97 protein-coding genes and 1 riboswitch (1 of these 98 cut by a window edge) are annotated in these 97,521 nt (G+C 64.5%); of the genes, 46 read left to right on the top strand and 51 right to left on the bottom strand.

Going from position 1 to position 97,521, the window contains the following annotated elements:
• The 5 genes from B1790_RS00735 to B1790_RS00750 all read right to left on the bottom strand — a co-directional run.
• Nucleotides 1-1,073, bottom strand: partial view of an NAD(P)/FAD-dependent oxidoreductase gene (locus tag B1790_RS00735; RefSeq protein WP_079921213.1) — the 5' portion only. It extends 370 nt beyond the left edge of the window; only the first 1,073 of its 1,443 coding nucleotides appear in the window; the start codon lies at nucleotides 1,071-1,073; its stop codon lies beyond the left edge, outside the window.
• 1 nt (nucleotide 1,074) lies between these two features.
• Nucleotides 1,075-2,328 carry a bifunctional alpha/beta hydrolase/OsmC family protein gene (locus tag B1790_RS00740; protein ID WP_079921214.1) on the bottom strand — a complete coding sequence of 418 codons (1,254 nt, stop codon included), beginning with the start codon at nucleotides 2,326-2,328 and terminating at the stop codon, nucleotides 1,075-1,077.
• Entirely contained in the window at nucleotides 2,325-2,468 is a 144-nt protein-coding gene (locus tag B1790_RS34545) for a hypothetical protein (protein WP_158083720.1), read from the bottom strand. The genes B1790_RS00740 and B1790_RS34545 overlap by 4 nt, the downstream gene beginning before the upstream one ends.
• Nucleotides 2,469-2,600: 132 nt before the next feature.
• A complete protein-coding gene (locus B1790_RS00745) occupies nucleotides 2,601-3,674 on the bottom strand; it encodes a dihydrodipicolinate reductase (protein ID WP_079921215.1) in 1,074 nt (357 codons plus the stop codon).
• A 30-nt stretch (nucleotides 3,675-3,704) separates the two neighbouring features.
• Nucleotides 3,705-4,739 carry a Rieske 2Fe-2S domain-containing protein gene (locus tag B1790_RS00750; RefSeq protein ID WP_079921313.1) on the bottom strand — a complete coding sequence of 345 codons (1,035 nt, stop codon included), beginning with the start codon at nucleotides 4,737-4,739 and terminating at the stop codon, nucleotides 3,705-3,707.
• A 79-nt stretch (nucleotides 4,740-4,818) separates the two neighbouring features.
• On the opposite strand from B1790_RS00750, the gene B1790_RS00755 reads away from it, so the two are divergent.
• On the top strand, nucleotides 4,819-5,451 hold the full coding sequence (locus tag B1790_RS00755) for a TetR/AcrR family transcriptional regulator (RefSeq protein ID WP_079921216.1): 633 nt from the start codon (nucleotides 4,819-4,821) through the stop codon (nucleotides 5,449-5,451).
• Nucleotides 5,452-5,454: 3 nt separating this feature from the next.
• Here the strand turns inward: B1790_RS00755 and B1790_RS00760 are convergent, their stop codons facing one another.
• The 3 genes from B1790_RS00760 to B1790_RS00770 all read right to left on the bottom strand — a co-directional run bounded on the left by B1790_RS00760 (nucleotide 5,455) and on the right by B1790_RS00770 (nucleotide 8,851).
• Entirely contained in the window at nucleotides 5,455-7,074 is a 1,620-nt protein-coding gene (locus B1790_RS00760; RefSeq protein WP_079921217.1) for an ABC-F family ATP-binding cassette domain-containing protein, read from the bottom strand.
• Nucleotides 7,075-7,172: 98 nt separating this feature from the next.
• Nucleotides 7,173-8,459 (bottom strand): MFS transporter, encoded by a 1,287-nt coding sequence (locus B1790_RS00765; protein ID WP_079921218.1) that lies wholly within the window; start codon nucleotides 8,457-8,459, stop codon nucleotides 7,173-7,175.
• 77 nt (nucleotides 8,460-8,536) lie between these two features.
• Nucleotides 8,537-8,851: a multidrug efflux SMR transporter gene (locus B1790_RS00770; RefSeq protein ID WP_079921219.1), complete on the bottom strand. Its 315-nt coding sequence runs from the start codon at nucleotides 8,849-8,851 to the stop codon at nucleotides 8,537-8,539.
• 9 nt (nucleotides 8,852-8,860) lie between these two features.
• A riboswitch (guanidine-III (ykkC-III) riboswitch) is annotated at nucleotides 8,861-8,926 on the bottom strand.
• 184 nt (nucleotides 8,927-9,110) lie between these two features.
• Here B1790_RS00770 and B1790_RS00775 point away from each other — a divergent pair.
• The gene (locus tag B1790_RS00775) at nucleotides 9,111-9,788 is read left to right on the top strand and encodes a L,D-transpeptidase family protein (protein WP_079921314.1); all 678 of its coding nucleotides are present in this window, start codon (nucleotides 9,111-9,113) and stop codon (nucleotides 9,786-9,788) included.
• A gap of 227 nt (nucleotides 9,789-10,015) precedes the next feature.
• On the opposite strand, the gene B1790_RS00780 is transcribed toward B1790_RS00775, so the two are convergent.
• On the bottom strand, nucleotides 10,016-10,456 hold the full coding sequence (locus tag B1790_RS00780) for a pyridoxamine 5'-phosphate oxidase family protein (protein ID WP_079921220.1): 441 nt from the start codon (nucleotides 10,454-10,456) through the stop codon (nucleotides 10,016-10,018).
• A 358-nt stretch (nucleotides 10,457-10,814) separates the two neighbouring features.
• On the opposite strand from B1790_RS00780, the gene B1790_RS00790 reads away from it, so the two are divergent.
• The gene (locus tag B1790_RS00790) at nucleotides 10,815-11,564 is read left to right on the top strand and encodes an IclR family transcriptional regulator (RefSeq protein ID WP_079921222.1); all 750 of its coding nucleotides are present in this window, start codon (nucleotides 10,815-10,817) and stop codon (nucleotides 11,562-11,564) included.
• Here the strand turns inward: B1790_RS00790 and B1790_RS00795 are convergent.
• From B1790_RS00795 to B1790_RS00810, 4 genes are read right to left on the bottom strand one after another with little or no spacing between them, the layout of a single operon-like run.
• Complete coding sequence (locus B1790_RS00795; protein WP_079921223.1) at nucleotides 11,514-13,118, bottom strand: AMP-binding protein; 1,605 nt, start codon at nucleotides 13,116-13,118, stop codon at nucleotides 11,514-11,516. The two genes, B1790_RS00790 and B1790_RS00795, sit on opposite strands and share 51 nt — an antisense overlap.
• 18 nt (nucleotides 13,119-13,136) lie before the next feature.
• A complete protein-coding gene (locus tag B1790_RS00800; protein WP_079921224.1) occupies nucleotides 13,137-13,589 on the bottom strand; it encodes a MaoC family dehydratase in 453 nt (150 codons plus the stop codon).
• Nucleotides 13,586-14,467, bottom strand: coding sequence for an amidohydrolase family protein (locus tag B1790_RS00805; protein WP_079921315.1), 882 nt, complete (start codon nucleotides 14,465-14,467; stop codon nucleotides 13,586-13,588). Before B1790_RS00805 ends, B1790_RS00800 begins: the two co-directional genes overlap by 4 nt.
• Nucleotides 14,468-14,473: 6 nt before the next feature.
• A complete protein-coding gene (locus B1790_RS00810; protein WP_198951870.1) occupies nucleotides 14,474-15,382 on the bottom strand; it encodes an SDR family NAD(P)-dependent oxidoreductase in 909 nt (302 codons plus the stop codon).
• A 98-nt stretch (nucleotides 15,383-15,480) separates the two neighbouring features.
• Here B1790_RS00810 and B1790_RS00815 point away from each other — a divergent pair, with 98 nt between their 5' ends.
• The gene (locus tag B1790_RS00815) at nucleotides 15,481-15,966 is read left to right on the top strand and encodes a MarR family winged helix-turn-helix transcriptional regulator (protein WP_233164866.1); all 486 of its coding nucleotides are present in this window, start codon (nucleotides 15,481-15,483) and stop codon (nucleotides 15,964-15,966) included.
• A gap of 19 nt (nucleotides 15,967-15,985) precedes the next feature.
• Here B1790_RS00815 and B1790_RS00820 read toward each other — a convergent pair whose 3' ends face one another.
• Nucleotides 15,986-16,957 carry a CdaR family transcriptional regulator gene (locus tag B1790_RS00820; RefSeq protein ID WP_158083721.1) on the bottom strand — a complete coding sequence of 324 codons (972 nt, stop codon included), beginning with the start codon at nucleotides 16,955-16,957 and terminating at the stop codon, nucleotides 15,986-15,988.
• Between the two features lie 389 nt (nucleotides 16,958-17,346).
• On the opposite strand from B1790_RS00820, the gene B1790_RS00825 reads away from it, so the two are divergent.
• The gene (locus B1790_RS00825) at nucleotides 17,347-19,905 is read left to right on the top strand and encodes an alpha/beta hydrolase fold domain-containing protein (protein ID WP_079921227.1); all 2,559 of its coding nucleotides are present in this window, start codon (nucleotides 17,347-17,349) and stop codon (nucleotides 19,903-19,905) included.
• Between the two features lie 57 nt (nucleotides 19,906-19,962).
• Here the strand turns inward: B1790_RS00825 and B1790_RS00830 are convergent, their stop codons facing one another.
• The 8 genes from B1790_RS00830 to B1790_RS00865 form a co-directional block, all read right to left on the bottom strand.
• Complete coding sequence (locus B1790_RS00830) at nucleotides 19,963-20,712, bottom strand: SDR family NAD(P)-dependent oxidoreductase (RefSeq protein ID WP_233164867.1); 750 nt, start codon at nucleotides 20,710-20,712, stop codon at nucleotides 19,963-19,965.
• Between the two features lie 69 nt (nucleotides 20,713-20,781).
• Entirely contained in the window at nucleotides 20,782-22,374 is a 1,593-nt protein-coding gene (locus B1790_RS00835; RefSeq protein WP_079921229.1) for an FAD-binding oxidoreductase, read from the bottom strand.
• A 32-nt stretch (nucleotides 22,375-22,406) separates the two neighbouring features.
• Complete coding sequence (locus B1790_RS00840) at nucleotides 22,407-23,597, bottom strand: cytochrome P450 (RefSeq protein ID WP_079921230.1); 1,191 nt, start codon at nucleotides 23,595-23,597, stop codon at nucleotides 22,407-22,409.
• 290 nt (nucleotides 23,598-23,887) lie between these two features.
• Entirely contained in the window at nucleotides 23,888-24,559 is a 672-nt protein-coding gene (locus tag B1790_RS00845) for a TetR/AcrR family transcriptional regulator (protein ID WP_079921231.1), read from the bottom strand.
• Nucleotides 24,560-24,674: 115 nt separating this feature from the next.
• Nucleotides 24,675-25,421: an EthD domain-containing protein gene (locus B1790_RS00850; protein WP_158083722.1), complete on the bottom strand. Its 747-nt coding sequence runs from the start codon at nucleotides 25,419-25,421 to the stop codon at nucleotides 24,675-24,677.
• A gap of 97 nt (nucleotides 25,422-25,518) precedes the next feature.
• On the bottom strand, nucleotides 25,519-25,728 hold the full coding sequence (locus B1790_RS00855; RefSeq protein WP_079921233.1) for a ferredoxin: 210 nt from the start codon (nucleotides 25,726-25,728) through the stop codon (nucleotides 25,519-25,521).
• 19 nt (nucleotides 25,729-25,747) lie between these two features.
• The gene (locus B1790_RS00860) at nucleotides 25,748-26,575 is read right to left on the bottom strand and encodes a S9 family peptidase (protein WP_233164868.1); all 828 of its coding nucleotides are present in this window, start codon (nucleotides 26,573-26,575) and stop codon (nucleotides 25,748-25,750) included.
• Nucleotides 26,576-26,841: 266 nt separating this feature from the next.
• Nucleotides 26,842-28,422: a bifunctional 3-(3-hydroxy-phenyl)propionate/3-hydroxycinnamic acid hydroxylase gene (locus B1790_RS00865; protein WP_079921235.1), complete on the bottom strand. Its 1,581-nt coding sequence runs from the start codon at nucleotides 28,420-28,422 to the stop codon at nucleotides 26,842-26,844.
• Nucleotides 28,423-28,623: 201 nt separating this feature from the next.
• On the opposite strand from B1790_RS00865, the gene B1790_RS00870 reads away from it, so the two are divergent.
• The 8 genes from B1790_RS00870 to B1790_RS00905 all read left to right on the top strand — a co-directional run bounded on the left by B1790_RS00870 (nucleotide 28,624) and on the right by B1790_RS00905 (nucleotide 36,870).
• Nucleotides 28,624-29,529: a dioxygenase gene (locus B1790_RS00870; protein ID WP_079921317.1), complete on the top strand. Its 906-nt coding sequence runs from the start codon at nucleotides 28,624-28,626 to the stop codon at nucleotides 29,527-29,529.
• A gap of 35 nt (nucleotides 29,530-29,564) precedes the next feature.
• A complete protein-coding gene (locus B1790_RS00875; protein ID WP_369832263.1) occupies nucleotides 29,565-30,623 on the top strand; it encodes a maleylacetate reductase in 1,059 nt (352 codons plus the stop codon).
• 264 nt (nucleotides 30,624-30,887) lie between these two features.
• Nucleotides 30,888-32,177, top strand: coding sequence for an aminomethyltransferase family protein (locus B1790_RS00880; RefSeq protein ID WP_142270940.1), 1,290 nt, complete (start codon nucleotides 30,888-30,890; stop codon nucleotides 32,175-32,177).
• Between the two features lie 80 nt (nucleotides 32,178-32,257).
• Nucleotides 32,258-33,832, top strand: a complete 1,575-nt coding sequence (locus B1790_RS00885) for a histidine kinase (protein WP_158083723.1) — start codon at nucleotides 32,258-32,260, stop codon at nucleotides 33,830-33,832.
• On the top strand, nucleotides 33,829-34,497 hold the full coding sequence (locus tag B1790_RS00890; RefSeq protein WP_079921238.1) for a response regulator transcription factor: 669 nt from the start codon (nucleotides 33,829-33,831) through the stop codon (nucleotides 34,495-34,497). Before B1790_RS00885 ends, B1790_RS00890 begins: the two co-directional genes overlap by 4 nt.
• Nucleotides 34,498-34,718: 221 nt before the next feature.
• Nucleotides 34,719-35,576, top strand: coding sequence for a formyltetrahydrofolate deformylase (purU, locus tag B1790_RS00895; protein WP_079921319.1), 858 nt, complete (start codon nucleotides 34,719-34,721; stop codon nucleotides 35,574-35,576).
• A gap of 13 nt (nucleotides 35,577-35,589) precedes the next feature.
• Complete coding sequence (locus B1790_RS00900) at nucleotides 35,590-36,498, top strand: bifunctional methylenetetrahydrofolate dehydrogenase/methenyltetrahydrofolate cyclohydrolase (protein ID WP_079921239.1); 909 nt, start codon at nucleotides 35,590-35,592, stop codon at nucleotides 36,496-36,498.
• A gap of 186 nt (nucleotides 36,499-36,684) precedes the next feature.
• Complete coding sequence (locus B1790_RS00905) at nucleotides 36,685-36,870, top strand: hypothetical protein (RefSeq protein ID WP_079921240.1); 186 nt, start codon at nucleotides 36,685-36,687, stop codon at nucleotides 36,868-36,870.
• 127 nt (nucleotides 36,871-36,997) lie between these two features.
• Here B1790_RS00905 and B1790_RS00910 read toward each other — a convergent pair whose 3' ends face one another.
• The gene (locus B1790_RS00910) at nucleotides 36,998-37,210 is read right to left on the bottom strand and encodes a hypothetical protein (RefSeq protein WP_079921241.1); all 213 of its coding nucleotides are present in this window, start codon (nucleotides 37,208-37,210) and stop codon (nucleotides 36,998-37,000) included.
• A gap of 484 nt (nucleotides 37,211-37,694) precedes the next feature.
• Complete coding sequence (locus B1790_RS00915) at nucleotides 37,695-38,204, bottom strand: nitroreductase/quinone reductase family protein (protein WP_142270941.1); 510 nt, start codon at nucleotides 38,202-38,204, stop codon at nucleotides 37,695-37,697.
• 281 nt (nucleotides 38,205-38,485) lie between these two features.
• Between B1790_RS00915 and B1790_RS00920 the strand changes: the two genes are divergently transcribed.
• The 4 genes from B1790_RS00920 to B1790_RS00935 all read left to right on the top strand — a co-directional run bounded on the left by B1790_RS00920 (nucleotide 38,486) and on the right by B1790_RS00935 (nucleotide 43,004).
• Complete coding sequence (locus B1790_RS00920; RefSeq protein ID WP_079921243.1) at nucleotides 38,486-39,319, top strand: phosphosulfolactate synthase; 834 nt, start codon at nucleotides 38,486-38,488, stop codon at nucleotides 39,317-39,319.
• A 60-nt stretch (nucleotides 39,320-39,379) separates the two neighbouring features.
• Entirely contained in the window at nucleotides 39,380-40,711 is a 1,332-nt protein-coding gene (locus B1790_RS00925) for an alpha/beta hydrolase domain-containing protein (protein ID WP_079921244.1), read from the top strand.
• Nucleotides 40,708-41,538 (top strand): IclR family transcriptional regulator, encoded by an 831-nt coding sequence (locus B1790_RS00930; RefSeq protein ID WP_079921245.1) that lies wholly within the window; start codon nucleotides 40,708-40,710, stop codon nucleotides 41,536-41,538. The genes B1790_RS00925 and B1790_RS00930 overlap by 4 nt, the downstream gene beginning before the upstream one ends.
• Before the next feature lie 101 nt (nucleotides 41,539-41,639).
• Nucleotides 41,640-43,004, top strand: a complete 1,365-nt coding sequence (locus B1790_RS00935) for an alpha/beta hydrolase domain-containing protein (RefSeq protein ID WP_079921246.1) — start codon at nucleotides 41,640-41,642, stop codon at nucleotides 43,002-43,004.
• 179 nt (nucleotides 43,005-43,183) lie between these two features.
• Here the strand turns inward: B1790_RS00935 and B1790_RS00940 are convergent, their stop codons facing one another.
• The 8 genes from B1790_RS00940 to B1790_RS00975 are packed head-to-tail and all read right to left on the bottom strand — an operon-like array spanning nucleotide 43,184 to nucleotide 51,422.
• Entirely contained in the window at nucleotides 43,184-43,930 is a 747-nt protein-coding gene (locus B1790_RS00940) for an SDR family NAD(P)-dependent oxidoreductase (protein WP_079921247.1), read from the bottom strand.
• Nucleotides 43,931-43,973: 43 nt separating this feature from the next.
• Nucleotides 43,974-44,762: an HpcH/HpaI aldolase/citrate lyase family protein gene (locus B1790_RS00945; RefSeq protein ID WP_079921248.1), complete on the bottom strand. Its 789-nt coding sequence runs from the start codon at nucleotides 44,760-44,762 to the stop codon at nucleotides 43,974-43,976.
• On the bottom strand, nucleotides 44,759-45,559 hold the full coding sequence (locus tag B1790_RS00950; RefSeq protein WP_079921249.1) for an SDR family NAD(P)-dependent oxidoreductase: 801 nt from the start codon (nucleotides 45,557-45,559) through the stop codon (nucleotides 44,759-44,761). Before B1790_RS00950 ends, B1790_RS00945 begins: the two co-directional genes overlap by 4 nt.
• Nucleotides 45,556-46,647 (bottom strand): zinc-binding dehydrogenase, encoded by a 1,092-nt coding sequence (locus tag B1790_RS00955; RefSeq protein ID WP_079921250.1) that lies wholly within the window; start codon nucleotides 46,645-46,647, stop codon nucleotides 45,556-45,558. The genes B1790_RS00950 and B1790_RS00955 overlap by 4 nt, the downstream gene beginning before the upstream one ends.
• Before the next feature lie 54 nt (nucleotides 46,648-46,701).
• Entirely contained in the window at nucleotides 46,702-47,877 is a 1,176-nt protein-coding gene (locus tag B1790_RS00960) for a Xaa-Pro peptidase family protein (protein ID WP_079921251.1), read from the bottom strand.
• Nucleotides 47,878-47,914: 37 nt separating this feature from the next.
• Nucleotides 47,915-48,934: an ABC transporter permease gene (locus B1790_RS00965; protein ID WP_079921320.1), complete on the bottom strand. Its 1,020-nt coding sequence runs from the start codon at nucleotides 48,932-48,934 to the stop codon at nucleotides 47,915-47,917.
• Nucleotides 48,935-48,955: 21 nt separating this feature from the next.
• Nucleotides 48,956-50,437, bottom strand: a complete 1,482-nt coding sequence (locus B1790_RS00970; protein WP_079921252.1) for a sugar ABC transporter ATP-binding protein — start codon at nucleotides 50,435-50,437, stop codon at nucleotides 48,956-48,958.
• A complete protein-coding gene (locus B1790_RS00975; RefSeq protein ID WP_079921253.1) occupies nucleotides 50,430-51,422 on the bottom strand; it encodes a sugar ABC transporter substrate-binding protein in 993 nt (330 codons plus the stop codon). Before B1790_RS00975 ends, B1790_RS00970 begins: the two co-directional genes overlap by 8 nt.
• Before the next feature lie 142 nt (nucleotides 51,423-51,564).
• Here B1790_RS00975 and B1790_RS00980 point away from each other — a divergent pair, with 142 nt between their 5' ends.
• Nucleotides 51,565-52,257: a GntR family transcriptional regulator gene (locus tag B1790_RS00980; RefSeq protein WP_142270942.1), complete on the top strand. Its 693-nt coding sequence runs from the start codon at nucleotides 51,565-51,567 to the stop codon at nucleotides 52,255-52,257.
• Between the two features lie 41 nt (nucleotides 52,258-52,298).
• Complete coding sequence (locus tag B1790_RS00985; RefSeq protein ID WP_079921255.1) at nucleotides 52,299-53,180, top strand: sugar phosphate isomerase/epimerase; 882 nt, start codon at nucleotides 52,299-52,301, stop codon at nucleotides 53,178-53,180.
• Nucleotides 53,181-53,278: 98 nt separating this feature from the next.
• Here the strand turns inward: B1790_RS00985 and B1790_RS00990 are convergent, their stop codons facing one another.
• The 4 genes from B1790_RS00990 to paaZ are packed head-to-tail and all read right to left on the bottom strand — an operon-like array spanning nucleotide 53,279 to nucleotide 56,916.
• A complete protein-coding gene (locus B1790_RS00990; RefSeq protein ID WP_079921256.1) occupies nucleotides 53,279-53,896 on the bottom strand; it encodes a TetR/AcrR family transcriptional regulator in 618 nt (205 codons plus the stop codon).
• Nucleotides 53,893-54,534: a TetR/AcrR family transcriptional regulator gene (locus tag B1790_RS00995; protein ID WP_079921257.1), complete on the bottom strand. Its 642-nt coding sequence runs from the start codon at nucleotides 54,532-54,534 to the stop codon at nucleotides 53,893-53,895. The genes B1790_RS00990 and B1790_RS00995 overlap by 4 nt, the downstream gene beginning before the upstream one ends.
• 34 nt (nucleotides 54,535-54,568) lie before the next feature.
• Nucleotides 54,569-54,868 (bottom strand): EthD family reductase, encoded by a 300-nt coding sequence (locus B1790_RS01000; RefSeq protein WP_079921258.1) that lies wholly within the window; start codon nucleotides 54,866-54,868, stop codon nucleotides 54,569-54,571.
• Nucleotides 54,868-56,916 carry a phenylacetic acid degradation bifunctional protein PaaZ gene (gene paaZ, locus B1790_RS01005; RefSeq protein ID WP_079921259.1) on the bottom strand — a complete coding sequence of 683 codons (2,049 nt, stop codon included), beginning with the start codon at nucleotides 56,914-56,916 and terminating at the stop codon, nucleotides 54,868-54,870. The genes B1790_RS01000 and paaZ overlap by 1 nt, the downstream gene beginning before the upstream one ends.
• Nucleotides 56,917-57,029: 113 nt before the next feature.
• Here paaZ and paaA point away from each other — a divergent pair, with 113 nt between their 5' ends.
• From paaA to B1790_RS01045, 8 genes are all read left to right on the top strand, one after another.
• On the top strand, nucleotides 57,030-57,971 hold the full coding sequence (gene paaA, locus B1790_RS01010) for a 1,2-phenylacetyl-CoA epoxidase subunit PaaA (RefSeq protein WP_079921260.1): 942 nt from the start codon (nucleotides 57,030-57,032) through the stop codon (nucleotides 57,969-57,971).
• A complete protein-coding gene (gene paaB / locus B1790_RS01015) occupies nucleotides 57,968-58,264 on the top strand; it encodes a 1,2-phenylacetyl-CoA epoxidase subunit PaaB (RefSeq protein WP_079921261.1) in 297 nt (98 codons plus the stop codon). Before paaA ends, paaB begins: the two co-directional genes overlap by 4 nt.
• A gap of 14 nt (nucleotides 58,265-58,278) precedes the next feature.
• Nucleotides 58,279-59,217: a 1,2-phenylacetyl-CoA epoxidase subunit PaaC gene (paaC, locus tag B1790_RS01020; protein ID WP_079921321.1), complete on the top strand. Its 939-nt coding sequence runs from the start codon at nucleotides 58,279-58,281 to the stop codon at nucleotides 59,215-59,217.
• A complete protein-coding gene (gene paaD, locus B1790_RS01025; RefSeq protein ID WP_369832264.1) occupies nucleotides 59,217-59,729 on the top strand; it encodes a 1,2-phenylacetyl-CoA epoxidase subunit PaaD in 513 nt (170 codons plus the stop codon). The genes paaC and paaD overlap by 1 nt, the downstream gene beginning before the upstream one ends.
• 1 nt (nucleotide 59,730) lies before the next feature.
• Nucleotides 59,731-60,816, top strand: a complete 1,086-nt coding sequence (gene paaE / locus B1790_RS01030) for a 1,2-phenylacetyl-CoA epoxidase subunit PaaE (protein WP_079921262.1) — start codon at nucleotides 59,731-59,733, stop codon at nucleotides 60,814-60,816.
• A 104-nt stretch (nucleotides 60,817-60,920) separates the two neighbouring features.
• Nucleotides 60,921-61,664: an enoyl-CoA hydratase/isomerase family protein gene (locus B1790_RS01035; RefSeq protein WP_369832262.1), complete on the top strand. Its 744-nt coding sequence runs from the start codon at nucleotides 60,921-60,923 to the stop codon at nucleotides 61,662-61,664.
• Nucleotides 61,661-62,488 (top strand): 3-hydroxyacyl-CoA dehydrogenase family protein, encoded by an 828-nt coding sequence (locus tag B1790_RS01040; protein ID WP_079921263.1) that lies wholly within the window; start codon nucleotides 61,661-61,663, stop codon nucleotides 62,486-62,488. Before B1790_RS01035 ends, B1790_RS01040 begins: the two co-directional genes overlap by 4 nt.
• Before the next feature lie 73 nt (nucleotides 62,489-62,561).
• Complete coding sequence (locus B1790_RS01045; RefSeq protein WP_079921264.1) at nucleotides 62,562-63,377, top strand: enoyl-CoA hydratase/isomerase family protein; 816 nt, start codon at nucleotides 62,562-62,564, stop codon at nucleotides 63,375-63,377.
• Between the two features lie 57 nt (nucleotides 63,378-63,434).
• Here B1790_RS01045 and lpdA read toward each other — a convergent pair whose 3' ends face one another.
• The 4 genes from lpdA to pdhA are packed head-to-tail and all read right to left on the bottom strand — an operon-like array spanning nucleotide 63,435 to nucleotide 68,287.
• Nucleotides 63,435-64,820, bottom strand: a complete 1,386-nt coding sequence (gene lpdA, locus B1790_RS01050) for a dihydrolipoyl dehydrogenase (RefSeq protein ID WP_079921265.1) — start codon at nucleotides 64,818-64,820, stop codon at nucleotides 63,435-63,437.
• Nucleotides 64,821-66,164: a dihydrolipoamide acetyltransferase family protein gene (locus B1790_RS01055; protein ID WP_079921324.1), complete on the bottom strand. Its 1,344-nt coding sequence runs from the start codon at nucleotides 66,162-66,164 to the stop codon at nucleotides 64,821-64,823. It lies immediately after the preceding gene.
• Complete coding sequence (locus tag B1790_RS01060; RefSeq protein ID WP_079921266.1) at nucleotides 66,161-67,165, bottom strand: alpha-ketoacid dehydrogenase subunit beta; 1,005 nt, start codon at nucleotides 67,163-67,165, stop codon at nucleotides 66,161-66,163. The genes B1790_RS01055 and B1790_RS01060 overlap by 4 nt, the downstream gene beginning before the upstream one ends.
• A 3-nt stretch (nucleotides 67,166-67,168) precedes the next feature.
• Nucleotides 67,169-68,287: a pyruvate dehydrogenase (acetyl-transferring) E1 component subunit alpha gene (gene pdhA / locus B1790_RS01065; protein ID WP_079921267.1), complete on the bottom strand. Its 1,119-nt coding sequence runs from the start codon at nucleotides 68,285-68,287 to the stop codon at nucleotides 67,169-67,171.
• A gap of 154 nt (nucleotides 68,288-68,441) precedes the next feature.
• On the opposite strand from pdhA, the gene B1790_RS01070 reads away from it, so the two are divergent.
• Complete coding sequence (locus B1790_RS01070) at nucleotides 68,442-68,927, top strand: Lrp/AsnC family transcriptional regulator (protein ID WP_079921268.1); 486 nt, start codon at nucleotides 68,442-68,444, stop codon at nucleotides 68,925-68,927.
• Between the two features lie 55 nt (nucleotides 68,928-68,982).
• Here B1790_RS01070 and B1790_RS01075 read toward each other — a convergent pair whose 3' ends face one another.
• The 4 genes from B1790_RS01075 to B1790_RS01090 all read right to left on the bottom strand — a co-directional run bounded on the left by B1790_RS01075 (nucleotide 68,983) and on the right by B1790_RS01090 (nucleotide 72,967).
• Complete coding sequence (locus tag B1790_RS01075) at nucleotides 68,983-70,347, bottom strand: MFS transporter (protein ID WP_079921325.1); 1,365 nt, start codon at nucleotides 70,345-70,347, stop codon at nucleotides 68,983-68,985.
• 97 nt (nucleotides 70,348-70,444) lie between these two features.
• A complete protein-coding gene (locus tag B1790_RS01080; protein WP_079921269.1) occupies nucleotides 70,445-71,245 on the bottom strand; it encodes a TIM barrel protein in 801 nt (266 codons plus the stop codon).
• Between the two features lie 17 nt (nucleotides 71,246-71,262).
• The gene (locus B1790_RS01085; protein WP_079921270.1) at nucleotides 71,263-72,261 is read right to left on the bottom strand and encodes an alpha/beta fold hydrolase; all 999 of its coding nucleotides are present in this window, start codon (nucleotides 72,259-72,261) and stop codon (nucleotides 71,263-71,265) included.
• The gene (locus B1790_RS01090; protein ID WP_079921271.1) at nucleotides 72,242-72,967 is read right to left on the bottom strand and encodes an SDR family NAD(P)-dependent oxidoreductase; all 726 of its coding nucleotides are present in this window, start codon (nucleotides 72,965-72,967) and stop codon (nucleotides 72,242-72,244) included. The genes B1790_RS01085 and B1790_RS01090 overlap by 20 nt, the downstream gene beginning before the upstream one ends.
• Before the next feature lie 366 nt (nucleotides 72,968-73,333).
• Between B1790_RS01090 and B1790_RS01095 the strand changes: the two genes are divergently transcribed.
• The 4 genes from B1790_RS01095 (at nucleotide 73,334) to B1790_RS01115 (ending at nucleotide 77,749) form a co-directional block, all read left to right on the top strand.
• The gene (locus B1790_RS01095) at nucleotides 73,334-73,969 is read left to right on the top strand and encodes a GntR family transcriptional regulator (RefSeq protein ID WP_158083724.1); all 636 of its coding nucleotides are present in this window, start codon (nucleotides 73,334-73,336) and stop codon (nucleotides 73,967-73,969) included.
• A gap of 157 nt (nucleotides 73,970-74,126) precedes the next feature.
• Nucleotides 74,127-75,842: a dihydroxy-acid dehydratase gene (locus tag B1790_RS34550; RefSeq protein ID WP_158083725.1), complete on the top strand. Its 1,716-nt coding sequence runs from the start codon at nucleotides 74,127-74,129 to the stop codon at nucleotides 75,840-75,842.
• Nucleotides 75,839-76,816: an NAD(P)-dependent oxidoreductase gene (locus tag B1790_RS01110; protein WP_158083726.1), complete on the top strand. Its 978-nt coding sequence runs from the start codon at nucleotides 75,839-75,841 to the stop codon at nucleotides 76,814-76,816. Before B1790_RS34550 ends, B1790_RS01110 begins: the two co-directional genes overlap by 4 nt.
• A 135-nt stretch (nucleotides 76,817-76,951) precedes the next feature.
• Nucleotides 76,952-77,749 carry an alpha/beta fold hydrolase gene (locus B1790_RS01115; protein ID WP_255407236.1) on the top strand — a complete coding sequence of 266 codons (798 nt, stop codon included), beginning with the start codon at nucleotides 76,952-76,954 and terminating at the stop codon, nucleotides 77,747-77,749.
• Nucleotides 77,750-78,002: 253 nt separating this feature from the next.
• On the opposite strand, the gene B1790_RS01120 is transcribed toward B1790_RS01115, so the two are convergent.
• The 5 genes from B1790_RS01120 to B1790_RS01140 form a co-directional block, all read right to left on the bottom strand.
• Nucleotides 78,003-79,376 (bottom strand): MmgE/PrpD family protein, encoded by a 1,374-nt coding sequence (locus B1790_RS01120; RefSeq protein ID WP_079921277.1) that lies wholly within the window; start codon nucleotides 79,374-79,376, stop codon nucleotides 78,003-78,005.
• The gene (locus B1790_RS01125; RefSeq protein ID WP_079921278.1) at nucleotides 79,373-80,374 is read right to left on the bottom strand and encodes a tripartite tricarboxylate transporter substrate binding protein; all 1,002 of its coding nucleotides are present in this window, start codon (nucleotides 80,372-80,374) and stop codon (nucleotides 79,373-79,375) included. The genes B1790_RS01120 and B1790_RS01125 overlap by 4 nt, the downstream gene beginning before the upstream one ends.
• Nucleotides 80,371-81,960 (bottom strand): tripartite tricarboxylate transporter permease, encoded by a 1,590-nt coding sequence (locus tag B1790_RS01130; RefSeq protein WP_142270943.1) that lies wholly within the window; start codon nucleotides 81,958-81,960, stop codon nucleotides 80,371-80,373. Before B1790_RS01130 ends, B1790_RS01125 begins: the two co-directional genes overlap by 4 nt.
• A 43-nt stretch (nucleotides 81,961-82,003) precedes the next feature.
• Nucleotides 82,004-82,474, bottom strand: a complete 471-nt coding sequence (locus B1790_RS01135; protein WP_079921280.1) for a tripartite tricarboxylate transporter TctB family protein — start codon at nucleotides 82,472-82,474, stop codon at nucleotides 82,004-82,006.
• 147 nt (nucleotides 82,475-82,621) lie between these two features.
• Entirely contained in the window at nucleotides 82,622-83,401 is a 780-nt protein-coding gene (locus B1790_RS01140; RefSeq protein ID WP_158083727.1) for an IclR family transcriptional regulator, read from the bottom strand.
• A gap of 135 nt (nucleotides 83,402-83,536) precedes the next feature.
• On the opposite strand from B1790_RS01140, the gene B1790_RS01145 reads away from it, so the two are divergent.
• The 13 genes from B1790_RS01145 (at nucleotide 83,537) to B1790_RS01205 (ending at nucleotide 93,265) form a co-directional block, all read left to right on the top strand.
• Nucleotides 83,537-83,932, top strand: a complete 396-nt coding sequence (locus B1790_RS01145) for a VOC family protein (RefSeq protein WP_079921282.1) — start codon at nucleotides 83,537-83,539, stop codon at nucleotides 83,930-83,932.
• 21 nt (nucleotides 83,933-83,953) lie between these two features.
• Nucleotides 83,954-84,562 carry a chromate transporter gene (locus B1790_RS01150; RefSeq protein WP_079921283.1) on the top strand — a complete coding sequence of 203 codons (609 nt, stop codon included), beginning with the start codon at nucleotides 83,954-83,956 and terminating at the stop codon, nucleotides 84,560-84,562.
• A complete protein-coding gene (locus B1790_RS01155) occupies nucleotides 84,552-85,052 on the top strand; it encodes a chromate transporter (RefSeq protein ID WP_158083728.1) in 501 nt (166 codons plus the stop codon). Before B1790_RS01150 ends, B1790_RS01155 begins: the two co-directional genes overlap by 11 nt.
• Before the next feature lie 243 nt (nucleotides 85,053-85,295).
• Nucleotides 85,296-85,847 carry a YaeQ family protein gene (locus B1790_RS01160; RefSeq protein ID WP_079921285.1) on the top strand — a complete coding sequence of 184 codons (552 nt, stop codon included), beginning with the start codon at nucleotides 85,296-85,298 and terminating at the stop codon, nucleotides 85,845-85,847.
• 130 nt (nucleotides 85,848-85,977) lie between these two features.
• A complete protein-coding gene (locus B1790_RS01165) occupies nucleotides 85,978-86,622 on the top strand; it encodes a hypothetical protein (RefSeq protein ID WP_079921286.1) in 645 nt (214 codons plus the stop codon).
• A 765-nt stretch (nucleotides 86,623-87,387) separates the two neighbouring features.
• Nucleotides 87,388-87,705 (top strand): muconolactone Delta-isomerase family protein, encoded by a 318-nt coding sequence (locus tag B1790_RS01170; protein ID WP_142270944.1) that lies wholly within the window; start codon nucleotides 87,388-87,390, stop codon nucleotides 87,703-87,705.
• Between the two features lie 92 nt (nucleotides 87,706-87,797).
• Nucleotides 87,798-88,742: an AraC family transcriptional regulator gene (locus B1790_RS01175; protein ID WP_079921288.1), complete on the top strand. Its 945-nt coding sequence runs from the start codon at nucleotides 87,798-87,800 to the stop codon at nucleotides 88,740-88,742.
• A gap of 115 nt (nucleotides 88,743-88,857) precedes the next feature.
• Nucleotides 88,858-89,280, top strand: coding sequence for a tautomerase family protein (locus B1790_RS01180; RefSeq protein WP_079921289.1), 423 nt, complete (start codon nucleotides 88,858-88,860; stop codon nucleotides 89,278-89,280).
• Nucleotides 89,281-89,364: 84 nt separating this feature from the next.
• A complete protein-coding gene (locus tag B1790_RS01185; protein WP_079921290.1) occupies nucleotides 89,365-90,255 on the top strand; it encodes an SDR family oxidoreductase in 891 nt (296 codons plus the stop codon).
• Between the two features lie 39 nt (nucleotides 90,256-90,294).
• Nucleotides 90,295-91,644: an alpha/beta fold hydrolase gene (locus B1790_RS01190; RefSeq protein ID WP_079921291.1), complete on the top strand. Its 1,350-nt coding sequence runs from the start codon at nucleotides 90,295-90,297 to the stop codon at nucleotides 91,642-91,644.
• Between the two features lie 68 nt (nucleotides 91,645-91,712).
• Complete coding sequence (locus B1790_RS01195) at nucleotides 91,713-92,207, top strand: hypothetical protein (protein ID WP_079921292.1); 495 nt, start codon at nucleotides 91,713-91,715, stop codon at nucleotides 92,205-92,207.
• Entirely contained in the window at nucleotides 92,200-92,805 is a 606-nt protein-coding gene (locus B1790_RS01200; protein WP_079921293.1) for a DUF6529 family protein, read from the top strand. The genes B1790_RS01195 and B1790_RS01200 overlap by 8 nt, the downstream gene beginning before the upstream one ends.
• Nucleotides 92,806-92,812: 7 nt before the next feature.
• The gene (locus B1790_RS01205) at nucleotides 92,813-93,265 is read left to right on the top strand and encodes a ubiquinol-cytochrome c reductase iron-sulfur subunit (protein ID WP_079921294.1); all 453 of its coding nucleotides are present in this window, start codon (nucleotides 92,813-92,815) and stop codon (nucleotides 93,263-93,265) included.
• A gap of 23 nt (nucleotides 93,266-93,288) precedes the next feature.
• On the opposite strand, the gene B1790_RS01210 is transcribed toward B1790_RS01205, so the two are convergent.
• Both B1790_RS01210 and B1790_RS01215 read right to left on the bottom strand, forming a co-directional pair.
• Nucleotides 93,289-95,280 (bottom strand): S9 family peptidase, encoded by a 1,992-nt coding sequence (locus B1790_RS01210; RefSeq protein ID WP_079921295.1) that lies wholly within the window; start codon nucleotides 95,278-95,280, stop codon nucleotides 93,289-93,291.
• Nucleotides 95,281-95,339: 59 nt separating this feature from the next.
• On the bottom strand, nucleotides 95,340-96,374 hold the full coding sequence (locus tag B1790_RS01215; protein WP_079921296.1) for an LLM class flavin-dependent oxidoreductase: 1,035 nt from the start codon (nucleotides 96,372-96,374) through the stop codon (nucleotides 95,340-95,342).
• 104 nt (nucleotides 96,375-96,478) lie between these two features.
• On the opposite strand from B1790_RS01215, the gene thiD reads away from it, so the two are divergent.
• Nucleotides 96,479-97,324 carry a bifunctional hydroxymethylpyrimidine kinase/phosphomethylpyrimidine kinase gene (gene thiD / locus B1790_RS01220; protein ID WP_079921297.1) on the top strand — a complete coding sequence of 282 codons (846 nt, stop codon included), beginning with the start codon at nucleotides 96,479-96,481 and terminating at the stop codon, nucleotides 97,322-97,324.
• Nucleotides 97,325-97,521: the final 197 nt, after the last annotated feature.

The following is a 97,521-nucleotide window of genomic DNA, read 5'->3' on the forward strand; positions in this document are numbered from 1 at the left end:
AGGTTGTGTGGGTCGCGGGCGACGAGTTCGTCGGCGCCTAGCTGGCGACCTCGTGCGCGAGCGGCGATGATGTCGGCGACCACGACCGCGTGATATTGCGACAGATGCGAGAGAAGCGCACGCCCGGTGGTGTCGCCCATCGCGTACAGCCAGGTGCCGTCCACACCGAGTGCCTGCAAATGGTCGTCGACGGCGACGAACTCTCCTGCACGCAGCCCGACGGTTTCCAAGCCGAGGGAATCGGTGTTGACTGTCCGTCCCGCGGCTAAGACGACTTCGTCGACCTCGATGGTCTCGTCGCCGACGGTGACGCTGACGGCGCCGCCCGCGACCGGTCTGGTGACATCAGATGGGTAAGCCTGGAAGCGGAGGTCTACTCCCCTGCGCCGCAACGACTCTGTGACCATCTCGCTGGCGACGGTCTCGCAGTTGCGAAGCAGGGTGCCGCCGCGGGCGAGCAGTGTGACCTTGGAACCCAGGCCGGCCAGGATGGTGGCAAATTCGACGCCGACGACGCCGCCACCGATGATCAAGGTTCGTGGTGGCACGTGGGTCATGGTCGCGAGGTCGCGGTTGGTCCAGGGGCGCGCCTCGGCCAGTCCCGGTACGTCCGGGATGGTCGGACGGGTACCGGTGGCGAGCACGACCGCCTGCCGCGCTCGGACGGTGTCTTCGCGACCGTCGGGGTGGGTGACAGTGACCTCCCCGGGGCCGGCCAGTCGGCCGTGGGCGTGGATCACCGTCAGGCCGCTCTGCTGCATTCCAGCGGTGGCGCCGTCGTCGTTGAGATGGTCGACGATGGCGTCGCGCTTGGCGAAGACGGCGGCGACGTCGAGCTGGCCAAGCCCCACGGCTTCCCGCACGCCGGGAACGGCCTTCGCCAGGGCCAGCACTTCGATCGGGCGCAGCAGCGACTTGGTCGGATTGCATGCCCAGTAATGGCATTCACCGCCGATGAGGCGTTCCTCGACGAGAGCCACCTCAAGCCCTTCGGCGATGAGGTACGCCGCCGCTGAGGCGCCGCCGGGGCCGCCGCCGATGACGACTACGTCGAATTCCGAATCTTGGTTCATGTCAGCCTGTTTCTTTGTCGGTTGGTGCTTCAGCGGTGTGGATGGACACTTCGGAACGCAGGGTGCGATGCACCGGGCATCGGTCGGCGATCTCGAGCAGCTTGGCGCGTTGGTCGGCGTCGAGCGGGCCGATGAGGGTGATGTCGCGTTCGATCCGGTCGACCATCCCCGTGGCGGTCTCGCATTCGGCGCAGTCCTTGGCGTGGATGCGAAAGTGGCGGGAATCGACGACGATGCGTTCGAGCGGCCACTGCTTCCGATCGGCGTACATCCGCACCGTCATCGACGTACAGGCGCCGAGCGCGGCCAGGAGCAAGTCGTATGGCGTCGGGCCGGCGTCATCGCCGACGGGTCGGGGTTCGTCCGCGGTCAGCCGATGCCGGCGCGTGCTGATCCGCTGGGTGAGTCTGCCGGGTCCGCTCTCCGCCACCCGCACGGCGCCCTCGGCCGGGTTATCAGTGTTCGGATCGGCGGACGTCGTGGGGTTCGCCACGTACCTGCTCGCCCATGCGGCGAGGACGCTCGCCGCATACTCGGCGTCGGCCCGATCGCTGAGAAGGTGGTCGGCGCCGTCGAGGGTGATGAACGACTTCGGATGCCGCGCGGTGTCGAAGATGACCCGCGCGTTGTCCACCGACACCACCTGGTCAATCGGGGAATGCATGACGAGCAGCGCGGCGTCGAGGGTGGAGATGCGCTCGCGCTGCGGTTGCATCGCGATGTCGTCGAGAAATTCGCGGCGCACCCGAAACGGCCGCCCCCCGATCGACACCGTGGCTTCGCCGGCGTCGACGACGGGTAGCGCGTCGCCCAGCAGTCCGGTGACGTGGGAGGGGTCGGCCGGTGCACCGATGGTGACGACCGCGCGGACCTCGGGGATGCGCTGCGCGGCTGCCAAGACTGCCGCCCCGCCCAGCGAATGCCCGATCAGCACCGCGGGGGCACTGAACTGGTCGCGGAGATGGTCCGCGGCGAAGACCAAGTCCTCGACGTTGGAACTGAAGCCGGTCGCGGCGAAGTCACCCTCGGACTCCCCCAAGCCGGTGAAGTCGAATCTCAGTACCGCGAATCCCTGATTCGCCAGTGCTCGTGAAATCCGTCCTGCCGCAACGTTGTCCTTGCCGCAGGTGAAGCAGTGCGCGAACAGTGCCCAGGCTCTCGGGGCGTCACTCGGCATCTCCAGCTTGCCTGCCAACTTGCCGCTACTGCCACCGAAGACCGTTCTGGTTGAGGTGCTCAACTGCCCGGCGGTCATCGGCTCGGCGATTCCGAGCGCAGCGTCCGCACGGCGTCACCCAGCGTCCAGAGCGCCACTGCGAGCAACTTCGCCACCGGGGCCACCCGAGAGGCGTTGGGTGGGCAATACAGGCGAGACGTGCGATTGTCCAAGGACATTGACGTTCCTTTTATCGACGGGTTGACCGCTTACGTAAAAGGAGTGCTTCCGGTGGGGCGTGGCGTTACACGACGGCGTCGACCGGTCGACTTTCGTGCTGCGAATCGTCTTGACGAGCAGATCGTCGTTGTCTAGAGCGAGAAACGCCCGGCGAAGCCGCGCAGCGGCAGGTCGGCGCTGGTGATGATGCCGGGTGCTGCGGCGACGACGGACTTGATCGCGTGGAGCGCCGGCATCCCCGTGACGGTCATCCCGATGGAGGCAAAGTTGTCGGGGTTGGACAGGTCGACGCCGGGCTTGGGGAAGATCATGTGCTTGTTGTAGATGCAGGGGTCGCCCTTGATCTGAGTGATGTAGCAGCCCTTGATGTCCCACCCGGGATCGGTGTGCGGGGTCATCTGCCACTCCAGGTGCGTCTCCACCCGCGGGACGCCGTCGACGATGCCTTGGTACTTGATGTAGTTGCCGCCGAGTGATCCCTTGGGCAGCTGGTACCAGCCCAGGTCGACGTCCTTGGTGCAGGCCCCGAGCTCGGCGCTGAACTTCACCTCATCCAACGTCAGGCCGAAGCAGTCGGCCATCATGTAGACGCTGTCGGCGAACACCCGGGTGTACTTCTCCAACTTGCCGGGGATTTCGGGATCGTCGACGGGTTGACCGTAGCCGACCTCGATCCAGGTGTCCTTGCTGTGATGGCAGGACACGTCGACGGACTCGATGGTGGTGACGTTCTCGATCTCGGCGACGTCGGCCGAACAGACAACACCCAGGATCTGGTTCAGTCCGGGGTTCATGCCGGTTCCATAGAACGTGGAACCGCCCTTCTCGCAAGCCTCTTGGAGCAGTTGACTGACCGGCTTTCCCGAGGCATGCGGATGGTTGCGGTCGCGGTGCCAGCCGGTGATCCAGTCGGCCGTGGTGACGACGTTGATGCCGGCTTCGAGGACCGTGACGTAGAGGTCCTCGTCGGGGAACACGCCGTGGAAGGTCAGCACGTCCGGCTTGGCGGCGATGATCTCCTCGACCGTGCCGGTGGCGGTCACGCCGTTGGGCGCCAGGCCGGCGAGTTCTCCGGCGTCTCTTCCGATCTTGTCGGGTGAATAGCAATGCACGCCAATGAGTTCGAGGTCCGGCTGATCGGCGATGCGCTTGATCATCTCGGAGCCGACGTTGCCGGTCGCGACCTGAAAAACCTTGATGGTCATGGACAGCCCTTCTGAAGAGGTCGTGGTCGGTCAGTGTGCGGATGAGCGGGCGGCAAGATCTGCGGCGCTGCCGCCCTTGCCGTCGGGATAGAACTTCAACGCCCACTTGCGGATTGCGGTGAAACCCTTGAGTTCTGAGCTCGCCAGAGCCGGCGGATCGGAGTAGCGCTGGTGGGCCCAGATGTGGACGTCCTGGCTGAACTGCCGGATCACCTCCGCGCCGAATTCGGTCGCCTTGCGTTCGGCACGCACCGGGTCCTTGGCGGAGTCCGCGGGTGGGCGGCCGATGTAGACCATGAACCGCACGTCGGAGGTGGAGTCGTCGACCGGGGTGATCGCCGAGATGGTGCGGTTGTCGATCATCCCCCAGCTCTTGGTGACCGCGATCCCAAGCCCGCCGTTGATGGCCTCGACACCACTGTTGACGTCCTCGATCTTCTGACCGTCGTCGCCTTCGAAGGTGATCGTGAAGTCGACGTAGGACACCGGGTCGTCGAAGTCGTGACGCGTGAAGACGGGCACGATCGGGGTCTGGTGCACGTACTTGAAGTGCGCGAAGTCCACGCCGTTCTCCAGCACGTACTGCGGGTGCATCTCCAGGCCCTGCTGGAAGAGCCGCTGCTGCGGGTAGTAGTCCGCCTCGCTGCGTCCGTCGCCGAAATCGGCGAAGACGTCCGGCGCCTCGAAGAACGGCTCGCGGTTCTCGATGTCGTGCCAGATGTAGACCGACCCGTTGCGCTCGGTCACCGGATAGGTCTTGATGCGACGGCCTCGGTTGGGCCGGTCCTCGTAGGGGATACACACGTTGCGCCCCTGCTGATTCCACTGCCAGCCGTGGAAGGGGCACTGCAAGATCTCGCCGTGGACGGTGCCGCCGAATCCGAGGTGCGCGCCGAGGTGCTCGCAGTAGGCGTTCATCACGGTGACCTGACCGGACTCCGAGCGCCAAGCGATCATTTCCTGGTCGAAGTACTTCATCGTGCGGACGTCGCCGATGCCGACCTCGTCGGACCAGGCGACCTGGAACCAGCCCGTCGGTTTCATGGAAAGGGGCGGCTTGGCCATGCGGCGAAGCATAGAGCAGTCAATGAAACATTCATAGTGGTTTCGACGAAAAGTGTGCCCGACGCGTTACCCTCGCAGAATGACCGATGTAGCCGACGCGTCATCGCCACCCCGGCGCCCCAATCGGCGCGGCCAGGCCACTCGCGAGAACATGCTGGAGGCCGCCCTGAAGTCGCTGGCCTCGGGTGACCCGGGGTCGGTGTCGGCCAACCGGATCGCCAAGGACATCGGAGCCACGTGGGGCGCGGTTCAGTACCAATTCGGCGACACGGACGGCTTCTGGGCCGCCGTGCTGCACCGAACCGCCGAGCGCCGCGCGGAGGTGTTCGCCGCCGTCGGCGGAGACGACCCCCTGGGCGACCGGGTCGCCAGCATCGTCGATACCCTGTACGAGGGTCTGGCCGCCCCGGATTCTCGGGCCATCGAAAACCTGCGGGCGGCGCTGCCTCGGGACCCCTCCGAACTGGAGCGCCTGTACCCGCAAACCGCCGCGGAACTGTATTCGTGGGGGCAATCGTGGTTGGCCATCTGCCGCAACGCATTTGCCGATCTTGACGTCGACCCGGAACGCATCCGCGAGGTGGCCGCGTTGATTCCCGGCGCCATGCGCGGCCTCGTGTCGGAGCGCCAACTCGGCTCCTACGCCGACCTCGACGTCGCACGCAGGGGTTTGACCAATGCGTTGGTCGCTTACTTGCAGGCGCCTCCGTAGGGTCTAACGGGCGCGCTTGACGCGGGCCTCGTCCCAGACGGGTTCGGTGGTCTCGCGGACGCTGCCGTCGGCGCCGAACACCAGGAAGCGATCGAAGGTGCGGGCGAACCAGCGGTCGTGGGTGACCGCCAACACCGTGCCCTGGTAGAGCTCGAGGCCTTCCTGCAGGGCCTCGGCGGACTCCAAGTCGAGGTTGTCGGTGGGCTCGTCGAGCAGCAGCGCGGTCGCACCCTGTAGCTCCAGCAGCAGAATCTGGAAGCGCGCCTGCTGGCCGCCCGAGAGCTTGCCAAAGGGCTGGTCGCCGCGCTGTTCCAACTCGTAGCGGCGCAACGCACTCATCGCGCCACCTCGGCCCTTGGCGTGCACCTCCCACAGGATGTCGACCAAGGTCCGCTTCTCCAGCTCGGGGTGGGCGTGCGTTTGGGCGAAGAACCCGGGAACGACGCGCGCGCCGAGCTTCCACGTGCCGGTATGGGCGACGTCCTCGCCGGCCAGCAGCCGCAGGAAGTGCGACTTCCCCGAGCCGTTGGAGCCGAGCACCGCGACCCGCTCACCGTAGAAGACCTCCAGGCTGAAGGGGTCCATCAGCCCGGTCAGTCCCAAGTCCTGGCAGGTGACGGCGCGCAGGCCGGTGCGACCGCCGCGCAGCCGCATCTTGATGTCCTGCTTGCGGGGTGGCTCCGGCGGCGGCCCGGCCTCCTCGAACATCCGCAGCCGGGTTTGGGCCGCGGCGTACCGGGACGCCATCGCGTCGCTGCGCCCGGCGTACCCCCGCATGTCCAGGACGAGTTTCTTCAATTGGGCGTGCTTCTCGTCCCACCGCCGGCGCAGCTCGTCGAACCGCTCGAACCGTCGCTCCCGCGCCTCGTGGAAGGACGCGAATCCGCCGCCGTGGACCCAGACGTCCGACCCGCTGGGCGTCGGCTCGACGCTGACGATCGCGTCGGCGGCCACCGACAGCAGCTCTCGGTCGTGCGAGACGAAGAGCACCGTCTTGGTGGTTCTCTTCAGTTCCTCCTCAAGCCAGCGCTTGCCCGGTACGTCCAGGTAGTTGTCCGGCTCGTCGAGCAGCAGCACCTCGTCGGGGCCGCGAAGTAGCGCCTCCAGCACGAGGCGCTTCTGCTCGCCGCCGGACAGGGTTCCCACCTGCCGCCACTGACACTTGTCGTAGGGCATGCCGAGGGCGGCCACCGTGCAGACGTCCCAGAGGTTCTCCGAGTCGTAGCCGCCTGCGTCACCCCAGTCGCTCAGCGCCTGTGCGTATGCCATCTGCGCGGCCTCGTCGTCGCGTGTCATGATCGCCAACTCCGCGGCGTCGACCGCTTTGGCTGCTGCCACGACGGACGGGCGAGCCACCGCGACGAGCAGGTCGCGGACCGTCCGGTCGTCACGCACGGAACCGATGAACTGCGGCATGACCCCGAGGCCACCGCTGGTGGTGATCGTGCCCTCGTCGGGCTGTAGCTCCCCGACCACCAGACGCATCAGCGTGGACTTTCCGGCTCCGTTCGGCCCGACCAGGGCCATGGTCGCGCCCTGCTCCACCCGGAAACTCGCATCCGCCAACAACAGCCGCCCATCGGGCAGGTAGTAGTCAACGTGCGCGACCTCCAGGTGACCCATCGTCCCATCGTTGCCTACGCGCCGGTTTGACGAACGGCGGCCTCGAGGATGCGAAACGGCAAAGAGCAATACCGCTCAACCGCAACGGATTCGGTTGCTCAGGGCTCCTCGACGATGTCGCGGCGGTAGCGCCGTGCGGCAAGCGCGTAACAGCCGATCGCCACCAGCTGCATGGTCGGCACCAGGATCAGCAGTGCCCGGCCCAGTGCCTGCGGGCCCAGCTCTGCGGTCAGGGAATCGCTGACGACACCGGTCAGGAACGGTCCGACCGCGCCGAGCGTCGCGTTGAAGAACAGGAAGATGGCCGACGCCGTCGCGCGCTGCTCGGGAAGCACGAGGCGCTGGATCGCCGCGATGGACGGCGCCAGATATGCGGTGCCGATGACATAGGCCAGTGCCAGCAGCCACACGCACGCCGTGCGGCTCTCGACGACGAACGCCAACACTGAAGCCGGCAGCAGGGCCGCGATCAGGATGACCACGATCCACAGCAGCCAGCGCGGGTCGCGGGTCGCCAGCCGGTCGGCGATCCGTCCGACGACGAGTAGCCCCAGAACTCCGAGAAAACCGGTGGCCAAGCCGTACTCGATACCGACCTCGCCGAGCGACATGCCTCGGGTGCGCATCAGGAACGCGGGCGCGAAGGTGGTCAGCGAATAGCCGGCCGCCGACACCAGTGCGGTGCCGGCCACCATGGCCAGGAAGCTGGGTTTGCGCAGCAGATCCCACCAGTTCAGCGCCGCGGAGCGCTCCCGCACGGGCGGGGTGGGTAGGCGCTGACGGCTGCCCACCACCCACAGCACCAGGGGTGCCAGCAGCACGCTGATTCCGCCCATCACCACGAAAGCCGCCCGCCAGCCCAAGCTTTGGGCCAGCAGGCCGCCGCCGAGCAGGCTGGCGGCACTGGCCAGCGGGATGGACATGGTGATGACCGCCAGCGGCGCCGACCGCTTCTCCGGGACGAAGTTGCGCGCCACGTAGGCGTGCGCCGCCGGTGTGCTGCCCGCCTCGCCAACGGCCACGCCGACGCGGGTCAGCGCGAGCTGTAGGCCGGATTGAACCGCGCCGCCCAGCATCGTCATCGCACCCCACAACGTCAGGCAGGTGGCGATGACAGCGCCGAAGATGCCACGGTCGGCAACACGGGCGATCACGATGCCCAACACGGCGTAGACGATGAGGAACCCGAACCCGTTGATGACGCCGATTGCAGTGTCGGACAACGCCAATTCCCGCTTGATGGGCTCGGCCAGCACGCCCGGCAGGAAGCGGTCGACGTAGTTGAGGGTGCCGACGAGAGCGAGCACCGCGACGGCGGCCCACGCGCGAGTCGGCCCGTGGGTGGACAGGGGCTCAAGCGCAGCGGCGTCCCGCGGTGTCGACATCGTTCTCCTCCGTGATTCGATGCCGAGCAGCTTGACAGACGGCCTCGAACTTTAGCGGGGCACCTGAGTCGGGTGAGTCAGTGCACCAGCTTGAGGCCGACCACGCCTCCGATGATCATCACCAAGAACGCCGCCTTGAGAAGTGACGCCGGCTCGTCCCCCGTCGCCATCGCGTAGACCACGGTGAGGACCGCCCCGATACCGACCCAGACGGCGTACGCGGTCCCGACCGGCAGGTCCCGCATCGCGTGGGCCAATCCAGCCATGCTGGCGACGAGCGCCACCACGAACACCACACTTGGCGACAGCTTGCTGAAACCCTCGGACTTGCCGAGGGCAGTTGCCCATACGGCCTCCAAGACACCCGATATGACCAGAACGATCCAGGACACGAGGAACTCCCTGGGCCGTCTTGTCGCGCACCGGGTACGGCACCCCTCGTCCGGAAGCCTTCGTCGAGGCTCTACTTCGAACATGTCACATCCACGCGCGAGTGGCAAAGGTCCGACGGCGGGCGCGGGAGTGCGCAGCCAGGTGGCCAACCGAAATCGCCGGGGCCGATGGCCGAGAGCGGCTCGCGCAGGTAATCATGGACGGGGAGTGCAGGCCGAGAAGCCAGCCAAGCAGCCACAGACCCGAAGGATCGACAACATGCCGTCCCCCAAGATTGGGCGTTTCGCCTTCGGTCTGCCCATCGTGGCCGCCGCCGCGGCCATGACCGTGAGCGCATCGGTGGATCCGATCATGGCGAACGCGGAGACCCCCAAGCAGGTCATCATGGTGAGCACGCCGTCGGCGTCGTCCCAGACCGGGAGCCTCACCGCCTACGAGCGCGAGGGCGACACCTGGAAGGCCGTGATAGGGCCGACGCCTGCGATGCTCGGCGAACTGGGCGTCGGATCACCAGAAGATGACGTATTCCGCACGCCGACAGGCACGTTCCCGCTCGGCCAGTCCTTCGGCCGCCAACCGAATCCCGGAACCCGCATGCCGTACTTCCAAACTACTGACGAGGATTGGTGGGACGAGGACGTAGATTCGCCGACCTACAACACCCACGTCCACGCGGCCGAGATCGACTCCGAGGACGCGGAGAATCTCTACGACTCCGGAATGATGTACGACTACGCGGTGCTCGTCGACCACAACCCCCAGCGCATCCCCGGCCACTCGGCGGGCATCTTCCTCCACGTCAGCGACGGAAACCCCACCTGGGGATGTGTGGCAATTGCACGGGAACAGATGCGGTCGGTACTCGAGTGGCTAGATCCGACCGCGGATCCGCAGATCACCATCGGCATCGGTTCGGACGGACCCCCTGCCGCATAAGCGAGACCTTGGTCTGCCGCATTTCAGAGAGTGATTGCCCTCCGATTCTAGAGATCGCGGCGTGGCGCGGGACGAAGGTCCTGACGGGCCGCCAGACGATTCCTACTAACCCCGAGAGCGAGCCAACGCCAGCAGTTGACCTTGCCCGCCGGACAGCCACACCGTGCTGACCGCGCGGTCATGGTCGAGGCGGACGTCGTCGGCGAAACGCGCGAACCCCGGTCGAGCTAAGCCTCGTCTGGCGTTGAACTCGAGTAGTCCCAAGACGACGTTCTCACCGGTGTCACGCGGATGTAGGCGGCACCCGGTCTGGGTTCGGTGGGCCATTCGGACTCTGGCACGCCCCGCCTCCGGGCACCTTCTCTCGCGAGCTCGACTGCTTCGCTTCGTTCGCGAACGATGCGGGCGTGACCTTGGATCATCACGCCCCGGATGTCGGCCATGCTCGAGCCGTCCTCCAGCATGATGCTCACGTTCGGGTTGCTCTCGACGTTGGCAACCTTGCGTGTCCCGTCCCGCACACCCATGACGATGTCGCGGCCAAGGCGGAAGTAACCCAGGGGCACCGTGTGCGGAAAGCCATCCTCGTCGACGGTGCTCAGTGCCGCCCACCCCGGTCGGCTGTCGAGAAACGCCTCAATTTGTTCGTCACTCATTCTTCGTGGCATGCCGAGAGGTTAACAAGGGCGAAATCGGCTTTGGGCGAGGCAGTTCGGCCGAAGCCACCTCGTCACCCGTGCTCATTCGCCGTGAAGGGATGCGCGCGAGCACCGGTGCCAAATGGTCTGCGTGTTCACCATTGCGCTCGGTAGCGATGGGGCCGGGCGGGCCAGCACCTCGGTGGCTTGCGCAGCCAGCTGCTCCCGTTGGCCCGGGGCGACGGCTGCCAACCACGGCTGGCGGCGTCCACAGCTCGGCCGCTCGCAGACGATCGACGGCAGACCGTGCCCTTCCCGCTCGGCGATCAGGGTGCAAGAGTAAGGAGCGGTAAGCACTGGTTTCCACTCAGTGAAAGGCACGTGGACGATGGCGGGCAATACCTCCACGCCGGGGGCAACAGTCGCGTCCCGGCTGCTGGCCGTGATCGGCGCCTTCGACGACCACCACCGCAGCCTGGCCCTCACCGATCTCGCCCAGCGGGCCGCGCTGCCCCTGCCCACGGCGCATCGGCTGGCGGCGGAGCTGGTCGCAGGCGGCGCGCTTCGACGCCGCGATGACGGCCGCTACGTCATCGGCAGATTGCTCTGGGACGCAGGCCTTCTCGCGCCCGTCGAGGGCCGCTTGCGCGAGGTGGCCGAACCGTTCATGCACGACATCTACGCCGCCACGCTGGCCACCGTCCACCTCGCGGTCCGCGACGGAGACGAGATCCTGTACCTGGAACGGATGATGGGCCGGACGTCGGTCCCCATCGTCAGCACCGTCGGCACCAAGTTACCGATGCACTGCACCGGCGTCGGCAAGGTACTGCTCGCCCATGCACCCCCGGACGTCCTGCGGGGCGTCTTGACGCGTCTGACGCGCGTCACCCCGTACACGATCACCTCACCCGCTGCGCTGACCGCGCAGTTAGAACGCGTCCACCGCGACGGGATGGCCACGACCACAGAGGAGATGACGCTGGGTGCATGCTCGCTGGCGGTCCCAGTCATCCAATCCTCAGACCATGCCGTGGTCGCGGCGATCGGCGTGGTCGTGCCCAGCCTCAAGCGGGACCGCCAACGTCTACTGGGCGCCCTTCAGGTCGCAGCCCGCGGCATCGGCCGGGCGCTGTAGGCGCTCGCGGTCCTTCAGGAGACGCCGGAGGATCTTGCCAGTCGGCGACTTGGGGATTGTCTCTACGGCCTCGATGCTGCGGATCTTCTTGTAGGGCGCCACCCGTTGGGCCACGTAGGCGATGACTTCGTCGAGGTCCGCGTTCGGGCTGCTTAGTACGACGAACGCCTTGGGCACTTCACCGGCGGTCGGATCGGGTACGGGCACGACGGCTGCGTCTGTCACGTTGGGGTGAGTCAGCAATACCGCTTCCAGTTCCGCCGGCGCCACTTGGTAACCCTTGTACTTGATGAGTTCCTTGAGCCGGTCCTCAATCCAGTACTGGCCGCCGGCGTCGATGCGGACCAGGTCGCCGGTGCGTAGCCACCCATCGGTGATGGCGTCGGCCGTCGCGGCGCCATCGTCGAGATACCCGGCCATCACCTGTGGCCCGCGGATGAGCAATTCTCCGGCGCAACCGGGTCCGACATCGGTGTCGGTGCCCGGCGCGACGAGACGGGCCTCGGTGTTGGGCAACAACGTCCCGACGCATCCTGACGGTGTGTCGGCCGCGGCGTCGTCGGCCACGATGTGGGTGCCGGGTGAGGCCTCGGTCATTCCGTAGCCTTGCCGAATTCTGCACCCCAGTCGTTGCTCGACCCGGGTCACCACATCGGTGTCGAGAGGAGCGGCGCCGCAGATTCCATATCGCAGGCTTGTTGTCGAGTATCGCTGCGCGAGTTCACTCTTGGCGATGGACAGGAGCATCGGCGGAGCGAAGAAGGCGCGTGTGACACGGTGCCGGGCGACGGCGCCCAAGAACCGTTCTCTGTCGAATCGGGCCTGGGTGACGATCGTCGCGCCGGCGAGCAGGCTCGAGTTGAGGATGACGGTGAAACCGTAGATGTGGAAGAACGGCAGCACGGCGAGGACGACATCGTCGGACTGGATCCGCCAACCCTGCCGCATTTGGACGAGGTTGGCCACCACGTTGCGGTGCGTCAACCGCACGCCCTTGGGAACGCCGGTGGTGCCGCTGGAGAACGGCAGCACCGCAACCGTGTTCACTGGGTCGACGTGGCCGGACGGTTCGACCACGGGTCTGTCGACGGTCGGATCGAGCCAGCCCGCGTCGGGTCCGGTCATGACCAGAACGTGTCTGATTCGGGCCCTCTTGGCCGCCTGCACGGCGCGCGGCTCCGCCTCAGCCGAGGTCACCAGGACACTGGCGTGGGCCGCATTCAGTTGAGCGGCAACCTCATCGGCGGTGTACATCGGGTTGATGGGCGTGATCGCGGCGCCCGCTGACAACACTGCATGTGCGACAACGGCGAAGCGGGGTTGATTGTGGCTCATTACGGCCACGACGTCACCGGGGTGCACACCGATCTTGGTGAGGTAATCGGCTCCAGCATGCACACGGTCGTGCAGTTCCCGATAGGTCAGAGTCTCTGCGGTGTCACCGTCGACCAAAGCGACCTTGTCGCCGAAGCGGCGGGCAGCGGCGCCCATGACGAAGTCGTGCAGAGCCACGTCGGGGATATCGACGTCGGGATGAGGACTACGGAACACCATGGCATCTCCGGACGTGGGTTAGCGGTAGAAGCGGAAGACCAGCTCGGCGATGCAGGCCGGCTTGTCGCCGTTCTCGACGTCGACGCGCACACCGGAGGTCAACTGCAGGCCATCGCCGGCGACTCGCTGGACGTCGGTAAGTGTCGCGGTGGCACGGATTCTCGCGTCGACGCGGACGGGCGACGGAAAGCGGACCTTGTTCAGTCCATAGTTGACCTTCGTGCTCACCCCGTCGACATCGAGCAGCTCGCTCCACAGCGGGATGACCAGCGATAGCGTCAGGTATCCGTGGGCGATGGGCCCGCCGAAGGGTCCGGTCTTGGCACGTTCGGGGTCGACGTGGATCCACTGATGATCCTCGGTGGCGTCGGCGAAGGTGTTGATGCGGTCTTGGCTCACCGTGAGCCATTGGCTGGATCCAAGGTCGGTTCCCGAGAGTGTCGCCAGTTCGTCGAACGTCGTGGTGATCATGTGGTTGTCCCTTCGGGCGCGAGGTTGAGGACTCGTACTGCGTTGTCCTTGAGAATCTTTGGGATGACGTGTGGTTTCATGTCCAGCTGCGCGAAGTCGGCGAGCCAGCGGTCCGGCGTGATCATCGGATAGTCCGATCCGAACAGCACCTTGTCGGCCAGCAACGTATTCGCATAGCGAATCAGTTGGGGCGGAAAGTATTTCGGTGACCACCCAGACAGGTCGATGTAGACGTTGGGCTTATGGGTCGCGACCGCCAACGCTTCGTCCTGCCACGGAAACGACGGGTGCGCCATGATGATGCACAGATCGGGGAACCGCACTGCCACCTCATCGAGCAGCATTGGATTCGACAGCCCGAGCCGGACGCCACCCCCGCCTCGCATGTTCGCACCGATACCGGTTTGACCGGTGTGGAACAACACCGGGATCCCGCACTCCTGGGCCACCTCCAGCAGCAGATAGGCGCTGCCGTCGTCGGGAGCGAAGTTCTGGATGCTGGGGTGCAGTTTGAGTCCGCGCACCCCGTGGTCGGATACCAGGCTTCGTAGTCGCCGGGCACCGGCCCTGCCCTTGGCCGGGTCGATGCTCGCAAACGGGATCAAGACATCGGGATGTCCGGCCGCGGCGTCGGCGATCTCCTCATTCGACAGCGCCTGATGTCCGGTGAATGCTTCGACGTCGACGCTGAACAAGACCGCACCGATGCGGCGCTTTCGGTAGTAGTCGGCGATCTCGTCGATACTCGACTTGTGCTGATCGGCACCGAAGTAGGCAGTTGACGCCGCCACGAAGTCGTCGGGCAACGCCAAGTGCCCCTGGCAGTCGACTTCGACGTGAACGTGGACGTCGATGGCATCTAAGGCGTTGATATCCATGACCATTCAGATCGTGGCCGGTTCGGGGAGTTGCTCACCCACGGATTGCACGTGGCCCGCGAAGATTGTCGGCCACGCCTCGGCGATCGCGTCGGGGCTCCAGCCGCCGTCGGCGTAGGCGGCGACGATCTGCTCGGGGTGCGACCACAGCGCAAGCCGGTCGCCTCCAATGCCGATCGCCTGCCCGGTGATCTCGGCAGCGGCGTCGGAGGCCAGGAACGCCACCAGGCCTGCGGCATCCTCAGGGGTGCCGAATCCGAGCGCGCGTCGGGCAAACGGCGGCATCGGTTCCCCGCTACGCAGGGCATCGACATACGGCTTGAGCGCGGGAATCGTCTCGGTCATGGCGGTCGCGGCGACCGGCACGACGGCGTTGACGGTGATCTCCGCCCGGGAGAGTTCCATCGCCCAGGTACGCGCCAATCCGACGACCGCGGCCTTGGCCGCCGAATAGTTGGTCTGCCCGAAGTTGCCTCGCTGTCCGGCCGGTGAGCCGACCAGGATCAATCTGCCGCCGTGGCCCTGTTCACGCATGCGGATCGCTGCGGCCCGGGCGCAGACGAACGTGCCTCGCAGATGGACGCCGATCACCGTGTCGAATTCGTCGTCGGTCATCTTCCACAGCACCTTGTCGCGGAGCACTCCTGCGTTGCTGACCAGAATGTCGAGGCGGCCGAACGCATCTACCGCGCAGTCGACGAGGCTCTGCGCTGCCTCGCTGGTGCCGACAGCGACGACCTGCGCGACCGCGGTGCCGCCCGCGGCGGTGATCGCCTGCACCGCGGCCTCGGCCACACCGGCGTCGACGTCGTTCACCACGACCTGCGCGCCCACGCTCGCCAACTGTTTGGCGTAGGCCAGACCGAGCCCTCGCCCGCTCCCGGTCACGATCGCGACCTTGCCTGTCAAGTTCATCTGCTTCATCCTTCCGATTGAACCAAAAGGATGTGATCATCAATCGTTGTAAATGTCAATCATTATGATCTGCAATCAAGGACGTTCGCGACGCTGCCGTGAGAGACTGCCCGCAGCAGAGAGGAAGTTCCGCCATCGCCGCCACACGCCGTAACCCTCCCAGCGCACCAGCACTGTCGCGAGATCCCGGCTTCCTGCTCGCCAGGGCTGGGGGGCGGGCGATTCGCGGATTCAACCGCGCGCTGGACGAGCTGGGACTGCGCAGTCGGCACTACACCGTGCTGGTGGCGGTCAACGAGCGCGGCGGCCTTGCTCAACGTGAACTCAGTGAGATCCTCGACGTCGATCCCAGTGCTGTCGTGGCCATCGTCGACGACCTGCAAGGTGCTGGACACGTGACGCGGGCCGCGCACCCAGATGACCGGCGAACCAAGATGGTGGTCTTGACCGATACCGGGCGCCTTCTACTCGCCGAGCTCGCACCGCTCTCGACGGCCGTGGACGAACAAATCCTGGCCGCCCTCGACCCAGACGAACGGGATCAGTTCATCGACATGCTGCGCCGCGTTGCGGGGTTGACGTAACTGGCTGCACCCGATCCGATCAGTCGGCCGTCCCGACATAGTCGGCAAGATGCAGCGCGAGTTCGAGCGCCTGTCGGCGGTCGCCGACGGATCGACCGAGCAAACGCTCGGCTTGCTCGATCCGGTACCGAATGGTGTTGTGATGCACATTCAATTGCGCGGCAGTGGCACGGAAGTTGCTGTTCTCAGCAAGAAACGCCCGTAGCGTCGCCCGCACGCGATCGGCCACGTCGTCACGGACACCCAGCGCACCCAGCTCGGATACGACAAATGCCCTCGCCCGATCGGGATCGGCGGTGCAGAGCGCCGCAACGGCCACGTCGGAGTACGTTGTCGCGGTTCCGGCGGGACGGCTGGCCATACGTGCAGTTCGCAACGCCTCCAACGCTTCTCGATGACTCATACGAAAGCCCTCGGCGCCTTCGGCAGGCCCACCAACGCCGACAAGTACCGGTGCTGCGACATCACCGATGACCGCTGCGCGAGACATCGGCCACCGCAACCAACACCACATCAGGCGTGCATCCACCCGGACACCGAGCCGCTCGGTCACCCCGAGCTGCATACACACCTCCCGCAGTGCGGCATCCAGTGCAGCGGTATCGGGCCGGTCCGAACGATCCAGGAGAACAACGGCGAGATGACCACCCGTCAGCCGATACCCGGGACTGCCGACCACACGACCGTCGTGGTGGGTGTCGGCCAGCACTCGCCGAACCTCGTCCAGCCGCTCGTGTGACTGTTCCTCCCGCAGCCGTTCCATCTCCAAGGTGAAATGCTCGGAGACCAGGTCACTGATGGCCTCAAGCCAGCTCAACGAATACTGAGTACCGCGCTTGACCACCTGCGCGGCAACGAAGGGCTCGGACGACAGGCACGCCGCCGCCGCATCCGCCCAGCACGCGATGAACGCGGTGTTCGCCGCCCGATGACCACGCATCAAGGCGTGAAGAGTCAGGCCACTGCGGGCCAATACGCGCGCGTATCCCACGAGTTCCAACGACAGGGTCAGCGAGTCGAACGGGACCTCTCTGGCAAGACAGTCCAACGATGTGGTCATGTGCGCCCGGCAACTCGCGAAGACCACGTCATCGAGCCCGAGCTCGATGACCTCCGGAGTTCGCTCGATTGCGTGCCGGGCGAGTTCGTCGGCGATGTCGAACGACCGTGGCAACAGGTACGAGACGGTGGCGCGGACCCCATCCATCACTTCGTCTGGGGAAGTCGTCGTAGCGCCCTCCTGCTGGTATGCCACCCCGCGAGTGTGAGCCGAGGTAGCCAAATGGTCAAGAACTGCCCGCCAGTCCGACCGTTTGTCCATGGTTCACGGCACGTGGCCAGCCATAACGTTGGACCTTCATAACCAAACGGAGGTTTTTCGTGACAGCGCATCATGACGTCGTGGTCATCGGTAGCGGATTCTCAGGTCTGTACGCGGTGCACGAGTTCCGAGACCAGCTCGGCCTATCGGTACAAGGCTTCGACATGGCCGCAGGCGTGGGCGGCACCTGGTGGTGGAATCAGTATCCGGGTGCGCGATGCGATATCGAATCCGTGCATTACAGCTACTCGTTCTCCGACGAGATCCAGCGTGAGTGGTTATGGAGCGAGAAGTACCCCGCACAACCGGAGATCCTCGCGTACCTGCAGTTCGTCGCCGCGAAACTCGATCTCGAGCGGACATTCGAATTCGGAACGCGCGTAACGTCGTTGAGTTGGGACGAGTCGTCCACGCGCTGGACCGTCGCCGTCGGTGGCGAGGTCAGATGCACCGCCGATTTCGTAATCTCGGCGGTGGGTGTGTTGTCCAAAGCCAAGCAGCCCGAATTCCCCGGACTGGATACCTTCGGTGGCGAGCTGTACTCGACGAGCAGCTGGCCACACCACCCCGTCGACTTCACCGACAAGCGAGTCGCGGTGATCGGAACGGGATCCACGGGCATCCAGGTGATCCAGGAGATTGCCGACAAGGTCGGCCACCTGACGGTATTCCAGCGCACGCCCAACTACGCCGTACCGCTGCGCAACGAACCCGTTCCCGTCGAACGCCAACGGTGGAACGCAGACAACTGGCGAGACGTCCGAGCCGATTCCCGCGACAGGGTCGGGGATATGCCGTTGGAGCGGGGGCTGCCCTCAGCCTTGGCAGTGGATCCCGAACAGCGCCGAGAGGTATACGAACGGCAATGGAACAAGGGCGGTTTCAGCTTTCTGATCTCCACATTCGGCGATCTCATGTGGAACCGCGCCGCCAATGACACTGCCGCCGACTTCGTTCGCGAGAAGATCGCCCAACGCGTCGAAGACCCGGCCGTCGCCGCACTGCTCACGCCCCACGATCATGGCTACGGTGTCAAGCGCCCCGCGTTCGAAACGTCCTACTACGACAGCTTCAACCTCGACCATGTCGAGCTGGTCGACGTTCGGTCCACCCCGATCGAGGCGATCACACCGACCGGAATCCGGACGAGCAACTCCTCGTGGGATGTCGACATCATCATCCTCGCAACCGGATTCGATGCTTTCACCGGACCTGTGCTGGCCATCCCGACCACAGGTCGAGACGGTGTGTCATTGCAGGAGCACTGGGCCGACGGGCCGAGGAACTACCTCGGCCTGCACATCGCCGGCTTCCCGAATCTGTTCTCAGTCGGCAACGTGCTCAGCGTGGCCTCCCAGACCAACACGCCACTGATACTCGAAGACCACGTCGACTACATCGCGGGTCTCGTTGCCACACTGCGCCAACGAGGTGCCAGCACGGTTGACACGACGCTGGCTGCGGAGGAGGCGTGGACCACTCTCGTCAACGGTGTCTACGCGCGAAATCTGATGTCGGAATCGAAGACGTCGTGGTATTCGGGCGGAAACGTCGAGGGCAAGCCGAACACCGCCTATGTGTTGGTCGTCGGCTCCCCCTTCTATCGCAAAGTTCTCAACGAAGTGGTGGACCGGGATTTTGCGGGATTGTCCGTGGACGAGAAACTTTCGCCGCTCCCTCCGCTCGTGACGGCCGACGCCGGTGCGGCGCTCGTACTCGCCGGGCTACTTGCCTTTGGCTCCCCGAAGATGGAAGACATGACGGTGGCCCAGATTCGCGAGATGAGCCACGGCGCAGCTGCCGCCGAAGATCCGGGCCCCGACGTACCAACGCACGACGTCGACGACCCGCGGGTGCGGGTGTACGTCTCGAAGGTGGACGGTCCCGCTCCCGTCATCCTGTTCTGTCACGGCGGAGGGTTCGTCTCGGGCTCGATCGCCACCGTCGATCCAACCTGCAGACGCCTGGCCGTCGAGAACAACGCGATCGTGGTCTCCGTCGAGTACCGACTCGCACCAGAGCATCCGTTTCCGGCGGCAAAGGACGACACCATCGCCGCGTTGCGCTGGACCTACGACACCATCGCCGACTTCGGCGGCGATCCGACCCGTATCGTCGTGATGGGCGAGAGTGCGGGGGGCAATCTGGTGGCCCTCGCGGCCGTTTATGCCCGCGATGCGGGAATTCCGTTGGCGGCGCAGGTTCTCCTCTGCCCGGCGCTGGGCCCGGCGGCGCCCGTACCCTCTCACATCGAGTACGCCGACGGCTTCTTCCTGACGACCGCGGCGACGAAGAAGTTCTGGCAGATCTACCTGGCGGGCGCGGAGCTCTCCGAAGCCAGTGCGCCGCTTCGCATCGAGGATCTCACCGGCGTGGCTCCGGCTCTGCTGATCACATCCGAACTCGACCCGATCCGAGACGAGGGTGAACTCTATGCAGAGGCACTCGCGTCCGCCGGAGTGCCGGTGGAATACCGATGCATGGACGGACTGATCCACGCATCGTTCACCGTCGCCACGGCGATACCAGCCGCCGTGGCGATCTACGACGCCATTTCGACCTATCTCGCGCCGATCACACAGTCGGCCGACCGAGTTGACGTGACCATCGACGCGTAGCCCCGCACCTGAAAGTGGATAGGCCAGCCCGCCGGGATCTCCGACGGCGAGGCTGGCCTATCCCGCTGCGGTGATGCCACCGTCGATGACGATATCCGCCCCGTTGATATAGCCGGCCGCATCCGATGCCAGGAATGCCGCCAACGTCGCGACATCCTCGGGTTGCCCAAGGCGCCCCGAGGGGATCGACTCGATGAGTCCCGAATTCCCCTGCGGCCCAAGGGCAGCGATGACATGGTCGGTGGCTGGAGTCACGATCAGGCCCGGGCTGATCGACACCGCGCGAATGTGGTGCGGAGCCCCGGAGACCATCAGATGCTTGGTGAATGCGAGCACCCCGCCCTTGGCGGCTCCGTGTGCGTGCTGGTGCACGAACTTCGCGCCGGTCTGACCTGCGACGCTGGCGATATTGATCACGACACCACCTCCGCGGGCCACCAGATGACTCCAGGCCGCCCGAGTACACAGGTAGACGATGTCGAGCTCGTGCGTGATGGAGAAGCGCCAATCCTCATAGGTAAGTTCATCCCACGGTCCGACCCGGGCGACCGAGGCATTGTTGTACAGCACGTCGATCCCGCCGTGAGCACGGACTGCGTCCTCGACCCAGCGGGCGGCGCCTTCTTCGGTGGCCAGGTCGACCGGATGCACCGAGTCCATCCGACCGCCGTTCTGCCGTACGAGGTCGACAGTCTCCTGAGCGCCTTGCGCATTGAGATCGCAGCCAACCACGATCGCGCCCTGTCGGGCGAATTCGATTGCGGCGGCACGCCCCATACCGCCACCCGTACCGCTGATCAGCACCACTTTGCCGGAAAGGTCTGTCATGAAGCCGTTCCCGACGACTGGATACCAACTACTGAAGTGGCCACGGCGCTACCGCGCAATCCGCTGTGCCGCAGGCCAGATTCCCTGCTTTCCGGGCGACAGGATTCCGCTTGGATCGACGGCGTCCTTGATCTTCTCTACGAAGCGCATATATGCGTGGTCGTTGAAGCTGTACTGATCGGCGGCTAGGTCCATGAAGTTCAAATGGGCGCGGTACTCCCCGTACCCAATCTCCCCCGCTTCGCGGACCAGGTTGCTGGCCGTCTCGTAGGCCACCTTCGTTGCCTCCGAATCGGCGTAATCGAAGGACAATCCGGCGACGCTGACCGCGCTTCGTGCGTTGACCACGATGATGTCGACCATGTAGTCCAGGCCGGCGGCTTCGACTCGCTCGCCAAGGAATTTCTGCAATCGGTAGACGTCTTCTCCCCGCAGCGGAACCACCGGCGAGAAGCCCATGTGGCCGCCGTGCTTTCCGCCATACCAGCCACCCATCTCGGCCCAGCCGAGATTGGGCACTCCGGCCAACACACGGTCGGAGGGATTTTCCAGGTTGGCGATCTGCTCTGACGGGCATGTTGCGGCTCGGACGCGAGCTCCCGGGATCTGCGAGAACGCCGCCGTCGACTTCTCCAGATTGTGGTCGACGACGGCTTGGTCGCCGTACAGCGCGAAGCGCAGCATCCAACGCCCGACGTCAATGCTCTTGGCAATCTCGTCGATGGCCTCCTCGGGCACGGGCCTGGTCGGATCACCGTCGTACCACTGGCTTCGGGGTCCGAGCGTCGACGCGACCAACAGGGTGTTGAAGATGCACGGGACTCCGTCGACGGTGCCGTCGAGCCGCAGCCGACGAAGGATGTCGACCATCGGTACGAGGTCGGCGTCGGCGAAGACGTCGACCGTCACGTGGGTGATCGTTTCCACCGTCGGTGTCAGCCAGATGCCCATCTTGGTGACGATGCCGAAATTGGATTGCGTGAACAAAGCATCCAGCGCCGGACCGTAGCTGCGCCGGTAGAGGTTCCAACTTTCGTTGCCGGGCTGTGCACCCATCCCCGTGCGGAGCAGATCGCCGTCGGCCAGAACTACCTCCAGACCGCAAGGCGCCATGAAGTCCTTGCCGTTGGGCAGATAGGTGGTGCCGTTCTCCAGCGAGTTGCCCACCAGACTTCCCCACCCGAGATCGGGAACCGACAACATCAAACGCAAACCCCGAGACTGGATTTCGTCGTAGAGCTGCTGGAAGCTCACGCCAGGTTCGACCAGTGCGTAGGCGAGATCCTCGTTGATTTCCAGGATCTTGTTCATCCGACGCAGGTTGACGGTCACCGAACCGGACAATCGCGGGGCCGAGCCACCGTAACCGTTGTTGCGTCCCTGGCTCTGCGTCCACAACGGCACGTTGTGGCGTTGTGCGATCCGGACGATCTGCTGTATTTGCTCGACGGATTCTGGTTGCACGACGGCGCCGGCGCGGAATCCATCCCACTCCTCCGGCTGGAAGGGGTCTCGAAATTCGCGCTTCGCCTCCTCTGACGTCAGCACCCACTGCGGCCCCACGACGTCGGCGAACTCCCGCAGAGCCGCGGCGAAGGAGGTTTCGGCTACCGGCACCGAATCAGCGGTCAAGAACGACATGGACAAGATGAGCCTCCGGAATGTTGTTGGGGTTAAGCGGCTATGACACGTGCAGGTGCGCTCTTGAGCGCTCGGATGGTGTTGCTGAGATAACGCTCGGGCTCGGCGGTGAGCTCGATTCGAGCAACTCGCCTCGCCAGTGCGGCCAGGATCGCGGGCCCCTCGATCCGGGCCAGACCCTGACCCAGACACGAATGAATCCCGTAGCCAAAGGCAAGATGGCCGCCAGATCTGCGTGATATGTCGAAACGGTCCGGGTCAGCGAAGCGACGCTCGTCCCTGTTGGCGGACGCATACATCGCCACCACCCGATCCCCCTCGGCGATCGGAACGTCACCGATCATGGTGTCGCGGGTGGCACCGCGGGCGAAGAAGCGCACGGGTGATTCGAACCGTAGCGTCTCCTCGAAGACCTGTCCGGCCAGAGACGGATTCGCCCGCAAGGCCGCCCACGCCTCGGGATGGGTTGCCAGCAGCCATATCGCGCTTCCTGTGGCACTGATGGTGGTGTCCATCCCGGCGACGACGAAACCGCTCAGCAGGTGGAAGGTTTCGTCAGGTCGAGCCCGGCCCGCGTCCACCGCATCGTGGACGGCCGCTCCCCAACTGTTGGGCGCGATGTTCTCGCGACTCATCGCAGTCCCGACGTACTCGATGACTCGTGGAATATTCGGCAGGACCTTCAAGTAGCGCTCGTTGGCCGGGCCGAAGGCGTTGAACCCCGCGTCGGCGAGGATGAGCAAGTTGTCCCGGCCGTCCACGGGAAGGCCGACGAGGTCCGACACGATCTTGATGGGAAACGGCTGGGCCAGGTCTTGGACGATGTCGAACTCACCCAGGGCGACCAGAGCTGCGACGTGGCTGTCTGCCTGCTCCTCGATGTCGGCCCGGAGCTTGCGTAGCGCCCGTGGGGACGTGTGCTCGGACAGGATGCTGCGCAGCCGGGTGTGATCGGGCGGGTCGCTCCCGAGCAGACCGCCCTTGGGAACCTCCGGCCTGTCGGGCTCGAAGCCCGGAAACGGATACGAGGAAAACAAACCATGGTCGCCCAGGACGGCATGCACGTCGTCGTATCGACTGACCGCCCATGCGTTGTGAGCGCTCAGCCATACCGCAGGGCCCGCGTCACGAAGGTGTCGATACGTGAGATAGGGGTCACGGATCACCTCGTCGGTGAAGAGATCTCCTGCGAACGACGCGACTTCGGGCTTGAGTGCCACCATGGCTGACCACTTTCCGTTTGGGTCGGGGTATCTGGGTTCATGAGCATCAGCCCAGGGCGGACGCGGTATCCCGTGGTCCTGCGGGCCGCGAGGAACGTGTTCGACGCTTCGCTTTCGACTGCGGCTAAGCACATCTCGTCCACAGAAGTCCCTCTATGCACAACGCTCGCATGGCGGGCACCACGTACAAACCAATGTGTGACGGCAACCACTACGAATGTAAACATAGATTCGCATTCGGTGCGGAGCTTGTCAAGAGGCGGACGGGGACTCTTTCGTCCGGCGGATCGTCAGGATTCGGTGGGTGAGCCCGCGAGTGGAGGATTGAGCAAATAGCCAGTGACCGCCACCCTCAACTGACCCATGAGGGCATCCCACGGCAGGGGGCGAGCGGACTCCAGGTTCTCGCCATTTATCACCCGGTGCGCACAAGCGCCGTAGGTGAGCCGGTACGCGAAATCGATGGCCTCTTCGACATCGGGATGGTGGCGGATCGCCGGTGCAGACAACATCACGGTGTCACGAAACATTTTGCCGCCGTGGATACTCGCCGCCGAACCCTCGGCGAAGACCGTTGCACTTCGGGTGCCGAGGAGCATGAATACGCGCATCAAGAGCTCGTGGGCACGGAACGTCTCGACGACCCCCAACACGGCCGCACCGATCACCTCGGCCGGTGGACTCGCCGCACTCAGGCCCGTATCGGCCACGCGCTGAGACATCTCCGTGCGGAATTCTTCGGTGAACCGGGCCTGAATGGCGGCCAGTAGCCGCTCCTTATCCCCGAATCGCCGGTAGACGCTGCCAACCGAGACGCCTGCGTCTTCGGCGACCGCGGCCACCGTGAGCGCTTCGGCGCCCCCTTCTTCCAGCAGGCGCGTCCCCGCAGCGAAGAGTCGGTCCTGGGTTATCCGACTGCGTGATTGAAGGGCCGGGGGGACGGAAGACGCCTCGCTGCTCACGGATGGAGTCTACGACGGCCAAGCGGCGAAAGACCGCCTAGATGTGAACGTGCGCTCCGTTGTAGGAGACCGCGCTGGGTGTGGGTGATGGTCTGAGCGGCATCGTCGCAGCCGTTCAGCCATCGTTGGCCGTGAGGTCATCGAAGATGATCACCTCGCGGCTCAACAAGAAGAACGAGTGTGAGAGCTGGAACAACCCGTCGCCACTCAGGCATTCTTGGAGTGCACGTTCGTACGCTCGAAAGGCCGGTAGCGCATTGTCCTGATCAAACCACAGCGCGAGATACGCACTGTAAGAGGGCTGTTCAGCACCACCGAAGTATTCGGTCATCGAGCTGGCGGGCACCGAGACGTTCCACTCACACCCGCGGAAATGTTCAGCAAGGTCGGGCCGATCGACGACGAGCTGCTCGTGGGCCTGGCGCCAGCGCTCGTGAAAGTGCACGGCTGGTATTCCCTCAGCGGCCGACAAGAAGTGCAAGACCTTCACCGCGTCGGGCCCACCGCTTGGTGCTTGAGCTCGGTCTTCGGTGACCAACATGCTCAGCGCGGAGGGCAAGTCGCTGAAGTTGGCCCCATCGGGTCCCACCACGTCGCGCGTGTACGGGTCGGCGAACGTCCGACCCATCGCCTCGAAATCGTCGAAGTACAACTCCGTCACCGAGTCACGCGGCAAGCACACCTGGTATTCGGCATCACCATCAGCCCCGTACGCACTGTCGAAGACGTGGTTCTGCACATACTTGCGGACTGTGAGCTTGTTTGCCAACGCGATCTTCGCGTGGGTGACTCGGATGTAATCCGCATACTCGTTATGCGTCATATTGGGCCGACGCCGAAGAACGGCAACCAATTTGATCATCTTCACTCTCCTGACTGGCCCTGTAAGAGGCGGTGGTGTGTGCCTGCAAGCTGCCTGTGCTTGGCGATCGGAATTCGGTGATTCGCAGCGACGGCAGTCACCGCTGTTGCAGTGCACTGATGCGTAGGGCAGCGACTGGACAGGCCCCGGTACCGGCCTCGGCCATGGCCTGCAGTTCTGCGGGGACATCCGTCACGAGAAGCTCTAGTTCGCCCTCGTCGTCAAGGTGGAAGATCTCCGGAGCCAGCTGTTCGCACAGACCATGGCCCTCACACCGATCACGATCGAATTCGATGTGTCCCAACATGATTGCCTCCTTGGTTGATTCAGTGATCGGTGGCCGAACTGGCGAGGTTGTCGCAGAACCAGTCCGCCACGAGGGCATCGCGCTCGGCGGCGTGGTTGTAGAGGGTGTGTTCACCATCAGGCCAGACGCGGAGCTGCCCGCGTGCGCCAGCTGCCTCGGCAAACGGCTCCTGGATGGCCGCATCCGGAATGAGGGCATCGGCGCCTCCGTGCAACACCAGCACCGGACAGGCGATCGGGTGATCCGCGGGAGTGAATCGCAAGGTATCGAGCACCTCGGTAAGCCGGTTGTCGTCGTCGGTACCGATGGCGGCGGTAAACTGGGCACGAGCGGTCTTGAACTTCGGCAACGACGGCACGGCTGGCGCACCGTTGATCACGCAGGCCCTGACCCGTGAATCGCGAGCCGCGAGATGTGCGGCGAACAGCCCGCCAAAGCTGTTGCCTTGCACACCGATCGCATCGCCGAGGCGCGGATCGTCGTTGACGGCATCGAGGAACCGACCGAACCCGTCGGTGACGTCGCCGTCGATGTAGAGGCGATCCCGCAGCCGTGGTTCACCTTGGCCTGGCCCTTCCGCCAGCAGACAGGCCACACCACGAGCTGTCAACGCGTCAGCGGCGTTGAGATAAGCCGCACCCCAGCCGCTGAGCCCGCCCCAGATGATCACCGTTGCCGATGCGCGCTGGGCCGCGGGCAGCTGTAGCCAACCGACGAGGCAACCGTCGCGATAGGGAACCTCGACCCGCTCCAACACCGGTTCGCTCAGCTCGGCCACCCGGGCGACCAGACCTACATAGCGGTCATAGAGTTCGCGCTTGTCATCGGTGTCGTCGTTTTCGGCCATCTGCGCAAAGAGCGCAGCTCCGGTCGCCCACCGGGCGGATTGGACGGCGGTCCGCCCATGTCCCCGTTCGAGCGCATCCTCGGCGCTGGTCGCCTGACGATCAGCGAGAGCGCTGGCGACATGGGTCCACGACTGGCCCGCGGCCGTTTCAGCGAGCAGTGCGCGAGCGTCTGCGGAGTTCATTCCGCAGTCGACGAGCCGCGTGTAGGGCATCGCACGATGCAATGCTGCGACGGCAGGGTCCAGAGGTGTCGACGCAGGCGCGGTCACACGCTGGCCTCGGTCGCGGCCACTGACCAAGCCAGAGCCGATCGCAGCTCGTCGACGAGGGTCTCGATCTGCGAGCCGCCTGATGCACTGCCGAACAGCACGAAATCGGGCCGCGCCAAATATCCGACCGCACCGAGCTTCTCGAGGTATGCGGTGTGGACACCGTCATCATCGATGACATCGTGACCAAGCCGCACGATGCGGCACCCGAGCTCGTCGAGGAAGTCGCGCTGTTCTGGGCGCAGGTCGGCGCCCGCGTCGATGGTGGTCACCAGCACGAAGCCGCGCCCGACGATGTCGTCGAACCGTCCGGTGCGTTCACCAACGGTGACGCAGCCCTGCGGCACCAGGGTCCCTGCAGCTGATGCCGCGGTGCCGTCTGCCTGTCGCGCAATCACACCGCGACTGATGGGAGGCATCTCCGGCGGCGGCGGAGCGTGTCCGCTCTTGAGCATCGCATCCCGTTCGGCTGCCGCGACGGGGTCGTGGGTGTTGGCGATGGTGCCAAGTCCAATCGCCATGTGGGTGACCGTCGTGACATGCGGTTTGCGCTCGTCCTGATAGCTGTCGAGCAGGGATTGATCCGCCAATCCGCGCAACACGAGGTCGAGTTTCCAGGCGAGGTTGGACGCGTCTCGGACCCCCGAACAAGCGCCCTGGCCGAGGTAGGGCGGCATGGTGTGGGCAGCGTCGCCGGCTAGGAACACGCGATCATGCCGCCACTGGCGGGCTACTCGAGCCTCGAACGTGTAGACGATCTGTCGAATGATCCGGACATCGTCCGGCCCGAGATCGTGGAATCGTTTCAGCAACTCCCACGCCATTTCGACGCGCCCGAAATCCTCTTTGCTCTCGCCGTCGAGCAACGCGAACTCGAAGCGCTGGCGGTGCTCGCCGATATTCATGTACATGTGTCCGCGGGCAGGATCGCAATACTGTTTGCTGGTGCGGTATTCGGCCGGGGCGGGCCGCAGCCACTCGGTGTCGAAGTTGAGCCAGCGTTCATTGAATCCGTAGTCGTCACGCTCGGCGCCCAGCGCGGTGCGAAGGTCGCTCTTGCTGCCGTCGGCGGCTATGACGTAGCGGGCCCTCAGCCGCTCTTGACGGGCTGTCAGAGCGGTCTCCGACGCCACCAGAGTCAACTCGACATCCGCGGCGTTCTGACGCAGATCGGTGACCAAGAACCCCTGCCGGAGCGTCACGTTCGGCATCTCGCGGATGCGGCGATCGATCGCCGCCTCGACATCGGGCTGGTACATCGAGATGTGCGTCGGGAATCCCATGGGGCCGTTCGCTATCCCCGGGATTCGGAGTAGTTCCTCGTCGTGGCCGTTGACCCACCGGTATTCGGTCTTACTCGAATCCCGAAGCGCCTCATCAACATCGCCAGCCGATTGCACCGCCCGTGCAGTCTCATCGTCGATGTGAGTCAGCCTCGGCAGCCCGTACAGCGACGGCCACCGTTCACACACTGCCACTCGGTGCCCCGCCTGGCCGAGCAGGGAGGCCGCGACCAGACCCGTTGGTCCGTATCCGACCACAGCGACATCGAAGACCTCTTCCACGCAAGCATCCATTCGTTGGTGTGACCCCGGTTACCCAATATGTAAACTTAGGTTCGCATTTTGATGGGGCCGTGTCAAGGCAACTCGACGGTTTCTTGGTCAAGACGCCCCGTCGCTTGACAGCCACGGTCACTAAACGGGAGTCTGTATTCACATTTGCGCTGCCGCACATCCCCGCGGGGAGACGCGCCGCTCCTCTGGATGGAGGCACTGATGACAACGAGACCAGGACCTACGGCCGCTGCACCGACGACGCCGAAGGCCGATCCCACCGACGACTCTGTATCGGTCGCAGCCCTCGACAGTTTCCTTCACACGCCAAATCCACGGCTCCGGGAAGTCATGGCAGCCCTCACCCGGCACGCGCACGAATTCGTTCGTGAGGTCGAACCGTCGCTCGCGGAGTGGCAGAAGGCCATCGAGTTCTTGACGCAGGTCGGCCAAACCTGCACCGAAACGCGGCAGGAATTCATCCTGCTCTCGGACGTGCTCGGCATCTCGATGCTCGTCGAAACGCTGAACGCCCAGCCCGGTGGGACCGACAACACAGTGCTTGGCCCCTTCCACATGACCCAATCACCACAGCGTGTACTGGGTGAGACCATCGATCTTCTTGGCGGCGCACAACCGTGTGTGGTGTCCGGTCGTGTGACGACCGATGACGGGACATCACTGCCTGGCGCAACCCTCGATGTGTGGCAATGCAGCAAGGATGGCTTCTACGACGTCCAACAGCCCGGGATCCAGCCTTCGGGGAATGGCCGAGGCATCTTCACCGCCGACGCTGAAGGCCGCTATTGGTTCCGCACCGTCGTGCCAAGTCACTACCCCGTTCCCACGGACGGTCCGGTGGGGCATCTGTTGCAGGAGACCGCACGACATCCCTACCGCCCAGCGCATATTCACTTCATCGTGAGCGCCCCCGGGTTTTCCGAACTCACCACCCACGCGTTCGTCGCCGGCAGTCCCTACATCGATTCCGACGCCGTCTTCGCAGTGAAACAGAGCTTGGTCGTCGACTTCACCGAATCGCACGATCCAACCGTAGCGGCCGCCCACGGCGTCGAGGTGCCCTTCATCCACGCGCAATTCGACATCGAACTGCAGAAGAGTCCATGACCGCTGCAGATGCCTTTACCTATCAGGCGCTTCCGATGCGCGTGTTGTTCGGCTGCGGGCGCATGGCCGAATTGGCCTCCGAGGCAGACGGTCTCGGCCTGCATCGACTACTCGTCCTGTCGACCCCAGGCCAAGTCGAGCTCGCCCACCGGGTCGCCGACGTTCTCGGCTCACGAACTGTCGGCATGTACTCCCAGGCTCGAATGCACGTCCCGGTCGACACGGTCATCGCCGCGACAGACTGTGCCAAGAGCCTAGGAGCCGACGGGTGCGTCGCCGTCGGGGGCGGTTCGACCATCGGATTGGCCAAGGCGCTCGCCCGCAAGGCTGATTTGCCGGCGATCGCCATTCCCACGACGTATTCCGGCTCAGAAATGACGACCATCTGGGGTATCACCGAGGACGGCCGCAAACAGACCGGCCGCAATTCCGCGGTGCTGCCGCGCAGCGTGATCTACGACCCGGAACTCACCGTCGGCCTACCGGTATCCGTATCCGGTGCCAGCGGCATCAACGCGATAGCTCACGCAGTGGAAGCGCTCTATGCACCCGACAGCTCTCCACTGACCAACGTGTTCGCCGAACAGGGTGTCCGTTGCCTGGCCTCTGCGTTACCCGCCATTGCTGCAGACCCGACCGATCGAGCCGCACGATCCCAAGCGTTGCAGGGCGCCTGGCTGTGTGGCGCGTGCCTCGGTGCGACGACGATGTCATTGCACCACAAGATCTGCCACGTTCTCGGTGGAACATTCGATCTGCCGCACGCACCGACTCATGCCGTGATGCTCTCTCACGTGGCAGCTTTCAATCTTCCTGCCGCACCTGCCGCACACGAAGCGCTTTGCCGAGCGTTGCAGTGCGATGATCCCGTAGGCGCACTCACCGAGCTGGCCGACGCCACCGGTGTAGCACGTTCGCTCGATGCACTCGGGGCCGCAGGAATGGACTTTGGACCGATCATCGAACAAGTTCTCGCAACACCGTATGCGAACCCACGCCCGGTCACGCGTGACGATCTCGAAGCACTACTCACCGGGGCCCGCAACGGGACCCAGTCGCCCACGCGCCCCACGATGTCCAACGCCAAACGCTGACATCGTCATGTCTCACCTCAACCGAGACCGGCCACCCTTGTCGCATCTGAAATACTCTGCGGCGCAGAGCCGAAGGCGCTGGGCCCCAGCGCGGCACATCCAACACAGCGGGACAAATGTCCTAGGCGGGCTCCGCAGATCGACTCACTAGTCGGGTCAAAAGGCGATTTCGGATCGGCCGCCATCGATTTAGCGTTGAGGCAACCGCTTTGACCGTCCGAGTACTGCACCGCCGCCGTCGCACCGATGGAGATGGAGACACCAATGGCATTCAACGTAGCCGCCATGAGAACACCGCCGCCCGTCTACGCATGGAGCCGCTTCGGCGCACCCGAGTACACGGACTGGTTCGACGAGAGCATGTCGTGGAAGGAGACGTGTTCGCTCGGAGACTGGTCATTCCTGTGGCAACACCGCTTCAGCGGGCCAGACGCCCTTAGGTTGCTCGGTGACTACTCGGTCAACAGCTTCGCCAAGTTCGCCCTCGGACAGTCCAAACACGTCATCCACACCAATACCAACGGCAAGATCATCCACGAGGGTGTCGTCACGCGGTTCGGTGACGAGGATTTCATGGTTCACGGCCGTGGCGGCTTCTGGCTCAAGCACCAATTAGAGGCCGGCAGTTACGACGCCGTGTGCACCGACGAGGACTGGTTCATCTTCCAAGTCGCGGGGCCCTCTTCGTTGGGCGTGTTGGACAAGCTCACCCAGGCCGGTGCCGCCCTACGCGACACCAAGTTCATGCATGTGGCAACGGTGCAGATCGCCGGTCACGATGTTCATGCACTGCGACAAGGGATGTCAGGTGAGATCGGCTTCGAGCTACAGGGCCCTCGAGCTCATGCCGAAGAGGTTTACGGCGCCGTCCTGGAAGCGGGCCGCGAGTTCGGCATGCGGCGAATAGGCGCACGCGTCACGATGATCAACCACCTCGAGGCCTGCTTCCCGACCATTGCGACCGACTACATTCCCGCGATCTTCGACACCGATATGAGCGGATACCTCGAGACGTTCCTGGCCTCCATGCCGTCCTATGCCCAGCCCGCGTACATTGCCGGCAGTTACGACGGGAAGGACATCAGCGATTACTACCGCAGCCCCGTCGAGTTGGGCTGGTCTCGCAATGTCAACGTCGATCACGACTTCTTGGGCAGGGCGGCCTTGGAGGTTGAGAAGGCTGAACCGCTTCGCGCCATGCGGACTCTCGTCTGGAACCCCGACGACGTCACGGATGTGTTCGCGACCCTGTTTCACCACGACTCCGACTACCCGTTCATGGACATGCCCCGCGATCAACGGGGCTTCATGTGGGCAGACAAGGTGACCAACGCCAGCGGTGAACTCGTCGGTGTGACGACCTCGCGTGGGTACAGTTACTACTTCCGAAAGATGTTGTCGCTTGCCACAGTCGACGTCGCACACGCCGAAGTGGGTTCTGAACTGACGGTCCACTGGGGCTATCCGGACGGACCGCAGAAGGCCATCCGAGCGACGGTTGCGCCGGCCCCCTACAAGCAGGACAACCGCCGGATGGATCTGCACTCGGCCTGACGCCTGCACGGGCTTGGAACGGGGGTAGTTTGCTTGTAGGCGAGCGCCGGCCTACCGCGACGTTGCGAATGGAGGTACGCATGCCAACGCATTCGTCACACCACTCGTGTCATCTGTCTGCCGAGCCGGACACCGTCGTGGTCGTCTGGCCGCCTGAGGACATCGTGAAGGCCATCGGACTCGGTATCGCCATCGTCGATGTCGGCGGCTCGATCCTGTGGGTCAACGCGACGGGCGCTGCGATGCTGGGCACCGCAGAATGCGACCTCCCCAACACGGCGAGCCCGTTTTGCTTGACTGACACCGCAGACACCCCTGAAGAGAATGTGCTCGCCGGCGAACGCATCGCATACGTCATGACATCTGCGTCTCGACAGGTTGCGCTTGCCTACCAGATCGGCCAATCGCTGGCCGACAGTTTCGTCGTCACGTTTCGCGACGTCACCGAGCACCTCCTCCATCAACGGCGCATAGCTGCCCTTGCGCGAACAGCCTCCAACATGGCGTCGGACGGATCGGTGAGTCAGATCCTCGGTGCCATGGCAGGAGAGATTCAGCAGTCCGACGGCGTCGCAGGCACGCAGATCATCACCGTGTCGCCCACCAGCAACGAGCTACAGGTAATGGGCTCCGCGGGTTTCGCCGAGATCGACACCTTTTTCGACCTCCTGATGGCGTCACATCGGCGTGGAGCAACTCTGTTGACCTATCAGGCAATGGACCGCCGACAACAGATGGTGTTTCCCCATCGCAAGGCGGCAATGCTCGGCAATCCACAATGGGAGCCGATGCATTCGTATATCTCACAGCTCGATTGGGACGACTTCGTCAGCACACCGTTGCTCGTCCGCGGCAAGGCATTAGGTGTGGTCAATGTGTACATCGCCGCGAACCGCCGGGTCGGCCCGACCATGCTGAGTTTCTTCGCCGCGATGGCCGAGCAGGCAGCCCTGGCCGTGGACCGCGCCCTGCTGATCGAGCAGGACCGCATCCAGGTCAGGCGCGACGAACGCAAACGACTCGCGCGCGATCTTCATGACTCGGTCGTCCAGCAGGTTTTCGCCATCGGCATGCAGGCCAGCGCACTGAAGTCGGTGAAGGATCGTGTGGTTGGGGAGCCATCGCGCATCATTGGTGAAATCTCCTCGGAACTAGCAGATCTCAGCCAGGCCGTGCAACGAGACCTTCGGGGTGTGGTGTTGGCTCTCCAGCCGTCGACCTCGGCCGAACTCGGATTCGGGCCTGCGCTGAGCCTTCTCGCCGAAGGGGTGGCGCGACGTACGGGGGTCAAGATTCGTTTGTCGATTGGCGACGGCCTTCGCGAGAACGACCCCGAGTTCGTCGAGGACCTGTACCAAATCGTCAGTGAGTCGATCCAGAATGCGGTCAAACACGCCGCACCGGAACACGTCGACGTCGACGTGCGCCCATCGGCGAACGGCGAAGTGGACGTCATCGTCGATGATGACGGAAGCGGCCTGGGCACGGTCACCGATGCCCGCAGCGGTTACGGCCTCACGTCCATGCGAGACCGGGTGCATCGATGGTCGGGGTCACTGCAGGTCGCCCCCCTCGGTGACGGCGCGGGCACGCGGGTGTCTGCCCACCTGGTAGCTCCCCCGCCGCAAGCCGACCAGTCGCGGCATCGCTCATGACACCAGACGAGCAGCGCGGGCCGATTCGGGTCTTGACGGTTGACGACCACGCAGTCGTCAGACGCGGGATCATGAGCTTCCTTGCCTCGATCGAGGACATCGAGGCAATTGGCGAGGCGGGGGATGGCCAGGAGGCTCTGGAGAAGCTCAGTGCGTTCGCCGCTCATGGCCAGCTACCCGATGTGGTCCTGCTGGATCTGAAGATGCCGAAGATGGACGGCGTTGAGACGGCACAAGAGATTTCTCGACGATTTCCCTCGGTGAGGATCGTCGTGCTGACCAGCTTTGGCGAGATCGAACGTGTCCACGCGGCACTGGAGAACGGCGCCGCCGGTTACCTGCTCAAAGATGCCGACCCGTCCGAAGTGGAAGCTGCGATCCGCGCCTCGACACGCGACGAAGTTTTTCTCGATGCCGCTGTAGCGCGTCAACTCACTCACCAGATGGTAGCTCCTGCAATGGGTTTGGGCTCATTGAGCATCCGCGAAAGAGATGTTCTCGTGTTGGTCGGACGCGGCCTGTCCAATAAAGCAATAGCGATCGAGCTCACCATCAGCGAACGGACCGCACGTACCCACGTCAGCAACCTTCTGGCCAAGTTGCACTTGACTTCTCGGACGCAGGCCGCGCTGTTGGCGGTGCGCGAGGGGCTGGTCCAGCCGTGAGCGGCACCCGGATTCGTATATTCGGGAGTCTGCAGTCGCTACGTCGAATGTCGCATGGCGCACTGGCCGGATTCACCTCCGAAGAGCAGTCATTGGCGTCTGGGCGCGGGGTTGCCCCGCAGCTAGCTTTGTAGTGTGTGAACCAAAACCCGACCTGGTTCGGACATTGCCGCAGACGTCCTGCTTGCGGCAGCCCGCAATTCGCCTGAAAGCTTGAGATGATGCCCTCTTCGTACACGGTGAAATTCACGTGTCCCGACAAACCCGGAATCGTCAGCCGGGTCACGGCTGCGCTGGTCCGCATCGGGGCGAACATCCTCGACGCCCAACAGTTCAACGACACGCTCAATCATCAGTTCTTTTGCCGCATCGAGTTCGAGGTCCCGAGCGGCGTCAGCGGGACACAGGTCTCGGAGAACGTGGAGGAAAGCCTTACGCCGCTAGCCGCCCGCTGGTCGATGACGAGCCAATCCGATCGTACGCGGGTGCTGCTGATGGCATCCAAGAGCGACCACTGTCTGGTCGACTTGTTATACCGCTGGCGCAACGGTGACCTCCCCATGGAGGTCGTCGGTGTGGTTTCAAACCATCCAAGAGATGCGTACGCGCACATCGACTTCAGCGACATAGCGTTTCACTACCTGCCCGTGACCGCTCAGACGAAGGGTGAGCAGGAGGCCAAACTCATTGGCATCATTGAAGAACACGGTGTTCAGCTGGTCGTCCTAGCTCGATACATGCAGATCCTGTCCGACGATCTCACCAGATATCTCGATGGTCGCTGCATCAACATTCACCACTCCTTTCTTCCGGGATTCAAGGGCGCCAAGCCCTATCACCAAGCACACGCGCGCGGCGTCAAACTCATCGGAGCCACGGCGCATTACGTCACCGCCGATCTGGACGAAGGGCCAATCATCGTTCAGGATGTGGAGCCGGTGAACCATCGGGACACCCCTGACCGTCTCATTCGCAAGGGGCGAGACATCGAGCAGCGCGTCCTGGCCCGCGCGGTATCGCATCACCTCCACGGGCGCGTGCTCGTCAATGGCAGCACCACCGTGGTGTTTCCCGAATGACAGGTGACCGTTGATGTCGTCGAACGCACGCGACACCTGGCGATTGCCGCTGTCCCAGACCTATGTTCTCGACGGGAAGTACACTGCGAGGGCAATCAAGGACGAGTTGCGTATCCGCGTAAATGACCTGTGCAGTAGAGGTATTCGCCCCGGACTGGGCACGGTGTTGGTCGGACGGGATCCTGGAAGCGTTTCCTATGTCAACGGCAAGCACCGAGACTGCGCAGATGTCGGCATCAAGTCGATCGCGGTGGAGTTGCCTGCCGACGCCACCGAGGCCGACGTGCTACGCGCGGTGCACGAGTTGAACTCGAACCCCGAGTGCACCGGCTTCATCGTTCAACTCCCACTGCCCCAACCCATTCGCCGAGGTGTGATCCTCGAGGCTGTCGACCCCACGAAGGATGCAGACGGCCTTCATCCGATCAATCTGGGCAGGTTGGTGCTCGGCGAGCCAGGCATTCTGCCGTGTACCCCCCGCGGGATCGTCGAAATGCTTCGCCGGTACTGCATTCCGTTGACGGGCGCTGATGTCGTGGTCCTCGGGTGTGGGGTGACGGTCGGCCGACCGCTCGGACTCCTACTCACCCGAACTACCGAGAGCGCCACAGTCACCCTGTGCCACGAGGAAACCAAGGATGTCGAGGCTCACATTTCTCGCGCCGACATCGTCATCGCAGCAGCGGGTTCCGCGTCACTGGTCCGGGCGCAGGACCTGCGACCCGGTGCCGTCGTCCTCGACGTGGGCATCACGCGAACTGAAGCCGGTTTGGTCGGCGACGTCGCAGCGGACGTCGTCGGTACCGCTGGCTGGCTTGCGCCAATGCCAGGGGGAATCGGACCCATGACTCGCGCGATGCTCCTCACCAACATCGTCGAGGCTGCCGAACAGCCGAACCATGCCGGCGCCGTTGCGTCCTAGTGGCGACCCACTGATCTGTGCCTTCACATCAGTCTGCCGCTGGAGCGCGGCGATACCGCGTGCGAGATCTGCGAATGCATGGTCACACCTCTGGGTCGGCACCGGGAGGGTTGGCTGGACAGAAACCTGACGCGGCTGCGCTACGGGAAGGCCATTGAGGCGGCCATACGCGCACGTTGGAGCACTGTGGCGCCCAGCACTTTTCGCATCGGCAACGCCCCGCTGATCACCGAGAGCAGGACGTCGCCGGGCAGCCCGCTGCAATACCGGGCCGGGTCCGCCTACGTCGACGGGATCCTGGCCGACGGCGAGATGTTGCGATTGTGCCGCCGGAACCCGACCCGCCGACGAACTAACGACCGTGCCCAGTAGTTAACGGCGTTCGCGCCATGCGCCGCGGTCCGCTACTGCTGGCCGTCGGCCAGGTGGAACAGGATCGCCAAGCCGATGAGGACGTCACGTTGTTTGGTCTTCGCGGGGTAGTTCGACACAGGGCGGCTCAAAACGGCAAGTCGACGTAACCGTTGGTGGTGTCGATCTCGTCGTGATTCGACGTTTGCAGTCCCACCGGCTGCTCCGCCTGGGGGTTGGTGCCGAAGGGCAGCAGGGGACTCGTGTCGGCGCCAGCAATCGGTGCAAGGGCGATCGCAGCCCCTGCTACGGCTACGGCTAGACCTGGGACGATGCGGGTGATGGCGGCGATGATCTTCATGGGAAGGCTCCACTCTGTCGTTCAGTGTTGGTTGCTGACCTCCACCGTGACAGCCGAAGACGATGATCGATTGGTCCCTTTCTGAGGATTTGTTGAAGTGCCGCGCCGCCGATTTACGACCCACCTCACGGGGATCGGCGCGGTGCATCATGGGGTGAAGAATGACCCGACGGGCGCATCGAGGTCGTCGCCAGCTCTCGGGGCGAGGGCTCCGAAGTTCACGCGGGCGAGTCTGCGCCGTGGCCGCCGTGGCCCGGAGCTGACGCCTCAGCCAATGGGTCTCCCGATCGGGCAGGTCGAGCGTCGGCAGCAGATGCGGGCGGAGCCGGCACACGAGATGTGCACGCCCGTCGCCAATCTCGACGTCAACCTGGGGCGATGAAGGACAGGCGTTGCCAAGGGACTGGCCGAAGGGCACGACGTCGTCGTCGACGAGCGCAACCGCGATGGCGGCGGCACTGGCGGTGGTGACGCCCCGGCGAGCCTACGAGAGCGGCTTCGGGGTGAAGGTCATGACGGGAATCGACCTGGCCTTGGCGCCCGCGACCTCTTCATACTTGGCATATGGACCTGGTGCAGCTTTCGCTAGTCCAAAGATGCGGTCGCGTTCTTCGCCATAGATCTCTTCAGCCACGAACTGACCCCTGATCCCACGGCCAAACAGTTCGACGACCGGGTTCTCCTTGACATTGTAGTACCAGGCGGGATTGCGGGATGATCCAAAATTGCTGGCTATCAACACGACTCGGCCTTGCTCGGTAAAGTACACCAGCGCACTGGTGCGAGCGATGCCCGATTTGGCGCCAACGTGGGTCAAGAGCAGAGCAGGAAAGGGCCATACGCACGAACACCTTCCGCCGCTGAGCCGTATGAGCGTCGGGTCGATCCGAGCGCCGAGGCCTCGGACGAAGCGAGTGCCAAGCGGCGTGACAGCGAACCGGGCAACAGCGCGATGCGTGAGTGAATTGCTAAGGCCGGAATCGGGGATCGACATGTGCACCTCCATGAGTAGTTGACTCTGGAAACGTCGTCCAGTCCCGGTTCGTTTCAATCCTTGGCGACTTCGCAGGTACGTGACAGCCCGCAATCAGCTCGGTCACGCCCGGGCGGATCCTTGGCGAGCTGGGCCCCAAACTCGGCAAGCTCGCCCCGATTCCGCATGCGAGTGTTTCGTCTGGCGTAACGGTTTTTCAATACCATGGTTGAAAACTAACCTCCGGATCGAGAGCTTCCGTGTTCGCGGAGGCGTTAGTCCAGTCGAAGGTGGATCAAGCAGTGACGTACGAAGATTCCGAACTCGCGTTCAGCCAGGTCGTCCCAATCAGCATGCCGGCTCCCAAACCACGGGACATCGGCCTCACCGAGGTCCGCACCGCTGCCAGGTCCCTCGAGGATGTTCGCGGTTATGTCGAGACACTCGGTCCCTATCTGGACAGCGTGAAGTGGACGGCGGGAACTCAGCGACTACTCACGCGTGGACGGGTGCGGGAGATCAACCAGTATTTGCACAGTCATGCCATCGAAGTCTCCTCCGGCGGCCTCATCGAATCCGTCATGCCGTTCGGCGTCGAGGCCGTCCGCCGGTTCATCGACGAGTCCAGTGATCTCGGCTTCGACATCATCGAGATCTCCTCTGCGGGTGTGGCGATCTCCGTCGACGACAAATGCCGAATCGTCAAGGCCGTCCTCGACGCCGGGCTCAAGCCCAAACCCGAGGTCACGGCCTGGGCACCCGGCGATCGTGGCGCCGTCAGTGTCGACAAGGCGGTGCACGAGGCCGAATCAGTGCTGGCCGCAGGGGCATGGAAGGTGATGATCGAGGAGGACGGCATCTTCAGCACGGCCAACTCGGGCAATGCCTCCGACACCTGGAATCGCGATCTGGTGTGGCGGTTGGCCGCTCGCATCCCGCAACAGTCTCTGTTCTGGGAAGCCAGCTCAGTGGAGATCGCGTTGTGGTTGATCAACGCCTTCGGGCCGGACGTCAACTTGTTCAGCGGCGACGAACACCTCGGTTACATCGCATCGTTTCGGGCCGGTGCGTTCGTCACCCACACCGCCGCGATGCGCCCTGACGCGTCACGAGGCCGTGTCGAGAGCACGGCATAGGAAGTGGTTACGACACGTCGGCCAGGACAGAGGTCCACGCCGCCCGAGATCGAAGGGCCGATGACCGGAGGCCGCCATGGCTGGCCGTTCGGCGCGTGCGTCGACGATCTGCAGAAGTTCGGATATACCGAGGAGGAATACTTCCTGTCGGGCAACGCAGTCCGCTATCGCCCGACGTCTGCTCTGACTTTCGATGGACGATGGTCGGTTCGCGCAGACAGTGCTGCGCCGTTTCGGACCCGGGTGCTGGTGCGCCGCCCCCTTGACCCGAGTCGGTTCTCGGGTCTGGTCGTGGTCGAGTGGGCCAACGTGTCCGCAGGATATGAGATCAGCTTCGCGGTGCCGCCGAGCCTCTACTCCGGCCATGCCTACGTCGCGGTCTCGACGCAACCGCACGGCGTTCATGGATTCCCCTCCCGCCCAGAGGGTCTCACCGCCTGGGATCCGCCACGCTACGGCCGGTTGTTGGTATCCGACGATGCCGTCGGCTACGACATCTTCACCCAAGCCGCAAGGCTTCTTCGTGCCCCTGACGGCTCGCCGTTGCTGGGTGGGCTGCGGGCTCGGCAGCTCATCGGTGTCGGAGCGTCTCAATCCGGCACGCGGATTCTCGCTTACCTCAACGCAGTCCAGCCAATTGAACAGGTTTTCGACGCGTTCATGCCGCTGATTTGTGCGGGCAGAAGCGCCGACTTCGAGCCCGAGGCGGCCCACCCGGACACCGGCGCCGGCGCTCGTGGACACAGCCGGGCCGTACCGGTTCGCGTTCGCGATGACGTCAGCACTCGCACGCTGGTGCTCAACACCGAAACCGAGGCAGCCGAGTACGCGCCCCTACGCCAGCCCGACTCCGACGTGATCTGTTCCTGGGAAGTCGCCGGCGCTTCCCACGGCCCGGCACCGCAGTTGGAGGCAGTGAACGCCATCGTCACTCGCGATGGGCTCACTCCGCCGCGCTGGTCCGCCGGCAGGCCAAGCGAGGTCCCGTGGTTGCCCACCTTCGACGCCGCCGTCGGCCACGTTCACCGGTGGATCACCGACGGACTCGCCCCACCGACTCAACCCCCGCTGGCGGTCCGCACAGATGTAACCCTCCTTCGCGACGAGTACGGCAACGCACGCGGCGGCATTCGCCTGCCCGAGCTCGAAGTTCCTACCGCGACCTACCGGGGATCGGACACCGGCGCCGAACTGGCAGGTAGCACCACGCCATTCACGGCGGACACTTTGACCCAGCTCTACCCCACCCACCGCCACTACGTGGAAAAGGTGCGGGCTGCCGCAGCCGCGGCAATGGACGCAGGGGTGATCCTGCCCCGGCGGGCCGAGGAGTACGTGCGGCAGGCCGAGCGCGCCCCGATACCGCCCGGTGCCGATACGTTGTCCCGGTGACCGATACGGCCGGCGCACCGAGGCGCCCAACCAGTGACTATCACGTAACCGCGCTGGCCCGAGGGTTGGCAGTGCTCGACACTTTCGGTCCAGATCGTCGTGAGTTGAGTCTGCGGGAGCTGGCTGACGCCGCAGGCGTGACCCCCGCCAGTGCCTTTCGCATCGGCTTTACCCTGGTGGAGGCAGGTTATCTGATCCGCAACACGGCGACGAAGGGCTACCGGCTCGGCCCGCGCACGTTGTCCCTCGGTTTACAGACGTTGTCGGCGATGACCCTGCCTGAACTCGCCGAGCCGTATCTGACCGAACTGCGTGACACGACCGACGAGACGATCAAGATGGCCGTCCCGGCCCAAGGCGATGTGGTGATCGTCGCCCGGTTGGCGTCACTGTCGCACCCGACGACGGGGTCCTACATCGGAGCGCGGACGCCTGCGCCCATCTCGTCGCTGGGACGGGCGGTGTTGGCATGGGAGGAGCGGTCGACGATCGACGCCGTGCTCAAGGCAACGAAGGCGCACCGTCTGACGCCCCGGGCTTTGCCGAAAAGTGCTCTGCGGCTGGAGTTGAAGGCCACCAGGGCGCGCGGATACGCGCTGAACGATCAAGGCACGACCATGGAGCATCGTTCGGCCGGTGCGCCGATACTGAGTTCTGAGGGACATCCGATCGGGTCGATCAACATCTCGGTGTCCGTCCAGCGCGTCACTCTGGCGGAGTTGGAACGACGCCTGGTCCCCCATCTGGTTGGGACTGCGGCGGCGATCAGTGCGCTGGTGCCTCCGGGCATCGAGGGTGCGGGACGCCTCCATCCACACCCTAATTAGGATGTGCCCCATTTCGCGATGCGAAACGGTTTTGCATCTGTCCCGACGGATACCTAAATGGTTGGTATGAACAACAACTCGCTTCGCGCCAGGAACTCCACATGGTGACCAATGCCACCGTCTCGCCAATGCCGGGACGATGCCCCACCCCTCAGCTCGATTTCGACCTCGACCTCGTGGGATATTCGGAGGCCGAATTCGCGCTGACTGGCGAGGCGGAATCCTTTGCTCTCGAAGGGGAGCGAACATTTGACGGGCAGTGGAACGCCCGGGTAGCCGATTCGGCCTCGTTCGTGACACGTGTCATCGTGCGGCGGCCGAGCGACCTGCAGCGCTGGAGCGGCCGCGCCGTCGTCGAATGGCTCAATGTGTCCGGCGGCCGGGATCTCCATCCCGACTGGACGTTCATGCACCGTCAGATCATCCGCAACGGTGATGTCTGGGTGGGCGTCTCGGCCCAGAAGGTCGGCATCGACGGCGGCGGCATCGTCGACGGCCCGAATCTGAAGAAGGCAGACCCGCAGCGTTATGCTGCTCTGCTGCACCCAGGAGACGCCTGGTCATTTGACATCTTCAGCCACGCGGGACGGGTGTTGCGTAGCGGCGAGGTCCCCGGTATCCCGGCGCCGACGCTGCTGATCGCAACTGGCCACTCGCAGTCGTCGGCGTTCTTGAGCTCGTACATCAACGCGGTCGACCCGATAGCGGCCGTGTTCGACGGATACCTCGTACACGGATGGGCAGGGGCCGGCCCCCGACTCGACGGCTACTTCGTCGGAGGCAAAGGCACCGACCACGACGTCGCCCGACGTAACCTCGTCGCGAATCCGGCGCTTATCCGCAGCGACGCAAGGGTTCCGGTTCTGCTCCTGCAGTCCGAGACCGATGTCGACCTGACACCGCCGGAGCGCACCAGCGAACCAGACCGCGATCGACTCCGGGTCTGGGAAGTCCCCGGGACCGCACACGGCGACAGCTATCTGTTCGGCGGCGACCGCGACAGTGGGCTGCTGACGCCACCGCAGTTGGCCGACCTGTTCACCAGCACACTCGAACTCGGGACACGGCCGATCAACACCTCGCCCGCGCACCGCTACGTGGCCGCCGCGGCGCTGGAGCACCTGACCAAATGGGCGGCGGGCGAACCGCCGGCACCACGTGCGCCGCGGATCACCCGGCCGTTCGTTGATGACGAACACGGCATGGCGCGAGGCGGGATCCGTACCCCATGGGTCGACGTGCCGACTGCGGCACTGACGGGCCGGGGCAACGGTCCGTTTGGCGGCGCAACTCCTTTCGACGACGACACGCTGCGCCGGCTGTACCCAGGCGGCTCGCGTGACTATCTGGACGCCTTCACGAAGGCACTCGACAGGACCATCGACGCCGGCTTCCTACTCGCTGACGACCGCCGGGAAATCCTCGGCGTGGCCGCCGCAGCGTTGCCAGGTTCGATGATCGACTGAACCGTCGGATACGCACACCGGATCCCCCGGGTTCCCAGATCGGGTGGACTCGTCAGTCCTACCGCAATACAACGAGTTTCGGCCCGAGGATCGGTTGCGGTAGGGCGCCTCGCCGGTCGCCGGGGTTGGTGTCAGTGCTGGCATCTGGGTAGGCCTCATTGTCGAGCCAGTGTGGCGATCTAGCCGAGGGTCGTTCCTCCATCGACGATCAGGGTCTGTCCAGTCATGCCCGAGGAGCCCGATCCCGCAAGGAACGCGATCGCGTCGGCGACTTCTCGAAGCTCCACGAGTCGTCCGGTCGGCGCCTGGCTCTCCCAGTCCTCGACGATCCCGGGCCGACGAGCCGTGATGGTTCTCAGCAAGGGCGTGTCGACGCGGCCCGGCGCAACCGCGTTGACCCGGATGCCTAGGGGTGCCCATTCCGCACCGAGGATCCTGGTCATGTGGGTGACGCCCGCCTTGGAGACGTCGTAGGCAACGTGCTTCTCGGGATGTCCGGCCACGAACGCCGCGATCGAGGAGACGTTGACGATGCTGCCTCCCCCACCACGGGCCATGATCCGGCCGAAGTCGCGGCAGCAACGGAAGGTGCCGGTCAGATTCGTCTCGATCGTTGCCGACCACGCCTGGGTGGACAGGTCGAAGGTCTCCGAGTCCTCGACGATGCCTGCCGCGTTGACGAGGACGTCGACGCGGCCGTGCCGGTCCAGCAGCGTCTGCACGGCGGCTGCGACGCTGTCCTCCGAGGTGACGTCGAGGACCAGCGTCGAATCGATGCGCTCGTCGGATTCGCTCGCTGGCGGCTTCCGCATCGCGCGAATCACGTTTGCTCCCAACTTATTCAGGGCGTCGGCTGCTGCGCGTCCGATTCCGCTTCCGGCGCCCGTGACCACGGCGACGCGGCCCTGAAGGGGTTGTTCGACCATGCGCGTTCCTGTCTACGTGAGGGTCTCGGCTCCAAGACTCGCGTCAACGAACCGGGGCGGGGCGGGCGATGCCGCCGATGGCGGTGTTGAGGTGTCCCGCAAGCAGAGTCGAATCCGAGCCGAGAGCGACGAACGTGAAGCCGCGGTCGATCATGTGTTGGGCCGCCGCTGCCGAGGGAACCAGGATGCCGGCAGCCTTGCCGTGCTCCCGGCAGGCCGCGACAACGGCGTCCAGCGCCGACTGATAGTCGGGATGGTCGAAGTCACGCGGAACACCGAGGGCATAGGACATGTCCATCGGGCCCACGAACAGCGCGTCGACCCCGTCGATGGCCGCGATCTCGTCGACGTCGGTGAGCGCACCGATCGTCTCGATCTGCACGATTCCCGCCACCGACTCGTCGGCCTCGCCGAGCGCGGCAACCCGCAAGCCAAAGCCGCTCTGTCGGTTGTACGTCGCCACTCCCCTCGACCCCGCGGGTGGGTAGCGCATGTACGTCACGAATTGCTCAGCCCCGCTGGCAGATTCGATCCTCGGCACCATGATTCCGGCAACGCCGAGGTCCAACGCACGACCGATCCGGATGCGCTCGGCGCTCTCCGTTCGTGCCAGCGTGGGCACGCCGTAACCCGCGGCGGCCCCGACGGCGGCGGCGAGTTCGGCCTCGCCTCCGACTCCGTGCTCGTTGTCGACCAGCACCCAGTCCACGCCTGCTGCGGCGCACGCTTCGACCGCAACGGCAGACCCGAGGTTGCAGAACGTGCCGACCACGGTGTCACCACCGAGCAGTTGCGACCTGAACGACCGAAGCCGCATCGGTGAGGTCGTCACACGCCCACCCGCGTGCTGCCGGCGCCGGCATGGAAGTCGAAGTCCACCGTCGTCATGCCGCCGGTCACCTTGATGGTCTCACCGGAGATGCTGCGGGCCCCCGGCCCGAGTAGGAAGGCGCAGACTGCGGCGATGTCCTCACTTGTCTGTGGCTGCCCCGTCGGGATCGGCCGGACGTGTGCGGCGAAGATGTCGTCGGCCGGCACCCCGCTCTCCGCGGATTCCTTGTCCAGGATCGCATCCCACATGGGGGTTCGGACGATGCCAGGACTCACCGCGTTGACGGTGACGTTCAGTGGCCCCAGGTCGAATGCCAGACCGGTGGTGAAGCCGATGACCCCGGCCTTGGAGGCGGCGTACGGCGCCTGCAGGGCCGCCGGCACCACACCGGAAATCGAGGACACGTTGACGATCGCACCGCCGCCGTTGTCGGCCAGCACCTCGGCCACCGCGGACGTCGCCCGCACCGTGCCCTCCAGGTTGACCCGCAAGATGCGGGTCCACTCCGCGTCCGTGGTCAGCAGGAAGTGCTTGACCTGCGAGACGCCCGCGCAGTTCACCAATCCCCATGCCGCATCCACCGACCGGGCCGCGTCACGCAACCGGGCGTGCGAGTCCGGATCGGTGAGATCGCATGCCAGCGTGACGCTCTCGGGAATGTCCGCGCCCACCCGGTGCAACCCGTCGCGGTCGAAGTCGACGAGTACGACGCCGAAGCCACTCTGCGCCAGCGCCCGGGCAACGCCCTCACCGATCCCCGATGCAGCGCCGGTCACCACGACCCACTTCGGCGTCATGGCTTGAACACGATCTTGAGGCCCTCACCGCGCTGGGCGAGCTGCAGACCGGTCAGCACCTCGTCCAGCGGAAGCACGTGACTGACCACGTGTTCCAGGGGCAGTGCCCGAGACTGAATCAGATCCAGTGCCGCCTTCATCGTGTAGCGCATGAGGAAGGCGCCGTGGATGTGCAGTTCCTTGACCGTCACCTCCATCGGAGGGAACGACGCGCGGTTGGCGGAGTTGATGCCGAGCACCGCGATGCGCGCCTGGTCGGCCGCCATTTCGATCGCGGAATCGAGCTGCGATCCAACGGCTTCCACGATGCAGGACGCACCCCGTCCGCCGGTGGCGGCCTTGACGGCGTCCACGACCGGTCCGTCCTTCGGGTCGATGACCGCGTCCGCGCCGAGCTTCAGCGCGATGGCAGCTCGGGCCGCCGACGGTTCGATGACGATGACCTGTTGCGCTCCGCGGTGTTTCAGGGCGGCTGCCGACAACAACCCCATCGGGCCGCCGCCGATCACGACGGCGCGGTCATTGGAGCGAACGCCGATCTTGTCGAGCGCGTTGAGCACGCACCCGAGCGGCTCACCGAGCACGATCAGCTCATACGGCACCGACGGGTCGACGGGGTAGGCGAAGTACGCCGGGACCCGCACGTAGTTGGCCATGCCGCCGTCCCAGAAGAATCCGGGTGTGTTGGGCCACGGGTAGTCCAGGTAGGGATTGTCGAACAAGGTCTCGCAGAAGTTCCCGTCACCTTCGCGGCACGGCATGCATCGGCCACACGGCGGGTTTTGGTCGACGGCGACGTGCTGACCGATCGAGAGTCCCGAGACGGCAGAGCCCATCTCGACGATCTCCCCACAGAACTCGTGGCCGAAGATGACGCCGGGCTTTCCCGGATGGGTGGGCGGGGTGTGCAGTGCGTGCAGATCGGAACCGCAGATTCCCACGGCCCCCACCTTGATCACGATGTCGTCGGGCGACTCGGGGTGCGGGATGGGTCGTCGTTCCAGCGCGACCTCTCCTTCACCCTTGAAGATCGCAGCGAGCATGGTGTCGGTTGCGCTGTCCTGGCTGAGGGTCGATGCCTGGGTCATGATGGCTTCCTTGTCGTCGGTTCGGATTTGGTCGCTGTGGATGGTGCGGACCGGTCAGTGGCTTATGGCCGCCGACTCGGCAGTGCTGCGGGTCCAGCCGCGGGCGTGGTCGCCGAATGCCTCATAGCCTGTCTCGGTCACCGCGACGGTGTCTTCGAGTTTGATGAATCCGCGGGTCGGATGCAGCATCGTCGTCTCGATGGACAGCACCATGCCCACCTCGAGCGGCAGCGGCGCGTCGGTCGCCGGGTACGGGACGGGACCGGTGTGTGTCAGCCGCGGCGCCTCGTGGCTGATCAATCCCATTCCGTGCCCGACGAAGGTGGTGACGCCGTCGTGCGGACTCCGGCGCTTGACTGCCAGCGCCGCGTCGAAGATCTCCTGCCCCACCACTCCGCCCCGGATGGGCTGGCGGGCGGCCTGCTGGATCGCCTCGACCTCGGCCAGCAGATCGACCAATTCGGCGTCGGGTTCCCCGAGCACTCCCATGCGGGCGAGGTCGCCGATGTAGCCCCCCAGGTTGCCGCCGGAGTCCAGGCACAGCACGTCGCCGTGGTTCCAGGGCTGCTCCGACGGTGCACGGTTGTGGCTCGGGCCCATGCTTACCAGGCAGTATTCGAAGATCAGGCCGCGGTTGGTCTGCTCGCGCCGGAACTCCTCGACGATCTCGCGCTTGGTGTGTCCTTCACCGCATCGCGCCAGCACTGCCGCCATGGAGTCGATGATCAGTTCCGAGGCCTTGCGCATGGTGACCAGTTCGTCGGGCCGCTTGCTGGCGCGCAACCGCTCCAACGTGAACTGGGCGTCGCTCAGCTCGAACTGTTCGACGTCGAGCAGCGGCAGGTACGCCTCCACCGGCAGGAACGACGCTTCGATGCCCACCCGGACCCGACGGTTGCCGACGGCGGTCTTGATGTGCGCGACGGCCGCGGCGATCGCATCCTGCACACCCCAGGTCGAGGTCGAGACGTCGGAGATCCAGATCGGCGCGACGTCGAGTTGCCAGCTCTCCATCACGTTGGCGATGTAGGCGGTGGACGCCACGTCGCCGCGGACGTACACCACGACGGGCAGGTAGCGGCTGACCCCGATCGCGTCCATGTAGTCGAAGAAGAAGAAGCGATGGCCATCAGTCAGGTATTGAACGTTGTGCTTGGAGGTGGCGATGATGACGTCGAGGTCCGCCTGTCCCATCAGATCGTCGAGCTTGGCGGTGTCGAAGAGTGGCATGTGAGAGTTCCCTTTGGCTGAATGGAGTCGAAACGGGCTATCGCTTGGCTTTGGCGAGGCGTCGGGAGTTGTAGGAATCCAGCAGCACGGCCAGGAAGATCAACAGACCCTGCATGAACTGCACCCAGAAGGGGCTGACGTCGAGCAGGGTCAACCCGTTGTTGATCACGCCGATCAACAGCACGCCGACGAAGGTGCCGGCCAGGCTGCCCTTGCCGCCGAACAGGCTTGTTCCACCGATGACCACCGCGGCGATCACCTGCAATTCCAATCCGGTTGCGGCGGTGGGCGTTGCGGATCCAAGACGACCCACCAGGGTGATGGCGGCGATACCTGCACACAATCCCGCGATGGCATACACCGTGAACAGGACCCGTCGATCGCGGATACCTGCCAGCCGAGCCGCTTCCCGGTTGCCGCCGACGGCATACACCTGGTGACCAAAGGTGGTGCGGCTCAGCACGAAGTATCCGACGGCGAAGACGACGACGGTCATGATCACCGGGACGGGAATGCCTGCGACGGTGCCACCACCGAGCCAGGTGAACGACGTCGGCAGTCCGTACACGCTTTGGCCTCCGCTGATCTGCAGGGTCAGACCACGGCCCATCCCCAGCACGGCGAGGGTCACGATGAAGGGAGCAAGCCTCAGCGCGGTGACCGATGCGCCGTTGAACGCACCGACCGCGGTCGCGACCACGATTGCGACCAGCACTCCGATGAACCCGTTGAGGCCACTGGACACCAGAGTTGCGGCGACCATTCCCGACAGCGCGACGTTGGACCCGACCGACAGGTCGATGCCGCCGGTGATGATGATGAAAGTCGCTCCGACGGCGGCGATGCCGACGATGGAGGACTGAGTCACGATGTTGGTGAGATTGGAGGTGGTGAGGAAGTTCGGCGTGAGGATGAACATCACCACGCACGCCAGGATGAGCGCCGCGATGATGGGGAATAGCGGGCTCTTGGCCAGTCGGCGCACGGTGTCGGCGGCCGAGGTGGCCGGTTCGGGCTTGCGCCGAACCTCCTGCGTGGGGAGGGCGGGTGAGGTCATGGTCATCATCGGTGCTTTCGGTCAGCCCGCCGCAGCGAGTTCGAGGATGGTTTCGCGGTCGAAGTCGTCTCTGGCGACTTCACCGACGAGGCGCCCTGCGCGTAGGACGTAGACCCGGTCGGACATGGCCAGCACCTCGTCGGTATCGGAGCTGGTGAGAATCACGGTCGCGCCGGACTTGGCGAGTTCGATGACGTGCTCGTAGATGCCGGACTTGGCGCCGACGTCGACGCCGCGGGTGGGATCGTCGAGCAACATGACCACCGGCTCCGCGGCGGCGGCACGGGCCAGGACTACCTTCTGCTGATTGCCACCCGAGAGCATCTCCACCGCGGTTCCAGGTGAATCCGCCTTGACGCCAAAGGTTTTCATCAGATTCATAGCGAAGCGGCGTTGGGCAGCGGGGCGGCGGATTCCATACCGCGACACTCGCGGATAGAGACCGTAGATCATGTTGTCCTGGATGCTCTTGTCCAGGATCACCCCCTCGGACTTGCGGTCCTCCGAGGCGTAGACGATGCCCAGTCGTCGCGACGCTGCGATGCTGCCCAGCTTCAGTGGCGCGGCGTCGCACGCCACCGTTCCCGCGGCGCTCGGGTTGATGCCGGCGATGGCCTTCATCAGCTCGGTTCTGCCTGCGCCGGCCAGACCGACCAGGCCGACGATCTCGCCGGCACGCGCGGTCAGGGTGGCCGACCGGACGCCGGCGGCACAGAGTTCGGAGACGGCGAGCCGAACGTCGCCGATGGGACGTGCCTCATACGGATAGGCCCGTTCGAGGGCCTTGGCGAGCATGGTCTGAACCAGTGACTGTTGGGTCCACTCCCCCAACGGTTTGTCACCGACGAGCTTGCCGTCGCGCAGGACGCAGATGCGGTCGGCGATGGTGAACAGTTCGTCGAGATGGTGACTGACGTAGAGGATCGTCAAGCCGCCGTCCTTGAGACGGCGAATGAGCCCCATGAGGTTCTCCACGTCGCGCTCGGGAAGGGCCGAAGTCGGCTCGTCGAAGACCAGGACGCGGGCATCGCGAGCCAGACAGCGGGCGATTTCGACCAACTGACGCTGCGCCAACGTCAGGGCGCGCACCGGTTGGGACAGGTCGACGTCTCCGAGCCCAACGCGGTCGAGCGCAGTGCGTGCGGCGCGTCGATTCGCGCGGCGCCGGACGACGCTGACGGTGCTGGCCGGCCGACCCAGCAGGACGTTGTCGACGACCGACATGTCGGGGATGTCGGTGAGCTCCTGATAGATGACGCTGATTCCTGCGTCGATCACCCCTTTGGGATCGGTGGGCATCGCGCGTCCGTCGAGCAGAACCTGACCTGCGTCGGCGGATTGCGCACCGGCCAGGATCTTGATCAGCGTGGACTTGCCCGCGCCGTTCTCCCCAGCCAGCGCGGTCACCGTGCCGGGGCGAAGCTCGAGGGTGACGTCGGTCAGCGCGTGTACACCCAGATAGGACTTGCTCACCGATTGCAGGACGAGCGCGGCCTCAGACATCGTTGGACCAGATGCCGTACTGCTCGACTTCCGGTGAGTCGATGTTGTCGCGGGTGATCAGCTGCGCCGGCCACACCACGTTCTTGGGGACCTGCTTACCGGCCTCGAGTTCGGCGACCAGGTCGATCGCCTTCTGGGCCATCTTGATGGGGTTCTGACTGATCGACGCGTCCTGAACACCGTTGCGCACGTTCTCGATTCCGGGCTTGGAACCGTCGATGCCGACGACGAAGATGTGGCCCGGTGCGCCTACGGGGACGAAGCGTCCCGCGGCGGCGATGGCCGCCGATGCGCCGACCGCCTCGGCGTCGTTGCCGCCGAAGACGGCGTCGATCTTCGGATTGGCCTGCAGGATGTCGTTCATCGCGGTGTTGGACTTCTCGGTGTCATAACCGCCGTCCTGAGTGGCGACGATCTTGATGTCGGGGTACTTGCCGATCTCCGAGGTGAACCCGGCGTCGCGGTCCCGCGCCGATGGTGTGCCGGTGAGGCCGGTCAGGTTGACGATGTTGCCGCGCGGCGAACCGTTGACCTTGGTCAAGTGCTGCACGATCTGGTCCGCAGCCAGGCGGCCCGCGGCGACATTGTCGAGGTTGACCGTCGAGGTGATGTCGACGTCCACCGAGTCGGCGATCGCGATGACGGGAACGTTCTTGGCCTTCGCGGCTTCCAGTGCCGGGGCCAGCGCCTTGCCGTCCGACGGGCTGAGCAGTAGGTACTTCGCACCCCGGTTGAGCAGGTTCTGGATGTCGCTGACCTGCTGGTTGGGCTCGCCGTTCGCGTTGGTGGTCACCAGCGAGTAGCCGTGCTCGGAACTGCCGGCGTCCAAGCCCTTCTGCATGCCTGCGAAGAAGGGGTTGGCCACTGTGTAGGTGCTGTAGCCCACCATCGTGCCCGACGTCGATTCCCGGTTGCAGGCCGTGCCGGCCGCCACGAGCGCCAATGCCACCGCGCCTGCCGTGAGCCCGCGCCTCAATTGATTCATCGGAGTCTCCTCGTTGGTTTTTGGGGAATCCCGGTCCAGTGCCGAGCTTCGGTCGCCTGGCGACTGTCGCCTGTCGACAGGTTAGGAGGAAGTCCGCTAGTGTGTCAACAGTCACAACGAACGAGAGGATGTGATCGCGGGCATGAGCAGTCCAAGCCCACTGGAGGGGTTGATCCTCGAAGGAGCGCCACAACGGGCACCATCGCTGGCCGAACAGGCCTACGACACGTTGCGGAAGCTAATCATCAGCGGCGACCTCAATGCGGGAATGACGCTCAGCGAGAACGAGTTTGCCAAGAAGTTCTCGATCAGCCGCTCCCCCCTTCGCGAGGCGATCAGACGCCTCCAGGAGGAAGGCCTGCTCGATGCGTCCGGACCACGTGGCTTCCGGGTGCCGCCGTTGACGGCCGACCTGGTGCGCCAGGTCTACGGCGTGCGACTCGCCCTGGAGTGCGCCGCTGCCCACAACGCGGTCGTGGCACCCGCCGACATCGCGGCGATGCGCGCCAAGATGGCCAGCATCCGCAGCGACTTGGACCGCGGCGTCACGAAGTCCTTCACCGACTCCGATTTCGAGTTCCACGACCTGTTCATCGTCAACTGCGGCAACGACATGCTCATCAAGCAGATCCGTCGGCTTCGCAACAACGTCGCGCGCATCATCACCTTCGCGGACCGCTTCACCGAGCACATCGAGCTGTCCTACGACGAACACGTCAAGATCTTGGACGCCCTCGCCGACAGGGATCACGACGAAGCCCGAGCCGCAGTCCACACCCACGTCAGCAACGTGACGACTCGGCTGATGAGCCATATCGAATCGCGGACGGGCTAATTCGTCCCGTACGTCCCCGAAATCCAAAGGAGAGCACGCTCATGCCACATCCCATCCCCGGACTGCTCGCCACTTGCTGGACGTCGGCAGGCAACGTCATGCCCACCCGCACCGGTCCCAGCAGTCCACTCGAGGTCACCGAACGAGTCTCCGCGGTATCCGCCGCCGGGTACACCGGGTTTGGCATCGGCCACGCCGACATCCAGAACGTTCGCAACACGATGGGCGACAAGGTGTTTCGGTCACTACTCGACGACCACGGGATCACTACACTCGAGCTGGAGTACATCGACGACTGGTGGACCACCGGCCCGCGGCGCGGGGAGGCCGACACCGTGCGACGTGACCTCCTCGACGCCGCTGCAGCGCTTGGTGCCAGCCACGTGAAGGCCGGCGCGGGTCAAGCCGATGATCGGGTCGACGCCGGTCACCTCAACGCCGAGTTCCTGACGCTGTGCGAGCAGGCGCAGTCAGCCGGAACCCGGATCGCGCTCGAGCCCGCCGCGTTCTCGATGATGCCCACCATCCATCCGGGCGTCGACCTCGTCACCCAGGTTGGGCATCCGGCCGGTGGCCTGCTCGTCGACATTTGGCACGTCTACCGCAGCGGTACCTCGTACGCCGACCTCGTCGACCTCATCCCCGCCGAGCGGTTGTTCGCCGTCGAGCTCAACGACGGTTCCCACACCGTGCCGGGCACCCTGTTCGACGACACCTTCGACAATCGACTGCTCTGCGGCCAAGGAGATTTCGACGTTGCCGGCTTCATCGAGGCGATCGACCGCATCGGATTCGACGGGCTCTGGGGAGTGGAGATGATGTCTGAGCATCATCGAACTCTTACCTCCGCCGAGGGTGCCCGGCACGCGGCCGAGGCGGCGCGACGTGTGCTGACCGAACATCATGCCGGGGTCGGTCGTTGAGCGGATCTCAAATCTGACGGAACGAGACCGCCCTCGCGGCAAGGCTTCTCGTCCATCAAACCCGTCGCTCTCTGATTCGAACTTCGATCGATGTCGCACTATGGGTACGACGGTGCACGGAGCCCGTCCACCAGCATCCCGGTCACCTTGGCGGCCAGTTGGGACTCATCGATGGGCCCGTCGGGGCGATACCATTCCGCTAGCGAGTTGACCATGCCGAAGATCAGCCGGCTGATCACTTCGGGCTCGATATCGGCGCGCAGACTTCCTTCCCGGGCGGCCTCCTGCACCAGCGCCGTCAACTGGTCGTCGATGCCCCGGCGGCGCTGCACTGCCGCCACCTCCAGGGCGCTGTTCCCCCGGATCCGCAGCAGCAGCGTGACCGCCGGGAGATGGGCTACCAGGATGTGCACCGAGGACGCCACCGTGGCCCGAAGTCGTTCGTAGGCAGCGGTATCCGAGGCAGCTCCAGTCGCTGCCGACACCGCCTGCTCGAGGCCGTCGAGCGCTTCGTCGAGCGCGGCGGCAAGGATCGATTCCTTGCTCTCGAAGTGATAGAACACAGCGGACTTGGTGACGCCGAGATGGCGGGCCAGGTCGTTGATGGACGTCGCGTCGTAACCGTGGACGTTGAACAGGGCGATAGCCCGCTGCAGCACTTCGTCGCGGCTGTACCCCGGCCTGCCGCGCGGGCGGCGCTGCGGGACTTCGGTCACGGGCGGGCCTTCATCCCGTCCATCAACATCGAACTCACCTGATCGGCCAGTTGCGCCCCGCTGATCGGGCCGTCGGGGCGGTACCACTCCCGAACCGAATTGGTCATGCCGAAGATCAGCCGCGCCGTCGTCCGCGCATCGATGTCCGAGCGCAGGTCGCCGTCGGCGATCGCCTCCTGCACCACATCGGCGACGAACTTGTCGTAGGACCGCCGCTGTTCGAGCGCCCACCGTTCGGTCTCGGTGTTGCCCCGCACATTCAACAGCAGGGTCACGTAAGTCAGTTTCTCCGTGAGGATCTCCAGATTGCGCCGGATCAGGAAGATCAGTCGGTCCACAGCCCGACCGCTGACCGCGCCGTCCTCGGTGGTGCTGGCGATCAGGGGATCGAGCGCCTTCTGCAGCCCCAACCGGAGCAGCTGCTCCTTTCCCTCGATGTGGTGGAAGATCGAGGACTTCGACAGCCCGGACGCGTGGGACAGGTGCGCGAAGCTGGTGGCTTCGTAACCCCGCTCGGTGAACACCGCAACGGCGACGGCCAGCAGTCGGTCGAGGTTGTACTGCGGGCGTGGTTCACCCGACGGCAGCGTCCTCGGCGATGCGGTGCCGGCCGCCGGTGCGCCCGCGCGATCAGTCATGGACTCATGCTCGCACGCGCACCGGCTGCGCAGGTCACCCCTGTCGGATCTCCCCGGTGAACATGACCCGGGCGACGGGCAGGGTGGCCGCATCGGCAGCGACTGCCGCCATCTCGGGTGACCGCAGCGCCGTCTTCAGCGCCGCGGCATCGTCGAAATCGAGTTCGGCAACCAGGTAGGGCGCCACTCCGTCACCGAGCGCCGAGGGCTTCGAGAACGACGCGGCGCGGAGTCCGGGCAGCGGGTGGCACAGTGGGACATGCTGATCGAAGTACCGGCGGTCGAAGGCATCGGCGTCTTCGGGGGTCTGGTACTGGATGGTCAACCGGTGCATCAGTTGGTCCCGTCCTGGTTCCAGGTCTTGGCCACCAGGGTGAGCACGTCGTAGGTCGCCACCGCGGCGCCCTCCTGATTGACCACCACGGCGTCCCACCGCACCTCGCCGTAGTCGGCGGAGGACCGCGGAGTGATCTGCTTGACCGTCAGCGTGACGGAGATGGTGTCCTCGGCCTTGACCGGCGTGAGGAACCGTAGGTGATCCACCCCGAAGTTCGCCAGCACCGGACCGGGATTGGGCTCGACGAACAGCCCCGCCGCCAGTGATACCACCAGGTAGCCGTGCGCGACGATGCCTCCGAACAGCGGGCTGGCCGCCGCCGCCTCGGGGTCGGTGTGGGCATAGAACGTGTCGCCGGTGAACTCCGCGAAATGGTCGATGTCGGCGAGCGTGACCTGTCGCTTCTGCGACTCGATGCTGTCGCCGATCTTCAGTGCCGCCAAGCTCTTCCGGAACGGATGCAGGTCGCCGACGGCGCGCTGTGACCCGGTGGTCCAGCGCCCGGTGATCGCGGTGAGCATATCGGGAGAGGCTTGGATCGCAGTGCGCTGCATGTGGTGCAGTACGCCGCGGATACCGCCGAGTTCCTCACCACCGCCAGCGCGTCCGGGACCGCCGTGCACCAAGGTGGGCAGCGGGCTGCCGTGCCCGGTGGATTCGGCGGCGTCGTCGCGGTCGAGGACCAACAGCCGGCCGTGCCACGGGGCCAGACCCAGCACGACCTCACGCACGATCTGCGGATCATGGCTGACCAATGAGGTCACCAGGCTGCCGCGGCCGCGGGCCGCCAACTCGACCGCCTCTGCGGTGGTCGCATAGGCAAACACGGTGGCCACCGGTCCGAACGGTTCGACATCGTGCGGCTCGGTGGCCCCGGGCCGGGCCCGCAACAGGATGGGCGACAGGAACGCGCCTCGCTCGGCGTCGGCGCCCACGGTGGCCACCTGCGCCGGATCACCGAAGACGATCTCGGCGGAATTGCCCAGCACCTCAATGGCTTTGCGGACCTCATCGCGCTGGGCAAGGCTGGCTAGTGAGCCCATGCCGACGGTCTCGTCGGCGGGGTTGCCGACGGTGATCTTGGCCAGTCGCGCGCTGATCGCGCTCACCACGGTGTCGGCGATACCCTGGGGCACCATGACCCGGCGGATGGCGGTGCACTTCTGCCCGGCCTTGACCGTCATCTCGGTCACCACGCCCTTGACGAACAAGTCGAACTCCGGATCGTCGACGGCGACGTCGAGGCCAAGGATCGAGCTGTTCAGCGAATCCGCTTCAACTCCAAGACGCACCCCGCCGTGCACCACCGACGGGTGGTTGCGTAGCAGCCCGGCGGTGTGCGCCGACCCGGTGAATGCGACCGAATCCTGTTCGGTCAGTTCATCCAGCAGCGATCCTGCGCTTCCGCTGATCAGTTGAATCGAACCCTCGGGCAGGATGTTCGACTCGACGATCCGACGTACGACGGCCTCGGTGAGGTAGCCGGTCTGGCTGGCAGGTTTGACGATGCTGGGAAGTCCGGCAAGGAATGCCGGCGCCAACTTCTCCAACATGCCCCACACCGGGAAGTTGAACGCGTTGATCTGGACCGCGACGCCGGGTCGCGAGGTGTAGATGTGCTGGCCCAGGAAGGTGCCGCCCTTGCCCAGTGACTCGAGCTCACCGTCGAGCACCACGGTGTCGTTTGGCAGCTCGCGAGTTCCCTTGCTGGCGTACGAGAATACGGTTCCGATACCGCCGTCGACGTCGACCGCGGAGTCGCGCCGCGTGGCTCCGGTGCGCGCCGACAGCGCGTAGAACTCGTCTTTGAACCCGCCGAGATGCTTCGCCAGTGCCTTGAGTAGGCCGGCGCGCTCGTGGAAGGTCAGGGCCTGGATCGCGGGCGCGCCCACGCTACGGGCGTGCGCCACCATGGCGGCGTAGTCCAGCCCGCGGCTCGACACCCGGGTGATCTCCTCGCCGGTGACGGCGTCAGTGACCGGCTCCCCCTCGTCCTGGGCACGGAACCACTGCCCCGCGGCATAACTCTCCAGTAGTGCGCTCACGATGCGCCTCCTTCCGATCGATGTGTTCCGGCCCGTTGCGCGGCGCCCGTTCCTCGTGCCAGAGTAGTACAGACCGTTCGGTCAGTAAATACTCGCATCACCCGGAGGTGCCCATGTCATCGGCTGTCGCTGAACCCGGGCTCGTCGCACTTTTCGACGCCATCGTCGGTTCCAAGGACCGCATCGAACCGCGCGACTGGATGCCTGACGCGTACCGGAAAACCCTCATCAGGCAGGTCGCCCAGCATGCCCACTCGGAGATCATCGGCATGCAGCCGGAGGGCAATTGGATCGGCCGCGCCCCCTCGCTGCGGCGCAAGGCGATCCTGCTGGCCAAGGTCCAGGATGAGGCCGGTCACGGGCTCTACCTGTACTCGGCGGCCGAGACCCTGGGCGCCTCCCGACAGGATCTCACCGACCAGCTGATCCGGGGCGCACAGAAGTACTCGTCGATCTTCAACTACCCCACGCTGTCCTACGCCGACGTCGGCACCATCGGCTGGCTGGTCGACGGCGCCGCGATCTGCAACCAGGTTCCGTTGTGCCGCACGTCGTTCGGCCCGTACGGCCGCGCGATGATCCGGATCTGCAAGGAGGAGTCGTTCCATCAACGGCAGGGCTACGAGCTGTTGATGACGATGATGCGTGGCACCGAGGAGCAGCGGGCCATGGTGCAGGAGTCGGTGAACCGGTTCTGGTGGCCGGCGCTGATGATGTTCGGCCCGCCCGACGACGCCTCCCCCAACACCGAACAGTCCATGGCCTGGGGAATCAAGACTCACACCAATGATGAACTGCGGCAACGGTTCGTCGACATGTCGATACCGCAAGCCAAGGCCCTTGGCGTCACGTTCCCCGACCCCGAACTGCGCTGGAACGAGGAGCGACAGTCCCACGACTTCGGTGAGATCGACTGGACCGAGTTCTGGGCTGTGGTCAAAGGCGACGGTCCGTGCAACGCCCAGCGTATCGAGCACCGCCGAAGGGCCCGCGACGACGGCCGCTGGGTTCACGAAGCCGCCCGTTCCTTCGCAGCCAAGCAGGTGACCGCGTGAGCGCCCCACAGTCCGGCGAGTGGCCGCTCTACGAGGTGTTCGTGCGTGGCAAGCGCGGCCTGAACCACGTGCACGTCGGTTCGCTGCATGCCCCCAGCGACGACATGGCGCTGCTGCATGCGCGCGACGTCTACACCAGACGCAATGAGGGCGTCAGCATCTGGGTGGTGCCGTCGGAGCGGATCACCGCGTCCAGTCCTGACGAGAAGGACCCGATGTTCGCCCCCAGCGGCGACAAGGTGTACCGCCATCCCACCTTTTACGACATCCCCGATCACGTTCCACACATGTGAGCCAAAGAGACACCATGACTGACGCAGACTCGCCCCACGTCGACGACGACCACGAGAACGCCTACGCCGGACTCTTGGTCAACGACGCCCACTGGGCGTTCGGCACCGACTTCGAAGATCCCCTGGCCGGAGTGGACACCACGGTGCCCGCCGGGGTCGACGCAAGCACTCTGGCGAAGTACTGCCTGATGCTCGGTGACGACGCTCTGGTGCTGTCCCAACGGCTCTCGGAATGGTGCAGCCGCGCTCCCGACCTCGAAGAGGACATCGCGCTGGCCAACATCGCGCTGGATCTGCTGGGCCAGGCCCGGTTACTGCTGGCCCGTGCCGCCGCCGCTGATCCCACCCTGGTGCCGAGCCTGCCAGCGGGCTCCCCCGTCCCCGACGAGGACCGGTTGGCCTTCTTCCGCGACGGTCTCGACTTCTGCAACGTCCGACTGGCCGAGGTCCCCAACGGCGACTTCGCCGAGGCCATCACCCGGATCCTGATGTTCTCCACGTGGCGACTGGCGCTGATGCAGCAGTTGACCCGCAGCGCCGACGCCGTGTTGGCAGCGGTGGCGGCCAAGGGCGTCAAAGAGCTGACGTACCACCGCGACTTTGCCGGCCGATGGTTCGTGACTCTCGCCAAGGGCACCGACGAATCCCGTCGCCGGCTGCTGGCCGCCCTGGCCGACCTCTGGCCACTGCGGGGCGAGCTCACCGACACCCATCCCGTGGAGCGGGCCGCCGCCGAAGCCGGTGTGGGGGTGGACCCCGCGACGGTATCCGACGAGATCGACGTGGTGTTCGAGCAGCTGTTCACCACGGCCGCCGTCGACCGGCCCACGGCCAGGCCGCTGGCCGGGGTCCAGGGGCGCAAAGGCCGCGCCGGGTTACACACCGAAGCGTTCGGCCACCTCCTCGCCGAGATGCAGGTAGTCGCCCGCGCACACCCGTCGGGCACCTGGTGATCGAGCCGGCTGCACCGGCGGCACTGAAACGTGCTCGCGCCGTGGCCGCCTCGGTGGTTGACCCCGAACTGCCGATGCTGACCCTGGCCGACCTGGGCGTCCTGCGCGACGTAGCACTCGACGCCGGCACCGTCGTCGTGTCCATCACTCCCACCTATTCGGGCTGCCCGGCGATGGCCACGATGCGCGATGACCTGGTCCACCGCCTGCAGGACAGCGGCTTCCCGGAAGTCCGGGTGCGGATCTCGCTGCAGCCCGCCTGGACCACGGACTGGATCACGCCCGCCGGCCGGGCCGCGCTGCAGCGCGCCGGGATATCTCCACCCGGCGCCGCCCCGCAGCACACGGGACCGATTGTGTTGACCTTGAATCCCATTCGGCGTTCAGTGCGATGCCCGCAATGCGCTTCGAGTGATGTCGAGTTGACGTCGGAATTCGGATCGACGGCGTGTAAGGCGATGTATCGCTGCACCGCCTGCCTGGAACCTTTCGACCACGTGAAGGAGATCTGACGTGACCGAGACACTCACCCTCGCGAGTACCGCCCGGCAGGCGTTTCACGAACTGTCGGTGGCACACGTCGAGCGGCTCACCGACGACGCGGTAGCAGTCACCTTCGACGTCCCGCCAGAGTTGCGGGATATCTTCGACTTCGCAGCCGGACAGTCACTGACGTTGCGCCGCAACGTCGATGGTGTCGAGCACCGCCGCTCCTATTCGATCTGTTCGGCGGTCGGCAGCCCGCCCCGCATCGGGGTGCGGGAGATCCCTGACGGACTGTTCTCGTCGTGGTTGGTGCGGCAGGTGAAGGTGGGCGACCGCGTCGAGGTGCAGGCCCCGTCCGGGAGCTTCCGCGCTGATCCGGCCGCCGGCGGCCGGCACCTGTGCATCGCCGCCGGCTCCGGGATCACCCCGATGCTGTCCATCGCCGCCACGGTGCTGCGCCACCCGCAGGCGCAGGTGACCATGCTCTACGGCAACCGGACCTCCACATCGGTGATGTTCGCCGAGGAACTAGCCGACCTCAAGGACGGTTTCCACCAACGGTTCAACCTCATTCACGTGCTCTCCCGCGAACCCCGCGACGTCGCGTTGTTCTCGGGGCGGCTTGACGCCGACCGTCTACGCCAGCTGTTCGCGCGGCTGGTGCCGCTGACCAACCTCGACCACATCTGGTTGTGCGGCCCGCTGGGCCTGCTGTCCGCCGCCAGGGAAGTGCTCGCCGAAGCCGGTGTGCCCGCGGCGAACATCCACTTCGAGCTGTTCTACGTCGACGAGCCACCACCCCAAATTAACCGCGCCGAGCGGGTGACCGACGGAGTCACCAGCGAGGTCACCGTCAACCTCGACGGCCGGGCGACCATCACGGCGATGGCGCGCGACAAGACGATCCTGGACTCGGCACAGGAGACCCGCGGCGACCTGCCGTTCGCCTGCAAGGGCGGGGTGTGCGGAACCTGCCGCGCGAAAGTCTGTGACGGCGAGGTGGACATGGTCCGCAACTACGCACTCGAGCCGAATGAAGTGGCCGAGAACTTCATCCTCACCTGCCAGACCTTCCCCGTCAGTGACGCGGTGACAGTCGATTTCGACGCGTGATCGCCCACGGCCCGAGCCAGAGGAACACCCATGTCTGAAGCCTTCGTCGTCGACCGATCGTGCGTCGGGGTCGGTCGGGGTGCGGCGCTGTTGCCGGAGTGGCCGTGACCGCTCCGCTGCTGATCGAGCGCCACGCTGATCGGATGGTGCTGCGGCTCAACCGGCCCGAGGTCCGCAACGCCATCGACCAGGCCACCGTGTCCGCGCTCCACGCGGCCTGCGACGAGCTGGAACGCGAACCACGGATCGCGCTGCTGGTGGGCTCCCGCGGGGTATTCGCCGCCGGTGCCGATATCACCCAGCTCCGCGACCGTCGGCGCGACGACGCCCTGGCCGGCATCAACTCGGCCATCTTCGACCGCATTCACCGCCTGCCGATGCCGGTCATCGCACTGGTGGACGGCTACGCCTTCGGCGGCGGCGCGGAACTGGCCTACGCCGCCGATTTCCGCATCGGCACACCCTCGACGAAGATCGGCAATCCCGAACCGGGGCTGGGCATCATGGCGGCCGCCGGCGGCACCTGGCGGCTCCGCGAACTGGTAGGCGAACCACTGGCCAAGGAGATCCTGTTGGCCGGAACGATCCTCGACGCCGACCAGGCGCTGGCGGTCCGACTGCTCAACGAGGTGGTGGCCGCCGACGACCTCGAGGCCGCCGGACACCGTCTGGCGGACCGGATCGCCGCCCAGTCCGCACTGGCCGTCCGTCTCACCAAGTCGGCCTTCCACAGTCCCCGCGAAGCACATCCCTTCATCGACAACGTGGTGCAGGCGGTGCTGTTCGAGACCCAGGACAAGCACGAACGCATGACCGCGTTCCTGGAACGACGCAAGGAGAAGCGATGACAGCGCTACCCACTCAGATCGGCGTCTACGGCGGCGGGCGGATGGGGGCGGGGATCGCCCACGCCTTCGCCGCCGCCGGCGCACAGGTGATCGTCGTCGAAAACGACACTCCCAGTGCGCAAGCCGCACGAGAGCGGATCAAGAAGTCGGTGGCCAAAGCGACGGAGAAAGGCACCGCGGTATCGGGGGAGATCACCGTCGTCACCGATCCCGGCGCCCTGGCCACCGCCGGACTGGTGATCGAAGCAGTACCGGAACTCGTCGAGATCAAATCGCACGTGCTCGCCCGGATCGCGGCGGCGGCACCGACGGCTGCGGTGGCCACCAACACCAGTTCCTTGTCCGTCGACCAGCTCGCCGACGCTCTGCCCGAACCGTCGGCGTTGATCGGGTTGCACTTCTTCAACCCCGTCCCGGTCAGCGATCTCGTCGAGATCGTGGTCGGCAACCGCACCGATGCCGCCCTGGTGGAGCAGGCCGGCCTGTGGGTGGCGGCACTGGGCAAGACGGCGATCACGGTGTCGGACACACCCGGCTTCGCCAGCAGCCGGCTCGGTGTGGCCATCGCCCTGGAAGCCATCCGGATGGTTGAGGAGGGGGTGGCGTCGGCCGAAGACATCGACACCGCAATGACTTTGGGGTACCGACACCCGATGGGTCCGCTGAAGACCACCGATATCGTGGGCCTCGACGTTCGGCTGGCCATCGCGGAGCATCTCGAGCGAGAGCTCGGCCCCCGCTTTGCACCGCCACAGCTGTTGCGCGACAAGGTCAGCGCCGGCGACATCGGCCGCAAGTCCGGATGCGGGTTCTATTCATGGTGACCCTTACCTCAACGGTCGCCGAATTCCGCGGCCGTAGTCGACCACTTCACCGACCCATCCTGCAGGAGGACTGATGACCACCACCGAAGTCACCACCCACTCGGACGACACTGTTCTCCTCGAGCGTCACGGCGCGGTAGCCACCGTGATCATCAATCGCCCCAAGCGCCGCAATGCACTCACCGCTCCAGCCAGAGTCGGCTTGCGCGCTGCCCTTACAGCCCTCGCCGTTGACACCTCAGTTCGCGCTGTCGTTCTGACCGGAGCGGGCGGACATTTCTGTGCAGGACAAGATCTCGCTGAACACGCCGCCGTGCTCCAGGCTGATCCAAGTCACGCGTTCGACACCGTCGAGGCGGACTATTCTCCGACCGTGCGATTGCTGTCAACGATGGCCAAACCCGTGATCGCGGCAATCGAAGGCAGCTGCGTAGGAGCAGGACTGGGTTTTGCGCTGGCTTGCGACCTCCGTGTGGTGTCCACCGCCGCCTCGCTTTCTACGGCGTTCAGCTCGATCGGTTTGACCTGTGACTCCGGCTTGGCACATAGCCTCCCCCGTGCGGTCGGCGATGCCAAGGCGCGAGAACTCATTCTCCTTGCACGACCCCTCAGCGGCGCACAGGCTGACGCTGTGGGCCTGGTGACGAGCCTCGTTGATCCAGGAGCTGCTTTGGCTACTGCCACTGAGTTGGCCATCAGCCTCGCCGCGGGGCCGACCCATGCATATGCCGAGTCGAAACAGCTTCTTGCTGGGGCCTTCTCCCGAACGCTCGACGAGAACCTGGCCGAAGAGGCTCGCGCCCAGGCACGTGCGGGAGCGACCTCGGACCATGCCACCGCGGTGAGGTCCTTTCTTGCCAAGGCGACGCCGACCTTCATCGGACGATGAGCAGGCAGCACGCTTCTGGCTGACGAGACACTCGGCCCGTTGCGAACAACGTGTTTGCTACCGGTGCGCGTGAAGCGGCTTCCCCGCAAGGACCAGCATTGCCTCGCCGAGTGCCTCGTTCTGGGTCGGGTGAGCATGAATGAATGGCGCTATGTCGGTGGGTAACGCTTCCCACGCCACCGCTAGTTGCGCCTCGCCGATCAGCTCCGCCACGCGGTCGCCAACCATGTGGACGCCCACTACCGCGCCGTTGCTGCGGGCGCCGCCGGATCGAACGACCTTGATTCCCCCGGCGCTACCGAGAATTTGACTCTTGCCGTTGCCTGCCAGGTCGTACACCGCGGTCGCGACATCGCCGTACTGCTCGCGTGCGGCATCCTCGGTCAACCCCACGGAGGCGACCTCGGGGTGCGAGTAGACCACCCTCGGAATCAGATGCTCAGGAACCGGCATCGGGGACAATCCGGCACTGTCCTCTGCGACGAACACACCATGTTGAAACCCACGGTGCGCCAGCTGAAGTCCTGCAACGATGTCGCCGACAGCGTAGACGCCGTCGACACTGGTGCGGAGTCGTTCATCGGTCGTCACGCAACCACGCTCGATGGCGATGCCGTTCTCCTCGAATCCGCAGTCGCCGGTATGGGGCGCACGTCCCACTGCCACCAGCAGGATGTCTGCCTCGAGCCGATCACCGCCGTCGAGATCGACCGCCACTGCGGCGTCAGTTTCGGTTGCCGAGACCACTTTCGTTGCCGCGCGAACGGCGATACCGCGCTTCTTGAACGCTCGTTCCAGCTGCGTCGAGCACCATGGGTCCTCGGCTGCGACCAGTCGCGGAAGTGCTTCAACCACGGTGACCTTGGTTCCGAAGGAGGCCCACATGCTGGCGAACTCGACGCCGATCACACCGCCCCCAAGAACGATCGCAGTCTCGGGTAGTACATCGAGACTCAGCGCGCGCTCACTGGTGATGATCCGTTCGCCGAGCTCGATTCCAGGAAGCATCCGTGCGGAGGATCCGGTTGCCAGAACCAATGTCGTTCCACTGTAGAGGGTTTCGTCAACCAAGACGTCACGACCACCCAGGTAGGTTCCATGGCCATGAACCGTGGTGATCTGGTGACCATCCAACAGTCCTCGCAGTCCTCGGTACAGCTTGTCGACGACGCGGTTCTTGTAGCCGTGCACGGCATGGAGGTCAACGCCATCAAATGTGACACGCACCCCGACCGCCGACGCCACCCGCGCGCTATCGGCAACTTCAGCGGCACGCAGCAACGCCTTGGTCGGGATGCAACCGCGGTGCAGGCACGTACCACCCACCTTGTCGACATCGATGAGAACGACAGACTTACCCAGCTGAGCTGCGCGGATGGCGCAAGCGTAGCCGGCGGACCCACCACCGAGGATCAAGACATCCGTATGGAACTTCTCCGTCATCTACAGCCTCCCTAGTGCGGCGACGGGATTTTCGACGTAATCGGCGAAGAGCCGGAGAAAGCCCCCCGCAGCGCCGCCGTCGCAGACCCTGTGGTCAAAGCTCAGCGAGATCTGCGTGACTTTCCGGACGCTGAGTTCGCCGTTGACGACCCACGGTTTGTCGATGATGCGACCAACGCCCAGGATCGCAGCTTCCGGATGGTTGATGATCGACGACGACCCATCCACCCCGAACACCCCGTAGTTGTTCAGCGTGAACGTTCCGCCAGACAATCGCGAAGGCGGCACCTTCCCTTCCTTCGCAAGCCTGGTGGTCTCACGCAGCTGTTGCGCCAAGGCCACCGTCGTCAGCGAGTCGGCGTGCTGAATGACGGGAACGATCAGACCGCGGGGTGTTTGAGCCGCGATGCCGAGATGCACGTGGCCGAACTGAACTATCTCGTCCCTGGTTGTGTCGACGGTCGAGTTCAGCTCCGGGTACTTCGTCAACGCCGTCAGCGCCAGGCGGGCAAGAAGTGCCAGCACGCCGATCTTCTCGTCATCAGGCAAGGCCGCGTTGATCGATCGGCGGGCGGACAGCAACTCAGAGGCGTCGACGTCCACCCAGGTCGTCGCATCCGGGATCTCACGGCGACTGGTCGACAATTTGTCGGCGACCACTTTACGAAGGCCCTTGATCGGTACCCGCACCTCGCGGTGCGCGCCGCCGGTGTCAACGATCGCCGCGGCCCTTGGCAGGGTGACTGGTGGCGTACCACTTGGCAGCGCACGTTCGACATCTGCGCGGGTGATGACGCCCCCCGGAGCCGACGGGCTCAGCACCGCCACGTCAATCCCGTTCTCACGAGCCAGTTTACGTACCAGCGGGGAGATGACGCGAGTGGGTGCGGCATGGGACGACTGGGAACTCGCCACTGGCGAATCGGCGGCAATCCTCCCGTCGGCCCCATTGTTCGGTGTGACCCGTCGACGGCGTCGGCGGGTCTCTTCGGATGTGCCGTAGCCGATCAGCACATTGCCCGATCCCGCGCGCTCTTCGGTGCGGTACTTCTCGTGCGCGGCGGTGACCAGCGGCTCCCCCTCCGCTGCGCTGGGCCCGTCGACTCGGGCAGCGATGGTGATCAACGGCCGACCGACGTGCACTGTCGTACCGGCGTCACCATGCAGCGTCAGCACTGTTCCCTCGAAGGGAATCGGCACCTCCACACTGGCTTTGGCCGTTTCGACTTCAACAACCACCTGGTCGATGGCGACGGTCTCGCCCACCTGGACCTTCCAGTCGACGATGTCGGCTTCGGTCAGGCCTTCACCCAGGTCTGGCAACAGAAAGATCTGCTCGTTCATCCGGTGACCGCCCAACGGTTATCAGGAGCGTCTTTCCATTGCAATCGTTCGACTGCATCGAGGATTCGATCGACGCCCGGCAAGTGGATGCGCTCGAGCTTCGGTGCGGGATAGGGAATGTCGAACCCACTTACGCGCAACACGGGAGCGTTCAAGTAGTGGAAGCATCGCTCTTGCACGCGCGCGACGATTTCGGCGCCGACGCCCGCGAAGCCCTGGGCCTCCTGGATGACCAGGCAGCGACCGGTCTTTCGGACCGAGCTCATAACCGTTTCATCGTCGAACGGAACGATCGAACGCAGGTCGACCACCTCCAGGTCGTATCCCTCGGCGGCCGCGGCTTCCGCGGTCTCGAGTGCGACGCTGACCGACGGCCCGTAGGCCACGATGGTGGCGTCGCGGCCCTCGCGCCGTACCGCAGCTCGTCCCAGTGGAGCGCCGATGGTCAACTCGCCATCGGCGCGCGCGAAGTACATCCGCTTGGGTTCGAGGAAGATCACCGGGTCGGGGTCGTCGATCGCGTGGCGCAGCAGGCTGTAGGCGTCTTGGACGTCGCCTGGCGTGACGACCTTGAGCCCCGCCGTGTGCGCGTAGTAGGCCTCGCTCGAATCGCAGTGGTGCTCGACGCCTCCGATACCGCCCGCGAAGGGAATCCGAATCACCATGGGAACAGACAGTGCACCTTTGGTGCGGTTTCGGATCTTCGCAACGTGGGACACGATCTGCTCGAACGCCGGATAGGCGAACGCGTCGAACTGCATCTCCACGACGGGTTTGAAACCGGCCATCGCCATCCCGATGGCGAAACCGACGATTCCGGATTCGGCCAGCGGGGTGTCAAAGCAGCGGCCTTCCCCGAAGTCGGTGGCGAGGCCGTCCGTCACTCGGAACACTCCGCCCAACGTTCCGACATCTTCACCAAAGACGACCACGTTCTCGTCTTCGGTCATTGCATCCCGCAACGCTGCGTTGAGGGCCTTGGCCATCGTTATCGGCGCCATGAGTTAGAGCTCCTCGGACTCGGCGGCCAGCTCGGCCTCAACCTGGGCTTGTTGTTCACGCAACTGCGTGGTCGGTTCGGCGAAGACGTAGCGAAACAGGTCCATGGGGTCGCTGGGCCGATCGACGTTCATTCCGGCGCGCAGCGTTGCGGCCGCGTCATCGGCGTCTGCGGCGATTTCGTCGACGTCGGCGGCGGTCAATACCCCCCGATCGAGCAGATATGTGTGCAAACGCGTCAACGGGTCGCGCCGCAACCATTGGTCGACCTCATCCGCAGCCCGGTATCGGGTGGCGTCATCGGCGTTGGTGTGGGCATCGATGCGGTAGGTGTGCGCCTCGACTATGACTGGTCCGTTGCCGGATCGAACGAATTCTGCGGCTTCGTCCATTACCGCGAGCATGGCCATGGGATCGTTGCCGTCGACCTGTTCTGACCCGATCCCGTAACCGACCCCCTTGTGCGACAAACTCGGGGCGGCGCTCTGTCGTGCCAGCGGAACACTGATCGCAAAACCGTTGTTCTGCACCAGGAATACTACGGGCGCTTTGAACACCGCGGCGAAGTTGAGCGCCTCGTGAAAGTCGCCTTCACTGGTTGCGCCGTCGCCGCAGAAGGCGAGGGCGATGGTGTCCTTTCCCTTTCGGCGTTCCGCGTACGCGAGCCCTGCGGCATGCAGCAATTGCGTTGCCAGCGGCGTGCATTGGGGCGCCGTACGGCACTCGGCAGGGTTGTATCCACAGTGCCAATCGCCTGACAGCATGCTGAGGATCTGCACGGGAGCGATACCGCGCGCGGTCAACGCCATGGAGTCCCGATACGTCGGAAACATCCAATCCGTTGGCTTCAGGCACATTGCAGCCGAGATCTGGCACGCTTCCTGTCCGCGGGACGATGGGTACACCGCTAACCGCCCCTGCTTGGTCAGCGCCGTTGCCTGTTGGTCGAGTCGCCGGCCCAGAACCATTTCCCGGTACATCTCAGCGAGGCGGGTGTCATCCGGGCGTCGATAGCGCGCCTCACTGCATGTGACGGCCCCGTTTGCGTCAAGGTATTGGACCGCGGAGTCCGCCGGCAGGAACTGTTGGTACTGCTTGGGTTTCGGTGGTTCGACCAGCGTCACAATTATCTCCTCCAAGACATCCGTCCATCAATGGTGGCAAGCAGAAGATCTATGACCTAGCGATCTGACGATTCGCAGGCACACTGCCCTATAATCGATCACTACTGGTCAGAATGTCTCATGAAGTGACCACCAGCGCGTTGGAGATGGACAGATGGTCAGCACCGCCGAGGAGCGTCACGAGCTCGACTCCGTCGATCGGCGCATCATTCACGAACTGGTCGTGGACGGCCGAATGTCCATGCGCGCCTTGGCCGAAAAGGTTCATATCTCTCGCGCTCATGCCTACGTTCGCGTCGAGCGCCTTCAGAAGGCCGGCGTCATCACCGGCTATACCGCGCGCGTCGCCCACGATCGTGCCGGTGTCGGCGCGTCAGCGTGCGTTGCCTTGGCGATTCGTCAAGACTCCTGGCGCGGAATCGCCAATCGGCTGCGCACGCTTCCGTTCGTGGAGCACTATTTTCTGCTCGGCGGCGAACACGACGTGCTTGTTCTCGTTCGTGCAACGAACAACGCGACGCTACGCGATGTGGTGCTCGAACAGCTTCAGAGCCTTGCGGGGGTGCTGTCGACGAAGACCTGGCTGATCTTCGAAGATGCAAGCGGCCCCGGTCCCACGTGGACAAGCCCGTCCGACTGAGATCCCTTCGCGCGCAAGAACTCACCGAGGCGAGTCCCGAGCGAGTCGGGCTTCGTCAGTTGGCAGTGACGCCGCGCACGAAGGCATCATTCTCGGCTGCAGAACGTTGCTGCATCGCAAGAGCCGCCGCCAACGTCAGCAGGCACGACGCGAACATGTAAGCCGAGACAGCCAGTGAACTGCCGGTAGCTCCGACAAGCCACGCCGCGATCAACGGGGCGAATCCTCCACCCAGAACGGCTCCAATGGCATAGGCCAACGAGGCGCCGCTGTATCTGATCGCCGCAGGGAACATTTCTGCGTAGGCCGCGGCCTGCGGGCCGTAGGTGAGGCCGAGCCCGACCGTCAAACCGAGAACAGCGAGCACCATCAGCGGGAGATTGGCAGTGTCCAGAAGTACGAAGAAGGGAAATGTCCACGCTCCCAGGACAATAGCGCCAACGATATAGGTGCGACGACGGCCCACACGGTCTGACCATTGCGCTGCGAGCACTGTTGACACACCCCACCCGATGGCTCCAATGCTGCCTATCAGCAACATAGTGGAGGTGTCCTTGCCGAGAGTCTTTGTGCCGTAGGAGGTGAGGAAGCCGATTAGCATGTAGCCGTTCAGGTTGCAAGCGATGAAGAGGCCGATCCCGACGAGCAGCTCTTTGCGGTAGTCCCGAAATAGGACGGACAGCGGCGCCCGGGTGTCCTTCTTGCGCTCCTTCAGCTCGGCGAACACAGGACTCTCATTCACCTTTGATCTGACATAGAACCCAATGACGATCAGAACAGCACTGAGGAGGAAGGGAATCCGCCATCCCCATGACCGGAACTGTTCATGGGTCGTCATCGTCGAGACGGCCAGGAACACACCGGTCGCGAGAAGTAGCCCAAGCGGGGTGCCCAGCTGCGGTGCTGAACCGTAGTAGCCGCGACGGGCGGCTGGCGCATGCTCAACCGACATCAGAGCCGCTCCACCCCATTCTCCGCCCGCCGAGATTCCCTGCAGGAAACGCAGAGCCACGAGCAGAATGGGTGCGGCGATTCCGATTTCGGCGTAAGTCGGGAGTAAGCCAACCCCAACAGTAGAAACACCCATCAGGAGGAGGGTGACGACAAGCATCGCTTTGCGGCCCCACCGATCACCGAGATGGCCGGCCACGATACCCCCTAGAGGGCGGGCCAGAAAGCTGACGCCGATCGTGGCCAACGAAGCCAAAATGGCAGCCGAAGCGCCGAGTTGGCTGAAGAACAGGTCACTGAAGACCAAGCCGGCGGCGGACGCGTAGACGAAGAAGTCATACCACTCGACCGTTGTTCCGATCATGCTCGCGCGGGCTGCGCGGACAAGCTCCTTCTGTGTCGTCCGATCTACATCCTCCGAGTTCTCCTGTTTGGTGACTGATTCGGACAATCTCTCTTCGTTCAGCATGGTGAACGCCTTTCCTGAAAAGGGAGCCAGCACGTCGGGGACAGCCGGCGGAAACTTCGGTCGGCACTTGCCGTGGCACGGCTTGGTGGTCGCGCGATCAGGACCCCCAAGCAGTCAGGGCGTCCTCGATGGCGGACGCCGTATCGTGGCCGACCGGGATGAATTCCAGGCCGATCCAGCCGCCGTACCCGCTTGATTCGACTGCTCGGCGACAGGCAGTCCAGTCGATATCGCCAGTGCCGGGTTGATGACGTCCTGGTACGTCGGCGATCTGCACGTGCTTGACGATATTCTTTGTCTCACAAAATATTTCGGAAATCTCCCGGAGCTCGGTCTGGTACAGGTGGTACACGTCGAACAGCAGTCCGAGGCTGTCGGGGTTTCCAGCGGCCTCGCGTAGTGCGACGACGTCGCTGACTCTTCGGGTGAGGTATGTGGGTCGATCTGGGCCTAGGGGTTCGAGTACGAGATCGATTCCCGATCCTTCGATGGCCTCCAGTCCGGCGGCGAGATTCGCGGCCGCAGTGTCAAGTTGACGGTCTAGCGGATACTTGCCCATTCGGTTGCCGGTGAGTGCGTTGACGGTGGTGCAGCCGACATCACGAGCAAAGTTCGTCGCCGCCATCAATTCGGACCGCCACCAATCTGTGGCTTCCGGATTGGCAAGTTCGCCATGCGAGCCCTCAGGGCCTGGGTTGACGTTCAGAATTGATACCGCCAAACCCGTTGCAGAAACTTGCTTCTTGATGATGGATTGGTCTTCCCATGGCCAGAACTCGACCGCCGTGAATCCGCAGTCCCGTGCTGCGCAGAATCGGTCGGCGAGGGGGTACTCCGTGAACAGAAGCGAGATGTTGGGGCTGAACCGCTGCACGAGTCCTTCCCTTCTGGTGGTCATGTCGGCATCTGGGCAACTTATGATTCGATGTGCTTCTCAAGGAAGGCAGCGAGACTTGCGGTCAGCAGGTCGGGACTTTCGTCCGGGATGAAGTGCCCGGCGTCGAGTTCCTCTACCGTGAAGGAGCCGTCGATGTAGGGGGCCCAGACTTCGTCGACGACGAACTCCCGTTTCATCAGGCCACGCTTTCCCCAAATCAAGTGGGTGGGGCAGGTGACTCTCACCCCTGCGCTGCGTGCTTGTCGGTCATCGTGCAGATCGATGGTTGCGCTCGCGCGATAGTCCTCGCACGTGCTGTGAATGCATGCCGGGTCTGCGAACGTCGACTGGTACTCCGCCAAAGCGTCTCTTGCGAACCCGCGAAGGCTGGTGCGCCCGAAGCCGGTTAGCAGATTGGTCACCCAGTCGTGTGGCGCGGTCCGCAGCAGCGACTCGGGAAGGCCCGCGGGCTGCGAGAGAAACCACCAGTGGAAGTAGCCGTTCGCAATTGCAGCGTTTACTCGTTCGAAGACTTCGACAGTCGGGGCGATGTCGATCAAACACAGTGCCGACACTCGGTGTGGGTGGTCTTGAGCAAGGCGGTGCGCGACACGTGCTCCGCGATCGTGGCCCACAACCGAAAAGGTCTCATCGCCAATCTCGTTCATGACTGCTACGACATCGTTTGCCATTGCACGCTTGCTGTAATTCTCGTGGTTGGGCAGCCCGAGCGGCTTACTGGACTGCCCATACCCGCGCAGGTCCACACACACAACGCGGTACTTCTGAGCCAAGACAGGCGCAACCGCGTGCCAGGCGGCCGAAGTCTGCGGATAGCCGTGCAGGAGTACAACGCTCGGCATCTTGTCGCTGCCGCCGCTGACCAGTGCCCGGATATGCACTTCTCCGGTGTCGACTATGCGTTCTCGGAAACCGCTGAACAAATCGAATTCCTCTCCACCGAAATCGCCGACCCTGCCTACGTCACCGATTGCGTTCAGTTCGGTGCTGCCGTCGTCAGAGCAGCTGTAATCCACCCGCTACCGGAATGACTGCTCCGGTAACGTAATCCATCGACATGAGACCCATAATGGCTTGCGCCACGTCCTCGGGCTTACCGAGTCTCTTTGCAGGAGCGTTGGTTTCGACGAATGTGCGCAATTCATCCCAGTCATGCGTCAGGGGGGTGTCAATGTATCCCGGCGCTACCGCATTCACACGCACTTCTGGGCCGCATGCCTTCGCGAGCAGCTCCGTGAGGTGCACGACTCCAGACTTGCTCACTGCGTATGGAATCGAGCTCCCCATGGGCTTCAGGCCTGCCAAGGACGCGTTGTTGATGATCTGGCCGTGCGTCTGGCGCAGGTGTGGCATAGCTGCCTTGCAGGTGTTCCACACCCCCGTGAGATTCACCGCGATGATCCGGTTCCACAACTCGTCCGATACCGCGTCGAGATCGCCGTGCGGGATGGGAACCGCGATGCCCGCGTTGTTTATCAGCACGTCAAGCCTGCCGAATTGATCAGTCGCCGCGTGGATCAAGTTCTGCGCCCCCACCGGATCACTGAGGTCCGCGTCGACGTACAGCGACCCCGCCAAGTCCGCCGCCAAGCCGTCACCCTCCGCCAGTGAGTTGAAGCCGTTGAGGACTACACACCACCCTCTCTCGTGAAGGGTCCTGGCGACCCGCATCCCGATACCGCTGGATGAGCCGGTGACGATTGCAACCGATGAGGCCCCCATGCATTTCCCTTCGCTTGCGACGCGGTTTCTCTATGGCGCGCACCGATCCAATGGGACAGAGCCAGGAACCCCGACACCACCACGCGGCGCACAACTTCTCGCAGAACGTTATCGAGTGCAGGCGTTGCCGATTCGGCACGTTATCGTGCAGCGCGGAGCGCAAAGATACCTTGCATACATCTGTAAGATATCAGCGTACTGATGCGTGCGCAAGAACACGTTTGCGCTTCAACTCGAGCCAGCTCACATGTCACCTCCAGCATCCGATCGCGTCGGCATATACTGGCGAAATATCACAGGAGGGTCATGTCAGAAGCAGAGTCGACGGCCACTTACGCAATGCGCAGCTCTCCGCGAAACCTGTCGATGACCGAGCAGGTCTACCACCTACTCAAGGAAGACATCCTCCTCGCCCGGTGGAAGCCTGACAGCTCGCTCGTCGAGAGTGAGCTAGCGCAGTTGTATCGCATGTCGAAGACACCCGTCAGAGAAGCGCTGCGCCTGCTCGTCCGAGATGGGCTGGTCACAGTCTTGCCCCGTAAGGGATATCTCGTCCGTTCGATAAGTCTCGGCGACACTCGCGAGATCTTCGGACTGCGGAACATGATCGAGCCCGAATTGGCAACAGACGCTGCGCGCTTCGCCAGCGAAGCCGGGATTGCCAAACTGAGCGCCCTTGTCACCCGTCAACGGGAAGAGTCCGACCTCGATGCGTCGCTGAACGCCGCCCGGCTGTTTCATCTCGAGATAGCAGAGCAAGCACACAATCAGCGAGCTGCGCAGGTGCTGCTGGGCTTGCTCGATGAGATAAGACGCCTACATCACCTGATGCCGTCGGTGGAGGGTCACATCTGGTCGAACGAGGAAGTCGGCGCACATGCCGAGATCTTGTCTGCCGTCCAGGCTCGCGACACCGCCCGCGCGCGCGAACTCATGAAACGGCACCTCGACGAGGTCTCCAGGACCATGCTCTCGTCGCTAACGTCTGTACGCCTGGCTTGATGCGCTGAACTGGGCAAGTCCAGCCGCCAGCGCCGCACGAGCTATCTCACCCCGGCAGTGAGGGCCTCCTTGGTTCGGGAAGTGACGCCCCTCGGCGTAGCATTGCGTGAGATCTCAGTGATATATCTGACGCGATTCAATCGACGAGGAGCTTTTCATGTCGCAGCGCGGACTCGATCAAGGCGGCGGAGCACTCTTTGCCGATGAGGGCCCAGACGGGTTCCTGCACAGGGCATTTCAGCGTGGGCGTGGCCTGACGCGCGAGGAGGTGCGGCGCTCCCCCGTGGTGGGCATCTGCTCGAGCTGGAGCGAACTGAATCCCTGCAATGCAGGCCTCCGCGCGCTCGCGGAGGAAGTCAAGCAGGGGATCATTCACGCGGGTGGCTTGCCGATGGAGTTTCCAACCATCTCGATATCCGAGCCCTACAGTCGACCCACCAGCATGTACCTGCGGAATCTGATGTCAATGGACGTCGAAGAATCGATTTCGACAGCACCCATTGACGGCGTGGTCCTCCTCGGCGGGTGCGACAAGACAGTGCCTGCTCAGCTGATGGGCGCAATCAGCGCAGACAAGCCTGCCATCGTGGTGACGGCAGGACCTCGCGAGGTGTCGTGTTGGAAAGGCAACCCCCTTACCATCGACGATGTCTGGCACCACATCGATCAACGCCGACTTGGATGCGTCTCCGATGCCGACTGGGACGAGCTCGAAGGTGCCCTGAACACCAGTGTCGGAACATGCAACGTCTTAGGCACCGCCATCACCATGGCTGCAGTCGCCGAGGTACTCGGGTTCGCGATTCCAGGAAGTTCGTTGCCGCCCGCGCCGAGCCGAGCACGTCTGGACATCGGGCGGCGCGCCGGCGCGCAGATCGTTGCGACGATCAACCGGGGAATTCGGCCCAGCAAGCTCATCAGTAGGGCCTCTCTGGAGAACGCGTTCCGGGTAGTCTGCGCTCTCGGCGGCTCAGCGAACTCGGTCGTGCACCTCGAGGCGATCGCGGGGCGGGCAGGTATCACCATCGGGATCGATTCTTTGCGGGAATGGGGCAGCACCACTCCGACCTTGGCCCGTGTTCGCCCCATGGGACCACATCTACTCTCAGACCTCGATGAGGCTGGCGGCGTCCCCGCCGTTGTCAACGCACTTCGCGATTCACTCGATCTGAGCCGTCCGGTTGCCAGTGGCGAAACGTGGGGCGAATACCTAGTCGGTCGCGAGTTCAAAACTGACACCGATGTGCTTGCCACAGCCGCAAACCCAGTATCTTCACTGGGAGCGTTGCGGGTCGTCGACGGCAACCTGGCCCCGCGTGGTGCATTGCTGAAGGTGTCCGGTGAGTTCGATGGGCAGGTCCTGCGTAAACGCGCCGTGGTGTTCGACGGCGTGGACGACCTGAACAACCGAATCGACGATGAGTCGCTTGACGTCGATGAAGACTGCGCCCTGGTCCTGCGCGGCGTCGGAGTCATCGGAGCACCCGGGATGCCTGAGGTCGGCCACATTCCCATTCCCGCCAAGCTCGCGCGCAAAGGAGTCACAGACATGCTCCGCATCACCGATGCGCGCATGAGCGGCACCGCCACGGGATGCGTTGTCCTGCATGTCACACCGGAGTCCGCGATCGGGGGCCCACTGGCCTACGTTCGCGACGGCGACGTAATCGAACTCGACATTCCGCAGCAGTCGATCAACCTGCTGGTCGACGATTTCGCCTCGCGTCACCTCCCTTCTGGGACCGCATCTCCCCCCACCGGACGTGGCTACGGTTGGCTGTTCGCCACGCACACGTTGCAGCCCGATCGTGGGTGCGACTTCGACTTCCTGCGAAAGGACTTCGTAGGGTCGGCGGACGGAGCCACGGGATGAAGACAGTCGGATTCGTCGGCACGGGCGCCATGGGCAGCGCCATGGTGCACCGCCTGTTGGAACTCGGATACCCCGTCGTCGTTCACAACCGCACCAAGGCCAATGCGCAGGCGTTGATCTCAAGCGGCGCCTGCTGGGCCGGCAGCGTGGCCGAAGTTGCGCAGCAATGTTCGGTGATCGTCGGCTGCCTGCGCGACACTGCTGCCGTCGAAGAGGTGTACCTCGGGCCACGCGGACTCCTCGACTCTGCACGACCGGGAACGATCATGATCGAACACGCGACATTCGCACCCGAGCTCGCGCGCCGAATCTCGAGGGCCGCCGACAGACGGGAGTGCCATTTCCTCGACATTCCCGTGACCGGCGGCCCCACGGGCGCACGCGAAGGGACTCTCGCCGGAATGGCAGGTGGGAATCTTGCTGCCATCGAAGCCATTCGGCATGTGGTTGAGCCCTATATCGGCGCGCTGTTGCGCATCGGCGAGAGCGGGCGTGGCCTAGAGCTCAAATTGGTGAATCAACTGTTGGTCACGACTCATATGGCGGCCGCCGCTGAGGCCAACGCTCTCCTTCGACGGCTGGGTCTACCCCTGGACACCAGCTTTGAGGTACTCACTCATGGCTGGGCGAACAGCACCATGCTGGCCAGGAGCATGGCCCAACTGAGTTCGGACACGGTTGAGGGGACTGGAGTAACCATCGAAGGCATGCGCGAAGTCCAGGCGGTGATTGAGTCCATGCTTGAGTCGACGGAATTCCCACTCCCAGTATTTCAAAGCGCACGTGGATATTTCGAGACCGCGGCAGATGTCGGCCGTGGGCAAAGTGACCCCGCGGCGCTCGCCGACCATGTTTGCCAGATGCGTCGCTGCACCGACGATCCGCACCCGTTCCACGGGCGCTCCGAGTCGAACGGCACACCGGAGACCAGCCGCGACCAGACGACGCCGTCAGACCATTCGTCGCAGCAATGACATTGCACAGCAGTAACTTTCAGCCAACTGACAGAGTTCCCCGCTATCATCGCGGACATGTCCGCGTCACGAATTGACAGCGATCACGGCGATCCCAAGCGTGCCGTCTCACTGCTGGTGCCAGTAGGGAACGAGATGGTTCACGTCCGGAAGGATGGGCCTGAGGAGGGCCCCGCCATCGTGCTGGTACACGGATTCCTCGGTTCGATGCATTGGTTCGATCGGCTGGTGCCTCTGCTCTCCAACGATTTTCGGGTGATCCGTACAGACTTGATCGGTCACGGGGCATCGAGTGACACCGAGGGCGGACACTCGCCCGAACAGCAGGGACGAGTACTCAAACACGTCCTCGAGCACCTCGGCGTTACGGGTGGGACCCTGCTCGGCCATTCGTTGGGCGCAGACGTCGCGATCGCAGCGCTGGAACAAGGTCTGATCGCCGACGACCTCGTGGTCGTGAACGAGGGCCCGGACTACTCCACCTTCAATCGAAACCGGATCAACCTGCTCCTTCGCGCACCCCTGATTGGGCCGGCCTTGTATCGCATCCTGCCCACCGCCGCCATCCACACGGCGGTGGCGACGTTCTTCGCGCCCGGGTTCCCCGTGGCCGGGGCGTTCGACGCACCACTGCAGCCGGTATGGGACGTTCACAAGGTCAAATACCGTTGCTTTCTCGCTTCGCAGGTGCAGAAGGAGCGCTACGTTGCGGACCGGCCGCTGGACCAACGGATCAGTGCGCTCGGGATACCCACTTTGGTGCTCTTCGGTGAACGGGACCAGGTATATCGCAGTGCGAGTTCGACACTCCGCTATCGCGCAGTGGCCAACGCAACCGTCGAGACCGTCGCCGACGCGGGCCATTCGCCGATCTTGGAAAGTCCTGAGTGGACCGCCGAGACCATTCGTCACTTTCTCCTACGCGCATCCTGATCCGGCGGACCTCGGCGCCGCACCAGACGAGTCGGGCATGTCGTCGCACGCCGTCGAGCCCGACAGCCTCAGTGAGAGCGAACTACATGACGACACTCCTGCGGCGGATGAAAGAGATTCGACGACAGCCCTCCTGCGGCGCCCGACCATTGTTGCCCCACAGCGTATTCGGTCCGCTTCCTGGCGTAGAAGATGTAATCGGAGTGGGTGTCAGTGCACCGTAGGTGAATGGAAGCGAGACGACGACGTCAGATCAGACCAAGTCGGGGCGGCTGAAGTGGCCAAGGACATCGCTGGCCCGTGGTGCAGTGTCTAGCTTCCAACAACTGCCGATCAGCTCGTTTACCGCCTTGATCCCCAGGCTTGGCACGGCAATGGACCGCAGCTTGGCCTCGAGGTCGTCGTCTGACATGGGGTTGTCTGGCGTTCCGCGGTTGGCCCGTACGGCGTGACCGAGGGTGGTGCCCTCATGGGTCGTGATCGACAGCCGTGCTCCGCGTTTGCCGACGGTGTCGTCGCCCGTCACGGTGATCTTGTCCCGCAGCCTGGCGATTTCGGGATCATCGACGGCCGCAGCGCTGAAGCTGTCCAAGCCGAGGTAGCCGGCCTGCAGCGCGAAGGCGACACAGTGGGCGGCACTGAATCGGGCTTCGGATCCCGCTGCGGGATGGGTTCTACGGGTCACCGATGCCGCGAAGGGAAGCATCCACACCTCGGCGGAGGCCACCGCATTGAGGACGAAGTCGGGATGTTTCGAGAGTGCGATGGCGGCATCGATCGCCGGATGAAGCAGCGAGGCATTCGGATAGAGTTTATGGCCGTTGGACAGGACCGACCACGACTCTCCAAGCGACTCGGTGAGAATGGTGGGATCGGGGGCTCGTGAAACTACCGACAGCAGCCCGCGTTCCCCCTCGATTGCGGTGTCCCGCGACGTCATTCCACGTTCTGCCATGAATGCGCTCAGCACGCCGTCCATTGCCGCGCGTCCCGGCTGCAGTGCCTTGGTGTCCGTTCCGTAGATCTCACGTATGCCTGACGCTTGGGCTGCGGCCATTCCGAGCGCGTTCGCGAACGCCTCACTGCCGAGGCCCAGCGCTCGCGCCGCCGCCGCCGCCGATGCCAGGCGGCCCGCCGTACCCGTTACTTGCCACGCGCTCTCGAAGTGGGTAATCCCTGCGGCACGAGCGACTCTGGCACCCACCTCGAAACCCACCACGTAGCTGGCTATGGCGTCGGCGCCGCTTAGCGGGCGCGTTTCGGCGATGGCCAGCAGTGTCGGCCACAGACACGAGCCCAGGTGCACAGTGGTTTCTCGCGGGTTGTAGACGTCGTCGAAATCCAATGCGTGTGAGGAGTATCCATTTGCCAGTGCGGCAAAGGGCGCACTGGTGCGTTGCGACGAACCGATAATGGTGGCGATTGGCTCTGGAGCGACGGACGCGATCACCGCTCGCAACTTGGCGGATGCGAGTTCGACGGAGCCGGCGAGCGTGGCAGCGAACCAGTCGACGAGTCCCCGCTTGGCTGCGTGCGCCACCTCGGCCGGCAGGCTCCCCAGGGTCACCGCGGATGCGAAATCGACCAGCGCACGCGTCCCGGTCGGCGCCTCGTGCAGATCACTCATCCGTTGTTGACCATGGCTGCGACCAGCGGCTTGGCTGCGTCGGTGAAGTCCTTGATCTGCGTGGTCAATTCGGTGCCGGTGACGAACGTGGGGTTGAAACCCTCGGTGCGCAGGTAGGCCTTCCAGGCATCGGTGGCCGCGACCTTCTGGAAGAAGTCTTGATAGAACTTCACCGCCTCGTCAGACATCTTCGGAGGGCCGGCGATACCGCGGAACTGCAGGTGGTCGGGGAATTCGCCGAGGTCGATCTTCTGCTCGGCGATGGTCGGCACGCCGGGGAAGTCCGGTACGCGCTTGTCGGAGAAGACGCCGATGAGCTTCAGTTTGCCAGCGTCGATCTGGTCGGCGAAGTCCGGAATGGCACCGATGTCGATCTGTGCGTCCCCGCGAAGCATGGCGGTGATGCGGGGCGCGCCGTCGTCGAAGGAGAGGTACTTCCACTTGGTTCCGGTGTTCTTCTCGATCTCCAGAGCGACGAGGTTGTCCACTGAGTTGGGCGAACCGCCGGTCTGCACCATCTCGCCGGCATTCTTCCTGGCGGCCTCGATGAACTCCGCCATGGTGTTGAACGGTGCGTCGGCAGGCGCAGCGACGACCTGAATCTCGTCTGCCAGCATCACGATTGGTGTCAGATCGGTCAATGTGGCCGGCGCCGAGGCGGCGGCCAGTCCTCCGATGATCCACTTCGAGGTGAACGCCGAGATGAAGTTGGAATCACCTGGCTTGCCCTTGAGGAATGCCATGGCACCGAGCCCTCCCCCCTCCGGCTTGGCCAGGACCGGCCAATTGTCGGTCAGGATCTTCTCGTCCCGGGCGATCTTGATGAGCTGCCTGGCGAACAGGTCGCTGCCACCCCCGGGTCCGGTGTCCACGATGAACTGAACGTTGTTCGGCGTTCCGCCGGTTGCAGTCGTGGACGACGTGCCGCAACCGGTGATGCCGACCGCGACGGTCATGGTGGCAGCGATGACACCGAGGCGTAGCAGTGTCTTGTTCATTGGGATACCTCTCGGGTTTCGATGGTCTTGGGACTGGTGAGCGGGGGGGCTATGTCATCCGACGGAAGGTCCTGGACCACACTGTCTTTGGTGGGCAGGCGATTTCCGCGGCGCCTACTGAGGACGGCAAGGATCACGACGATGACGGCAAGTCCGAGCACTATTGCCGAGATCGGCCTCTCCACGAAGATCAGCAGGCTGTTGTCGGACAGGATCAGTGACTGTCGTATCGCGTTCTCCGCCTGCGGTCCAAGCACGAACGCCATCAGCAGCGGGGTCGGTGGTATCGCCAGCTTGCGGAACGCGTATCCCAAGGCGCTGAAGAAGATCAGCATGTAGATGTCGAACATCGAGCCGCGCACGCTGTAGGCACCGACCACCGCGAGTACCAGGATCGCCGGGTAGAGCACCCAGTACGGGATCTTCAACAGGCGCACCCACAGCGGGATCATTGGCAGGTTCAAGATGATCAGTGCGAAGTTGCCGAGGTAGAGGCTGGCGATCACCGGCCACACGATCTCGGGGTTCGTCTCGAACAACCTCGGGCCGGGCTGGATGCCGAAGAGCAGTAGTGCGGCGAGCATGACCGACGTGCTGGCGCTGCCCGGAAGGCCAAGGGACAGAAGTGGAACCATCGCACCCCCCACTTCGGAGTTGTTGGCCGCCTCCGGTGCCGCGACGCCCTCCATGGTGCCCGTGCCGAATTTCTCGGGATGTTTGGAGATGTTCTTTTGCAGGGTGTAGGAAACGAAGGACGCGATGGTCGATCCGCCGCCGGGCACCGCTCCGACGAGGAACCCGGTGATGGAGCCCTGCGTGATGGCACCGCGGCAGTCCTTGAGGTCCTGCTTGGTGGGCAACAAATTGCGAATGCCCTTGGGAATGACGAGTAGCGACTTTCCGCGTTGCTCTTCGACGTTCATCAACACTTCGGCGACGGCGAACATGCCGAGGGTCAGCACCAGAAACTCGACGCCGTCGAACAGATTGATGTTGCCGAATGTGAAGCGCTCGGTGCCGCTGAACAAGTCGACACCGACGGTGGAGATCAGCAGTCCCAGCGCCATGGAGATGAAGCCCTTGACGGGTGATTTGCCGGTGACGGTGATGACGAGCAGGAGTCCAAACACCATCAGGCAGGCGAACTCCGGCGGGCCGAAGGCTACGGCGAACTTGGCGATGATGGGCGCTAGGAAGGTGAGGGCGATGACCCCGACGGTGCTGGCGATGAAGCCGGAGATGGCCGACATACCCATGGCCGGTCCGGCGCGGCCCTTGCGCGCGAGCTGGTGTCCGTCATAGCAGAGCACCACCGAGGAAGTCTCTGTCGGGATGTTCAGCAGGATGGCCGTCGTCGACCCTGCGAACTTCGCACCGTGGTAGAGCCCAGCCATCATGATCAGACCCGTGGTGGGCGGTAGTTTGAGGGTCAGCGGCAAGAGCACCGCGAGGACTGCGGCTGGATTGCCAAGGCCAGGAAGGATTCCCACGATGGTGCCGAGGGTGACGCCGATCAGCACCCACATGAGGTTCGTGGGCGTCAGTGCCGCGCCGAGACCGTCGACGAGACTTTCCAATGCGTTCAACGTGTGTTCCTTCCGGGCTGGTCCGCGAAGTCAGGGGTGGAGCTCAGGCGGGCAAGAGCGGCCCGGAGGGCAGCGGGATGGCGAAGAGATGGGCGAACAAGACGTACGTCGCGACGGGGATCAGAACGGCGGCCAGCAGGCTGCGGGCGTCGCGCCGGCGCTCGATGCCGTACAGGACCACCAGCACCAGTAGGACCATTGCCGGGATGTAGCCGATGACGGCTACCAGAGGCGCAATGACGCCAAACACGACGAGCACGCCGATCGGCCGGAGGATCGTGCGTCCGGGCGTCTCGTCGGTGGTGTCGACGTCCGGCTCGTCGGGCCTGTCCCGGAGGGCGAGGGCTGCCAGCAGCGCACCGAGCGCGATCAGCAGACCTGCCAGGATCTTCGGGAAGAAGCCGGGGCCTGGAACATTGTGGTCGCCAAACATCGACAACGTCCTGGCATCCCAGGTCGCCGCCGCGCCGACGGCTGCGGTAACGAGGCCGGTGTAGAGATCCAAGCGGCGCATCTGCGGGCCACCACCGTTCAAGTGAGTTTCTTTTGATCAGACATCATGTCTGCAATGCAGACTTGATGTGACGTATGTAACTCTCAACGGCGCTTACGCGTCAATAGATGGACCGCTGTTTTCTTGAAGGCAGACATTAGTTTGCAGTCAGAGCGCAAGACCCGCAGCGCGATCGATCAGAATCGCTGCGATCTCCTTACGCCTGTCTTGGCTGAGCCGGGTGGTCGGGACGGCGACGGCGACGGCTGCCACTGCGACCCCTCGCGCATCATGGAGGGCGACGGCCACGGAGCCGACTCCTTCCTCGCTCTCTTCGTAATTGGTGGCGTATCGGTGGGTGCGCACTTCCTGCAGTGCCGCGATCAACAGCGGCACCGAGGACACCGAGCGGTCGGTCTGGGGCGCGATCGTCGCGGGGTCCCGGTAGAGCGCCCGGATGCGGTCGTCGGTCAATTCGGCCAGCAGCGCCTTGCCTCCCGACGTGCAATGGGCGGGAAGGAGGCTGCCGGTGCGTGGCGCCACGCGAAGCGCCCTCGTGCTCTCGGCCGCGTCGAGGTAGCGAACCATGGTGCCCTCTAGCGTCATCAGATGCACCGTCTCGTCGAATCGATCGACGAGCTCCGCCAGCAGGGGCTTGGCCTTGGTGCGAAAGTCGGATTGCTCGACGACGGCGAGGCCGATTTCCAGGAGGGTGGGACCCGGTCGGTAGGTGCGTGATTGAGGGTCCTGCTGAACGAAGCCGTGATGAATCAGCATGGCGAGCAAGCGATGCGCCGTGGAGTGCGCCACCCCCAGGTAACTGCATGCGTCGGTGAGCCGCAGGGTGTCTCGATCCTTGAACAGCCGGATCAGTCGCAAGGCATTGTCGACGGACGTGATGGGGTAGGCCGGCGGAGCGCCGTCCTCCGTCACCGGATATGTCTGCATAACAGACATGATGTCGCCCCAGCGGAAAAATGTCTACTTCAATTCCCGTAGGACTCTTGACTTCTCGAAGATCGGGCATCTAGCGTCTGTTTTGCAGACAGAAGGTCTGACTAGCAGAACGCCAGGAGGAAACAGATGCGGATACGCCACCTAGGAATCGTCACCGAGGACCTTGAGCGGTCCGCCGAGTTCTACGAGAAGGTGTTCGGCTTCAAGCGACTGGGGCCCATCCGGACCCCGGGTCACTACCCCGGCAAGGCCATTGACCTGTCCGATGGTGAGGTCAACTATTCACTGCTCTGCCCAGATGAGCGAGTGGAAACCTCGGCATGGGCTCAGGGCACCCTGGGTCCAAACCACATCGGCGTGGCGATCGAGGACACCGGAGGCGTCGCGGAGGCTCTCAAGGGCTACGGCATCGAAATCTACGGCGAGGACAAGGAACAGTGGCCGCCACGGTTCTTCAAGTTCAAGGACCTCGACGGTGTCGAGATCGACGTCGCCACCCCCGACCGCAGCTGGAAGTACTGACGAAGGACGGAGATCAATCCCGTGGCCGGAGCGGACGCTGAATCAGCAGATCGCTCCGGCCACAGGACATTTCAAATCTTCTTGGGCATGCTCCGGATAGGTGCCACGGCGTTCGGCGGTGGGAGTGCCACGATCGTCGCGATGCGGCAGCTTGCGCTGAACAGGAAGTGGCTGACCGAAGACGAATTTCTGGACACCGTGGTTCTGAGCAGGGTTACGCCCGGTATCACGATCTTGGCGCAAGTCATTCTCATCGGGAGGAAGGTCGACGGGATCCGGGGCGTGGCCGCGGCACTCGTCGGCATGCTCTTGCCCTCGATCACCATCACGATCGTGCTTGCGCGCCTTTATGTCTTGGTGAGGGACAAGCCCTGGTCGGTGGAACCGCTCACAATGGTTGCCGCGGTCGCGGCCGGGTTCGCAGTGGCGTTGGCGTTGCTTCTCCTCAAGGACACGCTCGCCGTCGACCGACACTGGCGCGGTCCCGTCGGTTTCCTGGCCTACGCAGCGCTTGGAGCGATCGTCCCCAACCCCGTCCTGATGCTGGTTGCCGCGGTAGTGGCGGGACTGAGCTTTCCGCGCCTGTTTCTGCCGAGAGACGAGTGCATAGGGGATGCCGATGGCTCTTAGCCACCTGTTCGTCGTCATCATGGTCGCCAGCGCGTTCAGCTTCGGAGGTCTCGGCTCGCTGCCCGTGTTGCAGAGCCAGTTGTCAGCGAATGGCGTCGCGCCACACACCGTCGTGTTGCCTGCCTTGGCCGTTGGCAACATCAGTCCCGGCCCCAATGGGCTGTACCTGATCGCAGCCAGTTATTTCATCGACGGCATCAAGGGCACCCTGGTGGCGTGCACGGCGGTGGTGATTCCACCCTTCCTGGTCCTCGCCGTCGAGCGAGCCAGACGACGACTCATCCACCTCGCTCGGTTCCGGGCCATGTTGCGGTCCCTCGCACTGGCGGTGGTGGCACTTCTCGCCGTGACCGATTGGTCCCTTGTTACCCAGGCTGCGACGGGACCGCTGGCCATCGCGGTGATGATTGGCGGCACCCTAGCACTGCTGTTCAGAGTGCCTCCGCTGCTCGGCGTGCTCGGCGCCATCGCCGTTGGAGTGTGGTGGTGATGACGAAGGGCGAAGAGCAGCGCACCCACCCACGCGGGATTACCGCCGCGAACGATCACTTCAGTGCCATGCCGGGGATGCGTGCCCGGATGGCGTCGAGGTCGGCCTCGTCGTTCCGTCGAGGTCATGAAGCGGGTTGGGGTTGCGTGCCGGGGGTCCATCGGTGGCGACTCGATCCGATCGGCCCGACCACTCGACGCGGTCTGACTGCTCGGGGAACACCACCAGGGTGGACACTATGACGTGGCCCTTTCTGCAACAGTGTTCAAAGTCGAACTTGGCGTCTCCGATGTCGATCACGGTTACTACGCCGATCACACGCTGACCGTGGCCCGTCATCCCAGTGAGACCGATGAGCGGATGGTGGTGCGGCTGTTGGCGTTTGGGCTGCGTGCACACCGGCTCAGCGACGTCGACGGCGAGTTGGCGTTCGGGGCTGGCCTGTCCACCCCTGGCGTACCGGACCTGCGGTTGGCCGACTATACGGGCCGCATCCTGGAGTGGATCAACGTCGGCCAGCCCGATGAACGCGTCTTGGGCAAGGCGGCCAGCCAGGCCGACCAGGTGCTGCTGTTCCCGTTCGCTGCTGGCGTGGCCACCTGGTGGCGCACCGTGGGACCCAAAGTGGCGGGGCTGTCGAACTTGTCTGTGGTGCAGATACCGCATGCACCGGTGCAGCAACTGGCCCAGAGTGTCGATCGTCGGGTCTCGGCGCAGGTGATGGTGATGGAAGGTGAGGTGACGATGACCGTGGGCGGAGTCGACGTCACCTTCACGCCCGAGCCACTGCAGTGAACGTCTGAGCCCGAGGCGCTAGTGGACCGCGCTGCTGCGTGCGGCCGGGTTCGGCACCGCGGCCTGCGCGATCACGGCGGACACCGCGTCGCCTGCGAACCATTGATGCATCCGGGGCTAACGTCGGGATGTGTCTGAGTCCAACTCCGGTGATTTCGAGTTCGAGCGGAAGTTCTACGTCCGCGAGATGCCCGCCGTCACCGCGCTCGATCCGCGGCCCGCGCTGATCGTGCAGGCCTATCTGTTCGCCGCAGACGGCTATGCGGTTCGCGTCCGATTGCAGGGCGCCGCTCCCACCGAACTGGACGCTTCACTCCCGGATCTCGTCAACGCACTGGGCAGCGCGGACGCCGACTCGATGGGAACCATGACCGCCAAGGGGCCGGCCATCGGCGGTACCCGCTACGAAGCCGAGCGCGAACTCGACCCGACGGTCGCCGGTCAGATCGTCTCCCGCGCCGAGCATGTCGTCATCAAGGTTCGCTACTCGGCATGGTTGGGCGAGGACGGCTGGATCGTCGACCGGTTCCTGGGCCGCAACGCGCCCCTGCTCCTGGCGGAGGTCGAGCGCAACTCCCCGGTGGTCGATCTCACGATCCCCGACTTCTGTGCCACCGAGGTCTCCGAGGACGACCGGTTCCGCAACGAGTATCTGGCCCATCAGCCGTTCGGCGAGTGGGCCGAAGGCTACCGCGACGAGCTGCAGAAGATCGGGCCTCGGTTCGTCGAAACCCTCGGCCGTAACGACGTCGACGGCTCCGAGAGGCAACCGTGATGCTCACCGACTGCTGTCGGGTGTGCCCGCGAGCGGCGTCGTTTACGCCGCTGGTAATTCGTCTCTACCCGAGGTGCTGAAGGACGACGACGTGTGGGCTCTGAAGTTTCGCGTCCAGTCGCACTCCTCTGAACTGCTGTGACGGCAGCGGCCTTCGTTCGGTCACGTGCCGCGAGGACAATGGTCGACGCCCCTGAATTCCCCTTGGCTGCAACAGTTTCGATCACCCCGCGCCCACGGGGCCCGCGCCGGCACCGACTACCGGGGTGGCGACCTTCAGCTCGGCAGCCTGTTCGGTAACCCGACCTCACTCGTCGGGCGATCAGCGAAGGCATCAATGCCGGCTTCACCCACATCGTCCTCGGTCTACCCGCTCCCGGGCCAGAGCGGATCGTGCGGTGGGTCGTCGATGAACTGATCGACGAACTCACGTCGTGAATCCGTCCGGAAGTAGGAACGCGATGGACGCCGCCTCCTTCGCCAGCGAAGCCTGGTGGGCCTATCTAACGCCGCCATTCCTGTTCACCTACAACGGTGCTGCAGGACGAGGCCACCCAAGCCCAGCCCCTCAGCCGGCTGCCCATGTTCGGCGACACCTTTACGACGCGCTGACGTCTCCCACGCCCTGACCGCGAGCGGCCGCACCGTCGGGTCGGCATTTGGATACGCCATGATTCGTCTTCCAATGTGCTGAATCGTATTGGGGTAGATCTGCTTCAGCGCCAGAATGAACACGGGGAGATTCATCGATTGAAGGAGGACATCATGCAGTACTTCGTCCAGTTCGACATCCACCAGCCCGTCGACATGAGCCGCGAAGAGCTATTCACGATCTGGCTCGAAGAAGCCCGGGCGGCGCAGGGTGCGGTCGACGCCGGGGTGGTGACCAACCTGTGGAAAGTCGTCGGCCAGCGCAGCATCTTCGCCGTGCTCGACTTACCCGATCACACTTCGCTCGACCGGGCCCTCGAGTCGCTGCCGATCATCCAGAAGCTCGGCAGCTCGGTGGACACCCGCGCTTACGCGATCCGGCCTTACAGCGAATTCGCCGAAGAGGTGCGCGTCACGGTTGAGGGCGAATAGCGCACGAGTACCTCCTGTCGCGCAGAAGCGGGCACGCGGCGAGATATCGTCGTTCCAAGCGACGAACCCGCTCGGAACTGGAGGTTGGCGGGATGCTCAGTGACCCCGCCGAAGACGACGTGTCGAACGACCTTGCCGAGGAACTGTTGACTCGCTCGTATGGCGACGGCGCCAACGTGGGCCTGTGGCCCGGCATGACGATCTACCGGTACGTCGAACCGACGGTGCCGAAATGGGATGAGATCCAATCACTTTCGGTGTGTATCGTCGCCCAGGGCCGCAAGGCCGTCACCGCCGATGGCCATCACTACGTCTACGACCGGTACCAATATCTGGTACTCAGAAGCAACCTGCACTTTCAGTCGCAGATCCTGGACGCAACGCCAGACAAACCGTTCCTCGCCTTCGTGCTGCAGATCGACCCGGCGGTGGTCCGTAAGGTTTCGGTGGAGATGGTCGGTCGGCGAGGGGTTGCAGACCACCCAACAGCGCAGGCCGAAAGCCAAGACCAGAGCGTCGTGTCCGAACTCGACGACGAGCTCATGAGCGCCGTCCTTCGCTTCATGCGATCGCTCACGGCGGATTCCGACCGGCGGGTACTTGCTCCGCTGTACCTGCAGGAATTGGTGTACCGCATCTTGCAGCGTGACCGGTTCTCCAAACTGGTCTTGATTGCCGGCCAGCAGGACGATGGGAATTCCATTGCGGCAGCATTGAATTACATCAACGCGCACCTGTCCGAGCCGCTGACGGTCGAGATCCTTGCCGGGCAGGTGAATCTCAGTTCGTCGGCGTTCTCGCGACGGTTTCGCGAACTAACCGACAAATCGCCCTATCAGTTCGTCAAGGAGACCCGGCTGGAGCGGGCGCGCGAACTGCTACTCGAACGCCGACTCGGAGTTGGAGACGTGTCCGTCACAGTCGGATACGCAAGCCAGTCGCACTTCACGAAGGAATTCCGGGCGCGCTTCGGGACGACCCCGCGCGAGTACGCCGACGCAGAGGGGCTGAGCCGCGATCTGCGTTCCACCCGCTGACGGAGTCGGAATGGGCATGAGTCGAGCGGAAATGCGCTAGCTCACCCCCCACTTCTCGGGGTTGACTGCAGGAGTACGGAAAGTTCCGGATCCTCAGTCTCGTCAGGAGTCTTCAATGCCGCTAGCTCGTATCGACCTCATCGAAGGAAAGTCAGCGGAATACCGTCGTACCATCGCCGATGTCGTCTACGACAAGATGATCGAATGCCTTGGCGTGCCAGAGGATCGGTTCCAGACCATCAGTGAGCACAAGGCGGAGAACTTCCTCTTCGATGCCGACTACCTCGGCATCCACCGATCCGAGAACTGCATCTTCATCCAACTGATCTTCCTCGACGTCGCGACCCCGGAACAGAAGGGCACGTTCTACGAGGCTGTCGTGGCCGAATTAGAGGAGAAGCTGCAGGTGCGGCCCGAGGACGTCTTCTTCAACCTCATGACGGTTCAGCCCGCCGACTGGTCCATGGGCCTGGGCGTGGCGACCTACGTGAGGGGTGTACCAGCCGATCGTCTCGACCCAAACTCCATCCCGCACTGACGAATTCAACTTCAGTCCGTCGAAGAGCCAACCCTCGACTGGTCCCGGCAGTTCGCTCTCCCCACCTCCCGAAAGGACACGACTGTGACAACCCCAGCGACGACATTGAAGAAGGTGCTCATCACCGGAGCCGGAACCGGCTTCGGGTACGAGGTGGCAATGCGACTGGCCGAGAAGGGTTTCGACGTGGTGGCCGCGGTTGAGATCTACGGCCAGGTGCAGACCCTGAAACGACAAGCCGCCGAGCGTGGGGTGACCCTGCAGGTCGAAAAGCTCGACGTCACCAGCGACGGCGACCGCCGCAAGGCCCTCGACTGGGGTGTGGAGATCCTCGTCAACAACGCCGGCGTCGGCGAAGGCGGCTCCACGGTCGACATTCCGGGAGACAACATCCGCCGCCAGTTCGAGGTCAACGTCACCGGACCACTGCTGCTGACCCAGCCCATCGCCAAGCAGATGGCCACACGTGGATCCGGACGCATCATCTGGGTGTCCTCCCGCGAGGGGCTCAACGTCAACCCCTTCACCGGCATCTACTCCGCCTCCAAGCACGCGGTTGAGGCCATCGCCGAGAGCATGAAGGACGAGTTGCAGGAGTTCGGCGTGGAAGTGGCGACCATGAACCCGGGCCCGTTTCTGACCGGGTTCAACGACCGCATCTTCCAGACCTGGGAGAGCTGGGAGGACGACCCGGCGCAGCGGTTGTTCGACTATTCCCAGCTTGCCTTCCCTCGGGCGCAGTTCAACCCCGAGCCCGTGTACGCGACGCTGACAGCGCTGGCCGCGGGCGAGATCGACAGCTACCGCAACCTGGAGCCCAAGTCGATGCTCGAGGAAACCAAGAAGCTCATCGAGGCGCCATGGAGCAAGAAGACCACCGACGGTCTCGGCACCCGCAACGACGGCATCCAGAAGTCCTTCGACATGACACCCGAGCAGCTGCGCGACGACCAAGACTCGATCCCCGCACCGTGAACCACGGCACGCCGACGGCCTCACCAATAGGATCGTGGAGTGCGCCGACGTGCCACGGGTGAGGAGCACGAGTTGAGTCAGGGATTGCGGACGGGTTCGCACGTCGGAATCGATCGCATGGTGGTGACCAGTCACCGTATCGAGGTACCACTCGACTGGAGCGATCCCTCGGGGCGCCAAATCAGTGTGCACGCAAGGGAAGTCGTCGCCGCTGAGTACGCCGGCGATGCGAGTCGGCCACCCATCGTGTGGTTTCAAGGCGGTCCGGGGCACGAAGTCGCGTTTCCCGACCATCGCGGGAGCTGGCTCGAACAACTGCTGACGCGATACAGAGTGGTGTTGCTCGACCAACGCGGCACAGGCCTGAGCACCCCGCTCGACGCGCGCGCCCTTCCCATCGCGGACGCGACGCGCCTTGGCGACTACCTTCGCCATTTTCGACAGGACTCGATCGTGCGCGACGCGGATCGCCTGCGTGCCACGCTCTACGGTGAGGACACCGACTGGTACGTCTTCGGCCAGAGCTTCGGCGGCTTCTGTTCACTGACCTACCTCTCGTATCTGCCCGAACATCTACGCGGCGTGATCATCACCGGCGGTTTCGCGCCCGTGCTGCGCGAGACCGACGAGATCTGCGCCCGGCTCTTCAAGCAGGTGGCGAGCCGCAACGCCGACTACTACACGCGGTTCCCCGACGATGCGCCGCGCGTGCAACGGATCGTCGACCATCTCGAGACGGCCGACGACGTCGACGGCCGCGGTCAGCGACTCAGCGCCCGCCGCTTCCTGACCCTTGGCAACACGCTCGGCCTGCAGCATGGGGCCGCCGAGCTGCACGGCATCGTCGAGCGCGCCGCCAACGACCTCGAGCAGATCGGCATGCTCAGCGGAGCCGTTCACGATCGCGTCGCCTCGGTGATGTCTCCCGCCACGAACCCCATCTACACGGTGCTACAGGAGGCCATCTACTCCAACGGCCCAGCGACTCGGTGGGCCGCCGAGCGGGCACGCCAGGCTGACGCACGCTTCGCGCTGGATGCGCAGCCCGCACCCTATTTCACGGGCGAGGCGGTGTTCCCGTGGATGCTCGACGAGCTGCCGGAGCTCACCCCGCTGCGGGACGTCGCGAATGTGCTTGCCGAGCATGACGATTGGCCGCCGCTGTACGACACCGCGCGATTGGAGGCCAACACCGTCCCCGTCGTCGGCACCGTATATTGGGACGACGCGTACGTCGAGCGAACCATGGCGCTCGAAACGGTGTCGATGCTCGGAAACTGCAGCCCCTGGATCACCAATGAGTTCGAGCACGGGGCTTACCGGCACGAGCCAAAGCGAATTGCCGATCGCTTGTTCGCGATGCTGGACGACGTGACCGCCCGCGGATGAGACGGATCTCCCCGTAACCTCCAGACAGTCTCCAAGCAAACCGTCTTGCGGATTCGCAAGCTGGTCCCATGACACGAATCGCACGCAAGGGCCCGATCCTCACCCTGGTCGCGACCGCCGTCCTGGGCATCGGAGTGTTCTCCGTCAACCTTGCCCAGGACGGCCCCTCGGTCGCACCACAACCGCCAGCGGCCTCGGGTAGCTCGTCGACGGTCAAGCCGACCCCGCCGCCCACGCCTGTCGCACCGGCCGCGCCAGCCCCCGCCCCATTCCCGACCAAGGCCGCCTTTCACGCGAAAATCACCACCCGCACCGGCACTCTGACCGTGGACATCAAGGTCGACGCCACCAAGGCCACCGCCTACGCCTGCGACAACTACGGCACCGAGGAATGGCTCTCCGGAACGGCCGTTGGCGGCGTGGTTTCCGCGAGCAACGGCGACGGCACCAGCCGCCTCGACGGCCGCCACCAGGCGAACAACACCATCGAGGGCAACCTGTCCGTCGGGAACGAGAACTGGGACTACACGGCGTTCGAGGTCAAGGGCAGCAACAATGTTTGACGCCGCCGTCTCCGACACCGATCCCACCGTTGCCGCGCCTGTCGCCGCACCCGCTCCGTCGAATTCAGCGGGCGGGGTGGCCGTGCTGGGCACCGTTCTCGTCGGCGCACTGGTTGCCGTCGCACTCGGGGTATTTGGAGCGCTGCACGAACCGCGGTTCTTCGCGGTGAACGTGGCCGGATTCTCCAGCGGAACCGCGGCCAAGGCGTGGCTCGCGACACTCGTGGTCACACTGGCGCTGTTTCAGTTGGCGTCGGCGTTCGCCATGTATCGGTTGATCCCGAGCGGGCGGGTGCCGTCCTGGATGACCACCGCCCATGTGTGGTCGGGACGGATGGCGGTACTGCTCAGCATCCCGATCACCGTCCATTGCCTCTACGCACTCGGCTTCCAGCACTCCAACACCCGGGTGTTGTTCCATTCGCTGTTCGGCTGCCTGTTCTACGGCGTGTTCGTGACCAAGATGCTCCTGCTGACTCGGAAGGGATTGCCGGGCTGGGCAATTCCCATCGCGGGTGGACTGTTGTTCTTCGTACTCGTCTACGTCTGGTTGACCTCGGCGATGTGGTTCTTCCTCACCAGTGGCCTGACGTTCTAAAGGAGAAATGCACGTGCGCGAACAAGAATTCGTCGTCTCACGCAAGACAGCCATCGTCAGCGGCGGTGTCGTCCTGACTGCCGCCGCCCTCAGTGCCTGCACGACCTACGGGAAGACACCGTCACCGGCACCTTCGAGCGGGTCGCGGTCAGAGGGTGCGACGGCGCCACCGCCACCGGGTGCCGCCGCCCTCGCCACGACTGCCGACGTACCCGTCGGATCCGGGCTGATCGTCGACGACGTCGTGCTCACCCAACCCTCGGCGGGAGTCTTCAAGGCATTCTCGTCGGTCTGCACGCACGCAGGGTGCACCGTATCCAAGATCGCCGACGGCACCATCGACTGCCCCTGCCACGGCAGCAAGTTCAACCTCGACGGCACCGTGGCGAAGGGACCAGCGTCCAGGCCATTGGAACCGAAACGCATTGCGGTCGAGGGTACTTCGATCGTCCGGGCCTGACTGATCTCAGGCCTGGGCAGTGGTCACAGATTCTGCACCGACACGGGTGCGATGTGCTCGGCATCGGGAAGCTTGAAACCGAATATCTGTGCATAGAAGGACAACTCGGAGTCCAGTGCTCGGCGAATGTTGGCCGCCTGCCGGAAACCGTGCTGTTCACCATCGAACGCCACGTACGCCACCGGCACTCCCTTGGTGCGCAGCGCGTCGACGATCATCTCGGCCTGGTTCGGTGGCACCACCTCGTCCTCGAGGCCCTGCAGCACGATCAGCGGACGGTCGAAGCCGTCGACGTGGTGGATCGGTGAGCGATCCACATAGAGGTCGCGTCGGTCGGGGTACGGGCCGACAAGGCCGTCGAGATAGCGGCTCTCGAACTTGTGCGTCTCGGTGGCGAGCGCCTCGAGGTCGGCCACACCGTAGTGGCTCGCCCCCGCGGCGAAGGTGTCCCGAAACGCAAGGGCCGCCAGCGTCGTGTAGCCACCCGCGGACCCGCCGCGGATGCAGAGCCTGGTTGGGTCGACGCGGCCCTGCTCGCCAAGCCATCGGGCCGCCGCCTCACAGTCGTCGACGTCGACGACTCCCCACTGGCCGCGGAGCTGGTTGCGATAGGCCCGGCCATAGCCGGTGGAGCCGCCGTAGTTGACGTCCACCACGGCGAAGCCCCGGCTGGTCCAGTACTGCGTACCCAGCTGCAGCATCGGTCGGGCGGCGCTGGTGGGGCCGCCATGAATGAACACGAGAAGCGGCGGAAGCTCGCCGGGCTCGGCGGTCACGTAGGGGTTGTTGGGTGGATAGAAGAGAGCGTGGGCGGTGCGCCCGCCGCTCGTCGGGAACGAGATCGGTTCGGGCCGAGAGAACCACTCCGTGGAGAGCTCGAGATCGCGTGGTGCACGCAGAATCTCACTCGCAGTCACCGCGCCTTTGGCGTCGACGGTCACCGACACCACGGCCGGTTCGGTGACTGCAGATGCGCCGACGAACACCACGCGGTCGCCTTCCGCCTGGATCGAGGCGAATGACGTGTAGGGCACGTCGAGGTCGACCACGCGCCCATCGGCGAGGCGGATCGCCAGAAACCCGAGCCCGTTGCGTGCCGAGGCGAAGATGGCGCGCCCGTGCGACAGGAAAGCGAAACTGGACTGACCGAAAACCCATTGTGGCCCACCGATTTCGGCGTCGGCCGTCACGAGGCTCTCGGCACCGTCGACCCCAGGCACCCACCGGTAGAGATTCCACCAGTTCGACCGGTCGGAGATGAACCACAGCGAACCGTCGTCGGCCCACCGGGGTTCGCTCACCGATTCGCCGGCGCCCGTACCGCCAGGACCGGCGTCGGGGCGGCCCGCCACCACCGAGGCGCGGCCCACCACTGGACCGCTGTCGGTGGCCCGCAGATTCGCGACGCACAGCTCGGTGCCGTCCCACGGCATGTCGGGATGCGACCACTGCAACCAGCACAGTCGCCCGCCGTCGGGCGAGATGCGGGGATCGGAAACGAAGTCAGGCCCGGACACCAACACCCTGGGGGCGAGCTGCCCCGTGGAGTCGAGCACGACGATCTCGTTCACGACCTCGGCCGGACCGCCGCCGGCGGGATGGTGTTCGCGCACGACCAGCGCCCACCGCCCGTCCGTCGTGACGCGTCCGTCGGCCCAGCGATCACCGCGGGGCACCTCGGGCTCGGGGGTCACCGGTTCGGGTGCCGCTTGCCCGGTAACCGTGTAGAGACGTTGGTCCGCCCAGTCGACGAACCACACGACGTTCCCTGCTACCCACCAGGCACCGCCACCGTACTCGTGGGCGGCCGTGCGGGCGTTGACCCCCGCAGGCAACACGTCGACGGCCGGTCCGTCACCCGTGCGCTGGACCAGCTGGGTGCGGCCGCCCTCCTCGGGCCGTGACTCGGCCCAGGTCACTGTGTCACCGCGCAAGCTGACGGCGCCTAGACCGGCCGCGGCACGCACGACGAGCTCGGAGGTGATGGGGGTGGGCCACGAGCCGAAGGTCGCCATAGCGCTCCAGCCTAGGACTGACGCGCACGGCACATTCAAGTCCCAGACCTCGCACGCCATCAGCCCGTGGGCAGTCCCTTGAAATTCGGCTCCCATCCCAGCTCCGGGGCCACGTAGCGGGCGAACGACTCGAGGATGTGGAGGTTCAGCTCCACACCGAGCTGGCTGGGGATCGTGAGCATCAGCGTGTCAGCCGACTGGACTGCGGCATCCGACTTCAGTTGCTCGACGAGGACGTCGGGTTCGGCGGCATAGGTCTTGCCGAAGGTCGACCGGAATCCGTCGATGACGCCGACCTGGTCTGACGAATCCTCTCCCCGCGGACCGAAGTAGCGCCGATCCAGATCCGTAACCAACGGGAAGATGCTGCGGCTCACCGAGACTCGCGGAGTTCGCGGGTGACCTGCCGCCACCCATGCCGCACGAAACTGGTCGATCTGCTCAGCCTGTAGGTCTGCAAAGGCGTCCCCGGTGGCCTCGGTCAGCAGCGTCGAACTCATCAGGTTGACGCCTGCCGTACCCGCCCATCTCGCGGTCTCCCGCGATGCGGCGCCCCACCAGATGCGATCGGCCAGCGTGGGCGAGTGCGGCTCGATGCGGAGCTTTCCGACTCGCCCAAACTGTTGGGGATCGGCGTCGGCGACACCTTCACCGCGGACGGCACGCAGGAACAGGTCGAACTTGTCCCGGGCGATGTCGGCGCCACGCGGATCCGAGGAACCGGTGTAACCGAAGGCCTCCCACCCGCGTAACGCCGGCTCGGGCGACCCGCGACTGACTCCAAGTGCCACCCTCCCCTCGGACAGCAGGTCGAGCGCAGCCGCCTCCTCAGCCAGGTGCAACGGATTCTCATACCGCATGTCGATGACACCGGTGCCGACCTCGATCCGCTGAGTACGGGCGGCGATCGCAGCAAGCAGCGGCATGGGTGCAGCGGACTGCCGGGCGAAGTGGTGAACGCGAAAGTATGCGCCGTTGACGCCTAGCTCGTCGGCACCCGTCGCGATGTCGACTGCATCGCGCAGCATGTCGCCGGCATCGGGCCCGCCGGGACCGCCGTAGTGTCCGAAGCTCAGAAATCCAAACGCCTTCATGGCACCGCAAACCTCATTCGTCGTTCAGGTATTCCCAGGGCCTAGCGCCCGACAGCCGGACGCCCGCCGCAACCGGTTCGACGATCTTTGCAAGACTGCTACCCATGGCCGACGCTCAGGACCTCCCACTGGCTGCACCGGGACGAACCCCGCGTCGAGTCATGACCATCGCCGGCTCCGATTCAGGCGGCAGCGCTGGCCTGCAGGCTGACATGCGAACATTCGCAATGTTGGGTGTGCATGGGTGCGCCGCACTGACAGCCGTCACGGTCCAAAACTCGTTGGGCGTCAAAGCCTTTCACGAAGTTCCGACTGACATCGTCGCGGGGCAGATCAGCGCGGTGGCGTCCGACATCGGCATCGAGGCCGCCAAGACCGGCATGCTTGCGTCCAGCGCGATCATCAGGACCATCGTGGCTACGTGGAGGTCCGAGGGGCTCGACGGCACTGTCCCGCTGGTGGTCGATCCGGTGTGTGCGTCCAACGTCGGTGAGCCACTACTGCACTCCAACGCGATGGGCGCCATGCGCGACGAACTGATCCCACTCGCCACGCTGGTGACGCCGAACCTCGACGAGGTGCGACTGTTGGTCGGCATCGACGTCGTCGACGACACGACCCAACGCGAGGCGGCCCGGGCTCTACACGCACTGGGGCCGCAATGGGCGCTCGTGAAGGGCGGCCACCTGCGCACCTCACAGACCAGCTCCGACCTGCTCTTCGACGGCGCGGAGTTCCACCAGTTCGCTGCCGACCGGGTGGACACCCCCCACGATCACGGCGCCGGCGACACTCTCGCCGCGGCGATCACCGCCGCGCTGGCTCACGGCTACCCGGTTCCCGGGGCGGTCGGTTTCGCCAAGCTCTGGGTTACCGAGTGCATCCGCGCCGCCTATCCTCTCGGCCGAGGCCACGGCCCAGTCAACGGCATGGCCAGATTGTTCCGCTGAGTCGCACAGCGTCAGGGTGAAGAGGATCGCCGCGTCCACGAGATTTGCCGTGCACGCGCACTCCAACGTTGGTCCCGCGCCAGCCTCGTGCACGATCGAATACCGTTGGGCAGCACCCCGAAGGCACTTCTGGACGCGGTCGGCACCGTGTCAGGTCTGAGCGGAGACCTCTCGGCCCTCCGGATACAGCAAGCGAG

It is taken from the genome of Mycobacterium sp. AT1 (assembly GCF_002043095.1).
Taxonomy (GTDB): Bacteria; Actinomycetota; Actinomycetes; order Mycobacteriales; family Mycobacteriaceae; genus Mycobacterium.

Excerpts from the sequence above, each read along its gene's own strand:
- B1790_RS00740 (WP_079921214.1), bottom strand. The coding sequence starts at position 2,328 with ATGACCGCCGGGCAGTTGAGCACCTCAACCAGAACGGTCTTCGGTGGC.
- B1790_RS34545 (WP_158083720.1), bottom strand. The coding sequence starts at position 2,468 with ATGTCCTTGGACAATCGCACGTCTCGCCTGTATTGCCCACCCAACGCC.
- B1790_RS00745 (WP_079921215.1), bottom strand. The coding sequence starts at position 3,674 with ATGACCATCAAGGTTTTTCAGGTCGCGACCGGCAACGTCGGCTCCGAG.
- B1790_RS00750 (WP_079921313.1), bottom strand. The coding sequence starts at position 4,739 with ATGGCCAAGCCGCCCCTTTCCATGAAACCGACGGGCTGGTTCCAGGTC.
- B1790_RS00755 (WP_079921216.1), top strand. The coding sequence starts at position 4,819 with ATGACCGATGTAGCCGACGCGTCATCGCCACCCCGGCGCCCCAATCGG.
- B1790_RS00760 (WP_079921217.1), bottom strand. The coding sequence starts at position 7,074 with ATGGGTCACCTGGAGGTCGCGCACGTTGACTACTACCTGCCCGATGGG.
- B1790_RS00765 (WP_079921218.1), bottom strand. The coding sequence starts at position 8,459 with ATGTCGACACCGCGGGACGCCGCTGCGCTTGAGCCCCTGTCCACCCAC.
- B1790_RS00775 (WP_079921314.1), top strand. The coding sequence starts at position 9,111 with ATGCCGTCCCCCAAGATTGGGCGTTTCGCCTTCGGTCTGCCCATCGTG.
- B1790_RS00780 (WP_079921220.1), bottom strand. The coding sequence starts at position 10,456 with ATGCCACGAAGAATGAGTGACGAACAAATTGAGGCGTTTCTCGACAGC.
- B1790_RS00790 (WP_079921222.1), top strand. The coding sequence starts at position 10,815 with ATGGCGGGCAATACCTCCACGCCGGGGGCAACAGTCGCGTCCCGGCTG.
- B1790_RS00795 (WP_079921223.1), bottom strand. The coding sequence starts at position 13,118 with ATGGTGTTCCGTAGTCCTCATCCCGACGTCGATATCCCCGACGTGGCT.
- B1790_RS00800 (WP_079921224.1), bottom strand. The coding sequence starts at position 13,589 with ATGATCACCACGACGTTCGACGAACTGGCGACACTCTCGGGAACCGAC.
- B1790_RS00805 (WP_079921315.1), bottom strand. The coding sequence starts at position 14,467 with ATGGATATCAACGCCTTAGATGCCATCGACGTCCACGTTCACGTCGAA.
- B1790_RS00810 (WP_198951870.1), bottom strand. The coding sequence starts at position 15,382 with ATGAACTTGACAGGCAAGGTCGCGATCGTGACCGGGAGCGGGCGAGGG.
- B1790_RS00835 (WP_079921229.1), bottom strand. The coding sequence starts at position 22,374 with ATGTCGTTCTTGACCGCTGATTCGGTGCCGGTAGCCGAAACCTCCTTC.
- B1790_RS00840 (WP_079921230.1), bottom strand. The coding sequence starts at position 23,597 with ATGGTGGCACTCAAGCCCGAAGTCGCGTCGTTCGCAGGAGATCTCTTC.
- B1790_RS00850 (WP_158083722.1), bottom strand. The coding sequence starts at position 25,421 with ATGATCAAATTGGTTGCCGTTCTTCGGCGTCGGCCCAATATGACGCAT.
- B1790_RS00855 (WP_079921233.1), bottom strand. The coding sequence starts at position 25,728 with ATGTTGGGACACATCGAATTCGATCGTGATCGGTGTGAGGGCCATGGT.
- B1790_RS00860 (WP_233164868.1), bottom strand. The coding sequence starts at position 26,575 with ATGGCCGAAAACGACGACACCGATGACAAGCGCGAACTCTATGACCGC.
- B1790_RS00865 (WP_079921235.1), bottom strand. The coding sequence starts at position 28,422 with ATGGATGCTTGCGTGGAAGAGGTCTTCGATGTCGCTGTGGTCGGATAC.
- B1790_RS00870 (WP_079921317.1), top strand. The coding sequence starts at position 28,624 with ATGACAACGAGACCAGGACCTACGGCCGCTGCACCGACGACGCCGAAG.
- B1790_RS00875 (WP_369832263.1), top strand. The coding sequence starts at position 29,565 with ATGCGCGTGTTGTTCGGCTGCGGGCGCATGGCCGAATTGGCCTCCGAG.
- B1790_RS00880 (WP_142270940.1), top strand. The coding sequence starts at position 30,888 with ATGGCATTCAACGTAGCCGCCATGAGAACACCGCCGCCCGTCTACGCA.
- B1790_RS00885 (WP_158083723.1), top strand. The coding sequence starts at position 32,258 with ATGCCAACGCATTCGTCACACCACTCGTGTCATCTGTCTGCCGAGCCG.
- B1790_RS00890 (WP_079921238.1), top strand. The coding sequence starts at position 33,829 with ATGACACCAGACGAGCAGCGCGGGCCGATTCGGGTCTTGACGGTTGAC.
- purU (WP_079921319.1), top strand. The coding sequence starts at position 34,719 with ATGCCCTCTTCGTACACGGTGAAATTCACGTGTCCCGACAAACCCGGA.
- B1790_RS00900 (WP_079921239.1), top strand. The coding sequence starts at position 35,590 with ATGTCGTCGAACGCACGCGACACCTGGCGATTGCCGCTGTCCCAGACC.
- B1790_RS00910 (WP_079921241.1), bottom strand. The coding sequence starts at position 37,210 with ATGAAGATCATCGCCGCCATCACCCGCATCGTCCCAGGTCTAGCCGTA.
- B1790_RS00915 (WP_142270941.1), bottom strand. The coding sequence starts at position 38,204 with ATGTCGATCCCCGATTCCGGCCTTAGCAATTCACTCACGCATCGCGCT.
- B1790_RS00925 (WP_079921244.1), top strand. The coding sequence starts at position 39,380 with ATGACCGGAGGCCGCCATGGCTGGCCGTTCGGCGCGTGCGTCGACGAT.
- B1790_RS00935 (WP_079921246.1), top strand. The coding sequence starts at position 41,640 with ATGGTGACCAATGCCACCGTCTCGCCAATGCCGGGACGATGCCCCACC.
- B1790_RS00940 (WP_079921247.1), bottom strand. The coding sequence starts at position 43,930 with ATGGTCGAACAACCCCTTCAGGGCCGCGTCGCCGTGGTCACGGGCGCC.
- B1790_RS00950 (WP_079921249.1), bottom strand. The coding sequence starts at position 45,559 with ATGACGCCGAAGTGGGTCGTGGTGACCGGCGCTGCATCGGGGATCGGT.
- B1790_RS00955 (WP_079921250.1), bottom strand. The coding sequence starts at position 46,647 with ATGACCCAGGCATCGACCCTCAGCCAGGACAGCGCAACCGACACCATG.
- B1790_RS00960 (WP_079921251.1), bottom strand. The coding sequence starts at position 47,877 with ATGCCACTCTTCGACACCGCCAAGCTCGACGATCTGATGGGACAGGCG.
- B1790_RS00965 (WP_079921320.1), bottom strand. The coding sequence starts at position 48,934 with ATGACCTCACCCGCCCTCCCCACGCAGGAGGTTCGGCGCAAGCCCGAA.
- B1790_RS00970 (WP_079921252.1), bottom strand. The coding sequence starts at position 50,437 with ATGTCTGAGGCCGCGCTCGTCCTGCAATCGGTGAGCAAGTCCTATCTG.
- B1790_RS00975 (WP_079921253.1), bottom strand. The coding sequence starts at position 51,422 with ATGAATCAATTGAGGCGCGGGCTCACGGCAGGCGCGGTGGCATTGGCG.
- B1790_RS00980 (WP_142270942.1), top strand. The coding sequence starts at position 51,565 with ATGAGCAGTCCAAGCCCACTGGAGGGGTTGATCCTCGAAGGAGCGCCA.
- B1790_RS00985 (WP_079921255.1), top strand. The coding sequence starts at position 52,299 with ATGCCACATCCCATCCCCGGACTGCTCGCCACTTGCTGGACGTCGGCA.
- B1790_RS00995 (WP_079921257.1), bottom strand. The coding sequence starts at position 54,534 with ATGACTGATCGCGCGGGCGCACCGGCGGCCGGCACCGCATCGCCGAGG.
- B1790_RS01000 (WP_079921258.1), bottom strand. The coding sequence starts at position 54,868 with ATGCACCGGTTGACCATCCAGTACCAGACCCCCGAAGACGCCGATGCC.
- paaA (WP_079921260.1), top strand. The coding sequence starts at position 57,030 with ATGTCATCGGCTGTCGCTGAACCCGGGCTCGTCGCACTTTTCGACGCC.
- paaC (WP_079921321.1), top strand. The coding sequence starts at position 58,279 with ATGACTGACGCAGACTCGCCCCACGTCGACGACGACCACGAGAACGCC.
- B1790_RS01040 (WP_079921263.1), top strand. The coding sequence starts at position 61,661 with ATGACAGCGCTACCCACTCAGATCGGCGTCTACGGCGGCGGGCGGATG.
- B1790_RS01045 (WP_079921264.1), top strand. The coding sequence starts at position 62,562 with ATGACCACCACCGAAGTCACCACCCACTCGGACGACACTGTTCTCCTC.
- lpdA (WP_079921265.1), bottom strand. The coding sequence starts at position 64,820 with ATGACGGAGAAGTTCCATACGGATGTCTTGATCCTCGGTGGTGGGTCC.
- B1790_RS01055 (WP_079921324.1), bottom strand. The coding sequence starts at position 66,164 with ATGAACGAGCAGATCTTTCTGTTGCCAGACCTGGGTGAAGGCCTGACC.
- B1790_RS01060 (WP_079921266.1), bottom strand. The coding sequence starts at position 67,165 with ATGGCGCCGATAACGATGGCCAAGGCCCTCAACGCAGCGTTGCGGGAT.
- B1790_RS01070 (WP_079921268.1), top strand. The coding sequence starts at position 68,442 with ATGGTCAGCACCGCCGAGGAGCGTCACGAGCTCGACTCCGTCGATCGG.
- B1790_RS01075 (WP_079921325.1), bottom strand. The coding sequence starts at position 70,347 with ATGCTGAACGAAGAGAGATTGTCCGAATCAGTCACCAAACAGGAGAAC.
- B1790_RS01080 (WP_079921269.1), bottom strand. The coding sequence starts at position 71,245 with ATGACCACCAGAAGGGAAGGACTCGTGCAGCGGTTCAGCCCCAACATC.
- B1790_RS01090 (WP_079921271.1), bottom strand. The coding sequence starts at position 72,967 with ATGGGGGCCTCATCGGTTGCAATCGTCACCGGCTCATCCAGCGGTATC.
- B1790_RS01095 (WP_158083724.1), top strand. The coding sequence starts at position 73,334 with ATGACCGAGCAGGTCTACCACCTACTCAAGGAAGACATCCTCCTCGCC.
- B1790_RS34550 (WP_158083725.1), top strand. The coding sequence starts at position 74,127 with ATGTCGCAGCGCGGACTCGATCAAGGCGGCGGAGCACTCTTTGCCGAT.
- B1790_RS01110 (WP_158083726.1), top strand. The coding sequence starts at position 75,839 with ATGAAGACAGTCGGATTCGTCGGCACGGGCGCCATGGGCAGCGCCATG.
- B1790_RS01115 (WP_255407236.1), top strand. The coding sequence starts at position 76,952 with ATGGTTCACGTCCGGAAGGATGGGCCTGAGGAGGGCCCCGCCATCGTG.
- B1790_RS01120 (WP_079921277.1), bottom strand. The coding sequence starts at position 79,376 with ATGAGTGATCTGCACGAGGCGCCGACCGGGACGCGTGCGCTGGTCGAT.
- B1790_RS01125 (WP_079921278.1), bottom strand. The coding sequence starts at position 80,374 with ATGAACAAGACACTGCTACGCCTCGGTGTCATCGCTGCCACCATGACC.
- B1790_RS01135 (WP_079921280.1), bottom strand. The coding sequence starts at position 82,474 with ATGCGCCGCTTGGATCTCTACACCGGCCTCGTTACCGCAGCCGTCGGC.
- B1790_RS01140 (WP_158083727.1), bottom strand. The coding sequence starts at position 83,401 with ATGCAGACATATCCGGTGACGGAGGACGGCGCTCCGCCGGCCTACCCC.
- B1790_RS01145 (WP_079921282.1), top strand. The coding sequence starts at position 83,537 with ATGCGGATACGCCACCTAGGAATCGTCACCGAGGACCTTGAGCGGTCC.
- B1790_RS01155 (WP_158083728.1), top strand. The coding sequence starts at position 84,552 with ATGGCTCTTAGCCACCTGTTCGTCGTCATCATGGTCGCCAGCGCGTTC.
- B1790_RS01170 (WP_142270944.1), top strand. The coding sequence starts at position 87,388 with ATGCAGTACTTCGTCCAGTTCGACATCCACCAGCCCGTCGACATGAGC.
- B1790_RS01175 (WP_079921288.1), top strand. The coding sequence starts at position 87,798 with ATGCTCAGTGACCCCGCCGAAGACGACGTGTCGAACGACCTTGCCGAG.
- B1790_RS01180 (WP_079921289.1), top strand. The coding sequence starts at position 88,858 with ATGCCGCTAGCTCGTATCGACCTCATCGAAGGAAAGTCAGCGGAATAC.
- B1790_RS01195 (WP_079921292.1), top strand. The coding sequence starts at position 91,713 with ATGACACGAATCGCACGCAAGGGCCCGATCCTCACCCTGGTCGCGACC.
- B1790_RS01200 (WP_079921293.1), top strand. The coding sequence starts at position 92,200 with ATGTTTGACGCCGCCGTCTCCGACACCGATCCCACCGTTGCCGCGCCT.
- B1790_RS01205 (WP_079921294.1), top strand. The coding sequence starts at position 92,813 with ATGCACGTGCGCGAACAAGAATTCGTCGTCTCACGCAAGACAGCCATC.
- B1790_RS01210 (WP_079921295.1), bottom strand. The coding sequence starts at position 95,280 with ATGGCGACCTTCGGCTCGTGGCCCACCCCCATCACCTCCGAGCTCGTC.
- B1790_RS01215 (WP_079921296.1), bottom strand. The coding sequence starts at position 96,374 with ATGAAGGCGTTTGGATTTCTGAGCTTCGGACACTACGGCGGTCCCGGC.
- thiD (WP_079921297.1), top strand. The coding sequence starts at position 96,479 with ATGGCCGACGCTCAGGACCTCCCACTGGCTGCACCGGGACGAACCCCG.